Source organism: Aquabacterium sp. OR-4 (assembly GCF_025290835.2).
Lineage (GTDB): Bacteria > Pseudomonadota > Gammaproteobacteria > Burkholderiales > Burkholderiaceae_C > Pseudaquabacterium.
Genome location: NZ_JAOCQD020000002.1, coordinates 225,111 through 337,252, shown reverse-complemented (window position 1 = coordinate 337,252; position 112,142 = coordinate 225,111). Strand labels below are relative to the sequence as shown.

Genomic DNA, 112,142 nt, shown 5'->3' with positions numbered 1-112,142 from the left:
CAAGGGGTCCACGGCGCCACGGGCATCGTGGTTGGTGTCGGCAAGCACCAGCACGGAACAGCGCTGGGCAGGGGGCGTCGGCATGGCGGGTCCGGCTGCAGTACGGCGTGGGGGGCTCCCGTCGTACTGCCTGACTCGCCGGGTGAACGCTTGTTCGTTCTTATCGGCCGCCGCCGCCGCGGCTTGAGCCCTGCCAAGGCCACGCCGGGCCGTTGCCGCGCCTGGCCGGGCGGCGCAGGCGTGAAAGCGTCACGCCCGCGGTGGTGCGCCCACCGGCGCCCAGCGGCCTGGCTGCCGCGGGCCGCCGCGCCGCCGCTCCGCCGGCCTCAGGCCAGTGCGTCGGCCCAGATGGTGCGCGCCCAGTTCCAGGCGTAGCGGCCTTCCTGCTCGCTGGGCGCGGTGGACAGGCCGCCGGCGCCGGCCACGGTCTTGAAGGTCTTCTCGGCGGCCACGTACTCGTGCACGCTGGCCACGTGGATCACGCGCTGGCCGTCCACATAGCTGTAGCAGGTGTTGGTGAGCAGCGGCGCGGGGTTGATCTCCTGCCCGCCCAGCTGGGCCACGATGGCCGCCGCCGCCACCTTGGCATGGCTGTTGGCCATGTGGCCGCTCTTGGGCATGGCCGGCGCGATCTGGATCGCGTCGCCGATCACATGGATGTCGGGGTGGGCGGTGGAAGCGAAGCTCTGGTAGTGCACGCCGGCCCAGCGGCCGTTGATGTTGGCCAGGCCGCTGTCCACCGCGATGCGGCCGGCGCGCATGGGTGGCAGCACATTGGCCACGTCGGCGCGCACGTCCTCCTGCACCTCGAAGCGGATGCTGCGGCCGTCGGCGGCCACACCGGCCACCTTGTGCTGCGGGCGGTACTCCAGGATGCCGGCGTATTGCTCGGCCCACAGCTTCTTGAACAGCGCGCCCTTGCTGGTGACATCGGGATTGGCATCCAGCACCAGCACCTTGCTGCGCGGCTTGGCGGCCTTGAAGTAGGCCGCGATCACGCTGGCGCGCTCATACGGCCCCGGCGGGCAGCGGTAGGGCGCCTCGGGGATGGTCAGCGCATAAACGCCGCCATCGGGCATGGCCTCGAGCTGGCGGCGCAGCGCCTGGGTCTCGGGCCCGGCCTTCCAGGCCTGCAGCACGCGGCCGGCCTGCTGGGCGGCGCGCAGGCCTTCCACGCTGTCGAGCATCAGGTCGATGCCGGGCGAGAGCACCAGCTTGTCATAGCCGATCTCGGGGCCCGAGGCCAGCCGCAGCGTCTTGGCCTGGGCGTCGATGCGGGCCACCGTGTCGCGCACCACGCGCACGCCATGGCTGCGCGCCAGCGCGGTGTAGGGCACGGTCAGCTCGGCCAGGCTGCGGTGGCCCGACAGCACCAGATTGCTCAGCGGGCAGCTGATGAAGGACTCGTTGGGCTCGACCAGCAGCACCTCGAGCTGGTGGTCGGAAAACAGGCGCAGGTACTTGGCGGCGGTGGCGCCACCGTAGCCGCCACCCACCACCACCACGCGGCTGCGGGCGGGCAGGGCGGGCGTGGCGCAGCCGGTCAGGCCGTGGGCCAGCGGCAGGGCGGCGGTGGCGCCGATCAGGGCGCGTCGGTTCAGGCTCATGGCGGCTCCGGGGTCAGCGCGGGCGGCGCGAGAAATAGGCGGCCAGGGCCTCGAGCTGCGCGTCGCTGTAGCCCTTGGCGATCTGGTGCATCACGGTGGCCGGGCGTTCGCCGCGCTTGAACTGCAGCAGCAGCTCGGTCAGGCGCCCGGCGCGCTCGCCGGCCAGGCCCGGCACCTCGCTGTCGGCCAGCGCGCGGCCCTCGGTGCCGTGGCAGTTGGCGCAGGTGGCGGCCAGCGCACGCAGGGCCAGCGGCTCGGCCGGCGCGGTGCCGGTGGCCTGGGCCTGGGCGGCCCCGGCGGCCAGCCACAGCAGCGGCAGCACGAGCCGGGGCACATGCAGGGGGCGGGGTGGGCGGGGGCGCATCGTGGGAAATCGCTTTCTGCGGAGGTTTGACCGGGGGTTGGGCGTTGCCGGGCCGGCCCGGCAACGCACTGCCAAGCCGCCCATGCTGCGGTGCCTGGGGCCGCCGGGCAAGCGCGTTTGCAGCATGAGCATATGCCAGCAGACCCGGGTTTCTTGATCCAGGACAGGCCCCTCAACCATCGCGCAGCGGGGCGGAAACATAGCTTCACCTGGGCGCGCTAAGGTCAAACCATGAGACTTTGTGATCGCCGTCCCCCACCGGCCAGGCCATGGCCAGGCCCCGCCCGCCGCGCCCTGGCCGCGGCCGCCAGCGCGCTGCCGCGTGGCCTGGGCCCGGCCCTGGGCCTGGTGGCCGCCGCGCTGCTGGGCGCCTGCGCCACCGCCACGGCCCCGCTGCAGCCGCCCGGCGCCGCCGCAGCGCCGCCGGCCTGGCAACAGGCCCCGGCCGGCAGCGCCGCGGCCGAGCGGGTGCCCGAGGCCTGGTGGGCCGAACTGGGCGACGCGCAGCTGCAGCGCCTGATCACCCAGGCCGAGCAGCAGGCGCCCGACCTGCGCACTGCGCTGGTGCGGCTGCGCGAGGCGCGGGCGCGCCAGGCGCTGGCCGAGGCCGGGCGCGGGGCCAGCGTGACCGGCTCGCTGTCGGCCGCGCGCAGCCGCAGCAGTGCCGAGGCTGGCAGCGGCCGCAGCAGCAGCCTGTACGACGCCGGCTTCGATGCCAGCTGGGAGCTCGATCTGTTTGGCCGCCTGCAATCGGGCGTGGATGCGGCGGTGGCCGACACCACGGCCGCGGCTGCCGCCCACGGCGATGCGCTGGTCACGCTGCGCGCCGAGGTGGCGCGGCAGTATGTGGCGCTGCGCGGCCTGCAGGCCCAGCAGGCCGCGGCCGAGGCCAATCTGGCCCTGTTGGCCGACACCGCGCAGATTGCCGCCTGGCGCAGCCAGGCCGGCCTGGCCAGCACGCTGGACGTGGACGCCGCCGACGCCAGCCGCGACCAGACCCGCGCGCAGGCCGCCGTGCTGGCCGCCGGCGTGACCAGCGCGCGCCAGCAGCTCGAGCTGCTGCTGGGCCTGGCCCCCGGCGCACTGGCGGCCGAGCTGACGGCGGCCCGGCCGGTGCCGGCTTTGCCGGCCCGCGTGGCGCTGCCGATTCCGGCCGACACGCTGCGCCAGCGTGCCGACGTGCGCGCCGCGGCGGCGCAGTGGCAGGCCGAGGCCGGCCGCAGCGCGGTGGCCCAGGCCAACCTCAAGCCCAGGCTCACGCTCAGCGGCAGCATCGGCCTGCAGGCGCTGAGCCTGGGCGCGCTGGGTGATGGCGCCATGGGCTCGGCCGTGGCCGGCCTGACCGCGCCGATCTTCGACGCCGGGCGCCTGCGCGCCACGCTGGCGGCGCAGCAGGCCGTGCAGGACCGCTACGCCATCGCCTACGAGCAGGCCGTGCTGGGCGCGCTGACCGAGGTGGAAAGCGCGCTGGCCACGCTGGCCGGCCGCCGCGCCCAGGTGCAGGCGCTGGACACCGCCGCGCGCTCGGCGCGCCAGGTGGCCACGCTGGCCCGCCTGCGTTATGACAGCGGGCTGATCGACTTTCGCGCCGTGCTCGATGCGCAGCGCACCGCGCTGGGCCTGGACGACAGCCTGGCCGGCGCCCGCGCCGATGCGCTGGCCGCCTGGATCGCGCTCTACAAGGCCCTGGGCGGCGGCTGGCGCGAGCCGGCCGACGCACCGGGCGCCACCTCATCCCTCCCATCCCCCACCGCCGACGCCGCCCTGGCCGCCGCGCGAGGACATCAGCCATGAGCGATCCGCAGTCCCCCAGCCCCACCTCCGCAGGCACCACCGGCAGCGGCGCCGCGGTGGCCGATGTCATCGGTGCCGGCGCCTCGCCAGGCCGCCGCTGGGCCGGCTGGCTGCTGGGCGCCGTGCTGCTGGCCGGGCTGGCGGCCGGCGCCGCCTGGTGGTGGCAGGGCGGTGGCGGCACCAAGACCCTGCAGTACCGCAGCAGCCCGGCCACGCTGGGCACGCTGCGGGTGGGCGTGTCGGCCACCGGCAACCTGGAGCCGATCAACCAGGTGAATGTGGGCAGCGAGCTGTCGGGCACGGTCGAGGCGGTGCTGGTCGACGACAACGACCGGGTCAAGAAGGGCCAGGTGCTGGCCCGGCTCGACACCGCCAAGCTCGAAGACGCGGTGGCCAAGAGCGAGGCCGCGCTGGCCCAGGCCCAGGCCCAGGTCAAGCTGGCCCAGGCCACCACGCAGGAGTCGCGCGCCAGCCTGGCGCGGCTGCAGCAGGTGGCCCAGCTGTCGGGCGGCAAGGTGCCGGCGGCCAGTGAGCTGACCACCGCCGAGGCCACGCTGGCCCGCGCCGTGGCCAGCGAGGCCAGCATGCAGGCCGCCGTGCAGCAGGCCGTGGCCGCGCTGCGCTCGGACCGCACCAACCTGGGCAAGGCGCTGATCCGCTCGCCGATCGACGGCGTGGTACTGGCGCGCGAGGTCGAGCCGGGCCAGACGGTGGCCGCCAGCCTGCAGGTGGCCACGCTGTTCACGCTGGCCGAAAACCTGGCGCAGATGCAGCTGAAGGTCAATGTCGACGAGGCCGACGTGGGCCAGGTCAAGGCCGGCCAGAGCGCCAGCTTCAGCGTCGATGCCTATGCCGAGCGGCGCTTTCCGGCCCGCATCCTGCGCGTGGGCCTGGGCTCGACCACCACCAACAACGTGGTCTCGTACGCCACGCTGCTGGAGGTGGACAACGCCGACCTGAGCCTGCGCCCGGGCATGACCGCCACCGCCGACATCACCACCCTGGTGCGCGAGCAGGCGCTGCTGGTGCCGAACGCGGCGCTGCGCTGGTCGCCCCCGGCGGCGGCCGGGGCCGCTGGCGCGGGCGCCAGCGGGGCGCCCAAGAGCAGCCTGGTCAGCAGCCTGATGCCGCGCCCGCCGGGTGGTGCGCCGCGGCCCGGCGGCAACCCGGCCGCTGGCGCAGCCGCCAAGGCCGCGGCGCGCAGCGCCCAGCAGACCGTGTGGGTGCTGGGCACCGATGGCCGGCCGCAGCCGCTGGCGGTGACCGTGGGCGCCACCGACGGCAAGCTCACCCAGGTGACCGGTGGCGCGCTGCAGGCCGGCCAGGCGGTGATCACCGACAGCGCCGAGGCCAGCCGGTGAGCAGCGCCCCCGCTTGTGGCGCGCCGCTGATCGCGCTGCGCGGCGTGACCAAGACCTACGGCAGCGGCAACACCGCCTTCCAGGCCCTGCGCGGCGTGGATCTGATGGTGCAGCCGGGTGAGTTCGTGGCCGTGATGGGCCCCAGCGGCTCGGGCAAGAGCACGGCGATGAACATCCTGGGCTGCCTGGACACGCTCAGCAGCGGCAGCTACCGCTTTCGCGACGTGGCGGTGGAGGGGCTCGACCGCAACCAGCGCGCGCGCCTGCGCCGGCACTACCTGGGCTTCGTGTTCCAGGGCTTCAACCTGCTGGGCCGCACCTCGGCGCAGGAGAACGTGGAACTGCCGCTGCTCTACCGCGGGGCCAGTGCCGCCGAGCGCCACCGCGCCGCGCGCGAGGCGCTGGCCCAGGTGGGGCTGGACGGCTGGGGCCACCACACGCCGGCCGAGCTGTCGGGCGGCCAGCAGCAGCGCGTGGCGATTGCGCGCGCCATCGTCACCCAGCCGCAGGTGCTGCTGGCCGACGAGCCCACCGGCAACCTCGACACCCAGCGCAGCCGCGAGATCATGGACCTGATCGCCACGCTCAACCGCGAGCGCGGCATCACCGTGCTGATGGTCACCCACGAACCCGACATGGCGGCCTATGCGCGGCGCGTGGTGCGCTTTGTGGACGGCCGCGTCGACAGCGACCGGCCGCAGCCGCCGGTGATGTCGCCGGCCGTCGAGCCGGCCGAAGGAGCGCGCTGATGCTGTGGAGCACCCTGCTGCTGGCGCTGCGCGCCATCCGCCGCAACCTGCTGCGCTCGATGCTCACCACGCTGGGCATCGTGATCGGCGTGGCCGCGGTGATCACCATGGTCACGCTGGGCAATGGCGCCACGCAGTCGGTGGCCACGCAGATCTCCAGCCTGGGCAGCAACCTGCTGATCCTGCGCGCGGGCCAGCGCCCGGGGCCGGGCTCGTCGCAGGGCGCACCGCCGCTGAAGCTGGCCGATGCCGACGCCATCCAGGCCCAGATCGACGGCGTGCAGGCCGTGGCGCCCACCGTGTCCAAGAGCGCCACGGCCATCGCCGCGGCCAAGAACTGGAGCACCCAGGTCACCGGCAGCACCAACGCGTACTTCCTGGCCGGCAACTGGACGCTGGCCGCCGGCCGCGAGTTCAGCGACAACGAGCTGCGATCCGGCCGCGCCGTCTGCGTGCTGGGCGACCGCGTCAAGCGCGAGCTGTTCGGCAGCGGCAACCCGGTGGGCGCCGAGCTGCGCATCAAGGACTTCAGCTGCGAGGTCATCGGCCTGCTGGCGGTGAAGGGCCAGGGCGCGATGGGCAACGACCAGGACGACCTGGTGGTGATGCCGCTGCGCACCGCCCAGCGCCGCCTGACCGGCAGCACCGACATCGCCGGCGTGATGGTCTCGGCCCGCGACGCCGATGCCACCACCAAGGTCAAGGCGCAGATGGAGGAGCTGATGCGCGAGCGCCGCAAGATCGGCGAGAGCGCCAGCGACGACTTCAACGTGCTCGACACCAAGCAGCTGGCCGACACCCTGTCCAGCACCATCCGCACCATGACCACGCTGCTGGGCGCGGTGGCCGCGGTAAGCCTGCTGGTGGGCGGCATCGGCATCATGAACATCATGCTGGTCAGCGTGACCGAGCGCACCCGCGAGATCGGCATCCGCCTGGCCATCGGTGCGCTCGAGCGCGAGGTGCTGCTGCAGTTCCTGATCGAGGCCATCGTGCTGTCGGCCTTTGGCGGCCTGCTGGGCATTGCACTGGCGGCGGTGGCCAGCGTCGGGCTGTCGCAGGTGCTGGCACTGCCGTTCACCTTCCAGCCGCGCATCAACGGCCTGGCCTTCGTGTTCTCGGCGGCCATCGGCATGATCTTCGGCTACTTTCCGGCGCGCCGGGCGGCCGCACTGAACCCGATCGAGGCCTTGCGCCACGAGTAGGCCGGCGGGGGGCGGTGGCCTGGCGCGGTGGGGCGCGGTGGCGCGCAGGGGAGGCGCAGTGGTGGCGCAGGGGTGGCGGCTTTGCGCGATGATCGGTGCATGTCCCGACACCCCCTCCACCGCAGCCTGGCTGCTGCGCTGACAGCACGGCTGCCGGTGCGGCTTCCAATGCCGCTGTTGATGCCACTGCTGGCCTCGCTGCTGGTGCTGGCCACCGGCTGCGCCAGCCTGCACACCGTTCTGCCCGCGGCCGGCCAGGACGAGGCCGCCGCTGGGCTGGGCCAGCATCAGGGCACGGGCGCTGGCGGCATCCACCACCGCCGCGCGCACCGTCTCGTCCAGCTTGCGCCAGGTGGTGCCCTGGCGGTTGAGCAGGCGCTCCCAGCCGGCGGCGGCCAGCCAGCCGTCCAGCCCGGCCGGACCGGTGGGCACGCCGGCCTTCTTGAAGTCATGGAACTGGTGCGCATGGCCATGCTCGGTGAGCCAGGCGCGGGCGCGCTTGACCGTGTCGCAGTTGGCAATGCCGTGCAGGCAGGTGGAGCTCATGGTGACGGTTCGGGGTGCGGCTCGGGAAAGCCTTGGGAGGGAGAGGCCGCGCTCAACGCGGGGGTCGGAAGCCGCGCTCAGCGCGGGGGTTCGGAAGCCGCGCTCAGCGCGGGGGTTCGGAAGCCGCGCTCAGCGCGGCGTGGGCAGTTCGCAGCGTGGGTCGGGCATCTGGCTGCCGCCGCCGATCACCCGGCCCTGGGCGCTCAGGGTCACGGCAAACACCAGGCAGTCGTTGTTGGCATAGCGCCAGTACCAGGTCTCGCGGTCCTGGTATTCGCGCTGGCGTTCGCCGGGGCGGCCCAGCAGGCGCAGCAGGGCGGCGCGGCTCATGCCGTCGGCCACGCGGCGCAGGTGCGGCAGGTCGAGCACCTGCTCGGCCTGGCTGACGCGGCCGCCTGCATCAAGGTCGACCATGTAGGTCTCGCGCCCCATCGGCCCGCGGGCAAACTCGAGCCGCGTGCCACCGTCGGGCATGGCGTAGCGGGCGCTGGGCGGGCCGAGGGCGGCCACGGCGGCGGCCTCGTCCTGGCCGGCCGCGGGCAGAACGGTGTGCAGGCTGGCGCAGCCGGTGGCCAGCACCAGCAGCGAGGCCAGCAGTGGCATCAACAGCGGCATTGGAAGCCGCACCGGCAGCCGTGCTGTCAGCGCAGCAGCCAGGCTGCGGTGGAGGGGGTGTCGGGACATGCACCGATCATCGCGCAAAGCCGCCACCCCTGCGCCACCACTGCGCCTCCCCTGCGCGCCACCGCGCCCCACCGCGCCAGGCCACCGCAGAACCCCAGGAGACCCGGCATGGAACAGCGCGTGCGCGTGACGATCAGCGAGAGCGGCGTGGCCGAGGTGGCCCTCACCCGCGCCGACAAGATGAACGCGCTGGACATGGCCATGTTCGAGGCCATTGCCGCGGCCATCGCCCAGCTCCGCAACGAGCCCCGGGCGCGTGTGGTGGTGCTGCATGGCGAAGGCCGGGCCTTTTGCGCCGGGCTCGACATGGGCCGCTTCGCCAAGATCGCCGATGGCGCCGACGGCGGCGTGCGCGACCTGCGCACCCGCACCCATGGCATCGCCAACTCGGCGCAGTTTCTCGGCCTGGGCTGGCGCGAGCTGCCGGTGCCGGTGATCGCGGCGGTGCAGGGCGTGGCCTTTGGCGGCGGCCTGCAGCTGGCGCTGGGCGCCGACATCCGCCTGATCGCGCCCGACGCGCGCATGAGCGTGATGGAGATCAAGTGGGGCCTGGTGCCCGACATGGCCGGCGTGGCGCTGATGCGCGGCCTGGTGCGCGACGATGTGGCGCGCGAACTCACCTACACCGGCCGCGAGGTGGCCGGCGACGAAGCCGTGCGCCTGGGCCTGGCCACGCGGGTGTGCGCCGACCCGCTGGCCGAGGCCCGCGCCATGGCCCAGGCCATCGCGGCGCGCAGCCCCAGCGCCATCCGCGCCGGCAAGCGCCTGATGAACCTGGCCGGCCAGACCCTCGACGCCAGCGCGGCCCGCCTGCTGCAGGCCGAGAGCGACGAGCAGGCGGCCCTGATGGGCGCACCGCACCAGGTGGAGGCGGTGCGCGCCAACCTGGACAAGCGCGCGCCGGTGTTCGTGGATTGAGGCCGCAGCCCATCCCGGCCCCGGGCCCGAGCCCAAGCCCTGGCCGGCACCGGCGCCACGCCGCAGCCCGGGCCACCGCGGCGCCGGCCCGCCCGCAGCGCTGACATGCAGCGCACCGACGCGCTGCGCGCGCTGATCGCCAACCGCCTTTCGGCCTGGGCCCACCATGAGCCCGATGCCGGCGCCTGCAAGCCGGCGGCCGTGGGCCTGGTGATCGCCGACGAAGGCACCGGCGCCGCGCTGCGTGGCCTGACCGGCAAGCCGCGCGGCTGGAGCACCCGCGCGGCGCTGATCCTCACCCGCCGCGCCGCGCGCATGAACCGCCATGCCGGCCAGTGGGCGCTGCCGGGCGGCCGCATGGACGCCGGCGAGACCGCCGAGCAGACCGTGCTGCGCGAGCTGGCCGAGGAGGTGGGCCTGGTGCTCGACCCGGGCGTGGTGCTGGGCCGGCTGGACAGCTTTGTCACCCGCTCGGGCTATGCCATCACGCCGGTGGTGCTGTGGGCCGGCGCCGCGCGTGTGCTGCAGGCCAATCCCGACGAGGTGGCCAGCATCCACCGCATACCGCTGGCCGAGCTGCTGCGCGAGGACGCGCCGATGCTCGAGCCGCTGGAAGGCAGCGCGCACCCGGTGCTGAAGATGCCGGTGGGCCGCCAGTGGATCGCCGCGCCCACCGCGGCGCTGCTGTACCAGTTTCGCGAGGTGTGCCTGCAGGGCCGGGCCACCCGCGTGTGGCACTTCGAGCAGCCGCGCTTCGCCTGGCGTTGAGAGGCACGGCCGCCGGCTGGTGCGGCCAGTTGGGGCTGGAAGCGGTCTGGCCCCGCCACCGGCCTTGCAACCGGCCTTGCCACCGGCCTGTCACCGGCGCCTCACCTTCACATGTCTGCGCTTCACGCCGCAGCAAAGCGCCGCCCGGACAGTGCGGCGCGGGACACCTTGCGCCACATGCGTCGCGGGTTCCTTCACCTGGATGTCCTGTCCGACACATGGCGCCGGGTGATCTCGCCACCTCCAACACCAGGAACCACCTTCCATGAACAGATCTTCTCCAAGCGGCAGCCCGCCCGACACCGTGCTGCGCCGGCGCGGCGCGCTGGGCGCGATCAGCGGCCTGGGCGCCTTGTCGCTGCTGGGCTGCGGCGGCGGCAGCGGCGGCGGCATTGCCACGGCCACCAGCAGCGGCAGCGTGGCGGGCGCCGGCAGCCTGGCCATCGACGCCGCCACCGAGGAAGCCATGTCCTCGATCCTGGCCAGCGCGGCCACCTGCAGCGTGCAGCCCGACGAGACCGAGGGCCCGTACCCGCTGCGCGCCATCCTGGGCAACGCCGCGCTGCAGCGTGCCGACATCACCGCCGGCAAGACCGGTCTGCCGCTCACCCTGCGCATCAAGCTGGTGGACGTGAACAAGGGCTGCGCCCCGATCAGCGGCGCCTGGGTCTACATCTGGCACTGCGACAAGGACGGCCTGTACTCGGGCTACGACGCCAGCAACAACGCCGGCCAGGCCAGCTACGACTACCTGCGCGGCGTGCAGCAAAGCAGCAGCGCCGGCCTGGTGACCTTCAAGACCGTCTACCCCGGCTGGTACGCGGGCCGCATCACGCACATCCACTGCATGGTGTTCCTGGCCGGCAGCAGCCTGGCCAGCACCACGGTCTCGGTGTGCACCACGCAGTTCGCGTTTCCGCTGGCCATCACCACCGCGGTCTACAACACCGCGCTGTATGCCAAGGGCCAGAACAGCTCGGTGACCAGCTTTGCCGCCGACAACGTGTTCAGCGACGGCACCTCGGTGCAGATGCTGGCACTGTCGGGCAGCGCCAGCGCAGGCTATGCCGGCGGCATCGTGCTGGGGGTCGACCAGACCCATGTGGCCTCCACCGGCAGCACAGGCGGCGACACCGGCGGCGGCACCCCGCCGGGTGGCGGCACCCCGCCCGGCGGTGGCACCCCCCCGGGCGGCGGCACCCCACCCGGCGGTGCCGGGCCCATCGGCTGATGCGTGGCCTGCGCCGTGCCTCTCGAACCTCTCGTCAATCAGGAAACCCCATGACCATCCGTCTTGCCGCCCGCAGCGGCTTTCAAGGTGCCGCCCGCTCGCTGGTGCTGGCCGCCACCTGCGCCTGCCTGCCCGCCTGGGCCAGCGACAACCTGGTGGACAACGCCAGCTTTGAAAGCGGCCTGTCGGGCTGGCTCAGCAGCGGGGATGTCGGCTGGATCAGCGGCTCGGCCGCCGATGGCCTGGCATCGGCCGTGCTGGCCACCGCCGACGCCGCGCTCACCTGGACCCTGGCCACGGCCGTGGACGTGAGCCAGATCACCGACTTCAGCCTGGCCGTGCAGAACGACGGCGGCGCGCTGAACCTGGTGGTGCTGGGCTACGCCGACGGCAGCAGCAGCGGCACCGAGGTGATGCTGTTCGACCTGGGCAACGCCGACTGGACGCGCTACAGCCTCACCGACCAGCTGGCCGCCGGTCAGCAGCTGCTGAGCTTCACCCTCTACGGCAGCAGCGGCGGCGCCACCTTGCTGGACGCGGTGCGCCTGGCCACCGTGTCCAGCGTGCCCGAGCCCGGCCGTGCCGTGCTGCTGGCCGGCGGGGCCCTGCTGCTGGGCGCGCTGGGCCGCCGCCGCAGCCGCGCCTGAACGGGCAGGCCCCTGGCCGCTGATGCGCGATGATGGGGTGTTGCCACACGCCAGCCATCGCGCATGCTGCCCAGCCTGGATCTCACGCCGCCACGTCGGCGCGCCCGCCCTGCCCAGGCGGGTGATCGCCATCGCCATGGCCAAGGCCATGGCCGGCGCCAGCGCCGCCCGCCGCGCCGCCTGGCCGGCCTGCTGGCCTGCGCGCTGGTCAGCCTGCTGGCCGTCACTGCTGGTGCGGCCGGCGGCAATGTGCTCAAGCCCTGGCTGGGCGCGGGCGATCAGGCCGCCGCGCCCTGGCATGTGGTGGGCCTGCCGCGCCAGGCCAAGCCCTTCACGCAGTTTCGCGTGGTGGCGCTCGAGGGCGAGCGGGTGCTGCGCGTCGAGGCCGACCAGTCCTACGGCAACCTGGTGATGGCCGTGCCGCCCGACACCGCCGCGCACAGCCTCAGCTGGCGCTGGCGGCTCGACGAGGCCAATGCCCAGGCCGACCTGCGCCGCAAGGACGGCGACGACTCGGCGCTGAAGGTCTGCGCGTTTTTTGACGAGCCGCTGTCGGCCGTGCCCTTTGTCGAGCGCCAGCTGCTGCGCATGGCGCGTGGCCTGAGCAGCGAGCCGCTGCCGGCCGCCACCGTGTGCTACGTGTGGGATTCGCGGCTGGCGCCCGGCACCACGCTGGTCAACGCCTTCACGCGGCGGGTGCGGCTGATCGTGCTGCGCGGCCCCGAATCACCGCTGCACCGCTGGCACACCGAGCAGCGCGACATCGTGGCCGACTACATGCGCCTGTTCGGCGACGAGACCGACAGCGCGCCGCCGCTGATGGGCGTGGGCCTGGGCGGTGACGCCGACAACACCCATGGCCGCAGCCTGGGCCACCTGGCCGACCTGAGCCTGCAGTGAGCCTGCTGTGATGCTGCAGTGGCCATGCGGTGCCCGCCGGGCCGCCATGTGCCCGCGCAGCAGGTTCATTCACAACGTGTCAGTGCCCGCCCACCACCACCGGCACCTCGGTGGCCGGTGGCGTGTTGCGGCTGCGGCCGCAGCGCACGATGCCGTCGATCATCACCATGCCCACGCCGGGAATGTCGCCGAGCTGAACGCTGTCCAGCAGCGTCTTGCCGGCGCTGTGCTGGGCGCGATCCATGAACACGAAGTCGGCGTCTCGGCCGACCTCGATCAGGCCGCAGTTCAGCGAGCGGATGCGCGCGGTGTTGCCGGTGGCAAAGCAGAACACCAGCTCGGCCGGGATGTTGCCCAGCGAGGACAGCAGGCTGATCAGCCGCAGCATGCCCAGCGGCTGCACGCCCGAGCCGGCCGGCCCGTCGGTGCCCAGGATCACGCGGTGCGGGCACTTCAGCTGCAGCGCGGCCTGCGCCGCGGCAATGGCCACGCGCTCGTTGCCGTTGTGCACGATCTCGATCGCGCGGCTGCTCTTCTCGCACAGCGTGCACACGTCGCGCTCGGGCAGGCTGGTGTGGCCGCCATTGATGTGGCCGATGACATCGGCATCGGCCTCCAGCACCACGTCCTTGTCGATCAGGCCCGAGCCCGGGATGCTGGGCCCGCCGGTGTGGATGGTGCTCTGGATGCCGTGCTTGCGCGCCCAGGCCACCATCTGCTGGGCCTCATAGCCGGCCTTCACCGAGCCCAGACCCACCTCGCCCAGCAGCTTCACGCCGGCGGCGGCCAGCTCGGCAAAGTCGCTCTCGACCATGCCCTTCTCGATGACGGGCGCGCCGGCCAGCACCTTGACGCCGCCGGGGCGGAAGTTGTCGAACGCCCGCTGCGCGGTGATGGCCAGGGCCTTCAGGCCCACGATGTCCTTCGGCCGGCCGGGCAGGTGCACCTCGCCGGCCGAGATCATGCTGGTGACGCCGCCGTGCATGGTGCTGTCGATCCAGCCGATCTGGTTCTGCCGCGGCGTCCAGTCGCCGAACACCGGGTGCACATGGCTGTCGATCAGGCCCGGCGCCACGCAGGTGCCGCGGGCATCGATCAGCGTGTCGGGCTCGCCCGCATCGACATCCTTCTCGCGGCCCACGGCGGTGATCACGCCATCCATCACCACGATGCAGTCGGCATCGAGGATCGGCCGCTCGAGATCGCCCGAGAGCATCAACCCGATGTTGCGGATCACCACCTTGCCGGACTTCGCGCCCGCTGCCACTTCGGCCATTGCCCCGTCACTCCATCATGCTGTTGATGTAGTGCAGGCTACATGAATCAGGCTGGCCGTTCAAGGGCCGGGGCCGGCTGCCGAGGCGGCGCCGCCCCGGGGCAGGGCGCTCAGGCCGCCACGCTGCGCTGCACGGTGTCGACCACATGGGCCTCCCAGTGCACCAGCGCGGCGGGGGCCTCGAGGTTCTCGCCCAGAAACGCCGACAGCGTGTGCCGGTTGCTGAGGTAGAAGTAGGCCATCGCGGCAATCGTCAGGTACACGTCGCGGGCGGCCAGGCCGCTGCGGAACACGCCCTGGCCCACACCGCTTTGCAGCACGCGGTCGGTGATGTCGATCACCGGCGACGAGTACTCGCGCGCCTTGGCGCTCTTGGCCAGGTGGCGGCCGCGGTGCAGGTTCTCGGTGTTGAGCAGGGTGATGAACTCGGGGTGCTGCTGGTAGTAGCGCCAGACGAAGCGGATCACCTGCTCGAGCGCGCGCTGCGGCTGCGTCACGTCGAGGTCGAGCGCCTGCTCGGCCTCGTTGAAGCGGCGGTAGGTGTCTTCGAGCACCGCGACGAACAACCCCTCCTTCGACCCGAAGTAGTAGTAGATCATCCGGTCGTAGGACTTGGCCGCCTTGCTGATGGCCTCGATGCGGCCACCGTCGAAGCCGCTCTTGGCAAACACCTTGGTGGCCGCGCGCAGGATGGCCTCGCGCGTGGCCTGCGCGGCCAGCTCGCGCACGCCGGGCTTGCGGGTGCCGTCGGCGCGGGTCTTGGTGGCCTTGCCGGCCTTGGCGGCGGGCTGGCGGCGCGTGGTGGCCATGCGCTTGCGGCCGTGGCTTACTGCTCGACGAAGGCGCGTTCGACCACGTAGTCGCCCGGCGTCGAGGTGTTGCCTTCCTTGAAGCCGCGCTGCTCGAGCAGCACCTTCAGGTCTTTGAGCAGGCCCGGGCTGCCGCAGATCATCACGCGGTCTTCGGCCGGGCTCAGGGGCGGCACGCCCAGGTCGCTGAACAGCTTGCCGCTGCTGATCAGGTCGGTGCTGCGGCCCTGGTTCTTGAACGGCTCGCGCGTGACCGTGGGGTAGTACTTGAGCTGCTTGCTCACCATCTCGCCCAGGAACTCGTGCTGCGGCAGCTCCTGCGTGATGTAGTCGTGGTAGGCCAGCTCCTTCACCTCGCGCACGCCGTGCACCAGGATCACCTCCTCGAAGCGCTCGTAGGTCTCGGGGTCGCGGATGATGCTCATGAACGGCGCCAGGCCGGTGCCCGAGCTCAGCAGGTACAGGCGCTTGGCCGGCAACAGGTAGTCGACCACCAGGGTGCCGGTGGGCTTCTTGCCCACGATCAGCGTGTCGCCCGGCTGGATGTGCTGCAGCTTGCTGGTCAGCGGGCCGTCCTGCACCTTGATGCTCAGGAACTCGAGCGTCTCCTCGTAGTTGGCGCTGGCCACGCTGTAGGCACGCAGCAGCGGCTTGCCGTTGACGCGCAGGCCGATCATCGTGAAGTGGCCGTTCGAGAACCGCAGCGCCGGGTCGCGCGTGGTGGTGAAGGAGAACAGGCGGTCCGTCCAGTGGTGAACGGTCAGGACTTTTTCTTCGAGGAAGGCGCTCATGGTGCTGTGCTGCGAGTGACGGGGGCGACGGAAGGAGTGAGTGCAATGAACGTGCCGCGGGCGGGCCGGGCACGCGGCGGGCATGCGGCTTGCACCACCTGCTGCGATGAATGTAGCATCGGCTACATCAAACGTTAAGCAGGCACTACATGAAAGGCCGGCGCCCGATGCAAGTCCGCATTTTGCCTCAGACCCGGGGTTTCCCTGACCGGGCTGGTTTTGCGCCAGCGCAGTGCAGGGTGCACCATGCCTGACCACGAGCACACCAAGACGGACGGCCTGGGCGAACTGCCGGCCGTGCCCGCTGCAGCCGAGGCGGTGCCCGCGCGTGCCGACTGGCGCGCCGCACCGCGCAACGACAAGATGGCCGCGCACAAGCTCGAGTGCAATGCCTGCCCGGTGCTGTGTCAGATCAGCGAGGGCAAGGCCGGCGCCTGCGACCGCTACGCCAACCAGGGCGGCAGCCTGGTTCGGGTGGACCCGGTGCTGATCGTCGACCGGCGCCTGGCTGCCGGTGCGGCCGGCGCGCTGGTGCCGTTTCTGGCCACGCCGGCCGGGCCCGATGCGGCTGGCCTGGCCGTGGCCGCCAGCGTGGTCGAAAGCCCGGCTGAAAACCCGGCCACCAACCCGGCCACCAACCTGGCCACCAACCCGGCCGGCGCCGAGCCGGCCGACGGCGAGCGCTGGTTCGTCACCGCCGTGGGTGCCTCGACCACCTACCCCGACTACAAGCCCGCGCCCTTCATCGTGGGCTCGCAGGTGCAGGGGGTGGACATGGTCACCGTGGTCACCGAAGGCATCTTCAGCTACTGCAGCCTGAAGCTGAAGATCGACACCGACCGCTGGCTCGGCCCCGAGCAGGCCAATGTGCGCTGCAAGGGCGAGGTGGTGGGCCATGTGTCCACCGCCGAGTACGGCTCGCAGATGCTCAGCCTGGGCGGCGTGCACCACATCACCGGCGGCAGCAAGAAGGAAGGCCGCATCACGGTGGAGATGATGCAGGCGCTGGGCAACCAGCAGGCGATGGAGCTGAGCATCGACGGCGGCGCCACCATCGTGGTGCAGGCCGGCCGGCCGCCCATCGTCAACGGCCAGCCCGAGACGCGCATGCGCGTGGGCTGCGGCTCGGCCACGGTGGGCATCTTTGCCGAGCAGTTCAAGGGCGTGGCCGACGAGGTGGTGGTGGTCGACGACCACATCACCGGCGTGCTCACCGAGCACCAGGCCGGCCGCTGCCTGCAGATGCGGCCCTCGGGCCTGAAGGTGCGCGGCCGCAAGAGCACGCCGGGGCGCTGGTTCCAGGTGGCCAACCCGGGCAACGGCTGGGGCGGCACCGATCTGAGCGATCCGCTGGCCATCGTCGAGGGCTGGGACGCCGGCCAGGCCTGGCCCGGCCAGCGCCTGCTGTTCACCAGCACCACCGGCGAGCATGCCGCCTGGTATGTGCTCGACGCCGCGCTGAAACCCCAGCCGGCGGCCATGCCCGAGGCCGCGCGCACCATCGTCGAGCGCATCGGCGAGAACTGCGAGCCCGCGCTGTGCACCGTGCTGTTCATCGGCGGCGCCGGCGGCAGCCTGCGGGCCGGCGTCACCGACAACCCGGTGCGGCTCACCCGGGCCATCAAGCAGGCGGTGGTCAATGTCACCTGCGGCGGTGCGCCGGCCTATGTGTGGCCCGGCGGCGGCATCACGGTGATGGTGGACGTGACCCGCATGCCGGCGCGCAGCTTTGGCACCGTGCCCACGCCGGCCATCGTGGCGCCTATCGAGTTCACCATGCGGGCCAGCGACTACCAGGCGCTGGGCGGCCACATGGCCTATGTGCGGCCGCTGGCCCAGGTGCTGGCCACCGGCGCCTGGCACCGCGACGGCGCCCCGCTGGCGCGCCAGGCCATTGCGGCCGGGCCGGCCAATGCCTGGCCGCTGGCCAGCGGGCCCTTGCTCGGCTAGCCGATGTCGCCACCTTGCATCTTTGCGGCCCCCAGGGCCCCGGCCGGGGCCACCCCGCGGCCCCGGGGCCGCCTGCCCGCTGGGGCGGCCTGCTAGGGCCGAGGCGCCATGTCCGCTGCAACCCGCGCCGCACTGGCCGACGGCCGCTGGCACTTCCAGCACGGGCCGATCGACCTGGTGCTGGCCGCCAACGGCGAGCCCGCGGCCGTGGCCGCGGCCCATGCGCAGGCCTGGGCGCGCTTCCAGCCGCTGCTGGCCGAACTGGTGGCCGAGCTGCCGCTGCTGCGCCAGCCGCTGCACAGCGCGGCGCCGCCGCGGCTGCGGGGCGCCGTGGCGCAGCGCATGGTGGCGGCCTGCCTGCCGTTTGCCGGCCACATCGTCATCACGCCGATGGCCGCGGTGGCCGGTGCGGTGGCGCAGGAGATCGTGGCCGCCTACCAGCGCCCGGGCATCCGCCGCGCCTGGGTCAACAACGGCGGCGACATCGCCTTGCACCTGGCGGCGGGCAGCGAGGTCAGCGTGGGCCTGTATGCCGATCTGGCGCGGCTGGATGCCGCCGCCGTGGCGCGCACCGTGGCGGGGCAGGGCACGGTGGATGGCCGCTTCACGGTGCACGCGCACAGTGCCGTGCGCGGCGTGGCCACCAGCGGCTGGCGCGGGCGCAGTTTCTCGCTGGGCATTGCCGACAGCGTGACCGTGCTGGCCGCCACCGCCGCCCAGGCCGATGCCGCCGCCACGGTGATCGCCAATGCGGTGAATGTTGATCACCCGGGCATCGTGCGGTGCCCGGCCAGAGCGCTGCGCGACGACAGCGACCTGGGCGAGATCCTGGTCACCACCGCGGTGCCGCCGCTGCCGCCCGATCAGGTGCGCCAGGCACTCGCCGCGGGCCTGCGCTGCGCCCGGGCGCTGCAGGGCCAGGGCCTGATCGCCGGGGCGGCGCTGGTGTGTCAGGGTTCTCTCGCTCGAAGCCCCGAAACTCAGCCGCTACAGTGCGTGGCCTGACACCTTGGTTCAGTAATTGCTAAACGAATCGACATGAGCCTGATCGACATCCGCCGCGTGTTCACCAGCGTCGAAGACATCTTCCACGAGGGTGGCCCGCGCGCCGCCCGGCCGCTGCGCCGCGGCAGCATTGCCGCCGTCCTGACCAACCCCTATGCCGGCCGCTACGAGGCCGACATCCTGCCGATGATGGCGGCGCTCAACCCCGTGGGCCTGGACCTGGCGCAGCGCCTGCTGGCCGCGATGGCCGTGCCGGTGGCCGACATCCAGGGCTATGGCAAGGGCGCCATCATCGGCGCCGCCGGCGAGCACGAGCACGGTGCGCTGTGGCATGTGCCGGGCGGCTATGCCATGCGCGAGCTGCTGGGCTGGAAGGGCGACGCCGCGGCCTATGCCGCCGGCCAGGGCGAGGCCAAGACCGGCCAGCCGGCCAACGCGCTGGCCATCGTGCCCAGCACCAAGAAGGTGGGCGGCCCCGGCTGCACGCTGGACGTGCCGTTGACCCACATCAACGCCAGCTATGTGCGCAGCCACTTCGACGCCATCGAGGTGCGCGTACCCGGCGCGCCGCGGCCCGACGAGATGGTGGTGATCCTGGCCATGAGCACCGGCCCGCGGGTGCATGCCCGCGTCGGCGGCCTGGCGGCCGACGCCATTGCCAAGTGGGACGGCCAACGCTGATCGCAACGAGGAGCACACCATGAGCGCACAGATCCGCAAGCTCGTCGTCCAGGTGGACGAAACCCACCGCGAGATGGGCCGCGACATCCACCCGCCCACCCGCCGCGCGCTGGCCATCGCGGTGATCGCCAACCCGTATGCCGGGCGCTATGCCGAGAACCTGGACGAGCTGATCGCCATCGGCGAAGAGCTGGGCGGCCTGCTGGGCAACCGCTGCGTGCAGGCGCTGGGCCTGTCGCCCGGCGCGGCGCACAGCTATGGCAAGGCGGCCATCGTGGGCGAGGCCGGCGAGCTGGAGCACGCCGCGGCCATCCTGCACCCCAAGCTGGGCGCGCCGCTGCGCGCGGCGGTCGAGAAGGGCGCCGCGCTGGTGCCCTCGGCCAAGAAGCTGGGCGGCCTGGGCACGGCCATCGACGTGCCGTTGGGCCACAAGGACGCCGCCTTCGTGCGCAGCCACTTTGACGCCATCGAGGCCCGCGTGGCCGATGCGCCGCGCGCCAACGAGATCGTGGTGGCGGTGGCCGTCACCGACAGCGGCCGGCCGCTGCCGCGCGTGGGCGGCCTGCAGGCCCATGAGATCGAGGGGCGCGACGGCTTGCGCTGAGCGCGCCACCGCCACAGCGCCCTGTCACCGCAGCCCGGGCCAGTTCGGGCTATCGTTCCTTTCTTCCCCCACATCCTGTCGAGGATCCAGACCATGTTCCGCAGAAGCTTCATCGCCACCGCCGCCCTTGCCACGATGGGCGCGGCAGCCCTGACCCCGGTTGCCGCGCAGGGCGTGATCAAGATCGGCGAGGTCAACAGCTACAAGGTCCAGCCCGCCTTCCTGGAACCCTACAAGAAGGGCATGGAGCTGGCCGTCGAGGAGGTCAATGCCGCCGGCGGCGTCAACGGCGCCAAGCTGCAGCTGATCACGCGTGACGACAACGGCAACCCGGGCGACGCGGTGCGTGCCGCCGAAGAGCTGGTGTCGCGCGAGAAGGTCGACGTGCTGACGGGCGCCTTCCTGTCCAACATCGGCCTGGCGCTGACCGACTTTGCCAAGCAGAAGAAGTTCTTCTACCTGGCCAGCGAGCCGCTGACCGACAAGATCGTCTGGGGCAGCGGCAACAAGTACACCTTCCGCCTGCGCCCCAGCACCTACATGCAGAGCGCGATGCTGGTGCCCGAGGCGGCCAAGCTCAAGAAGAAGCGCTGGGCCGTGGTGTACCCCAACTACGAGTACGGGCAGAGCGCGGTGGCCACCTTCAAGGCGCTGCTCAAGGCCGCCCAGCCCGATGTGGAGTTCGTGGCCGAGCAGGCTCCGCCGCTGGGCAAGCTCGACGCCGGCAGCGTGGTGCAGGCCCTGGCCGATGCCAAGCCCGATGCGATCTTCAACGTGCTGTTCGGGGCCGACCTGGCCAAGTTCGTGCGCGAGGGCAATACCCGCGGCCTGTTCCAGAGCCGCACCGTGGTCAGCCTGCTGACCGGCGAGCCCGAGTACCTCGATCCGCTGAAGGACGAGACGCCCGATGGCTGGATCGTCACCGGCTACCCCTGGTACGGCATCCAGACGCCCGAGCACAAGGCCTTCTTCCTGGCCTATCACCGCAAGTACAACGACTACCCGCGCCTGGGCTCGGTGGTGGGCTACAGCACCATCAAGAGCCTGGCCGCCGGCATCGCCAAGGCCAAGAGCACCGACACCGAGAAGCTGATCACCGCCTTCCGCGGCCTGCAGCTCGAGACGCCGATGGGCAAGATCACCTACCGCGCGCAGGACCACCAGTCGACCATGGGCGCCTACGTGGGCAAGACCAAGAACGACAAGGGCAAGGGCACGATGGTCGACTACGTGTACTTCGACGGCGCCAAGTTCCAGCCGAGCGATGCCGAGGTGGCCAAGCTGCGCCCGGGCAACTGATCCCCCCGAAGCGCCTGCGGCGCCTCCCCCCAGGGGGCGCCGCCGATGGTCCGGCACAGCCGGTGCCATGGCGGCCGCTGGGCCGGGCCGTGCCTTGCTCACTCATTCGCCTTGATTCGCCTTCGGATGAACTTCTCAGGTTTTGTCGTTCAACTGCTCAATGGCCTGGCCGGCGCATCGTCGCTGTTCCTGGTGGCCGCGGGGCTGTCGCTGATCTTCGGCGTCACGCGCATCGTCAACTTTGCGCATGGCTCGTTCTTCATGCTGGGCGTCTATGGCGCCTACACGCTGGTCGAGCAGGTCGGTCCGGTGCTCGGCTTCTGGCCCGCGCTGGCGCTGGCGGCGGTGGGCGTGGGGGTGTTCGGTGCGCTGGTCGAGGTGACGCTGCTGCGCCGCATCTATCGCGCGCCCGAGCTGTTCCAGCTGCTGGCCACCTTTGCGCTGGTGCTGGTGATCAAGGACGCGGCGCTGGCCTTCTGGGGCGCCGAAGACCTGCTGGGCCCGCGGGCACCGGGCTTTACCGGTTCGATCGACATCCTGGGCCGGCGCTTTCCCACCTACGACCTGCTGCTGATCGTGGTCGGGCCGCTGGTGCTGGGCGCGCTCACGCTGCTGCTCACCCGCACCCGCTGGGGCACCCTGGTGCGCGCCGCCACCCAAGACCGCGAGATGGTGGGCGCGCTCGGGGTCAACCAGGCCTGGCTGTTCACCAGCGTGTTTGCGCTGGGCGCGCTGCTGGCCGGCCTGGGCGGGGCGCTGCAGCTGCCGCGTGAGCCGGCCTCGCTGAACCTCGATCTGCTGACCATCGGCGATGCCTTCGTGGTGGTGGTGGTGGGCGGCATGGGCTCGATCCCCGGCGCCTACGTGGCGGCCCTGCTGATTGCCGAGATCAAGGCGCTGTGCGTGGGCATCGGCACGGTCGATCTGTTCGGCATCGCCTTCAGCTTCAGCAAGCTCACGCTGGTGGCCGAGTTTCTGGTGATGGCCGTGGTGCTGGTGTGGCGCCCCTGGGGCCTGATGGGCCGCGCGCAGGCCGCCACCCGCAATGTGGGCGAGGCCGAGGCGCCGCTGCGCGCCGCCGGCCGGCCGCTGCTGATCGGCGCGGCCGTGCTGCTCACCGGCCTGGTGCTGCTGCCGGTGCTGGCGGGCGAGGGCAGCTACGGCGTGGTGCTGGCCATCGATCTGCTCACCGCCGCGCTGTTTGCCGCCAGCCTGCACTTCATCATGGGCCCGGCGGGCATGCACTCGTTCGGCCATGCGGCCTACTTCGGCCTGGGCGCCTATGCCGCGGCGCTGCTGATGCTCAAGGCCGGCTGGCCGATGGAGGCGGCGCTGCTGGTGTCGCCGCTGGCGGCCGCGGCCGGCGGTGTGCTGTTCGGCTGGTTCTGCGTGCGGCTGTCGGGCGTGTACCTGACCATGCTGACGCTGGCCTTCGCGCAGATCTGCTGGTCGATCACCTTCCAGTGGGACGATGTCACCGGCGGCAGCAACGGCCTCACCGGCGTGTGGCCGGCCGAGTGGCTGAGCGACAAGCGCATGTACTACTGGCTGACCCTGGCGCTGGTGACGGCCGGCGTGCTGGCGCTGCGCCGCGTCTTGTTCTCGCCATTCGGCTATGCCATGCGGGCCGGGCGCGACTCAGCGCTGCGGGCCGATGCCATCGGCATCGACGTCAAGGCCAACCAGTGGGCGGCCTTTGTGGTGGCGGCGCTGTTTGCCGGCCTGGCCGGTGCGCTGTTCGCGTTCAGCAAGGGCAGCATCTCGCCCGATGCGATGAGCGTGGGCAAGAGCGTCGACGGCCTGGTGATGGTGCTGCTGGGTGGCGTGCAAACCCTGGCCGGCCCGGTGGTGGGCGCGGTCACCTTCAGCTGGCTGCAAGACAGCGTGGCACGTGGCACCGAGTACTGGCGCGCCATGCTGGGCGGCACCATCTTGCTGCTGGTGCTGGCCTTTCCCCAGGGCATCGCGGGCTTTGCGGCCCGCCTGGCCGAGCAGATCGCGGATCGCCGCAGGACCACCGCATGAGCCTTCTTTCGGTCAACAACCTGGGCAAGACCTTCGGCGGCAACCGCGCCGTCGACGGCATCAGCTTCAACGTGGCGGCCGGCGAGCTGCTGGCGCTGATCGGCCCCAACGGCGCCGGCAAGAGCACCACCTTCAACATGGTCAACGGGCAGCTCAGGCCCGACAGCGGCTCGATCCGCCTGGCCGACCAGGAGCTGATCGGCCGCAAGCCGCGCCAGATCTGGAAGCAGGGCGTGGGCCGCACCTTCCAGATCGCCGAGACCTTTGCGTCACTCACCGTGATCGAGAACGTGCAGATGGCCCTGCTGTCGGCCGATGGCCGGCTGTACGCCATGTGGCGCCGCGCCGCCGATCACCGCCGCGCCGACGCGATGGCCCTGCTCAGGCAGGTGGGCATGGCCACGCAGGCCGACCGGCCCTGCAGCGTGCTGGCCTATGGCGACGTCAAGCGGGTGGAGCTGGCCATCGCGCTGGCCAACGACCCCAAGCTGCTGCTGATGGACGAACCCACCGCCGGCATGGCGCCCAAGGAGCGCAACGACTTGATGGCCCTGACCAAACGCCTGGTGCTCGAGCGCGGCCTGGCGGTGCTGTTCACCGAGCACAGCATGGACGTGGTGTTTGCCCATGCCGACCGCGTGATCGTGCTGGCCCGCGGCCGCCTGATCGCCGAAGGCACGCCGGCCGAGATCCGCCAGCACCCCAAGGTGCAGGAGGTCTACTTCGGCAGCGGCGCCACCTTCGAGAAGAAGGCCGAGGTGGCCGCATGACCGCCGAGACCTTGCTGGAGGTCAACAGGCTCGCCGCCTGGTACGGCGCTGCGCAGATCCTGTTCGATGTCGGGCTCGAGGTGAAGCGTGGCGAGGTGGTGGCGCTGATGGGCCGCAACGGCGCCGGCAAGAGCACCACGCTGAAGGCCGTGATGGGCCTGCTGGCGCGGCGCGCCGGGCAGGTGCGGTTCATGGGCCGCGACGTGTCGCGCCTGGAGCCGCACGACATCGCCCGCCTGGGTCTGGGCTGGGTGCCTGAAGACCGGCGCGTGTTCAGCGATCTGAGCGTGATGGACAACCTGGCCGTGGGCCAGCAGCCGCCGCGCCGCTGGCCCGATGGCTCGGCCGCGCCGGCCTGGACGCCCGAGGCGCTGTTCAAGCTGTTTCCCAACCTGGGCGAGATGCCCGATCGGCCCGGCGGCCGCATGAGCGGTGGCGAGCAGCAGATGCTGACCGTGGCGCGCACGCTGATGGGCAACCCCTTCGTGGTGCTGCTCGACGAGCCCAGCGAGGGCGTGGCGCCGGTGATCGTGGAGCAGATGGCGCAGATGATCCTGGCGCTCAAGCGCCAGGGCGTCAGCATCCTGCTGTCGGAACAGAACATGCATTTCGCCGAACTGGTGTCCGACCGCGCCTATGTGCTCGAGAAGGGCCAGATCCGCTGGCAGGGCACGATGGCCGAACTGGCGGCCGACGAGGCCGTGCGGCGCGCCTATCTGTCGATGTGAGCGTTCAGTTGTCATTCATCACCCAAGGAGTTGCCATGTCTGCCCAAGCCCAACGCCGCGCCTTCCTGCAAACCCTGTCGGCCGCCGGCCTGGCCGCCGCCGTGCCGCGCGCCTTTGCCGCCCAGGCGCTGAAGCCCGGCACCGACGCTGCGCTGATCGTGGTGGATGTGCAGAACTGCTTTGTCACCGGCGGCACGCTGCCGGTGGCCAAGGGCGAGGAGGTGGTGCCGGTGATCAACAAGATCAGCGCGGCCTTTGCCAACATCGTGGTCACGCAGGACTGGCACACCGCCGGCCATGCCTCGTTTGCCAGCAGCCACGGCGGCAAGAAGCCCTTCGAGACCACCACGCTCAAGTACGGCCAGCAGGTGCTGTGGCCCGACCATTGCGTGCAGGGCACCGACGACGCCGCGCTGCACAAGGACCTGAAGCTGCCGACCGCGCAGCTGATCATCCGCAAGGGCTACAACAAGGGCGTCGACAGCTACTCGGCCTTCGAGGAAGCCGACCGCAAGACGGTCACCGGCCTGGCCGGCTACCTGAAGGCGCGCGGCATCAAGAAGCTCTACATCACCGGCCTGGCCACCGATTTCTGCGTGGCCTGGACGGCGATGGATGCGCGCAAGGCCGGCTTCGAGGTGTTTGTGGTGGAAGACGCCTGCCGCGGCATCGACCTGAACGGCTCGCTGGCGGCCGCCTGGAAGCAGATGACGGCCAAGGGCGTCAAGCGCATCCAGAGCAGCGACATCGCCCTGGCGTGAGTCGCTCGACCATGACGGCGCGCCGGCGCGATGTGCTGCGGCTGCTGAGCCTGGGCGGCGCGGGCAGCGCCGCGCTGGCCGTGCCGCCTGTGGGGCATGCTGCTGGCGAGCCCATCGTGCTGGCCCAGGTGGCGTCAACCACCAATGCCTCGGCTGCCAACAACTCGCGCGGCATGCTGCTGGGCATGAATGCGCTGTTCGCCCAGGTCAATGCGCGCGGCGGCGTCAACGGCCGGCCGGTCAGTGTCGTCAACCATGACGATGATCTGAACCCGGGCCGCATGGTCGAGATCGTCAACAAGCAGCTTCTGCCCGACCCGCGCGTGCTGGGCTTCATCGGCTTCGTCAACACCGGGGGCCTGACCGCACTGGCCAAGGACGAGGTGTTCGGCCGCCAGCGCATCGCGATGATCGCGCCGCTGCAGGGCGACAAGGCGGTGATCGACGCCGAGAACGTTTTCCCGTTCCGCGCCGGCTATGCCGACGAGGTGCGCGCGCTGATCCAGCATGCGCGCACCATGAACCAGCAGCGTGTGGCCGTGGTGGCCTACAGCATCGCCTTTGGCCCGGCCATGGCCCGCGTGGCCCAGGCCGCCGCGCAGGAGGCCGGCATGCAGGTCAGCGTGGTCATGGTCGATGGTGCGCCCGACCGGATCGAGGCCAACATGGCCGCTGCCGCCGCCCAGGCCCTGGCCAGCAAACCCGATGCGGTGCTGATGGTCTGCGCCGGCCGCTATGCCAGCGAATTGGCCAAGGCCCTGCGCGAGACCGCAGGCAGCGGCCTGTCGCTGCTGACGATGTCGGTGGTGATCGCCGAGCCGCTGGTCAAGGCCATCGGTGCCGCGAAGGCCCGTGGCATCGTCATCGCGCAGGCCGTGCCCTTTCCGTTCAGCGGGGCCTTGCCTCTGGTGCTCGAGTACCAGCGCGCGATGAAGTCCGCCCATCCCGCCGAGCCGCTGTCCTTCGCGTCCATCGAAGGCTTTGCCGCTGCCAGGATCGCGCTGGCGGGCCTGCAGCGCGCCGGTGCCAACCCCAGCCGCGAGCGTCTGGCGCAAGCGCTGTTGGGTCTGGGCGAGTTGAACCTGGGCGGGGTCTTCGTCAACTACAGCCGCAGCGCCCGGCTGGGTTGGCGCCATGTGGAACTGAGCATCGTGGATGCTGCGGGACAGTTGCGCCGATGAGCCAGCGCCTGCTGCATGTGAACGGGCGCGACTGCGCGGTGCAGGCCACCGCCGGCACGTCCTTGCTCACCGTGCTGCGCAACGACCTGGGCCTGAACGGCCCCAAGTACGGCTGTGGCCTGGGCCAGTGCGGTGCCTGCACCGTGCTGGTGGATGGCGTGGCCGCACGCAGCTGCGCCATGCCGGTGGAAGGCGTGGGCGGGCGCGAAGTCACCACGCTGGAAGGCCTGGGCCGGCGTGACGCGCTGCACCCGGTGCAGCAGGCCTTCGTGAGCACCCAGGCCGCGCAATGCGGCTACTGCCTGAACGGCATGGTGATGAGCACCGTGGCGCTTCTGCGCCGCACGCCGCGGCCCACCGAGGCGCAGGCGAGGGCGGCGCTGTCGCACAACCTGTGCCGCTGCGGCACGCACCTCGAGATCCTGGCGGCGGTGCAGGCCGCCGCGCAGGCGATGGCGGAGCGTGGATGAGCGACACGCCCCGCGCTGAACTTTGGCGCAGCCGCGCCGATTTCCGCGCCGCGCCCGGCGTGCTGCTGGTGCTGCGCGATCCGCCCGCACCGCCACCGCCGGCCAGGGGCCAGCCGGCCATGGTGCCGGGCAACCCGGCCGAAGGTGCCGAAGTGCTGCTGGCGTTGTGTGACGACGGCTTCGCTCTGGGCCTGGCCGGCCATGTGGACCTGGGCACCGGCCTGGCCACCGCGCTGGCGCAGATTGCCGCCGAAGAGCTGGATCAGCCCTTCGAGCGCACCCGCATGCTGCTGGGCGACACCGGCCGAGCGCCCAACCAGGGCCCGACGATTGCCAGCAGCTCGATCCAGATCCACGCCCAGCCCCTGCGCCTGGCCGCGGCCCAGGCCCGGTGCTGGCTGCTGGCCGAGGCCGCGCGCCGCTGGGCCTGTGATGCGGCCACGCTGCGCACCGAGGCCGGCGCGGTGCATGCGTCCGATGGCCGCACGCTGGCCTATGCCGAACTGGTGGCCGGCCAGCACACCGAGCTGATGCTCGATGCCGCCACGCCTACCAAGGCCGTGGCCGACTACCGCCTGGTCGGTCAGAGCGCGCCGCGCGTGGACCTGCCGGCCAAGGTGAGCGGCGAGGCCGTGTATGTGCACGACGTGCGCCGCCCCGGCATGCTGCACGGCCGCGTGGTGCGTCCGCCCTATGCCGGCGTGGATGCGGGCGAGTTCGTCGGCCGCTCGCTGCGGGGGGTGGATGAAGCCTCCATCGCCCACATCCCCGGCATCGTCAAGCTGGTGGTGATCGGCGATTTCATCGGCATCGTCGCGCAGCGTGAAGAGCAGGCCGACGCCGCGATGCGCGCGTTGCGCATCGAGTGGGCGCCGTTCACGCCGCAGCCCGACCTGAGCGATCTGGCCGCGGCCATCAGCGCCAATCCGGCCACCGCGCGGGTGGTGAGCAGCAAAGGCGATGTGGACGCCGCGCTGGCCGGTGCCGCCCAGCGGCTCGACCGCAGCTATGTCTGGCCCTACCAACTGCATGCGTCCATCGGCCCCTCGTGCGCCGTGGCCGAGTGGGCCACCGATGTGAACGGGCAGGCCAGCGCCACCGTCTGGGCCGGCACGCAGAACCCGCATGTGCTGCGCGCCGATCTGGCCAGACTCACCGGCCTGGTCGACACCGCGATCGACGTGGTGCGCCTGGAGGCCTCGGGCTGCTACGGCCGCAACGGCGCCGACGACGTGGCCGCCGACGCGCTGCTGCTGGCCCGTGCCGTGGCCGCGCCGGTGCGCGTGCAGCTCACCCGCGAGCAGGAGCATGCCTGGGAGCCCAAGGGCGCGGCCCAGCTGATGCAGGTGCGCGGCGGGCTTGATGCCCAGGGCGCGCCGCTGGCCTACGACTTTGCCACCAGCTACCCCAGCAACGGCGCGCCCACGCTGGCCCTGCTGCTGACCTGCGCGGTGCCCGCCGTCAGCCAGGCCTTCGAGATGGGCGACCGCACCTCGGTGCCGCCCTATGGCTACCCGGCGCAGCGCATCACGGTCAACGACATGGCGCCCATCCTGCGCGCCAGCTGGCTGCGCGGTGTCTCGGCCCTGCCCAACAGCTTTGCGCACGAGAGCTACATCGACGAGCTGGCCCACGCCGCCGGCGCCGATCCGGTGGCCTACCGCCTCCAGCACCTGGGCGATGAGCGCGCCGCCGAGCTGCTGCGCGCCACCGCCGCCAAGGCCGGCTGGGTGCCGCACACCCAGCCGCAGGGCCAGGCGGCCGAAGGCGCGCAGGGCGAATGGCTGCAGGGCCAGGGCGTGGCCTATGCCCGCTATGTGCACAGCAAGTTCCCGGGCTATGGCGCCGCCTGGGCGGCCTGGGTGGCCGATGTGGCGGTGCATCGCGATACCGGCGAGGTGCATGTCAAGCGCGTGGTGGTGGGGCAGGACCAGGGCCTGATGGTCAACCCGAAAGGCATTGAGCAACAGGTGCACGGCAACGTGCTGCAGACCACCAGCCGGGCACTGAAGGAGCGGGTGGCCATCGACCCGGCCACGCAATTGCCCGAAAGCCGCGAATGGGGCAGCTACCCCATCCTCAGCTTCCGTGAGGTGCCGGTGGTGGAGGTGCTGCTGATGCCGCGCCCCGGCGAGCCACCGCTGGGCGTGGGCGAATCGGCCTCGGTGCCCGGCACCGCAGCCATTGCCAATGCCATCTTCGATGCCACCGGCGTGCGCCTGCGCCAGCCGCCGTTCACGCCCGAGGTGCTGCGGGCGGCGATGCATCCACTTCCGGCGCCCGGGGCGAGCGCTGCGGCAACCCCACCGGTGGCCGAAGTCCAGCCCGCCCATCAGGTGGCCGATCCCCAGCGCCGCGCGCGCCCGTGGTGGGCCATGGCCGGCGCGCTGGCGGCGGGCGGTCTGGGCCTGCTGGCCGGCCTGACGGGGTGGAAGCCCGCCATCGCGCCGGTGCAGGCCAGCGCCGCCGGCCTGTATGCGCCCGAGGTGATCGAGCGCGGCCGCCAGCTGGCCGCCATCGGCAACTGCGTGGCCTGCCACACCGCCGAGGGCGGCGTGCCCAATGCCGGCGGTCGGGCCATGCACACGCCCTTTGGCACGGTGTTCACCACCAACCTCACGCCCGATGCCGAAACAGGCCTCGGCACCTGGAGCTTCAGCGCCTTCCAGCGCGCCATGCGCGAGGGCCTCTCGCGCGATGGCCGCCACCTCTACCCGGCCTTTCCGTACACCGCCTTCAGCCAGACCACCGACGACGATCTGCAGGCCCTGTACGCCTACCTGATGGTGCAGCCCGCCGTGCACCAGCCAGTGCCCGAGACGCGCCTGGCCTTCCCGTACAACGTCCGCCCGCTGATGGCCGGCTGGAACGCGCTGCACCTGCAAGCCGGCCCGGTGGCGGCGCAGCCGAACCGCAGCGCGCAATGGAACCGCGGCGCCTACCTGGTCAACGGCCTGGGCCATTGCGGTGCCTGCCACACGCCGCGCAATGCGCAGGGCGCCGAGCTGTCGCGCACGGCCTACCTGGCCGGCGCGCGGGTGGATGGCTGGGAGGCACCGCCGCTGGGCGCGCTGGCCAACGGCCCGGTGCCGTGGACCGAAGACGCGCTCACCCACTATCTGCGCCGTGGCCACCACGCCCGCCACGGCATCGCCGGTGGGCCGATGGCCGAGGTGGTGCAGGCCCTGGCCCAGGTCAGCGAGGCCGATGTGCGGGCAATGGCGCATTACCTGGTGTCGCTGCAGCCAGCCCCCACGGGCATGCCGGCGGTGGCCATCGAGGCCCAGGCCCAGGCGCTGGCCCAGGCCACGGTGCAGGCCGCCGCGGCGCGCCAGCCGCAGTTGCTGGGCCCGGCGCAGCGCCTGTTCGACAGCGCCTGCGGCGCCTGCCACCACGACGGCGACGGCCCGCAGCTGCTGGGCCTGAACCAGCCGCTGGCGCTCAACGCCACGCTGCACAGCGCGCGGCCCGACAACCTGATCCGCACCGTGATCGAGGGCCTGCAGCGCCCGGCCTTTGTCGAGATCGGCCACATGCCGGCCTTTGGCGACGCGCTCAACGATCGCCAGATCGCCGAGCTGGCCGGCTGGATGCGCCAGCGCTTCGCGCCCGGCCGGCCGGCCTGGGCCGAGCTGCCGGCGGCGGTGGCGCGGGTGCGCGCCGAGGTACGTGCCGACATCGAGCGCCGCGCCGCGGCGGCCGGTGCGGCGCGCTGAGCCTGGGCCGATGCCGCCGCGCCCGGGCACCGACGCGACGGCTGCGCCGGCCACATCCGCCAGGCCCGCCAGCCCTGCGGCGGCCGGCGCAGGCTCCGCCCGCCTGGGCCTGCTGCTGGGCATCGCGGCGATGGCCATGTTCGGCCTCACCGTGCCGATGACCCAGCTGGCCACCGGCAGCACGGCCGCGCCGCAGCTCTCGCCGCTGTTTGTCACCAGCGCCCGCGCCGTGGTGGCGGCGCTGTGCTCGGCCACGCTGCTGCTGCTGACGCGGGCCGCCTGGCCCACGCGCGCGATGTGGCCGCTGCTGGCGCTGGCGGCGCTGGGCAATGCCATCGGCTACCCGCTGCTGCTGGCCGTGGCGCTGCGCACCGAGACCAGCCAGCACGCGGCCGTGATCATCGGCCTGGCGCCGCTGCTCACCTCGGCGGTGGCGGCGCTGGCCTGGCGCCAGCGTGTGGCGGCCGGCTTCTGGGCCTGCGCGCTGGCCGGCTGCGCGCTGGTGGTGGCCTTCAGCTTGTGGCGGGCGCAGCAGGCTGGGCAGGGCTTCGCACCATCAGCGGCCGATCTGGGGCTGGCGCTGGGCGTGCTGGCGGCATCGGTGGGCTATGTGGCCGGCGCGCGCATCACACCGGCGCTGGGCGCCGAGCGCGTGATCTGCTGGGTGACGATTGCCGCGCTGCCGGTCACGCTGCCGCTGGCGCTGTGGAGCGGTGCGCAGCAGCCCGCCTGGGCGGCGGTGGCGCCCTCGGCGTGGCTGGGCTTTGCCTATGTGAGCCTGTTCTCGATGTGGATCGGCTTTTTTGCCTGGTACCGCGCGCTGGCCTGGGGCGATGCGGTGCGGGTCAGCCAGGTGCAGCTGCTGCAGCCCTTTTTTGCGATGCTGTTCGCCTGGCCCATCCACGGCCAGCCGGTGGCGGCCGAGAGCCTGGGCTTCGGCCTGGCGGTGGTGGCCACGGTGTGGCTGGGGCGGCGGCTGTCGCCGCCGCGCTGAATCAACGAACGATCTGCCCGAACGGCACCACCCAGCCCAGCTGCAGCACCGGGCTCACCGGCCCGCTCTTGCCGCGGGCCAGGCCCACGCCGGCGCGCCAGTGCGGGCCATCACCCGCAGGCAGCTTGCCCACCCAGGCCATGCCCTGGCCGATGGCACCCGCCAGGCTTTGCACGCCACCGCCACCGGCACCGCCGGCCAGCAGCTCGGCGCCAAACTGCCAGCCGCCCCAGCGCGGCGCGGTGGCCGCGCCAGCACCCAGCAGGCCGATGGAATAGGCGCCCACGCCGCCACCAAAGGCACTGTGCGCCTGGCCGGTGACATAGACGTTCGGGTTCAGCCAGTGGTTGAGCTGCAGGCCAACGGTCTGCATCGCACGGCGCGTGCCGTCGCGGCGGTCCACGCGGTCGATCTGCTGCAGCGAGCCGGCCCACTCGATGCGGCGCACCGTGCCTTCGCGCGGGCCACGGCTGTCGAGACCGGGTTCCAGGTCGGCGCTCAGGCTGAGCTCAAACCGGTTGCCGCGCAGCGCCTTGCTGCGGCCGGCCACCGGCCCGGCGGCCACGCCCACGCGCCAGCCCGGGCTGGGCTGCCAGGCCAGCGTGCCCTCGGCATGGCCGATCACGCCGCCACCGGTGGGCACGGCGCCGCCGCCGCCCAGGCCCACCGCGGCGCGCACGCCCACATGCAGCGTGTCGGCCAGCGCCCATTCACGGCCGGCATGGGCCAGCAGCTCCATGTAGCCGGCGCTCGGCCCGTCGGCCGCGGCGGCGGCTTCCACGCCCACCGGCAGGCCGGCGTCGAGCAGGCGGTCCAGCCGCACGCCCACCAGGCGCACGTTGGCATTGGGCGCGCCGGCCTTCAGGCGGTAGCTGCCGCCCAGCAGCGCCATGCGGTCCACGCCCAGGCCGCTGCGGCCCGAGGCGCCCATGCGCTGGCCCAGGCGGCTCAGCGGCTGGGCGCTGAACCAGCTGTGCCATTCGAGCTGCAGCGCGAACTGGCTGCTGCGGATGTCGGTGCCGGCAAAGCGCACCTGCGACACGCCGGCCGAAAGCTTCCAGTCGCCCAGGCCGGTGGCCAGGCCCAGGCCAGGGCGGATCATCAGGCCATTGCCGACTGGTGCACCACCGCCGCCACCACCGCCCACGGCCAGTTGGGGCAGCAACCAAAGGCGCCCCGGCCACAGCGTGATCGGACGCTGCGCGGCCACGCCGCCGACGAAGAAGCCGCCACGCTGGCCACTGACCGCGCCGTAGACGGCCGGGCCCACCCACCAGTCAGGCGCCACCTCGAACAGCACCTGGGCATGGGCCGTGCCCATGGCCTCTTTGCCGGGCAGCGTCCAGCGCTCGTAGCCCACGCCGATCGACTGTGGCCGGTCGGCACCGGTCGCATGCGCCGCGCCGCCGGGCAGCAGGGCGGCGGCCAGTGTGGTGGTGGTCAGGGCAGTCAGGGTGGCAGCAAGGCGGCGCAGGGTCATCGCGGCAGGGGCATCAAGGGCCGCCAGGGCCCGGGCTGAAAGGTGCCGCGAGTGTAGCGAGGGGTCTCAGCTGGCCAGGGTCCAGCCCATCGGGCCGATGCATTCGGCCAGCGGCCCGTCAAAGGCATGCCGCGCGGAGTCCACCGTCACGGTGCGGCCCAGGCTGAAGGGCAGCACATGCGGCACCACGGTGTAGAACAGGTGGGGCAGCGTCTGCAGCGAGGCCTGGTCGAGCGTCAGCAGCGCCAGCCAGCGGCCATCGGGCGACAGGCAGGGGCTGTGCAGATCGCTCACCGTGCGCTGCGCCGCCACCCAGGCGGTGGCGGTCTGGCGGTCGTAGGCGCGGATCAGCGGGCCGTCGCTCCACAGCACGTGGCGGCCGTCGTCCGAGGCGCTGTAGCTGCCCATCGGCGTTTCGGTGCGGATGTCGGCCAGCCAGCCGCGGTCGCTGTAGGCCGTGTCCACCAGGCGCAGGCGGCCGCTGTCGGGGTGGCGCAGCAGCAGATCGTGGCCGGCGAACACCGGCTTGGCCCAGCCGTCAAACTGCGCCAGCAGCGCACCGTCGGGCCAGCGCATCACCAGGGTGCGCTCGATGCGATCGTCCACCGTGGCCGAGGTGGGTTCGTCGAGGCTCAGCGCCACCCGCGCGCCGGCGGGGTCGAAGCGCAGCGCGCTGGTCATGATGGCAAAGGGCCGGTTCATGCGCTGCGTGCTCACCAGGCTGCCATCCAGCCGGCGGATCTCGAAGCTGACGCCGCTGTTGTCGCGCTCCAGCGCATTGATGATCTGCCCCTGCGGTGACACCACGCTGCCCACGCGCACAAAGGGCAGCGGGCCGGGCTCGTAGCTCAGGCCGCTGGCGCTGGCAAAACGCCACACCGCACCCATGCTGCCGTTGCGGTAGACCAGGGTGCCGGCCGGGCCGGGCGTTGCGGCGGGTGTGGTGTTGGTGGTGGTGCCCGTGGTGGTACCTGTGGTGGTGCCTGTCATGGTGCCGGTGGCCGCTCCGGCGGGCGTGGCGGGTGGGGTGCCGGCGCGCGTGCCGCCAACGCCAGCGGCCGTGCCGCCGCCGCTGCCCGCGGCCCCGGCGGCGCTGGCCTCGGCACCACCGGGCGCGCCGGCGTCCGTGCCTGCGCCGCCGCATCCGGCCAGGCCCAGCGCGGCCAGGCCGGCCGTCCGCAGCCAGGCACGGCGTTGCCAAGGGGTTGAACACGGGGGGCGGTGGCGGGGCATTGTGGGCTTCTCCTGTGGCCTGACACGCGGCCCGTTGCAGGCCGCGGCCGCAGCGTAGGCGGCCCAGGGTTCAAATAACATGGGTCGGCCTGAACGACGCCACCGCCACCGCCACCGTCATGCCCAAGCCCGCCGTGCGTTCCCCCGCCGACGCCGCCCAGCCCGCGGCCGTGGGCATGCCCGTGGCCCAGGCTGTGCCCGCGGCCCAACAGCCCGGTGACGCGTACGCCTGGGTGGCCGCGGCCGAGCTGCAGATCACCGATCCGGCCGCAGCGGCGCTGCTGTGGCAGCCCACACAGCGCCTGCACCTGCGGCCCTTTCTCGGCCGCGCGGCAGGCCTGGCCGATGCGGCGGCGCTGCTGGGCATGAAAAAACCGGCCATGAGCTACTGGATCAAGCGCCTGCTCGAGCTGGGCCTGATCCGACCCTGTGCGCCGCTGCTGCGGGGCCGCCACCGCCTGCCGCAGTACCGCTGCGTGGCCGACCGCCTGGTGGTGAGCCTGCGCGACGCACCGCTGGCCAGCTACGAGGCGGCGTTCGAGGACATGGGCGCGCACTGGCAGGCCATGGCCCGTCCTGCGCTGGGCGCGGCGCTGGCGCGCCAGGCCCGCTGGCTGGCGCTGCAGATCAGCCTGCGCGAGGGCGGTCTGGCCACCCAGGTGGTGAGCGAAGGGCCCGGTGCGCCGGCCGACGACTACCTGTTCTGCTGGGGCCGCTTGTGGCTGGCCGCCCGCGAGCGCGACGCGCTGCGCAGCGAGCTCGATGCGCTGTGGGAAAAATACGCTGCGCTGTCCGACCAGGCCAAGCCCACCGCCACGCTGCTGCACCTGCTGGCGGTGCCGGAAGGGCGCTGACGGCGCTGTTGGGGCGCCGCCGGGGGCGCGGCCCGGGCCGCCGCGGGCCCGCGCGGCAGCGTCGCCCACCGCCGCTCAGCGCAGCCAGCCCAGCAGCGCCAGCGCCAGCGGCAGGCCGGGCATGGCCAGCAGGGTGGACACGGTGACCAGCCCGGCCACATAGCCGCCATGCCCGCCCATGCGCGTGGCCAGCACATAGGCGCTGCTGGCGGTGGGCATGGCCGCAAACGACACCAGCACCGCCGCCTGCGCCGTGGGCAGGCGCTGCAGCAGCACCAGGCCCAGCGCCACCGCCGGCAGCAGCGCATGGCGGATGGCCATGAAGCCGCCGGCCAGCCAGGGCGCCTCGCGCAGCGCGCCAAAGCGCAGGCCGGCGCCCACCGCCATCAGGCCCAGTGGCAGCGCCGCGGCACCCACGCGCGACAAGGTGGTGGCCGCCAGCGCCGGCAGCTGCAGCCCGGCCAGGTTGGCCACCAGGCCCGACACGGTGGCCACGATCAGCGGGTTGCGCACCAACTCGCGCAGGTAGCCATGGCCGCCGGCACGCGCCAGCGGCCACACCGCGGCAATGTTGCACACCGGCACGCACACCGAGATCAGCACCGCCTGCAGCGCCACGCCCTCGGCGCCGGCCAGGCGCTCGGCCAGCGCCAGCGCCACATAGCTGTTGAAGCGAAAGGCCGTCTGCGCGCCCGAGGCGTGCATCAGCCGGTCAACCCCCGGGGCACGGGCCAGCGCATAGGCCAGCGCGATGCCGCAGCCCACCACCGCCAGGCCGGTGCCGGCGAACTGCAGCATGGCGGTGGGCTGGATCGGGTTCTTGACGATGGCGTAAAACAGCAGCGCCGGAAACAGCAGGTAGTACACCAGCTTCTCGGCCCCGTCCCAGACCGGGCGGTCGAGCGGGGTGTGGCGGCACAGCAGGTAACCGAGCGCAATCAGCGCAAAGTCGGGCAGCAGGATCAATGGGTCGGGCATGTGCCACCAGTGTGCCAGCCCGGCTTGATGCAGACTGTGGGCCTTGCACCGCACCGGAGACACCTCAACATGCACATGAACCGTCGTTGCTTTGCCCCGTACCTGCTGGCCACCCTGGCCGTGGCGCCTGCGCTGGCGCTGGCCCAGGCCTATCCCACCAAGCCGGTGCGCCTGGTGGTGCCCTTCGCCCCCGGTGGCACCACCGACATCATCGCCCGCGTGGTGGCCGAAAAAATCGGCCCGGCGCTGGGCCAGACCCTGGTAGTCGAGAACAAGGCCGGCGGCGGCGGCTCGGTGGGCGCCACCGAGACCTCGCGCGCCACGCCCGACGGTTATGCCCTGGGCATGGCCACGGTCAGCACCACGGCGGCCAACCCGGCCATCAACCCGAAGATCGCCTACAACCCGCTGACCGACTTCTCGCCGATCACCAATGTGGCGGCCACGCCCAACGTGATCGCGGTGCACCCCAGCTTTCCGGCCAAGGACTACAAGGCCTTCCTGGCCGAGCTGAAGAAGAACCCCGGCAAGTACAGCTACAGCAGCAGCGGCACCGGCGGCATCGGCCACCTGCAGATGGAGCTGTTCAAGAACCTGTCAGGCACCTTCGTGCTGCACATCCCCTACCGCGGCGCGGGCCCGGCGCTCAACGACACCGTGGCCGGCCAGGTGCCGATGATCTTCGACAACCTGCCCTCGGCACTGCCCTTCATCAAGGACGGCCGGCTGATCCCGATCGTGGTGGCTGCGCCGCAGCGCCTGCCGCAGCTGCCCAATGTGCCCACCTTCAAGGAAGTGGGGCTCGAGCCCGTCAACCGCATGGCCTACTACGGCATCTACGGCCCCAAGGGCCTGCCGAAGGAGGTGGTCGACAAGGTCAACGCCGCGGTCAAGGCCACGGTGGCCCTGCCCGACGTGAAAAAGCGCATCGAGGACACCGGCTCGCTGATCGTGGCCAACAGCCCGGCCGAGTTCGGCGCCCAGATCAAGGCCGAGTTCGAGGTCTACAAGAAGGTCGTCGAGGCGCAGCGGCTCAAGCTGGACTAAGACGCCTTCACCTGCACCTGCATGCGCCGTTCGCCCGACGACAGCCCGCCCGCGCTGCCCGATGCCAGCCGCGACGCCATCCGCCGCTTCGCCGATGCGCTGTGGATCGAGGACGGGCTGTCCAAGCTCACGCTCGAGGCCTACCGGCGCGACCTGACCCTGTACGCCCACTGGCTGGCCGACCAGAACGGCCGCACGCTGGACGAATCGCGCGAGTCCGACCTGCTGGGCTACATCGCCCACCGCCATGCGGCCTCCCGCGCCACCACCGCGAACCGGCGGCTCACGGTGTTCAAGCGCTACTTCCGCTGGGCGCTGCGCGAGCACCGCACCACGGCCGACCCCACGCTGCGGCTGGCCGGCGCGCGCCAGCCGATGCGCATGCCCAAGGTGCTGAGCGAGGCCCAGGTCGAGGCCCTGCTGGCCGCGCCCGACGTGGCCGAGCCGCTGGGCCTGCGCGACCGCGCCATGCTCGAGCTGATGTACGCCAGCGGCCTGCGCGTGAGCGAGCTGGTGGGCCTGGCCAGCGTGCACCTGGGCCTGCAGGAGGGCGTGCTGCGGGTGATGGGCAAGGGCAGCCGCGAGCGCCTGGTGCCTTTTGGCGCCGAGGCCGGTGACTGGATCGAGCGCTACCTGCGCGAGGCGCGCGCCGCCATCCTGGGCGGGCAGCAGAGCACGGCGCTGTTTGTCACTGCGCGTGGCGGCCCGATGACGCGGCAGATGTTCTGGATCCTGGTCAAGCGCCATGCGCGCACCGCCGGCATCCTGGTGCCGCTGTCGCCGCACACGCTGCGCCATGCCTTCGCCACCCACCTGCTCAACCACGGCGCCGATCTGCGCGCGGTGCAGATGCTGCTGGGCCACGCCGACATCGCCACCACCACCATCTACACCCACGTGGCGCGCGAGCGGCTGCGCCAGCTGCACGCCAAGCACCATCCGCGGGCCTGAGCGCTGGCGGCGGCCTTTGCCGCAGCCGCCGCTGCAAGCTGCCGGCTGGCGGTTACCGGTTACCGGTTACCGACCGCGGGTGCGTTCAGTCGCGGCGCGCGGCCAGGCGCTGCAGCGCCGCACGCTGCCACAGCAGCAGCGGATCGACGCCATCCACCGCCTGCAGCGTGTCGAGCATGGCGCGGGCCTCGTCGTGGCGGCCGGCCTCCACCGCCTCGCGCAGGCGCGCCCAGCGCTGGGCCAGGCGGTCAGCCACCGCGTTTTCACCCGGGTGCCAGGCCAGTGGGTGCCAGGCGGCTTCGGCGCCGTCGCGCCCGCGCACCTGCCAGGTGCCCAGCGCCAGACACAAGCGGCCGTCCAGGGCCTGGCGCGTGCGCTCGCCGATCACCAGGCCCAGGCCTTCGCGGGCGGCCAGCGCCTGCAGCCGGGCGGCCACGTTGACCGCGTCGCCCATCACCGTGTAGGCGCGGCGGTGGCGCGAGCCCATGTCGCCCACCACCACGGTGCCGGTGTTGATGCCGATGCTCAGGCCCAGCTCGGGCCAGCCCAGCGGCGCCAGCTCGGCGCGCAGCACCGGCAGCCGGGCCTGCATGGCCAGCGCCGCGGCCACGGCATGGCGGGCCTGGTCGGGGTCGTCCAGCGGCGCGCCCCAGAAGGCCATCACCGCATCGCCGATGTACTTGTCCAGCGTGCCGCGGTGCTCGCGCACGATGTCGGTCAGGTGCGACAGCAGCAGGTTCATCGACGCGCTCAGCTGCGCCGGCGGCAGCTGCTGGGCGATGCGCGTGAAGTCGCGCACGTCGGCAAACATCACCGTGATCTCGGCGCTGCGGCTCGACATGCTGTAGCGCGCCGGCTCGCGGCTCATCTGCGCCACCAGCTCGGGCGGCACATACTGGCCAAACAGCGCCGCCAGCTGCCGCCGTGCGCCGTGCATGGCCTGGTACGAGCGCACCAGGTGCAGGGCCAGCAGCAGCGGCGGCAGGGCGATCAGGGCCGCGCCCGGCAGCCAGGCGTTCAGGCCGGCCCAGGCGGCGGCCAGCAGGGCCAGGCTGGCCAGCAGCACCGCCGCGGTCCACAGCGCACCAACGGCCAGCCGCCGGTGCCGGTAGCCGCGCAGCAGCAGCCAGGCCACGGGTGGCAGCAGCGCGGCCTGCAGCGGGCCGGCCCAGGCCGGCTGCGCGCGCACCTCGCCGTTCAGAAGGCCGGCCAGCAGGCTGGCCTGCACATCGGTGCCCGGCACGGTGCCGGCCAGCGGCGTGAGGCGCTGGTCACCCAGGCCGGCCGCGCCCACGCCCACCAGCACGATGCGCCCACGCAGCGCATCGGCCGGCACCCGGCCCGACAGCACATCGGCGGCCGAGTAGCGCTTGAAGCCGCCGTCGCGCCGGTAGGGCACCTGCACCTCGCCATGGCGGTCGACGCGCAAGGCCAGCGTGCCGCGCGGGCCCGCCAGCCGCAAACCGCCCAGTGGCGACCAGGCCGCCGCCGCGGCCGGCGGCAGCGGGTTCACCGCCACCGGGCTGCCCAGCCAGTGCTGGGCGGTCACCAGGGCCAGGCTGCCCAGCACGCGGCCTTCGCGGCGCACCAGCAGGGGCACGCGGCGCACCACGCCGTCCACATCCACCAGGCCGTTCAGATGGCCGGCGCCGCGCGCCGCCTGCTGCAGCAGCGGCTGATTGGCCCCGTGGCCATGCCACACCGGCAGCTCGTACAGGCGCGGGCCCAGCGCGCGGTCGGGCATCACGGCGGGCGGCAGGGCGCCGGTGTTGGCGCCGTGGGGCTGCGGCGTCAGCACCAGCCCCAGCACCACCGGCCGGCGGGCCAGCGTGGCGGCCAGCAGCGCATCGTCGTCCAGGCTGGGCAGCAGGCTGTGCAGGGCGGCCGCGGCCTCGGGCCGGTCACGCAGGGGGCCGTCGAGCAGGCGCTTCAGCGCGGCGGTGTCGGGGCCGGCATCGGGCTCGGCCAGCACCATGTCCAGCGCCACCAGGTGGGCGCCCTGGTCGCCGGTGATGCAGTCCACCAGTTCGGCCAGCAGGGCCCGCCGCCAGGGCCAGCGGCCATGGGCGGCCAAGGCGCGCTCGTCGATGTCGACAATGGCCACGCGCGGCTCGCGTTCGGTGGGGGCAAAGGCGGCCAGCAGGCTGTCGTGCAGCAGCAGATCCAGCCGCTGCAGTGGCGGCAGGTTCAGCAGGCCCAGCGCATGGCTGCCCAGCAGCAGCACCAACAGGCCTGCCACACGGGCCGGCGCCAGCCACCGGCGGGCCCGGCGGCGCAGCGCCGCCCGGATGGGTCGATCCGATGCAGGCTCCGCCTCAGCGGAGCTTGATCTCGACACGGCGGTTGCGCGGCTCGGCCACCTCGTCGTCGGTGGGCACCTCGGGTTCGCGCTCGCCCCGGCCGATCACGGTGATCGCCGCGCGCGGCAGGCCGGCCTCGATCAGGATCTCGCGCAAGGCCTCGGCGCGCACCACCGAGAGGCGGTCATTGGCCTCGAGGCTGCCCACGCGGTCGGTGTGGCCGGTCACGATCACCTCGGGCGCCTGCAGGCTGCTCAGCGCCTTGCGCATGTCGTCGAGCACTGGCGCCGATTCGGGCGTCAGGCGGTTGCCGTTGGATTCGAAGCGCACCACGAAACGCTGCGGCCGCGGCGGCTGGCTGGCCAGCAGTTCGCCGTAGCGCTGGGCCACCGTGGCGGCGTCCAGCGTGACCGGCTGCAGATCCTGGCCCTTCAGTTCGGCTGCCGCGTAGGGCTGGGCCAGCAGCAGGCGCTGGCTGCCGGCCTTGACTTCCACCGCACTGGGGCGGCCATCGGGCTGGGGCAGCAGCACCACGCGGTCGGTCACGCTGGCGCAACCGGCGCCCAGCACGGCCACCAGGGCAAGCAGCAGGGCGCCGGCGTGGCGCTGCGGCGCGGGACGGCGGGGGTGTTGGCTCATGCGCGTCATGGCGGTGGGGGTGTGGCGGCCGGCGGTCATCGTGCACCCTCGCCAGCGTCGACGATGAATTCGGTGCCGCGCACACCCAGCACCACGGTGCGGGTCTGCACATTCACCTTCTCGGGCGACTTGCGCGCCAGCAGGCCGGTCACCATGGCCATGGTGCCGCGCCACAGCGACAGCAGCATGCCGCCTTCTTGCGTCGTGGCATTGAAGGCGAATTCGCTCAGCACCAGCTCGCTGTTCGGGCCGGCGGCCAGCAGCGTGTCGTCGGCCAGCGTGATGCCGACCCGGCCGTCGCCGCCGGTGCGCACCACATCGCCCACCCGCACCGGCTGGCCCACCGCCAGCGCCAGGCCGGGGGCGGCGCCGCCGCGCAGCAGCGTCACGCTGCCCGCGCTGCGCTTGACCACGCCGGCAGCGGCCTCGCTGGCTTGCGCCCAACTGGGCACGGTGGCCAGCAGCAAGGCGCCGATGGCAAAAATGCGGAAGATCGGACGGGACATGGCGTGCAGGGCGATGGCGGCATCGGCCCGGGTGCGGTGATGCGCCGATCTTAGCGGGCATCCGGCACCGTTCCGGGGCGGTGCAACTTGGGGGGAAAGGCTGATCCCGCGCCGTCTGGCGGGGCCCTGAAGTGCGGGGTTTGCGCACTATTGACCACGGAATCGTCACCGATCCGGGTTATCTTCTCCGGTATCAGAACGCTACCGTTCCCGTCAGTGGTGTGCCGCCGCTCGGGCTCGAACAGAACCGCCAGCGGTTCCGGGCGTTCGGCCGAGGTCCACGATGCAAAACGAACCCACTTCCCGACTGCCTGGCGAGGGGCAGTTTCCCGCCGCAGCCACCGAATCGCTCTCGGGGGATGCCCTGGCCCGCCGGCGCGCGCTGCTCAAGGGCCTGCGCCGCGGCGGTGTGGTGCTGGGCGCTGCGGTGCCGCTGCAGAGCTTTGCCGCGCCCAACCTGCTGCCCGACAACCGGGTGTGCTCGCTGTCGGGCGCGATGTCGGGTGTCAACTCGAACACCGGCACCGGCTCGACCTGCTCGGGTTTTGCGCCGGAGTACTACTACACCACGGCCGTGAAGATGTTCGTTCACCCGGTGGCCCGCAACTGGCCGACCAGCGCGCCCTCGTGGCCGACGGGCAAGGTCGCTGAAAGCGCCACCGATCCGCTGAGCATCCTGCGGTTCAAGGACTTGTTCGGCGTTGATCCGGTGGGCGCTGACGCCACGACCTCGGTGCTGGACCTGCTCTACGCGCTCAACAACGCGCCCAGCGTCGTGCGTGTGTGGATCACCGCGATGTTCAACGCCTTGACCGAGCAGGCGTCGCCTGGCGTGCTGAACTTTCCGTACACGCCGGCCGAAGTGCGCTCGCAGATCTCGGCCAGCAACGCGGCCGACTACGCCAACTTCTACTCCCAGTACCTGGTCAGCCGCGCGGCCTGAGCGGGCTGACGAAGCGCGCCTTGCCGATGCCTTTGCGCGCCGCCGTCCAGCGGCAGAAAGCCCGGGTCAATGGGCGTTGAGGCGCCCAATCCGGCCACGGTCTGGACAGCGCATGCCGAACTGCTGCACTGGCGCGAGGTGGACGGCGAATGGCTGGTGCATGACGCCGGCGCCAGCCAGGTGCACCTGCTGGATGCGCTGACCGCCGCGGTGCTGGATCAGCTGCAATCGGCGCCGAGCGACGCCGCCGGCCTGCAAGCCCTGTTGGGCCCGGCCATGCCCGAGATCGGGCCACTGGAGCTGGCCTCGGCCGTCGAGGCGGCGCTGGCCAAGCTGCGCGGCGTTGGCCTGATCGAGGCACCGGCGCCATGATGCTGCGTGACTTGGGGGCGGCCGAATGCGCCGGGCGGCTGCGCGATGGTCGCTTGCGGCTGCGCACCGGGCCCTTCGTGATGCAGCTGCAGTCACCGGTGGCCGAGGTGGCGGCAGGCGTGTCGCTGCTGTACGCCGACTACCCGGTGCCGGAGCCCGCCGAGTTTGCCGATTTCTCGCTGCAGGTGATGCGCAGCGGCGGGCTGCGGCGCTGGATCAAGCCGCAGGCGCGCTTTTTCTATGATGGCCAGCCGGTGTTCGAGCCGATGGCGCTCGATCACGCCTATCCGCTGCTCGAGTGGTCGATGAACTGGTGCGTGGCCAGCCAGGCCCACCAGTACCTGTTGCTGCACGCGGCGGTGATCGAGCGCAACGGCCTGGCGGTGATCCTGCCGGCGCCGCCGGGCTCGGGCAAGAGCACGCTGTGCGCAGGCCTGATCCATGCCGGCTGGCGCCTGGTGTCCGACGAGATGGCGCTGGTCGAGCGCGATGGTTCGGGGCGCATCTGGCCGCTGTGCCGCCCGGTGAGCCTGAAGAACCGCTCGATCGACGTGATGCGCGCCTGGGCGCCGCAGGCGGTGTTCAACCGGGTCACGGTCAACACCACCAAGGGCAACGTGACCCACATGCAGGCGCCGGCCGCGCATGTGGCGCGCATGCACGAGCCGGCCGTGGCGCGCTGGGTGGTGTTTCCCCGCTGGCAGCAGGGCTCGGCGCCGGTGCTGAGCCCGCGCTCGCGCGCCGCCAGCGTGATCGAGCTGGCGCGCAATGCCTTCAACTACGCCCAGCTGGGCGAGCAGGGCTTCCACCGCCTGGTGGACCTGGTGCGCGGCTGCGATTGCCACGACTTCCGCTATGCCAGCCTGGACGACGCGGTGAAGGTGTTCGACCGCCTGGCGGCCGAGGCCGCATGAGGCCGCGCCGATCACCGCACGGCGACATGCTGTCGCCCCTGTGGCGGCGCCAGGCCCTGCCGGCGCCGCTGGACGCCGACGACTGGGCCGACCTGCTCGGGCAGGCGCGCTCCAGCCTGCTGGGTGCGCGGCTGGCGCTGTGGCTGCAGGCCCATGGCGGGCTCGAGGCGGTGCCCGAACGGCCGCGCAGCTACCTGCGGCTGGCCCTCGACATCGCCCAGCGCCACCACGGCCTGGCCCGCCAGGAGATGCTGCGCATGCGTGCAGCCTTGCGGCGCATCGACGGGCCGGTGCTGGTGCTCAAGGGCGGTGCCTACCTGGCTACCGGCCTGCCGGCGGCAGCCGGGCGCACGCTGTCGGACATCGACCTGCTGGTGCCGCGCGACCAGCTCGACGAGGCCGAATCGGCGCTGCTGGCCGGCGGCTGGATCGCGCAGGAGCGCGACGCCTACAACCAGCGCTACTACCGGCAGTGGATGCACGAGATTCCGCCGCTCACCCATGTGCAGCGCGGCACGGTGATCGACCTGCACCACACCATCACCGCGCCGACCTCGAGCTTTGCAGTGGATGGTGCAGCGCTGATCGCCGCCTCGCGCGCGGTGGATGCCACCGATCCGCGTTGGCGCGTGCTGCAGCCGGTGGACATGGTGCTGCACAGCGCGGTGCACCTGTTCCAGGAAGGCGAGTTCGACCACGGCCTGCGCGACCTGCTTGACATGGACTGGCTGCTGCAGCACTTCGAGACCCGCGAGCCGGACTTCTGGCCGCAGCTGCTGGCGCGCGCCGCCGGGCTGCGCCTGCAGGTGCCGCTGCACCATGCCCTGCACCACATCGAGCGGCTGTTCGGCCCGCGCGTGCCGGCGGGTCAGCGCGCTGCCGTGGTGGCCCTGGCCCCGGCCTGGCCGCAGCGGACCCTGATGGCCTGCCTGCTCGAACGTGCGCTGCGGCCCATGCACCCCAGCGCCGCGCAGGGCGGCGACGGCCTGGCGCGCAGCCTGCTGTACCTGCGCTCGCACTGGCTGCGCATGCCGATGCACCTGCTGCTGCCGCACCTGCTGCGCAAGGCCTGGATGCGGCATTTTCCGGACGACGAGGGCGACCAGCCGGCGGTGCGCGGCTGAGGGGCGCGGCTGAACGTGGCGGCTACGGCGTGGGGCCCAGCGCCGCCAGCTCGGTCTCGGTGAAACCCGCGGCGCGCCGGGCGTCCAGGTTGAACGGCGGGCGCGGGCGCGGCGCATCGTGCTGCCGGGCCAGCGGGGCATAGGCGGTCTCGGCGTCGAGGCCGGCCCGCGTGCACAGCCAGCGATACCAGCGGTTGCCGATGGCCACATGGCCCACTTCGTCGGTGAGGATGCGGTCAAGGATGGCCACCGCCTGCAGATCACCGGCGCGGCGCAGCTTGGCCTGGATGGGCGGTGTGGCATCGAGCCCGCGCGCCTCCAGCGTGCGCGGCACCAGGGCCATGCGCGCCAGCACGTCGTGGCGGGTGCGCTCGGTCATGGTCCACAGGCCGTCGTGCGCATCGAAGTCGCCATAGGCATAGCCCATGGCGTCGAGGTGGCGCGCCAGCAGGCCGAAGTGGATGGCCTCTTCGGCCGCCACCTGCAGCCAGTCGCGGTAGAAGGCCTCGGGCAGGCCCTCGAAGCGCCACACGGCATCGAGCGCCAGGTTGATGGCGTTGAACTCGATGTGGGCGATGGCGTGCAGCAGCGCCGCACGGCCGTCGCGCGTGAAGGGCGATCGCCGCGCCAGCTGCACATGCGGCACCAGGGCCGGGCGGGCAGGGCGGCCGGGCAGGCCGGCGGGTTCAGGCAGCGCGGTGGCGGGGTCTATGCCCAGGCTGCGCTCGCGCAAGGCCTGCCACAGCGCCAGGGCTGCTGCGGCCTTGGCCGTGGGCTCGCTCAGCTGCAGGGCCGCCAGTGCGTGGGGTCGGATACAGGGCAGGGCAGAGGGCGCGGGCAGCATCCCTAGAATCATAGGCTTTGCCGCCGCGGCGCCCTGGGGGGGCGGGCGGCAGGCTTCTTCCGACACGACCTACAGGACCCGGCGATGGCCATCTACCAACTCGGCGAGCGCAGGCCCGAGATCCACCCCGACGCCTGGGTGGCCGACTCGGCCCAGGTGATCGGCCACGTCCATCTCGCCGAACATGCCAGCGTCTGGTACGGCGCGATCGTGCGTGCCGACAACGACCACATCCGCATCGGCCGCAACAGCAATGTGCAGGACGGCAGCGTGCTGCACATCGACACCGGCATGCCGCTGCAGATTGGCGACGACGTGACCATCGGCCACCAGGTGATGCTGCACGGCTGCAGCATCGGCGACGGCACGCTGGTGGGCATCCAGAGCGTGATCCTCAATGGCGCGCGCATCGGCCGCAACAGCATCGTGGGGGCCGGCGCGCTGGTCACCGAGGGCAAGGAGTTTCCCGACGGCGTGCTGATCGTCGGCAGCCCGGCCAAGGTGGTGCGAGAGCTCACGCCCGAGCAGGTGGCCCGCGTGCAGATGAGCGCGCGGCACTACGTGGCCCAGGCGCGGCTGCACCGCGAGCAATTGCTGCGCATCGACCGCTGAAGGCGACCCCCGCGATGGATCAACTGATCAAGTTCATGTTCGAGGGCCTGCCGGTGCGCGGCATGCTGGTGCGTCTGACAGGCAGCTGGCGCGAGGCCATGGCCCGACGCGCCAGCGCCAGCGATGGTGGCCATGCCTTCGCACCCGAGGTGCGCCAGATGCTCGGCGAGATGGCCGCCGCCGGCGTGCTGATGCAGAGCAACCTGAAGTTCAACGGCGCGCTGGTGCTGCAGGTGCAGGGCGACGGCCCGGTCAAGCTGGCGGTGGCCGAGACCCGCTCCGACCTGGGCTACCGCGTCACCGCCAAGGTGAACGGCGCGGTGCCGGCCGGTGCCGGGCTGGCCGCGCTGGTGAACGTGCAGGGCCAGGGGCGCTGCGCGATCACCCTCGACCCGCAGGACCGCCTGCCCGGCCAGCAGCCCTACCAGGGCGTGGTGCCGCTGCACGGCGACCAGCGCGAGCCCCTGCAAAAGCTCTCGGAGGTGCTCGAGCACTACATGCTGCAAAGCGAGCAGCTCGACACCCGCCTGGTGCTGGCCGCCAACGACGAGGTGGCCGCCGGCCTGCTGATCCAGCGCCTGCCGATCACCGGCGGCGTGATGTCGGCCAGCGGCGTGGCCTACAACCCCGACGAGGCGCACATCGGCGCCAACGAGGACTTCCAGCGCATCGCCATGCTGGCGGCCACGCTGACCTCGCAGGAGCTGTTGACGCTGGCGCCGCAGCAGGTGCTGCACTGCCTGTTCTGGGAGGAGACGCTGCGCGTGTTCGAGCCGCTGACGCCGCGTTTTGCGTGCACCTGCTCGCGCGAGCGCGTGGCCGGCATGCTCAACGGCCTGGGCGTGGACGAGGTGCGCAGCATCATCGCCGAGCGCGGCGAGGTGGAAGTGGGTTGCGACTTCTGCGGCGTGCAGTACCGCTTTGACGCGGTGGACGTGGGCGAGCTGTTCACGCCCGGGCGCGAGTCACCGCCGTCGTCGTCGAGCGTGCAGTAGTCGTCTGGTAGTGGCCTGCTCGTGACCTGGCGCCGCGTGCCTGCGGCGCCCGTTGCGGCTGCCGCTAGCGCACCGTGTGCGGAGTCTCAGGCGCTGAGGCTGCCGCCACGCAGCAGGGATTCGGCGCGGCCGCTGGCGCCGTAGACCGAGGCCTGGCCGGCCGGTGCCGGCATCAGCACATCGATGGCGCGGTCGAGCGCGGCGGTGGCGCGGGCCAGGGCCTCGCGCTGGCGCGCCACCTGGGCCCCGGCCGTGGCCAGGCGCAGGCGCATCGGGTCGGGCACGCCACCGTGGCGCGCCGCATGCATGAAGGCTTCGACCGCACGCGCCAGATCGCGGTGCAGTTCGGTGGCGTGCAGCTCGATCGACGGCGCATTGCGGTCGCGCAGCGCATCGGTGAGCGCACCCAGGCGCTGCTCGACCGCGGTCACCAGCAGGTCGAGGTCGGCGCGCTGCCCCGTCTCGGCTTGCAGGGCGGCCAATTCAGCGGGCGAGTGCAGCATGCCAGTGGGCGGCGGCCGGCGGCCACCGCGTGTGGATGTGGGAGGCGGTCAGGACTTGCCGACGCTGCTCAGCAGCTCGCGGGCATTGCTGATCAGCTTGTCGGCAATCGCGTCGGCGTTCACCTCGAACTTGCCGTCGCGAATGGCGTCCGAGATGCGCTTGACCTTCTCGGCATCGAACACGCCTTCGCTGCCGCTGGCCGAGAGCTGACTGACCGTGGTCGAGAGTTCGACCTTGGCACTGGGTTCGGCACTGCTGCCCGCGCTGCCGGTGCCAGTGGCACGTCGTTCGCTGACTGCAGGCGTGACGCCCTTGGTATCGAGTTGGCCGATCTTCATGGTGGACTCCATTTGGGAGGTACAAGCCGCCCGCCCTTGAAATATGTTCGGGGTATCGACCGGCTGTCACCGGACTTTAGGGCTTTCGGTCCGAAATCTGGAATCACCCCGCAATTCAGGGGTTCCAGGGCACCGTCGGACACGGTTTTGGGTAACAAGAGGTGTCTCACATCGGCAACTCGATACGGCGGTCGGCCGTGGCCACGCCCGAGACGATGCGGCCACCGTCCATGCGGGCACGCACGGTCTGGCCATCGTGGCCCGGGCCCAGGGCCTGGGCGTCGGCGGCGATCTGGAAGCCGGCGCCCATGGCCACCACGCGCACCTGGTCACCGGCGGCAAACCACAGGCGGGGTTTCAGATCGGCCTGGCGCAGGGCATCGCCTGCGGCCAGGTTGCGCGCCAGCGTGCGGCCCACGGCCAGCGTGGGCTGGCCGATGGCCGGGTCGCTGCTGGCCGCGAGATCGACTTCGGCCACGCTGAGGTGCTGGCGCTGCAGCACGGTGCCGGCTGGCACCGCGGTGGCGGCCACCAGCGAGCGGGCAAAGACCTTTACCGTGACCGGCAGCGACACATTCCAGAGCTTGCTGCCTTCCATGCAGCGCAGGCCGATGCGCGTGGCACCCAGCGCGCGGCTGCCCGGCGGCAGGTAGGGCAGCACCTTGCGGCAGGGCGCCAGCTTCAGGCGCGGATCGAGGCGGCCGACGCTGACTTCCACGCGCGGCGCCGGGCCGTTGTCGGTGTGGCCGTCGAGCGCGGTCTGCGCGGTCTGGCGCATCCATTGCGCCAGCTCGTCGCCCGCCAGCGGCATGGCGGCGGTCTCGCGCGACGGGGCCGATACCGCCGGCAGGCCGGCGCCGGCCTCGCTGGCGGTGGTGGTGGTGGTGGCAGTAGCCGTGGCCGTGGCCGTGGCCGTCGCGGCAGACACCAGGCCGGGGGCGCACAGCAGCGCCGCCAGCCAGGCCGGCACGGCCGCGGCACCGACCCATGGGCGGGCGGCATGCCATGAGGGTGACGCGGGCCGTGGCCACGATGCAGCGGCGGCGCCCCGTGCACGCGGCAGGCGCGGCAGGCAGGCGGGGCGGGGCATGGGCAGGGTGTTCGTCACGCTGCGCATGGTGCCTGCCGGCGCGGCCGGCTTAGGGCAGAAATGTCGCCGGATCGGCCGGCTTATCGCGCTCATGTTCCGGCGCAGCGCTGCCCACAATGGCCTGGCATCGAGGACCCTGGCCGCCATGCCGGCCGTGGAGCCTGTTGCCAAGGCCGCATGCCCATCACCCGCGAAAGACGCTCATGCAACGACTGACCCAGACGCTGGACTTCCAGGCCAATGCCCTGGTGCTGCGCGCTGAGCGTCAGCGCCTGATCGCCAGCAACATCGCCAATGCCGACACGCCGGGCTACCAGGCCCGCGAGCTCGACTTTGCCCAGGCCCTGCGCGAGGCCAACGGCGGCGCCACGGCCAGCAGCACCATGGCCGCCACCCACGCACGGCACTTCGAGATGGTGCCCAGCGCCGATGGCGAGCCGCCCCACCTGCTGTATGCCCGCTACGCCCAGGACTCGGTCGACCGCAACACGGTCGACCTGGACCGCGAGCGCGCCACCTTTGCCGACAACAGCGTGCGCTACGAGGCCACGCTGCGTTTCATCAATGGCAGCGTGCGCACGCTCAGCGATGCCATGAAGAGCCCCAGCCAGGGCTGATGTCGATGCCGATGCCGATCCCCAGCGCTGAGCCAGCCGGAGCAATGCGATGAGCATGTTCAAGATCTTCGACGTGTCGGGCAGTGCGGTCAGTGCGCAGACCCAGCGCCTGAACGTGGTGGCCAGCAACCTGGCCAATGCCGACACCGTGGCCGGCCCCGACGGCCAGGCCTACAAGGCGCGCCAGGTGGTGTTCCAGACCGCGCTGATGGGCGAGGTCACCTCGGCCGGCGTGCGCGTGAGCGACGTGGTCGAGTCGGACACGCCGGGGCGCAAGGTGCACGACCCCAAGCACCCCGGCGCCGACGCACAGGGCTATGTGACCTACAGCAATGTGAGTCCGGTGGAGGAGATGGTGAACATGATCTCCGCCTCGCGTTCGTACCAGAACAACGTCGAGGTCATGAACACCGCCAAGAGCCTGCTGATGAAGACCCTGCAGATGGGCCAGGGCTGATGCCCGGCCCGCGACCTGATTTTCGGAGCCCGCGATGACCACCACCACCTCCAGCACCAGCCTGAGCACCGACTTCTCGTCGTTCAACACCGGCAGCACGGTGGCTGCCAAGGCGCTCACTGCGCAGGAGCAGCAGGACCGCTTCCTGAAGCTGCTGACCACCCAGCTCACCAACCAGGACCCGCTGGACCCGATGGACAACGCGCAGATGACCTCGCAGATGGCGCAGATCAGCACCGTCAGCGGCATCGAGTCGATGAACGCGTCGATCAGCAAGCTGGCCAGCCAGTTCGTCAGCATGCAGGCGCTGCAGGGCGCCTCGCTGGTGGGCCACGACGTGATGGTGGAGGGCGACCGCCTGGCCATGGACGGCAACCAGGCCAGCGGCCTGTTCGAGCTGAGCGCCTCGGCCGACAGCGTGAAGGTCGAGGTGCTCAACAGCGCCGGCACGGTGGTCAAGTCGGTGAGCCTGGGCGCCCAGGCCAGCGGCCAGCAGGACTTCTCGTTCCAGGCCAGCGACCTCGAAACCGATGGCAGCTACCGGTTCCGCATCACCGCCAGCACCGCCGGCACCAGCGTCAGCGCCACGCCGCTGATGCTGGACAAGGTCAACGCGGTCAGCACCAGCGGCGGCACGCTGAACCTGTCGCTCGAGTACGGCGGCACGGTGAGCTACGACGCGGTCAAGTCCGTGCACTGATCCCCCTGATTTTTCTCCGGCAGTCCGCACCGGCATGCTCGAGGCAGGCCGGTGACCCCAGGTCACTGCAGTACCCCTCGGTGGCTCCGATGCCGCCGCTTCCGTTTGCACCAGGAGTGTTTCCATGAGTTTCCAGCAAGGCGTCACGGGCTTGTCGGCCGCCAGTCGCAACCTCGAGGTGATCGGCAACAACGTGGCCAACTCCAGCACCGTGGGCGCCAAGGCCTCGCGCACCGAGTTTGCCGATGTGTACGCGCGTGCCGCGGGTGCCGGCACCTCCACCGGCCTGGGCGTGGCGGTGGCCACCGTGGCGCAGCAGTTCTCGCAGGGCAGCATCACCGCCACCGACAACCCGCTGGACGTGGCGATCAACGGCGCCGGCTTCTTCCAGCTGCAGGACGCGACCGGCACCATGGTCTATTCGCGCAACGGCCAGTTCAAGGTCGACCGCGACGGCTTCGTCACCAACAACGGCGGCATGAAGCTGATGGCCATTCCGGTCACTTACCAGGAAGGCCAGATCCCCGGCAAGTCGCAGCCGCTGCAGCTGCCCACCTCGGGCATCGAGCCCAAGCAGACCTCGCGCATGAACATGGAGGTCAACCTCGATTCGCGCCAGTCCGCCAAGCTAGACGACACCGGCAACCTGGTGCCGATCGACTTCTCGGACGCCACCACCTACAACAACTCGACCTCGATCAGCATCTACGACGCCAAGGGCCAGCAGGTGTCGATCACCTACTTCTTCCAGAAGACGGCCACCGACGCCTGGAACATCTACGCCACGGCCAATGGCGAGCCGGTGCTGGGCTCGATGGAGTCGCCCGAGCCGATCAGCGTGGCCACCTTCCCGCCCGACGGCTCGCCGCCGATCACGCCGGCCGAGCCGCTGGTGGTGGCCATTCCGGCCACCGGGCAGGGCACCTCGGCCGAGACGGTGGCCTTCGAGGAGGTGATCATCGACTTCACCAGCCTGACCCAGTTCGGCTCGACCTTCGGCCCGACCGACGTGTCGCAGGACGGGTTCCCGCCCGGCCGCCTGACCTCGATCTCGGTCGAGGACGACGGCACGGTGATCGGCAGCTACTCGAGCGGCCAGTCGGCGCCGCTGGCGCGGGTGGAGCTGGCCAACTTCCGCAACTCGCAGGGCCTGCAGCCGCTGGGCGGCAATGTCTGGGCGCGCACCTTCGAGTCGGGCGATCCGGTGGTGGGCACGCCCGGTGGCGGCAACCTGGGCCTGCTGCAGTCGCGTGCGGTCGAGGACAGCAATGTCGACCTGACCCAGGAGCTGGTCAACATGATGGTCGCGCAGCGCATCTACCAGGCCAACGCGCAGACCATCAAGACGCAGGACTCGGTGCTGCAGACGCTGGTGAGCCTGCGTTGACCGGTCTGGCGCCGCCGACCTTCTGGCATTGAGGAGCTGAGCGATGGACCGCGTGATCTACCTGACGATGACCGGCGCCAAGGCCGCGCTGCAGCGCCAGGAAGTGGTGTCGAACAACCTCGCCAATGCCTCGACCACCGGCTTTCGCGCCGAGCTCACCGCGTTTCGCGCGGTGCCGGTGCGCGGCGATGGCGCCAGCACCCGGGTCTATGCGCTCGAGACGACGCCCGGCTACAACGACGAGGCCGGCCCGATCACCGCCACCGGCCGCAACCTCGATGTGGCCATGCGCGGCAACGCCTGGCTGGCGGTGCAGGGCCTCGACGGCACCGAGGCCTACACCCGCTTCGGCGCGCTCGATGTCAGCCCCGACGGCACCCTGGTCACCCGCACCGGCCTCACCGTGCTGGGCGACGGCGGGCCGATCACCGTGCCGGCCAACGCCTCGGTGCAGATCGGCGAGGACGGCACCATCACCGCCCGCGTGGGCAGTGCCGCGCCGCAGGGCGTGGGCCGGCTCAAGCTGGTGACGCCGGAGCAGGCGCTGATCCGCGGCGAGGACGGCCTGTTTCGCGCCGAAGACGGTGCCGACCTGCCGGCCGACGCCACGGCGCGCCTGCAGGACAGCGCGCTGGAAGGCAGCAACGTGAGCCCGGTCGAATCGATGGTGGCCATGATCTCGGCGGCGCGCCAGTTCGAGCAGCAGATGAAGATGCTGCAGACCGCGCAGGACCGCGAGCAGTCGGCCACGCGCCTGCTGTCGAGCAGCAGCTGAGCGCGGCGCCGGCTGCGGCCGGCCGCACGGGGTCTGGATATGCGCCGCTCTCGCGGCGCTTTTCGCTTCTTGGATGGCCTCAAGTCGGGGCGATCATCGCTGCGTGCCTCATTTTCTTCACACGGAGCGCGGCCCATGATCCGATCACTGTGGATTGCCAAGACCGGCATGGAAGCGCAGCAGACGCAGCTCGACGCCGTTGCCCACAACCTCGCCAACAGCGCCACCAACGGCTACAAGCGCGGCCATGCGGTGTTCGAGGATCTGATGTATCAGAACCTGCGCCAGGCCGGCGCCAACAGCACCGAGCAGACCACGCTGCCCACCGGCCTGCAGATGGGCCTGGGCGTGCGCACCGTGGGCATGGCGCGCAACTTCTCGCAGGGCAGCCTGCAGCAGACCGGCAACACCTACGATGTGGCCATCAACGGCCTGGGCTTCTTTCCGATCCAGATGCCCGACGGCAGCACCGGCTACACCCGCGACGGCGCCTTCCAGCTCAATTCGCAGGGCCAGATGGTGACCAACGCCGGCTACCTGCTGCAGCCCACCATCACCGTGCCGCAGGGCGCGCAGACGGTGACCATCGGCAGCGACGGCGTGGTCACCGCCTCGCTGCAGGGCCAGGCCGCACCGCAGCAGCTGGGCCAGCTGCAGCTGTCGAACTTCATCAATCCGGCCGGCCTGGAGCCGCGCGGCGAGAACATCTACGCCGAGACCGCCGCCTCGGGCGCGCCGCAGGTGGCCAACCCCAATGCCAACGGCATGGGCGTGCTCAAGCAGCAGTACCTCGAGAACAGCAACGTCAACATGGTCGAAGAGCTGGTCACCATGATTCAGACCCAGCGCGCCTACGAGGTCAACTCCAAGGCCGTGCAGACCTCCGACCAGATGCTGCAGCGTCTGGGTCAGCTGTGAGCGCGCGCCTGGCCCAGCCGGCCCGGCTGGCGCTGCGGCGCCTGGCCCTGGCCGTGGCCGGCCTGGCCGCTGCGCTGCCGCTGGCCGGCTGCCTGTCGCTGGCGCGCGTGCCCGAGGTCGATCTGGTGCTGCCCACCGCGGCCCTGCCGCTGCCGCCATCGGCGCTGCACCCGGCGTCGCTGCAGCAGGCGGCGCTGGCCCAGGCCCAGGTGCAGGCCCCCAGCGGCGCGATCTTTCGTGCCGACAGCTACCGCCCGCTGTTCGAGAACCACCGTGCCCGCATGGTGGGCGACACCATCACCGTGCAGATCTCCGAGAAGGTCAGCGCCACGCAAAGCTCGACCAGCAATGTCGACCGCAAGGGCTCGGTCTCGGCCAGCATCAGCGCGCTGCCGCTGCTCAAGAGCAGCTCGCTGACCCGCGCCTCGGCCACCGGCTCCGACAGCAACACCTACGAGGGCAAGGGCACCACGGTCAGCAGCAACGACTTCTCGGGCACCATCACCGCCACCGTGGTGCAGGTGCTGCCCAACGGCCACCTGGTGATCTCGGCCGAGAAGCAGGTGGGCGTGAACGCCAATGTCGACGTGCTGCGCTTCTCGGGCCAGGTCGACCCGCGGGCCATCGCCCCGGGCAACAGTGTGCAGAGCACGCAGATCGCCAATGTGCGCGTCGAGCAGCGTGGCCGCGGCCAGCAGGCCGAGGCGCAGAGCATGGGCTGGCTGGCCCGCTTCTTCCTGAACGTGCTGCCGATATGAGCCGCGAACGCTTCTCCGGCGAGCGCCTGCTGCGCGCCGTGGTGCTGCTGGCCCTGCTGGTGGCCAGTGCCGCCGTGTGGTGGCCGGCACACGCCGCGCGCATCAAGGAGCTGGCCAGCGTGCAGGGCGTGCGGCCCAACCAGCTCACCGGCTTCGGCCTGGTGTTCGGCCTGGACGGCACGGGCGATCAAAGCACCCAGGCACCGTTCACGCCGCAGGCGCTGGCGGCCTATCTGCAGCAGCATGGCATTGCCTTGCCGCCCGGCGTGCAGATGCAGCCCAAGAACCTGGCGGCGGTGGTGGTCACTGCCGACCTGCCGGCCTTTGCCCAGCCCGGCCAGCGCATCGACGTGACCGTGGCCTCGGCCGGCAATGCCAAGAGCCTGCGCGGCGGCACACTGCTGGCCACCGCGCTGCGCGGCGCCGATGGCCAGATCTACGCCATTGCCCAGGGCAACATGATCGTCGGCGGTGCCGGCGCCTCGGCCGGCGGCGCCAAGGTGCAGATCAACCACCTGGCCGCCGGCCGGGTGCCCGAGGGCGGCACGGTGGAGCGCGCCGTGCCCACCCAGCTGTCGCGCGCCGGCGTGATGCAGCTCGATGTCTCGGCCAACGACTTTGCCACCGCCCGCGCGGTGGCCCAGGCCATCAACCAGGCCAAGGGCGCAGGCACCGCGCAGGCGGTGGACGGCCGCGTGGTGCGGGTGCGCATGGCCGACAACATGCCCGATCCGGTGGGCTTCGTGGCCGACATCGAGAACCTCGAGGTCACGCTGGCCAAGCCGGCGGCGCGGGTGGTGCTGAACGCGCGCACCGGCTCGGTGGTGCTCAACGAGGCGGTCACGCTGGGCACCTGCGCGGTGGCCCATGGCGCGCTGACGGTCACCGTCAATGCCACGCCGCAGGTCAGCCAGCCGGCACCGTTCTCGCAGGGCCAGACCACCAAGACCGAGAAGGTCGACATCGCCATCACCCAGCAGGGCGGGGCGCTGATGCAGCTGCCGCCGGGCGCCAAGCTGGCCGACGTGGTGCGCGCGCTCAATGCGCTGGGCGCCACGCCGCAAGACCTGCTGGCCATCCTGCAGGCCATGAAGAGTGCCGGCGCGCTGAACGCCGAGATCGAGGTGATCTGAGCATGGCCACCGCCGCCTCCCTGACCAGCCAGGCCGCCGGCAGCAGCCCGGCCGCTGCGGCGTCAACGCGCGGCAACCGCCTGGCCAGCGACTCACGCAACCTCGACGGCCTGCGCAACGCCGCCGCCAAGGACCCCAAGACCGCGGCGCGCGAGGCGGCCACGCAGTTCGAGGCGCTGTTCATGCAGCAGGTGCTCAAGAGCATGCGCGCGGCCAGCCAGTCCAGCGGCATGCTCGACAACGAGGCCAGCAAGCTGGGCACCGAGATGCTCGACGCCCAGCTGGCCACCGGCAGCGCCGGCCGCCCGGGCGGCCTGGCCGACCTGATTGCGCGCCAGCTCGAGCGGCAGATGGGCGTGACGCCCAGCAGCACGCCGGCCAACAGCCAGCTGTCGTCGCTGCGCGCCCATCCGGCCGGCGGCAGCACCGCGGCCACCGGCAGCACCGCAGCCGCCGCGGCGGCCAACGGCACGGCGGTGGCTGGCGCGCCAGGCGTGCCCAGCAAGGCGGTGCTGGGCTTCGTGCAGCAGCATGGCGCGGCCGCACGCAGCGCCGAGGCGGCCAGCGGCATCCCGGCCAGCTTCATGATCGCCCAGGCCGCGCACGAGACCGGCTGGGGAGCCAAGGAAATCATCGGCCGCGACGGCACGGCGTCGAACAACCTGTTCGGCATCAAGGCCGGCGCCAGCTGGAAGGGCCCGACCGTGGATGTGACCACCACCGAATACGTCAACGGCCAGGCGCAGAAGGTGGTGCAGAAGTTTCGCGCCTATGCCAGCCACGCCGAATCCTTTGCCGACTATGCGCGCCTGATCGGCGACAGCCCGCGCTACGCCGCGGTGCGCGCCGCCGGTGGCGACGCCAGCGCCTTTGCTCAGGGCCTGCAGAACGCCGGCTACGCCACCGACCCGGCCTACGCCAGCAAGCTGGCGCGGGTGATCCAGACCACGCAGCGCGCCCAGCGCGCGGCCGGGTGAGCGCGATGGCCCGATCTGACATGCGCGCCGCGCCAGGCAGGCGTCTGGGCCTCGGGCCAGGGCAGGGGGCGGCATGAGCGCGTCCAGCCTGCTGTCACTGGGCTCGCAGGCCCTGTTCGCGGCCTACCGGCAGGTGCAGACCACCAGCCACAACATCGCCAACGCCAACACCGAGGGCTACTCGCGCCAGCGCAACATCCAGTCGACGGCCACGCCGCAGGAGTTTGGTGGCGGCTTCCTGGGCCGCGGCGTGACGGTGGACACGGTGGAGCGCGCCTCCAACGCCTTTCTCACCGACCGCGCCGCGTCGCTGAAGTCGGCCGCCGCCTCCGACACCGTGGTGGCCGGCCTGCTGAGCCAGCTCGAGCAGATGTTTCCCGGCGGCGAGACCGGCCTGGGCAATGCCGCGACGCAGATCTTCAACTCGTTTGCCGACCTGGCCGCCGCGCCGTCGGACCTGTCGGCGCGCCAGGCCGTGATCGGCCGCCTGCAAGACTTTGCCGCGCTGGCCAACGACACCGCGGCCCATGTCGAATCGCTGCAGGCCAATGTCAAGAGCGACCTGAGCGGCGCGGTCAACGAGGTCAATGTGCTGGCCCAGCAGCTGGCCGGCCTGAACCGCCAGATCGCCACGGCCACCGCCTCGGGCCATGCGCCCAATGACCTGCTCGACCAGCGCGACGTGCTGGTCTCGCGCATCGCCGAGCAGCTGGATGTGCAGACCATCGCTGCCGACGATGGCAGCGTGGGCGTGTTCGTGGCCACCGGCCAGACCCTGGTGCTGGGCGCCACGGCCAACAAGCTGTCGCTGCAGGAAGACCCGTACGACCGCTCCAAAGCCGGGGTGGGCGTCACGCTCAACGGCAAGCTCACGCTGCTGGCCGACGGCTTCATCACCTCGGGGCGCATCGGCGGGCTGCTGCAGTTCCAGGCCGGCGACCTGAACGAGGCGCGCAACCGGCTGGGCCAGTTCGTGGCCGGCGTCAGCTTTGCGCTCAACGAGCAGCAGAGCCTGGGCCTCGATCTCGACCGCCAGGGCGGCTCGGCGCTGTTCAGCGTGGGCCAGCCGCAGGCACTGCCGGCCAACAGCAATGCGCGCGATGGCAGTGGCGCGGTGATCGGCACGGTGGATCTGGTGATCGAGGACGCCAGCGCGCTGCGCGCCAGCGACTACCTGCTGCGGGTTGATCCGGCCGATGGCAACCGCTTTCTGGTCACGCGCCTGGCCGATGGCGCCGGCGCGCAGGCGGTGTCGATCGCCAATGGCGATGTCTACGACGGCGTGCGCATCAGCGCCGGCGCCAGCGCGCCCGCCGCCGACGACCGCTTCTTGCTGCGGCCGCTGGCCACCGCGGCCACCGATCTGTCGGTGGCGCTGCGCAATCCGCGCGGCCTGGCCGCCGCCAGCCCGGTGGTGGCCACGGTCAGCAGCGCCAACCAGGGCACCATGTCGGTGGCCGCCACCGAGATCGTGGCGCCGCCGGCCGCCGGCTACGGCACGCTGACCCTGCAGTTCAGCGACGATGCCGGCAACTTCGACCTGCTCGACAGCGATGGCGCGGTGCAGGGCAGCGGCAGCTTCCAGCCCGGCCAGCCGGTGCTGTTTGACGGCATCTCGCTCACGCTGGCCGGCGTGCCGCGCACCGGCGACCGCATCCAGATCGCGCCCAATCTGCAGCCCTCGGCCAGCAACGGCAACGCGCTGAGCCTCGATGCGCTGGCCAGCCGCACGCTGGTGGGCGGCCAGATCTCCGGCGATGCCTATGCCAGCCTGTTCTCGCAGATCGGCGTGCGCTCGCAAGGCGCCACCATTGCCGCCGACAGCGCCAGCACCGCCTTCAACCGCGCCACCGAGCAGCTCAGCGGCGAGACCGGGGTCAACGTCGACGAGGAAGTCGCGCGCCTGATCCAGTACCAGCAGGGCTACCAGGCCGCCGCCAAGATCCTGCAGACCGCCCAGACGCTGCTCGATTCGGTGATCAGCATGGTCGGCCGCTGACGCCAGCTCCACCCAGGGTGAGATGACATGAGAGTTTCGACCTCGCTGCGCTTCGACACCGCCATCGACAGCCTGCAACGCCGCCAGCGCGACCTGTCGGAGGTGCAGGCCTCGATGACCAACGGCAAGCGCATCAACAAGACCAGCGACGACCCCACCGGCGCGGCACGCGCCGAGCGCGCCTACCTGGCGCAACAGCGCATCGGCTCCGACCAGCGCTCGGTGGACGCCAGCCGCAACGCCATGTCGCTGGGCGAGGCCACGCTGGGCCAGGCCATGGACATGCTGCAGGCCGCGCGCGAGACGGTGGTGAGCGCCGGCAACGCCACCTACAGCCCCAGCGAGCGCAATGCGCAGGTGCAGCAGCTGCGCAACTTCCGCACCCAGCTGCTGGCGCTGGCCAACCAGGGCGATGGCGCCGGTGGCTACGTGTTCGGCGGCCAGACGGCCGGCACCGTGCCCTTTCTCGACACCGTGGGCGGCGTGACGCTGGCGCCCACCGCGGCGGCCGGCCAGATGCAGGCTTCGACCCGCGAGCTGATGCCCACCACGCTGGATGGCCAGGCGGTGTGGCTCTCGGCGCGCAGCGGCAATGGCGTGTTCGTCACCGGCCCGGACAGCGGCAACACCGGCAAGGCCTGGATCAGCGCCGGCAGCGTGGCCGACCCCACCGCGATCACCGGTGCCAACTACGAGGTGAGCTTCAGCGTGTCGGGCGGTGTCACCACCTTCAGCGTGCTGCAGGACGGCGCGCCCACCGCGCTGAGCGATGTGGGCTACACCTCGGGCAGCTCGATCAGCATCGACGGCATGGCCTTCACGCTGACCGGCCAGCCGGACGACGGCGACAGCTTTGCGGTGGCGCCCTCGGCGCCCGAGCTGAGCGCCTTCGCCGCGCTCGACCGGGCGATCACCGCCTTGTCCGACCCCAATGCCAGCGGCTCGCAGGTGGCGCAGGCGGTGTCCACCGGGCTGCGCGACCTGGATGCGGTGATCGGCCAGTTCCAGTCGGTGCGCGCCCAGGCCGGCACCGACCTGAACCGCCTCGATTCGCTGGACAGCCGCAACCAGGATCGCATGCTGTGGGCCAAGACGGTGCAGGCCGACGTCGAGGACGTGGACATGGTCCAGGCCATCTCCGACTACAAGCAGCAGGAGAGCGGCTACCAGGCCGCCCTGCAGAGCTACGCCATCGTGCAGCGCATGTCGCTGCTCGATTTCCTCAAGTGACGCGTTACAACCATTGCCGCTTTGGCGGACACTTCCGCCATGACTGAGCAAACCAACGAGCATCGCGTGCTGGGGCAGGTGGCCCTGGGCTATTCACCGATGATCGATCGCCACCGTGCGATCACCGCCCTGCGGCTGACCGTGTCACCGGTGCTGCCCGAGGCCCGGCCCGAGGCCGCCGATCTGCTGGCGCTGCTGGCCGACACCTGGCCGGCCGAGGCCGGCCGCCTGTCGCTCAACATCGCCAGCGAGGCGCTGCTGGGCGAGCTGCTGTCCAGCGCGCTGCCGCCGCATCTGATGCTGGAGCTGCCGGCCTTCATCGCCGCCGATCCGGCGCACAGCCAGGCCCTGGCCGCGCTGTACAAGAACGGCAATACGCTGCTGATCAAGGGCCGGCCGCTGGCGCCGCTGCCGCGCGAGGTGCTGCCGTGCTTCGCCTACTCGATCATCGACCTGGCCGACGAGCGCCGCGACGGCCTGCCGCCCCCGGGCGGCGTGTCGCGCACCATTCCGCATGTGCAGTCGGGCGTGCGCACGCTCACCGAGATGAACGACGCCTTCGGCCGCGGCGCCATCGCGGTGCTGGGCTGGCCGATCGACGACCCGGCGGTGGCCAGCGGCGCGCGGCCCAGCCAGGCGCGGCCCGAGCTGCAGGCCATCGTCGAGCTGATCAACCGGGTCGACCGCGGCGAGGCCATCGAGCGCCTCGAGGCGGTGATGAAAAACGACCCCACCATGGCCTACAAGCTGCTGCGCTACATCAACTCGCCGGCCTTCGGGCTGAGCGTCGAGATCAGCTCGTTCCGCCACGCCATCATGATGCTGGGCTACCAGCGCCTCAAGCGCTGGCTGGCGCTGCTGCTGGCCTCGGGCGGGCGCGACGCCAACCTCAAGCCGGTGATCTATGCCGCGGTGCGCCGCGGCCTGCTGATGGAAGAGCTGGCGCGCGACGCCGGCAGCGACGACGAGCAGCGCGGCGACCTGTTCATCTGCGGCGTGTTCTCGCTGCTCGACCGGTTGATGCAGCAGCCCTTCGACACGCTGCTCAACTCGGTGCCCACCAGCGACAACGTGCGCGCGGCGCTGGTGCAGGGCAGCGGGCCGCATCACCCGTACCTGGAGCTGGTGCGGGCGGTCGAGTCGGCCTCGGTGTACGACATCCGCAGCGCGGCCGAGGGCTTGATGATCTCGGTGGGCACGGTCAACCGCGCCGTGCTGCGCGCCCTGGCCGCCGCCCGCCAGCTCGACTGATCAGCCCAGCGGCTGTCTGCTGCGCAGGCCCATGGCGGCCTTGCGCTGCTCGCCGCACGGGTGTGCGGCTGCGTTGCGCGAACCACCCTGAGCCCGCCCGCGACGAAACCCGCTCGGCCGCTGGCGCGCTGCGGGCGGTGCGGCAGGCCGGCAGCCCCGGCGGCCCGGCCGCTAAACTGGCTGCATGGCTTTGCTCGCGCGTCCGGTCACGCTGCCGTCGAATGCCCAGCTCACGGCGCTGCTCGACGGTGTGGCCGAGGTGCTGGTGCTGCTCGACGTGCGCCAGCGCGTGGCCTGGTGCAACAAGGCCGCCACCCGGCTGCTGGGCTGCGAACCCGGCCAGGCCGCCGCCGAGGCGCTGGAGCGCCTGCAGGCCGCCGCGCGCGAAGCCCTGCTGGCGGCGCTGCAGGCCGGCCGCCCCGAAGCGCTGCTGAGCATCACCCTCACCGACGGGCCCACGCTGCCCTTCACGCTGGCGCGCAACGCCGGCAGCGGCTGGGTGCTGCGCGCGCCGCTCGAGCCGCCTCCGCCACCGCTGCCGCCGCTGGCGGCCGGCGCCACCACCGAGCTGGTGCGCCTGTTGTGGGACACGCCGCAGCCGCTGCTGGTGCAGGACGAGCAGTTTGTCAGCGTGGCCGCCAACCGGGCCTTCTATGAATCCCTGGGCCTGCCGCCCGAGCAGCTGCTGGGCCACGATCTGCTGTCGCTGATGCCGCAGGACGACCATGCCGCCGTGCAGCAGGGCCGCGCCGAGCTGCTGCAAGACCTGCACGCGGGCCGCCGCCCCACGCTCAAGCTCGAGCGCCGCTTGATCGACGCCCATGGCCGGGTGCGGTGGTTCCGCCATGCCTCGCTGTGGGTCAGCGCCGACGACGGCCGGCCGCTGCTGCTGGCCCTGCTGCAGGACGTGACGCCCGAGTACCAGGCGCGCCAGCAGGCCGAGCATTCGGGCAACGAGCTCGAGCACTGGTTCGACCTCAGCCCGATCGGCATGCTGGTCTACGACGCCGAGGGCCTGGTGGTGCGCAGCAACACCGCCTTCGAGGCGCTGGTGGGCCACACGCCGGTGCTGCTGCACGATGCGCCGGCCGACCTGACCCAGCTGCTGGCCTGGGAGGGCGACCGCCCGCACCCCGAGCTGCGCCCCGATGCGCCGCCGCTGGAGGTGATGTCCACCGTCAGGCTGCCGCCGGGCCCTGGCGCGCCCGAGGGCCGGCGCCAGCGGCTGCGGGCCCGGCTGCGCGCCTTCCGCAACGAGCAGGGGCGGCTGCGCGTGATGGCCGTGGTGGAAGACCGCAGCCTCGAAGACGAGCACGACCTGGCCCAGCTCGAGATCGGCGCGCTGATGGACACCGCCGGCGTCGGCGTGGCCACCTACGAGGCCTCGCGCGGCTGGCTCAAGAGCCGGCCGGCGCGCGGCGGCGGGCCGGTGCTGGCGGGCGCGGCAGGCGCCGGCATGGCCGGTGCCGGGGCGGCCGGCGGTCTGGGCGGTGGTTCTTCCGATGGTGGGGCCGGGGTTGCCGCCGGTGGCGCGGCCAGTGGTGCAGCCAGCCCGGCCGCGCCCCAGCACGGCGCGGCGCCGGTGTCCGGCCTGCCGGCCGGGCTGCAGTCGATCGGCCGCGAGCAGGTGGCGCCGGCCTCGCGCGAGGCCTTCGAGCGCCTGCAGCGCGCGCTGCGCGAAGGCCAGCGGGCCCAGGTGCGCTACGCCGTGCAGATGCCCGATGCCAGCCTGCGCTGGCTGCTCACCCGGGTGGAGCCGGGCGAGCTCACCGGCGGCCGCACCGCGCTGAGCGTGGTGACGCTCGACGTCACCGAGCAGGAAGAGGCGCACCAGCGCAGCCAGCAGCTGCTGCGCGAGCTGTCGACCATTCTCGAAGGCACCAGCGCCGGCATCGCCTACCTGCGCGGCGAGCAGCTGGTGCGCTGCAACCACCGCTTCGAGGCCATGCTGGGCCTGGCCGCCGGCCAGGCCGCGGGCAGCCGCCTGCCCGAGCTGCTGGCCGAGCAGCCCGAGGCCCGCCAGGCCCTGCGCCGCGCGCTCGACGGCGAGGCCCGCCAGGAGATCGAGATGCGCCAGCCGTCGGCGCTGCCGGGCGCGGCGCCGGTGTGGCTGGCGCTGTCGGTGAGCCGCGCGCTGGCCGAGACAGCGGCCGGCGAGCCCGAGCTGGTGCTGGTGCTGACCGATGTCACCCGGCTGAAGGCCCAGCAGGCCGAGCTGGAGGCGCTGGCGCGCGAGCGGGCGCTGATGTTCAGCCTGTCCGACGTGGGCGTGGCCTACCTGCGCCATGACCGCATCGAGCGCGCCAACGAGGCGCTGGCCGAACTCACCGGCTACACCGTGCACGAGCTCGAGCAGTTGCCACTGGCGGTGTTGTTCGAGGATGCCGACAGCCAGAGCCGCCTGGCCGACGAGCAGCGCCAGGCGCTGCAGGCCGCCGGCCTGTGGCGCGGCGAGCGCCGGCTGCGCCGCCGCGACGGCCGGCTGCTGTGGGTGCAGGTGAGCAAGCGCCGGGTCGACGAGGCCGACCCCGAGGCCGGGCTGATCTGCTCGTACGTGGATGTGGACGAGCGCCGCCGTGCACGCGAGGCGGTGCAGCTGCAGGCCGAGCGCACGCGGGCCATCCTCGACTCGGTGCTGGTCGGCATCGTCACCGTGGGCGACGGTGGCGGCATCGAGTGGATGAACCGCTCGGCGCGGCGCATGTTCGGCGGCGAGCTGGCCGATTTTGTCGGCGAGCCGATCGCCATCGTGGCCACCGCCGAGCCCGACCACCCGCTGCGCGCCACCCACTACCTGCAGGCGCTGGCCGATGGCCAGGCCGAAACCTTCGAATGCAAGCTGCGCGGCCGCGACGGGCGCGAGTTCTGGGTGGTGGGCAATGCGGTGGTCACCGGCCGCGAGGGCAGCCGCAGCACCAGCCTGGGCCCGGGCAGCCAGATCACCTTTGCGCTGCTCGACATCGAGCGCCGGCGCCAGGCCGAGGTGTCGATCGCCCAGGCCCAGGCCAGCCTGCAGCGCATCATCGAGACCGCGCCGCTGGCCATCGCGCTGTTCGAGGCCGGCAGCGGCCGCGTGCTGCGGCTGAACCAGATGGCGGCGATGTTCTTCGGCCGCCCGGTCGAGGCGGTGCTGGGCCAGCCGCCCGAGCGCTGGTTTGCCAGCGCCGACGCGACCGCCCTGCATGCCGACCTGGCCCATGCGCTGCAGGGCGGCCCCGACGGCCTGCGCCGCGAATGGCCGCGGCCCTCGCGCGCCGATGGCGAGGGCGAGACGCGGGTGTGGGACATGCGCATCGTCTCGCTGGGCGCGCCCGGCGGCGGCGGCGCGGCCGAGGCCCAGCTGCTGCTGGTGGCCAGTGACGTGACCGAGCAGCGCGCAGCCGAGCAGGCGCGTTTCGAGGCTGCCATCGCGCAGCGCGAGATGCTGGTCAAGGAAGTGCACCACCGCATCAAGAACAACCTGCAGGGCGTGGCCGGCCTGCTGCAGCAGACCGCCGCGCGCCGCCCCGAGGTGGCTGACCTGATCGGCGAGGCGGTGGGCCAGGTGCAGGCCATTGCGCAGGTGCACGGCCTGCAGGTGGGGGCGTCGGGGCCGCTGCGCATCAAGCCGCTGCTGGAGGCGGTGACCGCCAGCGTGCAGCGCACCTTCGGCCGCGCCATCGGCGTGGTGGTGGCCGGCACACCGCCGCACCGCTTTGCGCTGCCCGAGGCCGAATCGATCCCGATTGCACTGACGGTCAACGAACTGCTCACCAACGCGGTCAAGCACGGCACGGCCGGCGAGATCCGCTGCGTGCTCACCTGCGACGAGGCCCGCCTGGCCATCGCCATCTACAGCCCAGGCCAGCTGCGCGAGGGCTTCAGCCTGGCCCAGGTGCCGCCGGGCGTGTCGGGCCTGGGCCTGGTGCGCGCGCTGCTGCCACGCCGCAGCGCCACGCTCACGCTCAGCCAGGCCGGCGTGGAGGTCGAGGCCAAGGTGGTGCTGGTGCCGCCGAGCATCTATCTGCTCGAGCCGATCTAAGGCCAGTTCACGCGACGGCAAGCGTCGCGAAGGCCCGCCGGCCCTGGTTTTGCCGGCTGGGCGGGCGGGCTCGGGCCGGGTGCCGCCCCGTTTGCGACAATGGGGCACAAGGCGCCGCGGGCAAGGCGCCAGATGGAAGTCCAGCAATGGCCGAAGCCGGCAGCAATGGCATCTCCTCGAGTGCAACGCACAAGGGCCGCATCCTGGTCGTCGACGACGACCGGCTGGTGCTGGCCACCGTGACCCATGGCCTGGCCCAGGCCGGCTACGAGGTGATCGACGCCGACAACGGCGACGACGCCATCCTGCTGGCCCGCCAGCACCGGCCCGAGCTGGCGCTGCTGGACATCCGCATGGAAGGCAAGAGCGGCTTCGACGTGGCCGCCTACCTGCGCGAGTACCTGCACACGCCGTTCATGTTCTTGTCGGCCTTTGCCGACGAGGAGACGGTGCAGCAGGTCACGGCGCTGGGCGCGGTGGCCTACCTGGTCAAGCCGCTGGACATCGGCCAGATCCTGCCCACCGTGGAAGCCGCCTTTGCCAACCTGCCGCACCGGCGCGGCGATGTGGCGGCGCCGGTGGCGGCCGTGGCCCCGGCGCAGCCGGGCCTGGCTGCGGCCTCTCCTTCTCCCTCCTCCTCGCCCAGTGCCCCGGTGGTGCCGGCTCAGGCTGCAGCCAGCATGGCCGCAGCTGCGGTGGCCCATGCCGCCGTGGCGCATACCGCCGTGGCGCATACCGCCGTGGCCCATGCGCCGCGCGGTGCGCCGCTCGATCCCGTGCCCGTGGCCGTGGGTGTGCTGATGCACCGCTACTCGCTGCAGCGCCACCAGGCCCTCGAGCGGCTGCAACGCCTGGCGGGTGAGGAGCGGCGCTCTTTGGCCGAACAGGCCGAGCGGCTGGTGGATGCGGTGGAGTTGCTGGCGCGGGGGCAGGGCTAGCGGCGTCTGGGCGCGGTGGCTGTCGGCTTGCTCGCTTGCTGGTTTGCTGGTTTGCTGGTTTGCGGGTGGCTGTTGATGTCGTCTTTGGCTGCCTGTGGCACCGCGCCGGGTGTTCGCCCCGGCGGGCGACCTACTTTCTTTTTGCGAAAAGAAAGTAGGCAAAGAAAGCGCATCCCAACTTTCCGACACCACCGAGCATCTTGCTCGGTGCATCGAGGCGGGCGCCTCGCCCGCCCCGCGGGCTCGAACATAGCCAGCCGGATGCAGGTGTAGCCGCTCCACGCACGCGGGCCCCCGGTCAAGACTTGCGGGCGCAGGGTGGGGTGGGTAGGTCTTGGGCAGTGACAGTGACAGCCAGGGCCTGATCCTCAGCCTCAGCCCTGCGCTCTTGTTCGTGGCCCTGTGCTTTGTCAGTGGCGTGACCCGCCCACTTGCCTCGAGCTGCCAGAGTCTTCGCTGATGAAAGGCCATGCCATCGGCGGCCATGCATCGTCAACAAAGCCGTTTGTCGGCAGCCTGTTCGAGCCCGCCGGGCGGGCGAGGCGCCCGCCTCGATGACTGCAAAGCAGCAGTGCGGTGTCGGAAAACCAGCCGGCCACGCCACCCGGCCCGCCAAGCCCGCCCCGCGTCAGTCCTTCAACGTGAAGAAGAACCGCGCCCCTTGCCCGACCTCGGACTCGGCCCAGATCTCGCCGCCGTGTCGGCGCACGATGCGCCGCACCGAAGCCAGGCCCACGCCGTGGCCGGCAAAGTCGCTGGCGCTGTGCAGGCGCTGGAACACGCCGAACAGGCGGTCGGCAAAACGCATGTCGAAACCGGCGCCGTTGTCGCGCACCACGTACACGGCACGGCCGCCTTGCTGCAGCCGCTCGAACACGATCTCGGCCTGAGCCACCTTGGCGCTGTACTTCCAGGCATTGCCCAGCAGGTTCTCCAGCGCCATGCGCAGCAGCGTGGGGTCGCCACTGCACTGCAGGCCGGGGGCCACGCTCACCAGCACCTGGCGTTCGGGCTGGGCCCGATGCAGCTCGTCGGCCACAAAACCGGCCAGCTGCGACAGGTTCACCGGCTGGCGTGCCAGCGGTTGGGTCGACAGCTTCGACAAGGCCAGCAGCGCGTCGATCATGTGGTTCATGCGCGCTGCGGCGGCCATCACGCGATCGAGATGGTCGTTGCCGATGCGGTCGATCGCGCTGCCGTAGTCTTCCTTGAGGATGCGGCCGAAGCCCTCGACCACCCGGATCGGCGCGCGCAGGTCGTGCGAGATCGAGTAGCTGAAGGCCGCATGCTCGGCCGCCAGCGCCTGCTGCGCGAGGTCGCTGCCGTCGTTGGCGCGGCTGGCGCACAGCAGGCGGCGCGCCGGCATGCCGGTGTCGCTGCCCTGGGCCGGGCCGGGCCGGTGCTCGATCAGGCGCAGCACCCAGCCGTCCACCGTGGCCGAGTCACCGGGTGCCAGCGCCAGCACGCGCTCGCGCATGGCCTCGGGCAGTTGCAGCAGCAGGCCCTGCCAGCCCAGCGCGGGCGCAGCCGTTGGCGCCGTGGCCGGGCCGGGCAGGCGCATCAGGGCCCAGGCTTCGGGGCTGGCCTGCACCAGCTGCCAGGCGTCGGCGGCGGGCAGGGCGGCTGCATCGGGCGCCTGGGGGTCGGGCGCCGTGGGGTCGGGTGCCGGGCCCGCGCCGCTGCGCTGGCGCAGCAGCCAGAAGGCGCCGGGGCCGTCGCGCAGCAGGCTGTCGAGCGCCTGGCGCGACGCTGCAGCGGCATCGGCCGCTTCGGTGGGCTCGGCCACACCCAGGTAGCCGGTGAAGCGGCCGCGGCCGTCAAAGCGTGGCAGGCCGCGCAGCCGCCAGCCGCGGCCCGGCTCGCCGGGCGCGCCGCCCGACTGCCACACCCGCAGCTCATGCAAGGGGGCGTGGGCCTGCAGGCGCGGCTGCAGGCTGTGGTCGGGGTCATCGAAGCGCTGCCACAGCAGCTCGCCGCTGAAGGCGCCCTGCATCCAGGCCGAGGCCGGTGCGCCCTGCGGCGGTTGCAGGCGCACCAGGCGGTGCTCGGCATCGGTCTGCCATTGCCACTGCTCAAGCAGCTGGCCCAGCAGCTGCAGGTGCAGCCGGCTTTCGCGCAGCCGCTCGAGCTGGCGCTGGTGGCCCCAGCAGGCGCCGCTGAACAAGGCGCCCGCCGTGCTGAGCAGCAGGGCCAGCGCGCCCAGCCAGCCGGGCAGCAGTTGCTGGCTGCCCAGCAGCGCCGCCACCAGGCCACAGGCCAGCAGGGCCAGCGGCAGCATGGGCAGCGCGTACGACGCCGAGGGTGTCGGCGTCGCACCGGGCGGTGGTTCACCGGCTGGGTGGTCGCGCGACATGCGGCGGCATTGTACGGACGCCCGGTGGCCCGGCCGGCCCTTGCAGCCGGCCCTTGCAGCCGGTGCGCGCGGCCGTCGCGCGGTCACTGGCAGCGCGTGCAAGGCGCCCGTCCTGCCGGCGATTGACGCGACCCGGCGCGCAAGTCATGCTCAGCCCATCCGGCGGGCGGAATCGGGGTTGTTGCGAAGGCCGCATGCTGAAACCCGACACTCCGCCCCCGATGAGCCACGATCCAACCGACCCCACCTCCAGCGCCGCAGCCACCGCCGATGCTGCGGCCGATGCGGCCGGCGGTCCGCTGGATGCGCGCACGCTGGCCCAGCTGCACCAGCTCGACCCCAGCGGCGCCAACCGCCTGATGGCGCGGGTGCTCACCGCCTACAGCGAATCGCTGGCGCGCCTGCGCGGCCAGATCGTGGCGGCGCGCGCCGCGGGCGACGCCGCCATCACCCGGCTGGCGGTGCACACGCTCAAGTCCTCGTCGGCCAGCATCGGCGCGCTGCGCCTGTCGGTGCTGTGCGCCGAGGCCGAGCAGGCCATCAGGGATGGACAAAGTCACGACGTGGGCACGGTGCTCGACCGGCTCGAGGTCGAGGCGGTGCGAGTCGATGCGGCCGTGCAACACTTGCTGACCCAGCACAGGTAGGATTCAGGTCTGATGGCCCTCCCGCACGCCTTCGACACTGACGATTCGACCGAACGCCCCAAGGTGCTGCTCGTCGACGACGACGAAGTCACCCTGCTGCTCACCGCGGTGGCCCTGCGCGAGCGTGGTTTCGAGATCACCGAGGTCTCCAGCGGCGAGCAGGCCCTCGAGATGCTGGCCCGCTGGACGCCCGACATCATCGTGCTCGACGCGCTGATGCCCGGCCGCGACGGCTTCGACACCTGCCAGGAGCTGCGCCACAAGCCCGGCTGCGAGAACCTGCCGGTGCTGATGCTCACCGGCCTGGACGACGAGGCCTCGATCACCCGCGCCTACCGGGTGGGCGCCACCGACTTCTTCGTCAAGAGCACGCAGTGGAGCCTGCTGTCGGGCCGCTTGCGCTACCTGCTGCGCTCGGCGCGCATCCGGCTCGAGCTCGAGCGCAGCAAGGCCAAGCTGGCCCGCGCGCAAGACCTGGCCCGCATGGGCAGCTTCGACTGGCGCCTGCCGGTGGGCGATGGCCAGGCCGGCGTGCTGGCGCTGGCACCCGAGGCGGCGCGCGTCTTCGGGCTGGCGCCCGACGAGCCGATCTCGCTGCGCGGCCTGATCCGCATGGTGCCGCACCCCGAGCGCCGCGGCGTGCTGCGCGTGCTGGGCGACGTGGCCGCACAAAGCACCGTGCTGGCCATCGACGTGCCGGTCTACCACCGCGACACCTTCCTGCGCCGCATCGTGCACATCGAGGCCGAGCCCGAGTACAACGAGCTTGGCCACACCATCGGCTACACCGGCATCGTGCAGGACGTGACCGACCGCCGCGTGGCCGAAGACCGCATCCGCCACCTGGCCAACTTCGACGCACTGACCGGCCTGCCCAACCGCCGCCAGCTGATCTGGCGCACCGAGCGCGCGCTCGACTGGGCGCGCCGCTACGGCCACCCGGCCGCGCTGCTGCTGATCGATCTCGACCGCTTCAAGGTCATCAACGACACCCTGGGCCATGCCGCTGGCGACGAGCTGCTGGTCGAGGTGTCGCGCCGCCTGCGCGGCTGCGTGCGCCACAGCGACCAGGTGATGGAAGACCGCATCGAAAGCGCCGGCGCGCGCTCGCACCGCACGCTCGAGGCGGTGGGCCGGCTGGGCGGCGACGAGTTCATCGCGCTGCTGCCCGAGGTGGGCGACGAGGCCGACGCGCGCCGCGTGGCCGACCGCATCCTCGAATCCATGCGCGAGCCGATCTTTGTTGGCGGGCAGGAATGTTTCGTCACCTGCAGCGTGGGCATCGCCATCTTCCCGCGCGACGGCCAGGGCGTGGCCGACCTGCTGCGCAATGCCGACGTGGCGATGTACTCGGTGAAGAACTCGGGCCGCGACGCCACCGCGGTCTACAGCCCGATGCTGGCCGGCCGCGGCCGCGAGAAGCTCGAGCTTGAAAGCGCGCTGCACAAGGCCATCGAGCGCGGCGAGCTGGTGCTGCACTACCAGCCCAAGGTCGATGTGCGATCGGCGCGCATGGTGGGCGTGGAGGCGCTGATGCGCTGGCAGCGCGGCCATGCGCTGGTGCCGCCCAACGATTTCATTCCGCTGGCCGAAGAAACCGGCCTGATCGTGCCGATGTCCGAATGGGCGCTGCGCGAGGCGGCGCGCCAGGCGCGCATCTGGTCCGAGCATTTCGGCTTCGAGGACTCGATCGCCGTCAACCTGCCCAGCCGCGTGTTCAGTCGCAGCGACCTGGTCGAGCACCTGCACCAGGCGGTGATGGCCAATGGCATGCCGCACCGCGTGATCCAGGTCGAGATCACCGAGAACAGCCTGAAGAAGGATTCCGAGAACGTCATCCCCTTCTTGCACCGGCTCAACGAGATCGGTGTCGAGATCGCGATAGACGACTTCGGCACCGACTACTCCAACCTGGCCTCGCTGACCACGCTGCCGATCTCGGAGCTCAAGATCGACCGCAGCTTCGTGCGCAACCTGGGCATCACGCCGCAGAGCTCGGCGGTGGTCAACGCCATCATCGCGCTGGCGCGTTCGCTGGGCCTGCGCGTGGTGGCCGAGGGCGTGGAGAACCTGCGCCAGATGGAAGAGCTGCTGCGCCTGGGCTGCGGCGTGATGCAGGGCTTTTTGTTCAGCCGCCCGATCGCGCCCGACGACCTCGAAGTGTGGCTGCAGCAGACCGTGCTGCCGGGCAATGCGCCCTGGATCATGCACGGCACCACCACGCGGCTCGAAGCCGTGCGCTCGGGCGCCCGCAGCCGCACCTGAACTTGGCCGCCGCCACCGCCGCGTGCCGCCACCACGCCCCGCCGCGGCCGCTGCCGCGATGGGCTGAACCAAGGTGATTTCGTGACGACCCCATCCAACGCCGCGGCCTGGGCCAAGGGCGCCCTGCGTCGCCTGGCGACCGCCCAGCTGGAACCCACCCCCGCCAACTACGCCCGGGCCTATGCCGAAGAATCCGGCGAAGCGCAGCCCGGCGATGCCGCCTTGCCGCCACGCGCGCGGGCCATGATCGAGCGCCTGGCGATGCGCCTGACCGACGAGCCGGCACTGCGCGGCGAGCTGGCCGGCGCGCTGATGGCGGGCCGCTGGGACGATGCGCAGAAGTCGCTCGAGCGCTGCGCCGGCGCAGCGGGGGCCCAGGGCGAGGCCTGGGCACGGTTGATCGAGCGCCTGGCCAAGGGCCTGGAGCGCGGCGGCCGCCAGTGGACTGCCGCGCGCAAGAAGGACAGCCTGGCCCGTGTGCTGGAAGGCAGCCGCAGCGACGCCGCCCGCCTGCAGCAGCGCCTGGGCCAGCTGGTGGGCACCTGGGAGATCGACACACCGGATGCGGCCGTGGGCGCTGCCGACACGCCGATCGAGCCGTCGGCCGCCATGCCGCCCGCCGTGCCTGCCGCACCGCCGAAGGGGCCGGCGCTTGCGGCGCCGCGGGCCGGCGCAGCCGATGTCACTGCGGCCGAGGCCAACGCGCCCGATGCCGCCGCCACCCAGCAACTGGTGCACGAGCTCACCGGCACGGTGCGCGCCGGCCTGCCGGGCAACGAGCCACGGGCCGGCGAGCTGGCCGATGAACTGGCCGCCTTGGCCGCCCGCGTGCAGCGCGAAGGCGCCACGCCCGCGCTGGCCGAGGCGGTGGCCGGCGTCTGCCAACGGGTGCGCGGCCTGTTCGGCCTGCGCGAAGAGCTGGTGGACGAACTGCTGGCGCTCACCCGAGCGCTCAGCGAAGGCCTGGCCGGCCCCGCCGCGCCCACCGACGAGGGCGACTGGCTGCAGGGCCAGGGCCAGGCCCTGCGCGCCCGGCTGGATGCCGGCGCCGGGCCCGAGGGCGGCACCAGCGCCCGTGCCGTGCGCGCTGCGCGCGACCTGCTGGCCCGCACCCGCGAGCAGCAGCGCACGCTGGCGGCCGAGCGTGTGCTGGCCCGCGACGCCTTGCGCCAGGTGGTGCAGCAGGTGATGGCCGAGCTGGGCGAGCTGGGCCAGGCCACCGGGCGTTTTGGCGACCAGATGGCCGCGTACGCCACGCGCATTGCGGCGGCTGAATCACTGGAGCACCTGGCCAGCCTGGTGCAGGAGATGGTGGGCGAGAGCCGCGCAGTGCACAGCGTGGTGGCCGGGGCCCGTGACCGCTTGGCCGCCGAGCATGCGCGTGCCGGCGCACTGGAGGCGCGCGTGCGCGCACTCGAGCTTGAACTGCGCCGCCTGGACGAAGAGGTGTCTACCGACGCATTGACCCAGGTGGCCAACCGCCGCGGCCTGGAGCGCGCCTTCGAGGCCGAGGCGCAGCGCCGCCGCGCGCTGCCGGCCACCGGTGCGCCGGCCCAGGCACCGCTGGCCGTGGGCCTGATCGACATCGACAACTTCAAGAAGCTCAACGACTCGCTGGGCCACGCCGCCGGCGACGAGGCGCTGAAGGCCCTGGCCGAGCGCGTGCGCGGCTGGCTGCGGCCCGGTGACCATGTGGCGCGCTTTGGCGGCGAGGAGTTCGTGGTGCTGCTGCCCGACACGCCGCTGGACGAGGCGCAGCAGGCCCTCACGCGGCTGCAGCGCCAGCTCACCGCCAGCCTGTTCATGCACAACGGGCAGGAGGTCTTCGTCACCTTCTCGGCCGGCGTGAGCGCCTGGCGCGACGGCGAGCCGCTGCAGCGCGCACTGGAGCGCGCCGACGAGGGGCTTTACGAAGCCAAGCGCACGGGCAAGAACCGCACCTGCGTGGTGTAGCCGGCGGCGGCCCGCGCAAGCTTGATGCCGCGCAGGCTGGCTGTCAGCTGGCTGTGGTGCCATCGGGCTTGCTGCTGCTGCCTTGCCTGCGCCCGCCGTGCCCCACGCCTTCAACTTCAACGTCTCGCCCTTCGACTGCCTGAGCGCCGAGCAGCGCCGCCTGGTGCGCGACAGCGTCGACATCGAGTTCGTGCCACCCGACCAGGTGATGCTGGCGGCCGGCGCCTCGCCCGAGCACCTGGTGGTGCTGATCCAGGGCCATGTGCGGCAGTGGGAGGGCGACGACCTGGTGGCCACCTACGGCCCCGACGACTGCTTCGATGGCCGGGCGCTGGTCACCGGCGTGGCCAGCCACCGCTTCGTGGCCGCCAGCGAGGTGCTGGCCTACCGGCTGCCGCGCGACACGGTGAACACGCTGATCACGCACAACGCCACCTTCGCGGCGCTGCTGTTTGCCGATTTGTCGAAGAAGCTGGCCGCGCTGTCGGCCCACCACCGCCAGCATGAGCTGCAGAGCCTGACCCTGGCGCGGGTGGATCAGGCGGTGCTGCGCCCGCCGCAGTATGTGGACGCCGCGCTCGACATCGTGTCGGTGGTGCGGTTGTTCGTCGGGCAGCGGGTCACGCATGTGCTGGTGCGCGGCGTGGGGGTGGCGGCCCCGGGCGCCAAGCGTGCCGACGGCCCGGCCGACGCCACGGCCGGTGGCGTGGCCGATGGCGTGGTCACGGCCCCTGCTGACGGCCCGGCCAACGCCAGTGCGGCGGCCGATGGCACGCAGCATCTGGGCATCTTCACCACCGCCGGGCTGCAGCGCGCCATCCTGCATGGCCGGCCGCTCGATCAGTTGCCGGTGGGCGATCTGGCCAGCCATCCCCTGGTGTGCGTGGCGCCCGACGCGCCGCTGTTCGAGGCGCTGGCGGTGATGATCCGCCACCGCGTGCAGCGCGTGGTGGTGCGTGCTCCCGCCGGCCCTGGCCAGGCCGGCCGCCAGGCGCCCGGCGGGCCCATTCTGGGCGTGCTGGAGCAGGTGGACCTGCTGGGCTTCCTGTCGAACCACAGCACGCTGGTGACGCGGCAGATCCTCGAAGCCACCGAGCTGGCCGCGCTGGCCGCGCCGGCCGCCCAGATCACCCAGGTGATCGGCCTGCTGCAGCGCGGCGGCACCAAGGTGGGCCTGATCGCGCGCCTGGTGCAGGAACTCAATGCGCTGCTGTTCGAGCGCGCCTGGCAGCTGATGGCGCCGCCGGCCCTGGTGGCCAACAGCTGCCTGTTCGTGATGGGCAGCGAGGGCCGCGGCGAGCAGCTGCTCAAGACCGACCAGGACAACGGCCTGATCCTGCGCGACGGCTACACGCCGCCGGCCGATCTGGCCGCCATCTGCCAGCGGTTTTCACAGGCGCTGGCCGATTTTGGCTACCCCGAATGCCCGGGCCAGATCATGCTCAGCAACCCCGAGTGGCGGCACGAGGCGGCCGATTTCGGCGAGCGCGTGCGGCGCTGGCTGCTGATGCCGTCGCCCGACAGCCTGATGTCGCTGGCGATTTTTCTCGATGCCCACGCGGTGGCGGGCGATGCCACGCTGCTGGCCCAGGTGCGCGGCGAGGTCTTCAACCTGGTCACCGACAACGACGCGCTGCTGGCGCGTTTTGCCGCGGCGATCAATGCCTTCGAGGGCGGTGGCGGCTGGTGGTCGCGGCTGTTCTCGCTGGAAGATGGGCCGGGCCTGCTCGATCTGAAGAAGGCCGGCAGCTTTCCGCTGGTGCATGGCGTGCGCAGCCTGGCACTGGCGCACCGGGTGCAGGCCACCGGCACGGTGGCGCGCCTCGAGGCGCTGGTGGCCGCCGGCGCGCTGGAGCAGGGCCTGGCCACCGATCTGGTGGACAGCCTGCACTTTTTCATGGGTCTGAAGCTGAAGCTGGGCCTGGCGGCGCTGGAGGCCGGCCAGGCGCCTGGCGGCGGCATCGAGGTCGACCGCCTGTCCAGCCTGGACCGCGATCTTCTGAAGGACACGCTGGCGGTGGTCAAGCGCTTCAAGCAGTTGCTGCGCCTGCGCTTTCACCTGGATGCGCTGTGATGCCGCGCCTGGGCGGCGCCGGCGGTGGCTGGGCGGCCATCAAGCGCGAATGGTCGCAGCGCCAGCTGGCCGATCCGCAATGGGCCTTTTTGTGGCAGCCGCCACCCGCCGGCGAATGGGTGGCGCTGGATGTGCTGGCCAGCGGCCGCGACGCCAACCGCGACCGCCTGCTGGCGCTGGCCGCGGTGCGTGGGCAGGGCGACCGGGTGTTGGCCAGCCAGCGCCTGGAGGTCTCGCTGCTCGACGGCGCCGGAGTGGGCGACGCCGCCGAGCGCGCGGCCATGGCCGGGCTGCTGCACTTCATCGGCCCGCGGCCGCTGGTGGGCTACTACCTCGACTTCGACCTGGCGCTGCTGGACCGTGCGCTGCAGCCGCTGCTGGGCGTGGGCCTGCCGAATGCGCGCCACGATGTGTCGGCGATGTTCCACGACTGGAAGTTTCGCCAGCTGCCGCCCTACCAGCAGCAGGGCGCGGTGACCATCGACCTGCGCTGGGCCAGCCTGCAGCAGGCGCTGGGCCTGCCTGAGCGCGACTCAGCCACGCCGCTGGATGCCGCGGTGCTGGCCGGCCTGGCCTTCGTGGTGCTGCGCCACCGGCTGCAGCGGGGTTGACTTGCGCGGCCCTGCGCAGGGGCGTGCCGCGCCGGGCAGCCAGGGGTCCAGGTGCACGGGCACCCGGTCATCCAGGCACGCCGGTGGCCGGTGGCTAGGCCTGCGGTCGGCGCCGGATGTGAATCGGCTGTTCGGCCGCGGCCGAGGCCGAGCGCTGCGGCGGCGGCGTGCAGCCGCCCGAGCAGGCGCCGCAGCCGCCCGCGGCCTCGGGCTGGGCCTGGCCGGTGAGCCGGTGCCGCAGCGTGCGGCGCCAGGCGGCCGGCATCAGCGCCCAGGCGGCGTAGACCAGCGCGCTGCCGACGATCAGGCCGGTGGCCAGCGATTGCAGGTCCATGCTGCGCGCGGCGTCAGCCACCCAGCCACAGCGTGGCGCGGTAGGTGACGAAGGCCGCCAGATAGGCCAGGCCGAACAGGTAGCCGGTCATGACCAGCGGCCAGCGCCAGCCATTGGTCTCGCGCTTCACGGTGGCCAGCGTGGCAATGCACTGCGGCGCAAACACGAACCAGGCCATCAGCGCCAGCGAGGTGGCCAGCGACCATTGCGCGGCGATCATCGGCGCCAGGGCCTCGGCCACCGCATCGTCGCTGGCCGACAGCGCATACACCGTGCCGAGGGCACCCACCGCCACCTCGCGCGCGGCCATGCCGGGCACCAGCGCAATGCAGATCTGCCAGTTGAAGCCGACCGGCGCGAACACATGCTCCAGCGCGCGGCCCAGCTGGCCGGCAAAGCTGTACTGGATGGCCGGCAGCGTGGCGCCCGCAGCCTCGGGCGGCGCCGGATGGGTGGACAGGAACCACAGCAGCACCGACAGCGCGAAGATGATCGTGCCCACCCGCTCGATGAAGATGCGCGCGCGCTCCCACAGGCCCAGGCCCAGGTTGCGCAGGCCGGGCCAGCGGTAGGGCGGCAGTTCCAGCATCAGCGGCTGGTAGCTGCTGCGCAGCCACACGCGCTTGAAGATCCAGGCCACCAGGCAGGCCGAGGCCACGCCGGCCAGGTACAGCGCAAACAGCACCAGGCCCTGCAGGTTGAAAGGGCCCACCGACTGCTCGGGGATGAAGGCGCCGATCAGCAGCGCATACACCGGCAGGCGGGCCGAGCAGGTCATCAGCGGCGCCACCATGATGGTGGCCAGGCGGTCTTTCCAGTGCGCGATGGTGCGCGTGGCCAGGATGCCGGGCACCGCACAGGCAAAGCTCGACAGCAGCGGGATGAAGGCCCGCCCCGACAGGCCCACCTTGCCCATCGCGTTGTCGAGCAGGAAGGCGGCGCGCGGCAGGTAGCCCGAATCCTCGAGCACCAGGATGAAGAAGAACAGGATCAGGATCTGCGGCAGGAACACCAGCACCGCGCCGGCGCCGGCAATGGCGCCGTCCACCAGCAGGCTGCGCAGCGGGCCGTCGGCCATGTTGGCGCCCAGCCAGTCGCCCAGCGCGGCCATGCCGGCCTCGATCAGGTCCATTGGCGCGGCGGCCCAGGCAAACACCGCCTGGAACACCACGAACAGCACCGCGGCCAGGATGGCCAGGCCCCACACCGGGTGCAACACCCAGCGGTCGAGCGTGAGCTGCAGCCGGTCGGCCGTGTGGGTGCCCGGTGCGCTGTGCACGGCCTGGGCCAGGATCTCGCGCACCCGTGCCATCAGTGCCGCCGGATCGGCCGCCGCGGCATGCACCGGTGCGGCATCGGCAGCCTGGGGCAGGCGCCAGGCCTGCAGCCGGCTCAGCAGTTCGGCATGGCCGTTGCGGCGCACCGCCACGGTCTCGACCACCGGGCAGCCCAGCGCCAGCGACAGGGCGGCGGTATCGATCTGCAGGCCGCGGGCGCGGGCCACGTCGGCCATGTTCAGCGCCACCATCATCGGCCGGCCCAGGCGCTGCAGCTCGAGCACCAGGCGCAGGTTCATGCGCAGGTTGGTGGCATCGACCACGGCCACCACCGCATCGGGCTGGCGCTCGCCGGGGCGGCGGCCCTCGATGACCTCGAGCGTCACCTGCTCGTCGGGTGTGGCGGGGGTCAGGCTGTAGGCACCGGGCAGGTCGATCACCTGCACCTGGCGGCCATCGGCCAGGCGGGCCTGGCCGATCTTGCGCTCGACCGTCACGCCGGCGTAGTTGGCCACCTTCTGGCGCGCGCCGGTGAGCAGGTTGAACAGCGCGGTCTTGCCGCAGTTGGGGTTGCCGACCAGGGCCACGCTCTGTGGCAGGCGGTCGGAGACGGAAGCAGCCTGGGACATTCAGTCCACCAGCACGCAGCGTGCCTCGGCCAGACGCAGGGCAAACAGCGTGTCGCCCACCTGCACCGCCAGCGGCTCGCGGCCACCCGGGCCGCGGCGCAGCACCTTCACCGGCTCGCCGGGCAGAAAGCCCAGTTCACGCAGGCGGCGCAGCTGCAGGGTGTCCAGGGTGCCGCCCTCGTCGTCGACACCGTGCACCGTGGCGGCGCGGCCATCGGGCAGGTCGGCCAGCGTGGCGGCGGGTGCAGTGCGGCTCATGGCGTGCGGTACTCCAAATCTAAATGAGAGTTTATCTCATTTGTTCTGCCGCGACCGGGCTCGGATTTGGCCTGGCGCAAGCCCCGGCGTGCCCGCCGACCGCCCATGAAAAAGCCCGGCCAGGGCCGGGCTGCGCGTGAAAAGCCCGGCCGAGGCCGGGCTGCAAGTGAAGAGCCCGGCCAGGGCCGGGCTGCAAGTGAAGAGTCCGGCCAGGGCCGGGCTGAGGGGCAGGGCAGGCCGGTTCAGTGACCCGATGCGCCGGCGGCGCCGAGGCCGGTTTCCGAGCGCACCTGCTGGGCCTCGAAGTCCACCCGCTCCTGCTGCGCCTGGGCGCTGCGGTCGAGGATCGAGAACAGCCAGATGCTGGCGAAGCCGATGGTCATCGAGAACAGGGCCGGCGAGGTGTACGGGAACCAGGCCGAGCCCTTGGGGTTGCCCAGCGTGGCCTCCCACACCGACGGCGACACGATGGTCAGGCCCACCGACGAGATCAGGCCCAGGAAACCGCCGATCACCGCGCCGCGGGTGGTGCAGTCCTTCCACAGCACGCTCATGAACAGCACCGGGAAGTTGGCCGACGCGGCAATGGCGAAGGCCAGGCTCACCATGAAGGCGATGTTCTGCTTCTCGAAGGTGATGCCCAGGGCCACCGCGATGACACCGAGTGCCAGCGTGGTGGCACGCGAGACCCGCAGCTCGGCCGCGCTGTCGGCCTTGCCGCCCTTGAACACCGTGGCGTACAGGTCGTGCGACACGGCCGAGGCACCGCTCAGCGTGAGGCCGGCCACCACCGCCAGGATGGTGGCGAAGGCCACCGCCGAGATGAAGCCGAAAAACACGTCGCCGCCCACGCTCTTGGCCACCAGCACCGCGGCCATGTTGGCCGTGCCGGCACCGCCCTTGATCACGCCCTTGGCCACGTCGGCGAACTCGGGGTTGGTCAGCACCAGCGTGATGGCACCGAAGCCGATGATGAAGATCAGCACATAGAAGTAGCCGATCCAGGTGGTGGCCCAGAACACGCTCTTGCGTGCCTCCTTGGCATCGGGCACGGTGAAAAAGCGCATCAGGATGTGCGGCAGGCCGGCGGTGCCGAACATCAGCGCCATGCCGAAGCTGATGGCACTGATCGGGTCCTTGACGAAGCCGCCCGGGTTCATCAGCGACAGGCCCACCTTCTCGGGGTTGATGGCGCTGGCCTTGGCCATGGCGGCTGCGGCGCTGGCCGCCAGCTCGGGCGTGGCCGCCGCGGCGGTGGCCGCCGTGGCCGCGGCCATGGCCGCCTCCTTGCCATTGGCGGCGATGGTGGCCTTGACCTTCACGCCGGCGGCAAACAGCGCCTCGGGCGAGAAGCCGAACTGCGCCAGCACCATGAAGGCCATGAAGCTCACGCCGGTGAGCAGCAGCACGGCCTTGATGATCTGCACCCAGGTGGTGGCCGTCATGCCGCCGAACAGCACGTAGACCATCATCAGCGCGCCAACGATCACCACCGCCAGCCAGTAGTCCAGCCCGAACAGCAGCTTGATCAGCTGGCCCGCGCCGACCATCTGCGCAATCAGGTAGAAGGCCACCACCACCAGCGTGCCGCTGGCCGCGAAGGCGCGGATCGGGCCCTGCTTGAAGCGGTAGCCGGCCACGTCGGCAAAGGTGAACTTGCCCAGGTTGCGCAGCCGTTCGGCCATCAGGAAGGTGATCACCGGCCAGCCCACCAGGAAGCCGATGGAGTAGATCAGGCCGTCGTAGCCCGAGGCCATCACCGCTGCCGAGATGCCCAGGAACGAGGCCGCCGACATGTAGTCGCCGGCGATCGCCAGGCCGTTCTGGAAGCCGGTGATGCCGCCGCCGGCGGTGTAGAAGTCAGCCGCGCTCTTGGTCTTGGCCGCGGCCCACTTGGTGATCCACAGCGTGCCCATCACGAACACGCCGAACATGCCGATGGCCGTCCAGTTGGTGCTCTGCTTGGCGGCCTGGCCCACGTCGCCACCGGCGGCATGGGCCGCGCCGAGTGCCAGCAGCGCCAGCAGCGCCGCGGCGGTTTGCAGGGGGCGCGACATCACTTCACCTCCTTGGCGAGCACGTCGCGGGTGAGCGCGTCGAACTCGTTGTTGGCGCGGCGCACATACAGGCCGGTGATGACGATGGTGAAGATGATCACGCCCATGCCGATGGGGATGCCCAGGGTGGTGACACCGCTGCCCAGCGGCTGCGACAGGAACTCCTTGTTCCAGGCGATCAGTGCGATGTAGCCGTAGTACACCAGCATCATCAGCAGCGTCAGCCACCAGCCGAAGCTGTTGCGCTTGCGGCGCAGCTCCTGGTACTTGGGATTGGCCCGGATGCGGGCGACCACGTCATTGCTCATCACATTCTCCTGTCGGGTGTGCACGCCGAGCTAACAGGCTAGACGAACGTCCATCTGCTGGCAGGTCTGCACAAGGCTGGGATGGGACAAAGTCTGCGGCGCATGCCTGACCATGAACTGACCCTGCCATGAAACCAAGGGTTTGCACTAGTGCCGTGTTTGAGCCAGATCAGGGTTTGGCAAGACGTCAGCCGTGGGTCAGGCGCAGCACCACAATCCTGGCGTGTGCAGGCCGCTGCAGACCGGCGGCAGGCGCGCGGCCAGCGGCCGTTTGCCACCGCAGCGGGCATCCGCCGCCCGTCTATCGGCCCACCACCGGGGTCACCCACCGATCACCCACCGGGAGCCCACGCAGGTGAACAGCAAGAGCCTCACGGTGCAGCGCCTGCTGGCCTGGTTCGGTGCCGGCTGGCTGCTGCTGGGCTGGCCGCTGCTGGCGCTGTGGGATCAGCCGCTGGGCGCCAGCGGCCTGCCGCTGCTGCCGCTGGCGCTGTTTGCCGTGTGGGCGGGCCTGATCGCCGCCGTGGCCTGGGTGCTCGAGCACGGCGAGACGCCGGCCGACGCCGGCCCGTGAGCCAGGCCCTGATGGCCCTGGCACTGGCCGCCGTGCCGGCCGCTGCGATGACCGCTGTGCCGGCCCCTGTGCTGGCCACTGTGCCAGCTGCCGTGCCGGTGCTGGCCGCCAGCACCGTGGTGCTGGCGGCGCTGGCCTATCTGGCAGCCTTGTTCGGCGTGGCCTGGTGGGCCGAGCGGCGGGCCGCGGCCGGGCGCTCGGTGATCGGGCGGGCCTGGGTGTATGCGCTGTCGCTGGCCGTCTACTGCACCGCCTGGACGTATTTCGGCAGCGTGGGCCGCGCGGCCACGGGTGGCCTGTGGTTCCTGCCGATCTACCTGGGGCCCACGCTGGGCATGATGCTGGCCTGGCTGGTGGTGCGCAAGCTGGTGCGCATCACGCGCCAGCAGCGCATCACCTCGATCGCCGACTTCATCGGCAGCCGCTACGGCAAGAGCCAGCTGCTGGCCGGCCTGGTGACGCTGATCACCGTGGTGGGCATCGTGCCCTACATCGCGCTGCAGCTCAAAGCCATTGCGGTGGGCTATGCGCTGCTCACCCAGCCGCCCGGCGCGCCGCCGGCCGCAGCCTGGCCCTGGTGGCGCGACAGCACCTTGGCCATCGCGCTGGCGATGGCCTTGTTCACGATGGTCTTCGGCACCCGCCGGCCCGGTGGCGGGGCTGGTGCGGGTGGCAGTGCGGCGGGCGGTGCCGCGGGCCTGGCCGAGCGGCTGCAGCGCCAGGAGCGCCATGAAGGCCTGGTGGCGGCGATTGCCGCCGAATCGGTGGTCAAGCTGCTGGCGTTCATGGCGGTGGGGGCCTATGTCACCTGGGGCCTGTTTGACGGGCCGGGCGCGCTGCTGGCGCAGGCCCAGTCGCGGCCCGAGCTGGCCCGCCTGCTCACGCTGGGCGCGGGCAGCGCCGATGGCCGCTTTGCCTGGGACCAGTGGCTGGCGCTGATGGCCCTGGCCATGCTGTCGCTGCTGTGCCTGCCGCGGCAGTTTCAGGTGATGGTGATCGAGAACGTCGACGAGCGCCACCTGCGGCGCGCCAGCTGGGCCTTTCCGGCCTACCTGCTGTTGATCAACCTGTTCGTGCTGCCCATCGCGCTGGCCGGGCTGCTGCTGGCCGCGCCGGGCAGCGGCGCCGCGCAGGCCGATGGCTTCGTGATCGCGCTGCCGCTGGCCGCCGGCCAGCCGGGGCTGGCACTGGCGGCCTTCATCGGCGGGCTGTCGGCGGCCACCGGCATGGTCATGGTCGAGGCCATCGCGGTGGCCACCATGGTCTGCAACGACCTGGTGATGCCGCTGCTGCTGCGCACCGGTGTGCTGCACCGCACGCGGCGCGCCGGGACGGGCGATCTCACCGGCCTGCTGCTGGGCATCCGCCGCGCCGGCATCGCCGCCATCCTGCTGCTGGGCTACCTGTACTTTCGCCTGGCTGGCGAGGCCTATGCGCTGGTGAGCATCGGCCTGATCAGCTTTGCTGCGGTGGCGCAGTTTGCGCCGGCCCTGCTGGGCGGCCTGTACTGGAAGGGCGGCACCCGCCTGGGCGCGCTGGCCGGCCTGCTGGGCGGCTTTGCGCTGTGGGTCTACACGCTGATGCTGCCCTCGCTGGCGCGCTCGGGCTGGCTGGCGGCGCCGGGCCGTGGCGACTGGCTGCTGCAAGGCCCCGAGGGCTGGGCGCTGCTGGCGCCCGAGCGCCTGCTGGGCCTGCAGGGCCTCGACCCCCTGACCCATGCGCTGGTGTGGAGCCTGGGCGTCAACACCGCGCTGTATGTCGGTGTGTCGCTGTGGCGCGGGCCCTCGCCACGCGAGGCTGCGCAGGCGCTGTTGTTTGTCGACGTGTTCCAGCGCGGGGCGCCGGCCGCTGCGCTGCCTGGCAGGGCGGCGGCCGACGCGGGCACCTCGCCGCCGGTGTTCTGGCGCGGCCGCGCGCGGCTGGCTGACCTGCGTGCGCTGGCGCAGCGTTTCGTGGGTGCCGCGCGGGCAGCACAGCTGTTTGACGACCACGCACGCGCCCAGGGCCTGGCCGATGCCGCGCAGATCGTGCCCGACGCGCGCCTGGTGCAGCTGGTCGAGACCGAGCTGGGCGGCGCCATCGGCGCGGCCTCGGCCCGGGTGATGGTGGCCTCGGTGGTCGACGAGGAGCCGCTGGCCATGGACGACGTGCTGCGCATGCTGGACGAGGCCTCGCAGCTGCGTGGCCATGCCCAGGCGCTCGAGGCCCAGCAGCAGGCCCTGCGCCGCGCCACCGACGGGCTGCGCGCCGCCAACGAGCGCCTGGAAGAGCTCGACCGGCTGAAGGACGACTTCATGTCCTCGGTGACCCACGAGCTGCGCACGCCGCTGACCTCGATCCGCGCGCTGTCGGAGCTGATGCACGACGACCCCGACATGGCGCCGGCCCAGCGCCAGCAGTTTCTGGCCATCGTGGTGGCCGAGACCGAACGCCTGTCGCGCCTGGTGAACCAGGTGCTCGACATGGCCAAGATCGAGTCGGGCCATGCCGAATGGCGCAGCACGCCGATCGACCTGCGGGCACTGCTGCAGCGCGCGGTGGACACCACGGCCGAGATGTTCCACGCCCGCGGCGCCGAGCTGCGGCTGCACCTGCCGGCACCGGCACCAGCGCCAGCGCCCACGCTGCTGGCCGACGAGGACCGGTTGATGCAGGTGCTGATGAACCTGCTGTCCAACGCCGCCAAGTTTGCGCCGGCGGTGGGCGGCTGCGTCAGCGTGATGCTGGACTGCGATGCCGACGGCTGCACCGTGCGCGTGCACGACAACGGCCCCGGCGTGCCGGTGGCCCAGCGCGCGCTGATCTTCGAGAAGTTCCGCCAGGGCGGCGACGCCTTGCACCGCCCGGCCGGCACCGGCCTGGGCCTGCCGATCAGCCGCCAGATCGTCGAACACTTCGGCGGCCGCATGTGGCTCGAGGCTGATGCAGCACAAGGCGCCTGCTTTGCTTTCGCGCTGCCATGGCAGCACAGCCACAACGCATCCGGAGACAAGCCATGAACACCCGCATCGTGGTCGCCGACGACGAGCCGAACATCCTGGTCTCGCTGGAGTTCCTGCTCCAGCGCGAGGGCTTCGAGGTGACGCTGGCCCGCGACGGCCAGGAGGCCCTCGACGCCGTGCGCGCGGTGCGCCCGGCGCTGGCCCTGCTGGACGTGATGATGCCGCGCCTGAGCGGCCTGGACGTGTGCCAGCAGCTGCGCGCCGACGACAGCCTGGCCGGCCTGCGCATCGTGCTGCTCACCGCCAAGGGCCGCGACACCGATGTGGCCAAGGGCCTGGCGCTGGGCGCCGACGCTTACCTCACCAAGCCCTTTGCCACCAAGGCCCTGGTGCAGCGCCTGCGCCAGTTGCTGGAGCCGGCCGCATGACGGCCAGCCCCGGCCCTGGCCCCGGCCCCGCTGTCGCCGCCGCCGCTGTCGCCGCCGCCGCCAGCACCCACCCGCCCCCAGCCGGCCTGAGCCGGCAGGCGCGCGAGCTGCGGGCCCTGGCCGGTGCCGCCGCCTGGGTGCTGGGCGGCCTGCTGCTGTGGCTGGGGGCCAGCGCCGGCCTGCTGTGGGCCACGCTGGCCCCGCCCGAGCGGGCGCAGCTGGGCGCGCTGCTGGGCGCCTTGCTGGCGCCACGCGCCGCCTTGCTGCTGCTGGCGCTGCTGCTGGGCGTGGCGGCGGTACTGAGCGGGCTCAAGCGCCTGCTGGCGGCCTGGCCGGCGGCCGCAGGCCAGTTGCTGGAGGCCCTGCAGCTGCGCCTGGGCACCGATACCGGCACGCCGATCACGCCGCAGGGCGCGCCGGCGCTGCAGGCGCTGGCCGCCGGCGTGAACCAGCTGGTGGCCCAGCGCCAGCAGCTGCAGGCCGACATCGCCGCCCAGGTGCGCCAGGCCAGCCGCGGCATCGAGCAAGAGCGCAGCCGCCTGGCCGCGCTGATGTCCGAGCTCAGCCAGGCCGTGGTGGTGTGCAACCTCGATGGCCGGGTGCTGCTTTACAACGGCAGCGCGCGGGCGCAGTTCCGGGCCCTGTCGGCGGCACCGGCGCTGGCCGATGGCGCCGAGTTGATCGGCCTGGGCCGCTCGATCTACACCGTGTTCGAGCGCCAGCTGGTGGCCCACGCGCTCGAGAAGATCGGCCAGCAGCTGGCCCGCGGCGACGCCCAGCCTGCGGCGCACTTTCTCACCACCACCGCGGCCGGCCAGCTGCTGCGCGTGCAGATGGCGCCGGTGCGCCAGGTGGCCGAGGCCGCCGCGCTGGACGGGCGCTGCCAGGCGAAACAGGGCGAGGAAAGCGAGGCGGGCGAGGGGGGCGAGGCGGGCGAGGGGGGCAAAGAGGGAGAGGCGGGCGCTGATCCAGCAGCCCGCGCGCCGGCCCTGGCCGGCTTTGTGCTGATGCTGGCCAACGTGACGCGCGAGTTCGCCCACGAGACCGGGCGCGACCGCCTGCTGCACGAGCTCACCGAAGGCAGCCGTGCCGCGCTGGGCAATCTGCAGGCGGCCGCCGAGATGCTGGAGTACCCCGACCTCGAGCCCGCGCAGCGCGAGCGCTTTCTGGCCGTGGTGCGCGACGAGGCCCAGGCCATGAGCGCGCGCCTGAACGCCGTGGCCGCGCAGGGCGGTGGGGGTGCCGGCACCCGCTGGCCGCTGGAGGACATGCTGGGCGCCGACCTGGTGGCCGCCGCGGTGCAGCGCATCGGTCTGCAGCAGCCGGGCCTGCGCGCCGCGCCGGCCGAGGTGGATGGCGGCCTGTGGCTGCAGGTCGACAGCTTCTGGCTGCTGCAGGCGCTGTGCTACCTGGCCGGCCGCCTGGCCGACGAATACGGCATCCGCCTGGTGCAGCTGCGCCTGGCACCGGCCCCGACACCGGGCCGCGCCCACCTCGACCTGATCTGGACCGGCCAGGCCATGAGCACCGAGACCGTGATGAGCTGGGAGACCGACCCGATGCCGATCGGCGGCCAGGCCAGCCCGCTGGCCGTGCGCGAGGTGCTGCAGCGCCATGGCGGCGAGTTCTGGTTCGAGCGCGAGCGGGTGCGGCACCAGGCCTTCTTCCGCTTTCTGCTGCCGCTGGCCGACGCCGAGGCCCCAGCCGACCCCGGGCGCCCGGGCCAGCGTGCGGCCAGCCTGCCGCAGCACGCCAGCCGGCCCGAGTACTACGACTTCGACCTGTTCCGCCAGGCCGGCCTGAACGGGCTGGACCAGGCGCTGAACGACCGCCGCCTGGCCGAGCTGACCTACACCGTGTTCGACACCGAGACCACCGGCCTGAACCCGGCGCAGGGCGACGAGATCATCCAGATCGGCGCCACCCGGGTGGTCAACGGCAAGCTGCTGCGGCAGGAGAGCTTCGAGCAACTGGTCGATCCGCAGCGGCCGATCCCGCCCGAGGGCGTGCCCATCCACGGCATCACGCCGGCCATGGTGGCCGGCCAGCCGACCATTGCCGCGGTGCTGCCGGCCTTTCACGCCTTTGCCGCCGACACCGTGCTGGTGGCGCACAACGCCGCTTTCGACATGCGCTTTCTTCAGCTCAAGGAAGGGCTCACCGGCCTGCGCTTCGAGCAGCCGGTGCTCGACACGCTGCTGCTCTCGGCCCTGGTGCACCCGCAGCAGGCCTCGCACCGCCTCGAGGCCATTGCCGAGCGTTTCGGCATCCCCGTGCTGGGCCGCCACACCGCGCTGGGCGATGCGCTGGTGACGGCCGAGGTGTTTTTGAAGCTGGTGCCACTGCTGGCCGAGCGCGGCATCCACACCCTGGGCCAGGCCCGCGACGCCGCACAGCAGACCTGGTTGGCGCGGGTGACGTACTAGCCGGCGGCGAGCGCCCGGCCCGGTTGCCGCTCGGGCTGTCAGTCCCGGTCTCGGGCCAGGCACAGGCCCATGCACTGTGTGGGGGGGCCGGGACCAGGGTCCCGCCCGCGCACCCTGGCGCCTGCTTCGGTGGCGCCGGGCGCCGCCCGCTGGGACATCTGACCCTGCCGCGCCGGCGCGGTGGCTTCGACCATGGCCGGGCCGTCACCGAGGCCTTCGGTGACAGCCTCTTCCACTGCCATCAAGGAGATCCCATGGCTGATCACCGTCGCCTGCTGGCGGCCGGCGCCGCGCTGGCGCTGGGCTGGCTGGCCCCATCCGCCCAGGCCGGCCCCGTGCCGTTTGACACCTATGCCCAGTTCAGCCTCAACGGCGTGGGCCAGTTCGCCGCGGGCTGCGCGCCCGCCGACGACCAGGGCAACTTCTGCGTGCCCAGCAGCGGCACGCCCAGCATCGCGCTGGATGCGCCGGGCTGGCGCTTTCAGCTCGGCGCGGGGGGTGGCGTACTGACCATCGTCGATGCCTTCCTGGGCCTCGAGCGTTTCGAGGTCCTGGACGGCGGCCAGCTGCTGGGCATCAGCTCGCCGCTGCAGGTGCTGGTCAACACCACACCCGACTGTGGCGACGATCCGGTGGTCTGCCTGGCCACGCCGGGCATCAGCCGCGCGGTGTTCGAGCTGGCCGAGGGCCTGCACGAGATCACGCTGCGCCAGCTGGAGGGCGAGGCGCTGAGCAGCGGCTACCTGCACATTGCCGAGCGCGGCAACAACGCCATACCCGAACCCGGCAGCCTGGCGCTGCTGCTGCTGGCCGCCGGCGGCGCGGCCCTGGCCGGCCGCCACCCCACGCGCCGGGGAGAGCGCACATGAGCCGCCTCACCTTGCACCGCCTGCGCGGCCAGGCCCGCCTGCCCGGCCTGCTGACGCTGAGCGGCGTGGCCGCCATGGCCTCGGTGCTGCTGCCCACGCTGCCGCACGGCGATGCGCGCAGGGCCGACGCCCAGCGCCATGCCGCCCAGGCCGCACCGGCGCCGCTGGCGCGGTTTGCCGGCCCCACCGCGTCGCAATCGCTGGCGCTCAGCGCCAACGGCGCCTTCCTGGCCGTGGCCAATGCCGACAACCACACGCTGAGCCTGTTCGATCTGCGCCAGGACCGCCACCGCAAGCTGGCCGAGGTGCCGGTGGGGCAGGAGCCCAGCAGCGTGGCCCTGCTGCCCGACGGCAGCAAGGCCTATGTGGCCAACACGGCGAGCGGCACGGTCTCGGTGCTGCGGCTGAACCTGGCCAACGGCGGCATCGGCCGTCCGCGCGAGATCAGCGTGGGCACCGAGCCCGCCGCGGTGGTGCTCACGCCCAACGGCCGCAAGCTGTACGTGGCCAATGCGCGCTCGCACACCATCAGCGTGATCGACACCGCCACCGACACCGTGCTGCGCACCATCAGCGGCGTGGGCTTCGAGCCCCGCGGCCTGGCCGTCAGCAACAACGGCGACGCGTCGGACACCGACGAGCAGCTCTACGTCAGCGAGTTCCTGTCGCGCACGCTGGCGGGCAAGGTGGACGGCGCCGACGATGCCAAGGACGGCCTGGTGACGGTGCTGTCTACCGCCGACGAATCGGTGCTGGCGCGGGTGGCCGTCAAGCCGCTGGCCGACACCGGCTTCAAGGCCAATGGCGACGCGCTGGCGCGCATTGCCCCGGGCGGGGCCTTCGACAAGACCACCGGCGCCTATGTCAACCAGCTGGCCAGCGTGGCGCTGAAGGACGGCTTTGCCTACCTGCCCAACACCGGCGCTTCGCCCAACGGGCCGGTGCGCTTCGATGTCAACACGCAGAGCCTGGTGTCGGTGATCGACCGCCAGCGCCTGGTGGATGCCGGCCAGACGGTGAACCTGCACCGCGCGGTGGCCGATCAGCCGGCTGCGCCGAAGCTGTTCGTCACCCAGCCCTGGGCCATGGCCTTCAAGCATGGCAGCCGCGAGGGCTATGTGGTGAGTGCCGCCAGCAACCATCTGCTGCGCGTGGTGGCCGATGCCGCCAGCGGCCGGCCGCTGGTGCAGCCCGATCCGCTGGACGCCGGCCGCGTGCACCAGATCAAGGTGGGCAGGAACCCGCGCGCCATCGTCATCAACGCCGGCGACACGCGTGCCTATGTGCACAACTTCATCGGCCGCGATGTCTCGGTGATCGACCTCAGCCAGCCCGCCCACCCGGTGCTGGCCACGCTGAAGTCGGCCGCACAGCCGCAGCCCGGCACGCTGGCCGAGCGCGTGCACATCGGCAAGGAGCTCTACAACACCAGCATCGGCGAGTTCGACCCGCCGCCCGGCGGCAGCCTGCCCATCGTGGGCCGCATGAGCAACAACGGCTGGGGCTCCTGCGCCACCTGCCACACGCCGGCCGGCCTGTCGGACAACGTGGTGTGGATCTTCGGCCCCGGCCCGCGGCGCACCATCCCGCAGCACGCCGATTTCGACGCCGCCTCGGTGCAGCGCAGCGTGATGCGCACGCTGAACTGGAGTGCCGAGCGCGACGAGCAGGAAGACTTCGAGCTCAACATCCGCAACGTGAGCGGCGGGCTCGGCCTGATCGTGCAGGCCGACGGCGTGACGCCCGACCCCAACGTGGTCAACCTCACGCCGGTGGCCAGCGGCGGGCGCAACCAGCTCACGGTGCGCGGCGTGGGCGCCTGGGATGCGATCCGCGCGTTCCAGCAGTTCGGCATCCGCGCGCCGATCTCGCCGGTGCCTGCCTCCGCCCCCGATGTGCAGGCCGGCCGCGCGCTGTTTGCCGCCGCCAACTGCCAGAGCTGCCACGGCGGCGCGCAATGGACGAGTGCGCGGCTGAACTTCGTGCCGCCACCCAACCCGGCGCAGGTGGCCATCGTGGCCGGCCAGATCACCGACCAGCTGCGCCAGGTGGGCACCTTCGACGCCGGCTTCTTCAACGAGGTGCGGCAAAACGCCGCGGCGCCGCTGGGTGCGGCTGGCTTTGCGCCGGCCACGCTGCTGTCGCTGCATGCGTTCAACGACGTGTTCCTGCACAACGGCCGCGCCACCTCGCTGGGCGAGGTGCTGGACAACGTGGCCCACCGCAGCGCCGGCACCAGCGGCGTCGACACTCTCAGCAGCGCGGCCGACCGCGACAAGCTGGTGCGCTTTCTGCTGTCGATCGACGCCTCGACCCCGCCGTTCCTGCCTCTGCAGGCCAAGTCGGCCACTGCGGCGCTGCCCTTGAAGCGCTGAGCGGCGCGGGGGGCAGGAGGGGCGAAGGGGGTGTGACTTGAAGCATTGGGTTGCACCGCGCCGGAAGCAACGGATTGCACTTGGAACCTCACTGCTCCCGATTTCGGGGCTTCGATGACGAAGTAGGAAACGGGGAGCGACCGGGGGACCTGATCGACCTCCCAAACTAGAAACTGAATGTCGCCGCGCCTGCTGCTATTCATTGGTGGACACCTATGCATCCCAATTCCGGTCATCGGCTGCGCCACAGTTCCGATATCAAGGCCAAGGTTCTAGCCGCCTGCGCCGAACCGAGCGCGTCGATTTCCGGGGTCGCGCTGGCTGTGGCCTGTAGCAGTGCGTGGCGCTGGGAATCAACAGACTGATTCGCGGTCGAAACCCGGAGGTAGGCAATGTGGGCCATGGTTGCCCGATTGGCTCAGAAGATATGAGTCAATTATGAATCTGGATCACAATTCTGTGGATATATCTCGGAGCCATGTGTGAGCCGTCCTGGCCCGGTGGGTCAGAACGTACAACTCCTGAATCGTGCTATCACGTCGTAGTCAAGAGCGCAGTCACTAGGGCGAGTGCAGCCGAGCATGACAGGCGTCAATCCCAGTGGAGGGATCGACTCTTCGTCTTGTGATGAATTATCGATACTTGCGTTCGGCAAGCATTGGTAACACGCCTGCTGCGCAGAACGATTGGTTGATCCGGTTGATCAGTGAGAATATCTGATCTTCCATCTCCAAGTAGTCAACGCGAGGCGCGAGGTAGACTGTTATGCCGACAGTTAACATATGGTCGCGCATTCGTCGTTGATGCAGGTTATAACTGAATCCGCCAGGTGTTCCAACTACCGACCTGGCGTTGGATTCCTCAATGAGATTATTGAGCGTACGGATGAATTCATGGTACCTGGGCGAGATTGAAGTTTTCCCACCTCTGGATTGATCAAATATGCTTGCGTACAACAGGAGCGTATCGATGTGCTTCGATGCAAGCCGATCCCGCTTCTTGATTTCGGAGTCAAGGTAGTCGCTAAACACCTTGAGATGCCCGATATGATTTGCTAGCGCGGCGTTTCCCGCAGTATTGAAGTAGCTAAGCAACGCAACGAATATTCCGCCTGTAGTCGCGATGCCTACAGCGAAGTCTATTGTAGCTTTGGCAATGATGAAGGCTTGGTCGGTCTTCCCAAGAAAATCTTTAGCGCACTCATTCGTAAGGCAGACCGGCAGCCTGTAAAGGTCGCTCTCAACTATGGTTGATAGGAATACTGCGATAGCGCCTCCAAGGCCGGAGATGAGTACGATGGAAATGGCTAAACCCAATCCAAAAATTCCCCGCGGAGTCTCATTGATTCGCTCGATCACTTTATTCATAGTGCTTGGATGGGCGCATTGGGCGGAGCAATTTGCGCAAATCTTCCGCCTTCTTCGGAAATGAGCGCTTCAGAATTCCTAGTCGCTCGCTTGCGACGTAATACCTTTTATAGAACCAAAGGCTATCCTTGTACTTTGGTTTGGTTTCGAAATCTCGCCTGAGTCGCTCAATCAAACGCTGCGCGCGATCAATGTCCTTATGTGATGGAAGCGGGAGTATTTTTCGCATTCTTTCCAACAGGACAGGATATTGGCTATGGCTGACGCGCTGCAATTTGTTAACACGGCCCATGCACCGGTTAAAGTCCTTTCTATACGCGCGGGATGGCTCGATAGCCAGGGCCCGCCGCAAGAAGTTCCAGATTCTTGACAGAGGCTCGAATTCTTTTGGGCTCGTCCGGCGGTAGCCGTGGTTCGCCAAAATCTACGCGCAGCCCATGAACCATCAGCGGCGCCATGCCAGCATGCTGGATCTTGGTTTTCTGTAGATTTAGTGGCAATCCGGCGTCACTGGTAAGCTGCTCCAGTTGGCGAAGCGCATAATTGAAGTCATACCCTGCGACCCGGCTGGATACTTTGATGTCGTCAACTAGGCGGGTATAAACTAAGCCTTTGTGCTGCAGCTTCTTAACAAGATGGCCTTCGGTTCTGAACAAACAGAGAGTAGCGATATAGCTTGAGGTCAGCGCACCTTGGATAATACTTTCACTCTTGCAGCAGATGTCTGCTAAGACCTCTGATACAGGCAGAGGGTACTTGAGAAAATCGCTGAAGATTGCCGTGACTAAATCTCTATGAATATTGTCAAAAAAGTCTTTGATGTCGACTGAAAGGATGCTTTTGTTACCGCAGTGCTGGCGGGCGCAATTGACGTAGTCTCTAGAGCCTAGCGTGCTGTTTGGGTCGCTGTCATTTGGCACGGAGCCAAAGACATAATCTGGCCACTTTACGACGGATGAGCGTGCGAAGATGCGCGCATTGATTCTGCGCTGAATCCTTCGGATTAGAAAATGTGGGTTGTGAACGGTGCGCGATGACCCGTCACGCTTCGGCACCTCACTGCTGTGGTACCGCTGATCAGCGCTTAGAGCAAGCGCTGTAGCAAAGTCCGACTCTTCGATATCTAGGGCTTTGCAGAGGGCTGGAAAATCGGCGATCGACTCGCTAGATACCTTTTCAGGATGCAGTCTTGCAGCAACCAACGCTAAGCTTCCAGTCAAAGAAAATCAAAGTGGTTCGGCCAGCCCATACAGTAGGGCGCAGAAAGGCGTGTCACCTTCATCGACAAGTCGTTGGTAGCTGCCATGCCTCCCATGGCCGAACCCTGCGACAAACTCTCTTCGGGGCGAAGAGACGGACGGTCTCAGACCCCCCTACCCGAGTGCCGGCTCGTTCTGATGGAACCTGCCGGCGTCTGTTTCCAGACTTACCCAACAACCTTGAAAGTCGACTGCGGCGAGCGGGCGATTCACCCGCGCACCTAGAAGGATACTTGGTTGGGCGCACTCGTCAAGAGCCCAGCAGTGGTGCGATCGCCTGTCCGAGTTGGGGGGCGATTGCCAGCCGTCTTGTAGGCTCGCGAATTGGACCTTCGCGCCGCAGCAATCTGGTTGCGTAATGCGCTCAGGCAACCCCCAGCCAACCATTCGATGGTCGTTGGGTTCTATGATGGGTAAGCGCACAAAATCGACCCGGACCGCGCGATTTTGCAGGAGCGCTGGCGGAGGCTGTGAGATTCGAACTCACGGGCCCTTGCGGGCCGGCAGTTTTCAAGACTGCTGGGTTAAACCACTCCCCCAAGCCTCCGCGGTGTCTGCCGGGGCCCCGTGGCGGGGCCGGAGCCGGGCGGATTGTGCCAGCACTGGCCTGGTGCCCGGGCGCATGCCGGGGCGGCCCGATGGCGTGGCGGAAGTGGGGCGGTCGCGCGGCGTGTGGACGGCAGCAACCCGCCCGCTCAGCCCGCCTGGGTACGGGCCAGCCGGCATGGGGATGGACGCTGTGCGGCCTGCGCCTTAGCGTCGGCCCAGCCGGGGCTGGTCAAGGCTCCGCGGGAGCCCGTCGATGCCCCACTATGCCGATCTGCGCCGCATCACCGATGGGGCGGTGCGCCGCCGCACCGTGCAGGGTCTGCAGCGCCTGCGCGTAGCGCTGGCTGCCGAGGTGCCGCCGCGCAGCGCGCAGCGCCTGCTGATGGCCACCTGGAACCTGCGCGAGTTCGATGCCACGCGCTACGGCCCGCGCAGCGAGGAGTGCTATTTCTACCTGGCCGAGGTGGCCAGCCGCTTCGACCTGATCGCGGTGCAGGAGGTGCGCGACAGCCTCTACGCGCTGCAGCGCCTGGTGCGCCTGCTGGGCGCCGGCTGGGAGTATCTGGTCACCGATGTCACGCTGGGCCGCTCGGGCAATGCCGAGCGCATGGCCTTCGTGTTCGACCGCAGCAAGGTTGCGTTCACCGGGCTGGCGGCCGAGCTGGTGCTGCCCCGCTCCGAGGCCCAGGCCGATGCCGCGCTGGGCGAGCCGCGCCAGCTGGCGCGCTCGCCCTACATCGCCACCTTTCGTGCCGGCTGGGCCTACTTCACGCTGGTCACGGTGCACATCTACTACGGCACCGACACCGCGCTCGATCCCCGGCGGCTGGAAGAGATCATCGCGCTGGCCCGCACGATCGCCCGGCACTCGCCCAAGTTCTCGGGTGCGCCGCTGTACGCGCCCGATGACAAGCCGAAGCGCGACAACCTGCTGCTGCTGGGCGACTTCAACATCTTCGACCGCAGTGATGCCACGATGGCCGCCATCAACCTGGCCGGTTTCAACGTGCCGCCGCCGCTGCAGGCCATCCCGGGCTCCAACGTCACCCGCAACAAGCACTACGACCAGATCGCGGTGTTCAACACGCTGCAGGCCATGCGGCCCACCGGCGCGGCCGGCGTGTTCGATTTTTTCGAGCAGGTGTACCGCGAGGCCGATGCGGCCCTGTACGAGGCCGAGCGGGCCGCCAGGCCGGGGCGCAGCTTTCGCGACTGGCGCACCTACCGCATGAGCGATCACCTGCCGATGTGGATCGAGTTCGACATCGACGATGCCGATGCCTACCTGGCCCAGTTGCTGGCGGCCTGAGGGCCGGGCGCGGGCTGGCGGTGCCGGGGCCGGCCATCCCCGGTGAGCGCCCGCCAAGGCGCCGCGCCGGGGGGCGTCAGCGCCCCGGGCCCAGCGGCTCGAACGCCAGCGCGCTGCCCAGATCGGCCAGGCAGCGGCGCGGGTTGCTGGCCAGGCGGGCCCGCTGGCGGGTGCTGGCATCGGTCTGGGCATTGCCCAGCGTGTGCAGCACCGCGCCGGTGAGGAAGTTGATGCTGGTGTCGCGCGTGTCCAGCGTGCCGCGGTGGGTTTGCAGCTGGTCGTGGCCGATCAGGCGCACGCAGCGGCCGTCGAGCCGGAAGCGGTAGGTCTGCATGGCCGATGAATACGAGCCGGCGCTGCTGGCAAAGCCGAGCGAGAGGCTGAAGCTGCCGGCCTTGCCGGCCAGCAGTTCGCCGTTGATCAGCGGGTCTTCCTGCGTGGCCAGATCCACCTGCGGCACCAGCTGGTCGTTGTGCTGCAGCAGGGCCCAGCCGTCGCGCTGCTGCAGCAGCACCAGCAGCAGCCGCTCGGGCGAGCGGCCGGTGCCTGGCGCGGCGGGCGGCGCATCGGGCTGCAGCAGCAGCACGGCGTCGGCGCGGCCGTCGCGGTTGAGGTCGGGCGCGGCCTGCTGGGCGATCTGCCAGCCGGCGGGCACAAAGCCCGCGGCCGAGCCAGCCTTGGTGGGCAGGATCGGCCGCTCGGCGGCCGCCAGGCGGGCCGGCGTGGCCGCCAGCCAGATGCTGGCCAGCAGCGCAGGCAGCGCAGGCAGCGCAGGCAGCATCGCGGCCAGCGTGGCAGCCAGCCGCGGCGTCGGCCGCGGGCCGCCGGAAACCTCAAGCCGGGGGATGCCGCGCGCTGCTTGCATCAGGCCATCCAGATGTCGAGCGCGCGGGCCGTGGCGGCGCGGCGCTCGGGCAGGGCCAGCTTGGCCGGGCCGTTGACCAGCGCGGTGATGGCCTCGATGTCGCCGGTGTCGGCCAGCGGCGAGCACTTCTTGGTGTCCCAGAAGGCAAAGGCCACCTGGGCCGCGGTGGGGTTCACGCGCACCCAGTCGGGGTTGTTCTCGAGGTCGAGGCTCACCAGCTTGCCCATCTCGCGGTAGTTGTAGCGGCCGGTCAGCTGCTTGTAGCCCGAGCCGCGAAAGCGCCAGCCGTCGCCGCTGGCCTCGTCGCCATTGCCCAGGTCGGCGCGGCCACCGTACACCCGGTTGGCAATGGCCTGCGGGCCCTTGGCGATCAGCGCCTTGGCGTCCTCGACACCCTTGACCTTGGAGAACAGCGCGTCCAGGCGTTCGGGGTTGCGGTAGTTCATGTTTTCTTCCATCAGCGTGAAGCCGCCGGTCTCGACCGAGATCTGGCCGAGAAAGGCGCACAGGCGGCGCACATTGTCCACCGTGCTTTCAAGGCGGGCCTTCTCCAGGGCGGCGGCGTGCGTGGCGGCGTCCTTGATGTTGGGCGCGAACTTCTGCAGCTTCTCGGCGGTGATCATGGTGTGTTCCTCGGGTTAGGGCGTCAACACGTGTCGATGTGTAAACACCGGCTGCGCAGCGTAGGCGCCGCACCTGGGGGGCACAAGGTTTCAATTGGGGATGCCGCCGGGCCGGCGCTGCCACGCGTCCACAGCCGGGGCGGCAGCGTCAGCCCTGGGATTGACAAGCGGCGGGCACTCCGGCGGGGCATGTCACACTGCGCGCCGCCCGGGCGCTGTCTGCCCGCGGCCTTGACTGCGCAACTGCCGTGAACACCACCGAGATCTACCTGATCGCCATGGCGATCATCTTCAGCGTGCCCTACCTGCTGTGGCGCGTGGGCCGCACCGACCACTGGGCACCGCTGGTGGTGGTGCAGATCCTGACCGGCATCGCGCTCGGGCCGGGCGTGCTGGGCGCGGCCTTTCCCGAGTACTACGGGTTCGTCTTCAACCCGGCCGTGATCGGCGCGCTCAACGGCCTGGCCTGGTGGGCGGTGATGCTGTTCGTGTTCATTGCCGGCATCGAGCTCGACCTGCGTGCCGCCTGGCAGCACCGGCGCGAAAGCGGCATCACCGCCAGCCTGGCGCTGGGCGTGCCGCTGGTGTTTGGCAGCGCGGCGGCCTTGCTGCTGCTGCTGTGGCCGGGCTGGATGGGGCCGGCTGCGCAGCCCTGGCAGTTCGTGCTGGGCCTGGGCATGGCCTGCGCGGTGACCGCGCTGCCGATCCTGATCCTGCTGATGGAGAAGCTGGAGATCCTGCGCCTGCCGCTGGGTCAGCGCATCCTGCGCTACGCCAGCCTCGATGACGTGGCCATCTGGGCCGTGCTGGCGCTGATCCTGATGGACTGGACCCGCGTGGGCCGGCAGCTGGCCTTTCTGGCCGCCTTTGCGCTGGCCGCGCTGGCCCTGCGTGCGCTGATGCAGCGCCTGCCGGCGATGGACCGCTGGTATGTGGCCCTGATCTGGCTGGCCGTGTGCGGCCTGGGCGCAGACTGGTCGGGCCTGCACTACATGGTGGGTGCGTTTCTGGCCGGCGCGGTGCTGGACGCGCACTGGTTCGAGCAAAAGCAGATGGACCTGCTGCGCCACCATGTGCTGCTGGTGGCGATGCCGGTGTTCTTTCTGTCGACCGGGCTGCGCACCCAGTGGGGCGTGGGCGGGGCGGCGGTGTTTGCCGCGGCGGCGCTGCTGCTGGCGGTGTCGGTGGCCGGCAAACTGGCCGGCCTGCGCCTGGCCGGCCGTCTGCTGGGCTGGGCGCCCGGCGAGGCCTCGGTGATCGGCTGGCTGCTGCAGACCAAGGCGCTGATCATGATCATCTTTGCCAACATCCTGCTCGACAAGCAGGTCATCACCGCCAACAGCTTCACCGCGCTGCTGTTGATGGCCGTGGGCAGCACCATGCTCACCACGCCGGTGGTCAAGCCGATGCTGGCGCGGATGCCGCAGTTGCTGGGGCGCCGCGCCTAGAGGTCGTCGCAGCGGGCAGCCGGGTGCCCCGTCCAGCGGGCCGAGCGCCGGGCCGCTCCCAAGCCGGCCCGCCAACCCGCCTGGCGGGTGGCGTCGCGTACCCGCGGCGCCGGGTGCCCCGGTTCAACCCGGGGCCTGCGCCTGTTCACAGGCCACCTGGAACACCTCGCGCCGGCCGCCGTCCACGCGCACCGCGGTGAGGGCGCCGCCCCACACGCAGCCGGTGTCCAGCGCCAGCAGGTCGGGCTGGTTGCGCAGGCCCAGGGTGCTCCAGTGGCCAAAAGCCACCGGCTGGCCGGTGGTGCGCCGGCCCGGCACCTCGAACCAGGGCATCAGGCCGGGCGGTGCGGCGTCGGCGTTGTCCTTGGTCTTGAAGTCGAGCGTGCCGTCGGCGGCGCAAAAGCGCATGCGGGTCAGCACATTGATCACGAAGCGCCAGCGCTCGGGCCCGGCCAGGCCGGGATGCCAGCGCGCCGGCTCGTTGCCGTACATCACGCGCAGAAAGCCCGGCAGGTCGGGCCCGGCCAGCAGGGCCTGCACCTCGGCCGCCAGGGCCATGGTTTGGGCCGCATCCCATTGCGGCGCCACCCCGGCGTGCACCAGCAGCCAGCCATGGGCCTGGTCGGCCAGCAGGCAGTGCTGGCGCAGCCAGTCGAGCCAGGCGTCGCGCTGCGGGCTCATCAGCACCTGGCGCAGGGTGTCGCTCTTGTGCAGCGGGCGCACGCCCTCGGCCACCGCCAGCAGGTGCAGATCATGGTTGCCCAGCAGGCAGCGGGCGGCATTGCCCAGCGTGTGCAGGCGCTGCAGCGTGGCCAGCGAGGCCGGGCCGCGGTTGACCAGGTCGCCCAGCACATGCAGCGAATCGCGCGAGGGCGAGAAGTCGATCGCCTCGAGCAGGCGGTCGAACGCGTCGCAGCAGCCTTGCAGGTCGCCGATGAGATAGTGCATCACACGATTCTGCTACGCTCCGCCGCTTGTTTGACTGCCCGTTGCGCCCGTGGCTGGCGCTGCCATGGACGTTGCGCTACTGGTCTTCCTGATCCTGCTGAACGCCTTGTTCGCCATGTCGGAGATGGCCTTGTCGGCCTCGCGCAAGGCGCGGCTGACGGTGATGGTGGAGGCCGGCGAGCGCGGTGCCAGCGCCGCGATGGACCTGCACGACAACCCGACCAAGTACCTGTCCACAGTGCAGATCGGCATCACCTCGATCGGCGTGTTGAACGGCATCGTCGGTGATGCGGCGTTCTCGGGGCCGCTGGCCACGCAGATCCGCGGGTGGCTGCCGCTGATCAGCCCGGGTGCGGCGCAGATCAGCGCCACCGCGCTGGTGGTGGTGGTGATCACCTTCCTGAGCATCATCTTCGGCGAGCTGGTGCCCAAGCGCCTGGGCCAGATGTACCCCGAGCGCGTGGCCGCGCTGGTGGCGCCGCCGATGGAATGGCTGTCGGCCGCCACGCGGCCCTTCGTGGCCCTGCTGTCGGTGTGCACCGAAGGCATGCTGCGCCTGCTGGGCATCCGCGAGACGCCCAGCCGCGCCGTCACCGAAGAAGAGATCGCCGCCAGCCTGGAAGAAGGCCTGGACGCCGGCGTGATCGAGGCGCAGGAGCACCAGATGGTGCGCAACGTGTTCCGGCTCGATGAGCGCCAGGTCGGCTCGATGATGATTCCGCGCGCCGAGATCAGCTGGCTCGAGATCAACGCGCCGCTGCCCGATCTGCTGGCGCGCATGCACGAGCAGGGCCACTCGCGCTACCCGGTGTGCCGCGGCGGCCTGGACGACGTGGTCGGCCTGCTCGAGGCCCAGCACCTGCTGCCCTCGCTGGCGCGCGGCGAGTCGCCCGACCTGGCCGCGCTGATGCAGCCGCCAGTGTTCGTGCCTGAAACCCTGTCGGGCATGGAGCTGCTGGATCACTTTCGCGCCTCGGGCGTCGAGCTGGTGTTCGTGGTCGACGAATACGGCGCGGTGCAGGGTGTGATCACGGTGCGCGACGTGCTGGAGGCCATCACCGGCGAGTTCGGTGCGCCCAGCGACGACGACGCCTGGGCCGTGCGCCGCCCCGACGGCAGCTGGCTGATGGACGGACTGATCCCGGTGCCCGAGCTGAAAGACCGGCTCGAATTGCGTGATCTGCCCGAGGAAGACCGCGGCCGCTACAACACGCTGGCCGGCATGATCATGCTGCTGCTGGGGCGCCTGCCGCGCACGGCCGATGTGGTGCAATGGGACGTTTGGCGCTTCGAGGTGGTGGATCTCGACGGCAAGCGTGTCGACAAGGTGCTGGTGTCACGCACCGAACAATCCGAAACCGAAAGACGAGACTGAGATGATCAACGAGAACCTGCACAAGAAGCCGGTGGCGCTGGACCGTGTCAAGCACAAGGATCTGAAGCTCGACCTGCAGCACCGCGACCTCGGCACGGTGGGCAAGCTCAACGCCTTTTTCGTGGCCGGCACCGAGTTCGGTGATGCCTGCCGCGAGTACCCGGTGGTGTGGGTGCATGCCGGCAACGACGAAGCCGGCAAGCAGCTGGTGGCGCCGATTGCCGTGTTCGGCCTGAAGGCCGAGCAGAACCTGTGCATCGACAACGACAAGTGGCGCGTGCGCTACGTGCCCGCAGCGCTGCGCCTGTACCCCTTTGGCCTGGCCCGCGTGGCGCCCGACCAGATGGTGGTGTGCTTCGACGAGACCTGGGGCGGCTTCGGCACCAGCGGCGAGACGCTGTTCAACGCCGACGGCGGCCCCACCGAGTTCGTGGCCAATGTGCAAAAGCAGCTCGAGAACTTCGAGGTCGAGGTCGAGCGCACCCGGGCGGTGGGCAACCTGCTGGTCGAGAAGGGCCTGCTGCGCGACATGCGCTTCGACGCCACGCTGCCCGACGGCAGCAAGCTGGCGGTGGACGGCTTCCTGACCGTCGACGCCGACAAGCTGGCCGCGCTGTCGGACGCCGACCTGCTGGCCATGAACAAGAACGGCGTGATGGGCCTGATCCACGCGCACCAGATCTCGCTGGGCAACATGACGCGCCTGGTGGAGTGGTACGTCGAGCGCTTCGGCACGGCCGCCCCGGCCACGGCCTGATCTGGCGCTTGAACGCGGCGCTTGAACGCGGCGCACGCGTCGATGAAGCCGGCTGACGCCGCGGCGCCCGCCCCCCCGGACGCCGCGCCGCGCACCCCGCTGGATCTGGAGCTGTATGCCCAGCCCGGCCACCTGATCCGCCGCGCGCAGCAGATCGCCGTGGCGATGTTTGCCGAGGCCATCGGCCGCGATGTGACGCCGGTGCAGTACGCCGTGCTGCGCATGCTGCAGGAGCGCCCGGGCATCGACCAGGTGACGCTGGCGCGCGAGGTGGCGCTCGACAACTCGAGCACCGCCGACATCGCCGCCCGGCTCGAGACCAAGGGCTGGGTCCTGCGCGAGGTGCTGCCGCGCCGACAGCGTGCGCTGTCGCTCACCGCCGAAGGGCAGGCCGTGCTCGACCGCCTGGTGCCGGCGCTGCACGCGATGAACTCGCAGATGCTGGCCGGGCTGGATACGGCCGAGCGCGCCGAGTTCATGCGCCTGCTGGGCAAGTTTGTGCAGCTCAACAACGCGCAGAGCAGGGCGCCGCTGCGCGCATCGCCGGCCGACTGATCCGGCGGCACGGCGCAGCGCGCGGCACGGCCTGGCGCAGCCTGGCCCGGCCGCGGTTCGAAGCCGTGCTCGGGTTTGACCGGGGTCAGGCTCGGCCTATATTCCGTATACTGAATATCATTCAGTATGCTGAATATAGGAGCCTCCGCATGTTCCCCATGAACGCCTGGTACGTGGCCTGCACGCCCGACGAGATCGACGCCAAGCCACTGGGCCGGCGCATCTGCGGCCAGCCCGTCGTGTTCTACCGCGGCGAGCAGGGGCAGGTGGCGGCGCTGGACGACTGGTGCCCGCACCGCGGCGCGCCGCTGTCGCTGGGCCGGGTGGTCGAGGGCCGGCTGGTCTGCGGCTACCACGGGCTGGAGATGGGCTGCAACGGCAAGACCATCGCGATGCCGGGCCAGCGCGTGCGCGGCTTTCCGCCGGTGCGCAGCTACCCGGTGGTGGAGCGCCATGGTTTCGTGTGGGTGTGGCCGGGCGATGCGGCGCTGGCCGATCCGGCCGCCATCCACGACTGTTTCTGGGCCGACAGCCCCGACTGGGCCTATGGCGGCGGCCGGTACCACATCGCCTGTGACTACCGGCTGATGGTCGACAACCTGATGGACCTGACGCACGAGACCTATGTGCACGCCACCAGCATCGGCCAGAAGGAGATCGACGAAACCCCGTGCACCACGCGCACCGAGGGCGAGCATGTGATCACCGAGCGGCGCATGTTCGGCATCGAGCCGCCGCCGTTCTGGAAGATGGCGCTGCGCGGTGCCCACCTGCCCGACGACCAGTTGGTGGACCGCTGGCAGATCTGCCACTTCACGCCGCCCAGCCATGTGCTGATCGAGGTGGGCGTGGCGCTGGCCGGCAAGGGCGGCTACGAGGCCGCACCCGAGCACAAGGTGTCGTCCATCGTGGTCGACTTCATCACGCCCGAGACCGCGACCTCGATCCACTACTTCTGGGGCATGGCGCGCAGCTTCAATGTGCGCGACAAGGCGCTCACCGCCAGCATCCGCGACGGGCAGGGCAGGATCTTCAGCGAGGATCTCGAGATGCTCGAGCGCCAGCAGGCCAACCTGCTGCACTGGCCGGGGCGCGACCTGCTCAAGCTCAACATCGACGCCGGCGGCGTGCAGGCCCGCCGCGTGCTGGAGCGGCTGCTCGCGGCCGAGCAGGTGGCGCCCGCGCGGCAGCAGGCGGCCGCATGAACCCGCCAGGCCACCGCCCGGGCGACGACCGCCAGGCACCGCCTGGAGCGCCCTCAGCGGGCACGCTGCAGCTTCGCATTGCGCGCCGATGGGCCGAGGCCGAGGGCATCTGCGGGCTCGAGCTGGTGGCCGCCGATGCTTGCGCGCTGCCGGCCTTCACGGCCGGCGCGCACATCGATCTGCACCTGCCGGGCGGGCTGATGCGGCCGTATTCGCTGTGCAGCGACCCGGCCGACACCTCGCGCTGGCAGCTGGCCGTGCTGCGCGAGCCGGCCTCGCGCGGCGGTTCGGCCGCCGTGCACGAGCTGCTGGCCGAGGGGCAGCCGATCACCGTGGGCCTGCCGCGCAACCTGTTTGCGCTGCAGCCGGGCGCCCGGCACAGCCTGCTGCTGGCCGGCGGCATCGGCATCACGCCCTTGCTGGCCATGGCCGAGCACCTGCACCGGCAGGGCGGCAGCTTCACGCTGCATGTGGCCGCCCGCAGCCGCGCGCGGCTGGCCTTTGCGGCGCGCCTGGCCGCCGCTCCCTATGCCGCGCAGGTGCGGCTGCACCTGGACGATGGCGCGGCCGCGCAGCGCCTGGACCTGCCCGCACTGCTGGCCGCGCCGCAGCCGGGCGTTCAGGTCTACCTGTGCGGGCCGCGCGGCTTCATCGACGCCGCGCTGGCCGCCGCGCGCGCCGCCGGCTGGCCCGAGGCGCAGCTGCACCTTGAGCGTTTCGGCCCGGCCGCGCCGGCGCCGGATGCCGCCGCAGCGCTGGCGGCCGACGGCAGCTTCTCGCTGCGCCTGACACGCAGCGGCCGCGTGGTGCCGGTGGCCGCGGGCCAGACCGCCGTGCAGGCACTGGCCGCCGCCGGTGTGTCGGTGATGACCTCGTGCGAACAAGGTGTGTGCGGCACCTGCCTGACCCCGGTGGTGGCCGGCGTGCCGGAACATCGCGACCAGTACCTCACGCCCGAGGAGCAGGCCGCCAACGACCAGTTTCTGCCCTGCTGCTCGCGCGCGCTGAGCGCCGAGCTGACGCTCGACCTGTGATGCCGATGGCCATGCCGTGACGCGATAACTGCTAGTTTCGGCCCACGCTTTGCGGTGCGGGCTTGTGCGGGGAACACCCGGGCCCGCGCGTCAGCACAATGCCGCACGACCCGCGCACGCGCCGCGCGCCGCCCCTCGACCTTCTGGAGACGAATGCCATGACCCGACGACAACATCTGCTCACGCTGGCCGCCAGTGCACTGGTGCTGGCCAGTGCTGGCGCCCAGGCGCAAGACACCGTGAAAGTCGGCGTGATCCTGCCGATGACCGGCCCCTCGGCCACCACCGGCAAGCAGATCGACGCCGCCATCAAGCTGTGGCTGGCGCAAAGCGGCGGCAAGGCCGGCGGCAAGAAGGTGGAGGTGATCATCAAGGACGACGCCGGCGTGGCCGACACCACGCGCCGCCTGGCGCAGGAGCTGGTGGTCAACGACAAGGTGGTGGCCCTGGCCGGCTTTGGCCTGACGCCGCTGGCCCTGGCCACCGCGCCGATCGCCACGCAGAGCAAGACGCCGATGGTGGTGATGGCCGCCGCCACCTCCAGCATCACCGAGGCCAGCCCGTACATCGTGCGCTCGAGCTTCACGCTGCCGCAGGCCGCCACCGCCATTGCCGAGTGGGCGGCCAAGAACAAGATCCGCAAGGTGGTCAGCCTGGTGGCCGACTACGGCCCGGGCAACGACGCCGAGAAGTTCTTTGCCAGCCAGTTCCAGCTCAATGGCGGGGTGGTGGTCGAGAAGCTGCGCACGCCGCTGCGCGGCCCCGACTTTGCACCGGTGCTGCAGAAGGTGCGTGATGCGCAACCCGATGCGCTGTTCGTGTTTCTGCCCTCGGGCCAGGGCGCGCAGTTCATGAAGCAGTTCGGCGAGCGCGGGCTCGACAAGGCCGGCATCCGGCTGATCGGCACCGGCGACGTGACCGACGACGACCAGCTCAACGACATGGGCGACGTGGCGCTGGGCGTGGTCAACGCCCACCACTACTCGGCCGCCCACCCGAGCGCGGCGAACAAGAAGTTCGTGGCCGATTTCCAGGCCGCCGCCAAGTTCCGCCCCAACTTCATGGCCGTGGGCGGCTACGACGGCATGCGCGTGATCTTCAAGGCGCTCGAGGCCACCAAGGGCGCCGGCGGCGAGGCCCTGCTCAATGCCATGAAGGGCCAGATCTTCGAGAGCCCGCGCGGCCCGGTGCTGATCGACGCGCAGACCCGCGACATCGTGCAGGACATCTACATCCGCAAGGTCGAGCGCAAGGACGGCCAGCTGTGGAACATCGAGTTCGATGTGCAGAAGCAGGTCAAGGACCCCGGGAAATCAAAGTGATCCCCCCTGGAGCGGCCAACGCCGCTCCCCCCCTTCATGAAGGGGGGGCGACCCCAGCGGCCCGGCAGAGCCGGATCCGCGGCGTCCGCTGGGTTTTGGCTTTCCGCGTGCCGACGTCGTCATGTTGACTTTACTTTTCGACGGCATTGCCTACGGCATGCTGCTGTTCGTGCTGTCGCTCGGCCTGGCCGTGACCATGGGCTTGATGAACTTCATCAACCTGGCCCACGGCGCCTTCGCGATGGCCGGCGGCTACATCCTGGTGCTGCTGATGCAGCGCGCGGGCTGGCCCTTTCTGGCCTGCCTGCCGGCGGCCTTCGTGATCACCGCCGCGGCTGGCGCGCTGCTGGAGCGCACGGTCTACCGGCCGATGTACGGCAAGCCGCACCTCGATCAGGTGCTGTTCTCCATCGGCCTGACCTTCATGGCCGTGGCGGCGGTCGACTTCTTCATGGGCAGCTCGCCGCAGAACGTGCCCAGCGCGCAGTTTCCCGAGTGGCTGCGCCAGCGCTTCGAGTTCGCTGTCGGGTCAGGTTTGGGCGCGCTGACCCTGGGCATGGGCGCCTACCGCCTGTTCATCGTGGCGGTGTGCGTGGCGCTCGCCGTGGGCCTGCAGGCGGTGCTGGCCGGCACGCGCTTCGGCAGCCGGCTGCGCGCCGCGGTGGACGACCCGCGCGTGGCCGCCGGCCTGGGCATTCCGGTCGACCGCGTGTTTCTGCTGACCTTTGCCGTGGGCTCGGGCCTGGCCGGCCTGGGTGGCGCGCTGGGCGCCGACCTGATGGGCCTGGACCCGAGCTTTCCGCTGAAGTACATGGTCTACTTTCTGATCGTCTGCGCGGTGGGCGGCACCAGCTCCATCACCGGGCCGCTGGCCGCCGCGCTGGTGCTGGGCATTGCCGATGTGATGGGCAAGTACTACCTGCCCAAGCTGGGCGCCTTCATCGTCTATGTGCTGATGATCGCTATCCTGTTGTGGCGGCCGCAGGGCCTGTTCTCGCGCGAGGGTCGCAAATGAGCCAGGCTGCCTCGCTGTTGCTCAAGCCCGCGCGCTGGCGCCCCTGGGAAGTGGCGCTGTGGGCCGCGATCTGGGCCACGCCGCTGCTGCTGGGCCAGCATGCCGCGCTGATCAACGAGATCGCCATCCTGGCGCTGTTTGCGCTGAGCCTGGACCTGATCCTGGGCTATGCCGGCATCGTCAGCCTGGGCCATGCCGCGTTCTTCGGCGTGGGGGCCTATGGCGCGGCGCTGTTTGCCAAGCATGTGATGCCCGACCCGCTGCTGGGCCTGCTGGTGGGCACGGCGCTGGGCGGTGCGCTGGGCCTGCTGACCAGCCCGATGATCGTGCGGGGCACCGACCTGACCCGCCTGATGGTGACCATGGGCGTGGCCCTGGTGCTGCTGGAACTGGCCAACAAGTTCGACAGCCTCACCGGTGGCGCCGACGGCCTGCAGGGCGTGGTGATGGGGCCCTTGCTGGGGCATTTCGACTTCGACCTGGGGGCGCGCGTGGCGTCGTTCTACTCGCTGGGTTGCCTGTTCGTGGCCTTCGTGCTGCTGCGGCGCATGGTGCACTCGCCGCTGGGCGTGTCGCTGCAGGCGCTGCGCGACAACCGGCTGCGGGTGATGGCGCTGGGCATGAGCGTCAACGGTCGCCTGGCAGCGGTGTACACGCTGGCCGCGGCGCTGGCCGGCACGGCCGGCGCGCTGCTGGCCCAGACCACCGGCTTTGCCTCGCTGGACGTGCTCGAGTTTCATCGCAGCGCCGATGTCATGCTGGCCCTGGTGATCGGCGGCGCCGGCTGGCTGTGGGGCGGGCTGGTGGGGGCGGTGGCCTTCAAGGTGATGCACGACGTGATCTCGTCGTTCACCGCCCAGTACTGGACCTTCTGGATCGGCCTGTTCCTGGTGGTGCTGATGCTGGTGGGGCGCGACCGGCTGTTCCGGCCGCAGCGCTGGTTCAAATCGAAGAAGAAGGAGGGCGCGCGATGAAGCGGGCCGAGCGCCGGGCCGCTCCCAAGCCGGCCCGCATCCCCTCGGGGGATCGCTTGCGGTACCCCGCGAGCGAGGGGCAGTCATGACGGTCGTATTGCGCACCGACGGCCTGGTCAAGCGCTTTGGCGGCATCACCGCCACCAACAAGGTCTCGCTCAGCATCACGCGCGGCGCGCGCCATGCGCTGATCGGGCCCAACGGGGCAGGCAAGACCACGCTGATCAACCAGCTCACCGGCGTGATGCCGCCCACCGAGGGCCGGGTATGGCTGGGCCAACGCGACATCACCCACCTGGCGCCGCACAAGCGCGTGGGCCTGGGCCTGGTGCGCACCTTTCAGATCAGCCAGCTGTTCGGCGAGCTCACGCCGCTGCAGAGCCTGGCGCTGGCGGTGAGCAGCCGCGAAGGCCAGGCCCACCGCTGGTGGCGGCCGCTGGGCCGCAACGCCGCCGTGGCGGCCGAGTGCGAGGCGCTGCTGGCGCAGTTTCGCCTGGCCGAGCATGCCGGGCGCCTGACCCGCGAGCTGCCGTACGGCAAGCGCCGGCTGCTCGAGATTGCGCTGGCCGTGGCGCAAAAGCCCAGCGTGCTGCTGCTCGACGAGCCCGCCGCCGGCGTGCCTGCTGCCGAGCGGCAGGACATCCTGGACACCGTGGCCGCGCTGCCGGCCGATGTGTCGGTGGTGCTGATCGAACACGACATGGACCTGGTCTTCAGCTTCGCCAGCCGGCTCACGGTGCTGGTCAACGGCACCGTGCTCACCGAGGGCACGCCGGCCGAGATTGCCGCCGATCCGCAGGTGCGCGCGGTGTACCTGGGCGATTCGATGGCGGGGGTGCGTGATGGCCACTGAACACGGCGCGCCGCTGCTGCTGGATGTGCAGGGCCTCACCTGCGGCCATGGCGATGGCGTGGTGCTCACCGATGTGAGCTTCTCGCTGGCCGCCGGCCGCTCACTGGCGCTGCTGGGCCGCAACGGCACCGGCAAGACCACGCTGATCGACACCCTGGTGGGCGTCACCCGCCGCCATGCCGGGCGCATCACGCTGGCCGGCCAGGCCATCCACGGCCTGCCGGTGCACCAGCGCGCCGCGGTGGCCGGTGGCGGCATCGGCTGGGTGCCGCAGGAGCGCAACATCTTCAAGTCGCTCAGCGTCGACGAGAACCTCAGCGCCGTGGCGCGGCCCGGGCCGTGGACGGCCGAGCGCGTGTACCGCCTGTTTCCACGCCTGGCCGAGCGCAAGAAGAACCTGGGCACCCAGCTGTCGGGTGGCGAGCAGCAGATGCTGGCCTTTGGCCGCGCGCTGGTGCTCAACCCGCGGCTGCTGCTGCTGGATGAGCCGCTGGAAGGCCTGGCGCCGATCATCATCGAAGAGCTGCTGCGCGCCATCCGCCGCGTGGCCCGCGAGGAGGGGCTGTCGTCCATCGTTGTCGAGCAGCACCCGCACATGGTGCTGGGCGTCACCGACGACGCCATCGTGCTCGACCGCGGCGGCATCGCCTACCGCGCCGAAAGCGAGGCCCTGCTGGCCGATCCGTCGCCGCTCGACACCTGGCTGGGCGTGGCCGCGCATTGAGCGCCGCCCGCCTCAATCCCCCCATCACCCCGCCCCAGAGGAGCCACTCGATGACCCTGCGCACCACGCCGCCGTTTCGCGCCGACCATGTCGGCAGCTTTCTGCGCCCCCAGTACCTGCTGGAGGCACGCGAGCAGTTCTTCGTCAAGAAGGCCATCACGGCCGAGCAGCTGCGCGCGGTGGAAGACCGCGCCATCACCGAGATCGTGAAGTTCCAGGCCGACGTGGGCCTGCAGAGCATCACCGATGGTGAGTTCCGCCGTACCTACTTCCACATCGACTTCCTCGAGCAGCTGGGCGGCGTCAAGACCGACATCCCGGTGACCGTGAAGCGCGCCGATGGCACCGAAGAGCTGGCGCCCCCGGTGATCCGCGTGATCGACAAGGTGCGCCATGCCAAGAACATCCAGCTGGCCGACTTCGAGTACCTGAAGGCCCAGGTGGCGGCTCTCGGCCTGCAGCCGCAGGGTGCGCTGACGCCCAAGGTGACCATTCCGTCACCCACCATGCTGCACTTTCGCGGTGGCCGCGCCGGCATCAGCCGCGAGGCCTATCCCGAGCTCGACCCGGCCTTCTACGACGACGTGGCCAAGGCCTATGGCGACGAGCTGCAGAGCCTGGCCGACGCCGGCTGCACCTATGTGCAGATGGACGACACCAACCTGGCCTACCTGTGCGACGAGAAGATGCGCGAGGCCGCCCGCCAGCGCGGTGACGACCCCAACGAGCTGCCGCACCGCTACGCGCAGTTCATCAACAAGGTGGTGGCCCACAAGCCGGCCGGCATGACGCTGGCCATGCACCTGTGCCGCGGCAACTTCAAGAGCACGCACGCCGCGGCCGGCAACTACGAGCCGGTGGCCGAGGCCCTGCTGTCGGAGATGAAGCTCGACGCGTTCTTTCTGGAGTACGACGACGACCGCTCGGGCGATTTCCGCCCGCTGCGCTACCTGAGCAAGGGCAAGCTGGTGGTGCTGGGCCTGGTGACCACCAAGTTCGGCGCCATGGAGAGCAAGGACGCGCTCAAGCGCCGCATCGACGAGGCCGCGCAGTACGCGCCCCTCGAGCAGCTGGCCTTGAGCCCGCAGTGCGGCTTCAGCAGCACGGTGCACGGCAACAACATCGCCGTGGAAGACCAGCGCAACAAGCTGCGCCTGGTGGTCGAGACGGCGCGCGAGGTCTGGGCCTAACCGAAGCGCGCCTGCACGTAGAGCTTCTCGGCGCGGGCGCCGGAGCGGCAGAACGCCAGCACCGGGCCGGGCAGCTCGGCCAGCAGCTGCTTGAAGGCCGCGATCTCTTCGGGCGACTGGTAGCCACCGGCCACCGGCAGATGGCGGTACTGCAGGCCGGCGGCTTCGGCCGCGGCCTGCACCGCGGCGCTGGTCGGCTGGTCGGGCCCATGCTCGAAATCGGGCCGGTTGCAGACCACCGACTTGAAGCCCGCGGCGGCCACCTCGGCCATGGCTTCGGGCATGAGCTGCGGGGCCACGGCAAATTGATCGGTCACGGAGCGGATCGGGAGCGTCATGGTGGTTCTGGCCGGGGGCAGGGTGGGGCGATGCGCCGAGCTTACTTCGCCGGCGCCAGTGCCGCCTTGACGGCGGCCGAAACCTGACCCATGTCGGCCTTGCCGGCCAGCTGGGCCTTGGCGGCCGCCATCACCTTGCCCATGTCGCCCGGGCCCAGGCTGGCGGCGCCACCCAGGCCGTCCACGATGGCGGTCACGGCAGCGGTGATCTCCTCGGCGCCCATGCGCGCGGGCAGGTAGGCCTGCAGCACGCTCAGCTCGGCCTGCTCCTTGGCGGCCAGGTCCTCGCGGCCGGCGCCCTGGTAGGCGGCGATCGAATCCTTGCGCTGCTTGATCAGCTTGTCGACCACGGCCACCACCTGGGCGTCGTCGAGCGTGATGCGCTCGTCGACCTCGCGCTGCTTGATCGCGGCCAGCAGCATGCGGATGGCCGACAGGCGCTCGGCATCCTTGGCGCGCATCGCGGCCTTCATGTCCTCGGTGATCTGGTCTTTCAGTGCCATGGCAAGGGTTCCTGGGGTTTGGGTCAGGGGCAGGAGGTGGGGCGCAAGCGCCGCCGGCGCGACGGGCCAAGCGCGCGCAGCGTGCCGCCGGCGGCCTTGGGCTGGCGCCCGGATGAAAGCGGGCGCCCCAATGCAAAACGCCCGCAGCGGCGTCCCGCGCGGGCGTCTGTGAAAGCGGACTCTACGCGTCGGCGATCAGTACAGCTTCTTGGGCAGCTGCATGCTGCGCACGCGCTTGTAGTGGCGCTTGACGGCCGCAGCCTTCTTGCGCTTGCGCTCAGAAGTGGGCTTTTCGTAGAACTCGCGGGCGCGAAGTTCCGTCAGCAGGCCCAGCTTCTCGATCGTGCGCTTGAAGCGGCGCAGGGCGACATCGAAGGGCTCGTTTTCCTTGACGCGAATCGTAGTCATCGAACGGATGAATCCTTGATAAGTGCGCTCGGTGTTCCTGGCTCGGCCTGCCTGCCTGACCCTGCGAATCTGCAGAACTCAGGCTTGGCGCGGCACTTCCGGTCTTGTGCCAGGCCGGGGAATCGACACGCGGTTTGCTAGCAAAACGACGATTCTACTCTGAAATCGAAGTTTTTTCCAAGGCCTGCGCACAGGCCGCGCCACTGGCCCAGGCCCACTGGAAGTTGTAGCCGCCCAGCCAGCCGGTCACGTCGACCACCTCGCCGATGAAGTGCAGGCCCGGCACCGCGCGCGCGGCCAGGTTGCGCGAGTCGAGGTCGCGGGTGTCGACACCGCCGGCCATCACCTCGGCCTTCTTCCAGCCTTCGGTGCCGGTGGGCATGAGCGACCAGCGGGCCAGCGATTCGGCCAGACGTGCCAGG

101 protein-coding genes, 1 tRNA gene and 1 pseudogene (2 of these 103 cut by a window edge) are annotated in these 112,142 nt (G+C 71.2%); 69 read left to right on the top strand and 34 right to left on the bottom strand.

Translation table 11 applies throughout. From position 1 onward, the window contains the following. The 3 genes from N4G63_RS13695 to N4G63_RS13685 form a co-directional block, all read right to left on the bottom strand. Positions 1–84 carry the start of a response regulator gene (locus N4G63_RS13695; protein WP_314599814.1) on the bottom strand. 1,062 nt of this gene lie to the left of the window's left edge, so only the first 84 of its 1,146 coding nucleotides appear in the window; its start codon is at positions 82–84; its stop codon lies off the left edge, out of view. 242 nt (positions 85–326) lie between these two features. Next, entirely contained in the window at positions 327–1,607 is a 1,281-nt protein-coding gene (locus N4G63_RS13690) for an NAD(P)/FAD-dependent oxidoreductase (protein ID WP_260786026.1), read from the bottom strand. Positions 1,608–1,620: 13 nt separating this feature from the next. Beyond that, positions 1,621–1,941, bottom strand: coding sequence for a c-type cytochrome (locus N4G63_RS13685; protein ID WP_260786025.1), 321 nt, complete (start codon positions 1,939–1,941; stop codon positions 1,621–1,623). Positions 1,942–2,202: 261 nt separating this feature from the next. Here N4G63_RS13685 and N4G63_RS13680 point away from each other — a divergent pair, with 261 nt between their 5' ends. From N4G63_RS13680 to N4G63_RS13665, 4 genes are read left to right on the top strand one after another with little or no spacing between them, the layout of a single operon-like run. Continuing rightward, a complete protein-coding gene (locus N4G63_RS13680) occupies positions 2,203–3,765 on the top strand; it encodes an efflux transporter outer membrane subunit (RefSeq protein WP_314599813.1) in 1,563 nt (520 codons plus the stop codon). Next, positions 3,762–5,126 (top strand): efflux RND transporter periplasmic adaptor subunit, encoded by a 1,365-nt coding sequence (locus tag N4G63_RS13675; protein ID WP_260786023.1) that lies wholly within the window; start codon positions 3,762–3,764, stop codon positions 5,124–5,126. Before N4G63_RS13680 ends, N4G63_RS13675 begins: the two co-directional genes overlap by 4 nt. Next, on the top strand, positions 5,123–5,875 hold the full coding sequence (locus N4G63_RS13670; protein ID WP_260786022.1) for an ABC transporter ATP-binding protein: 753 nt from the start codon (positions 5,123–5,125) through the stop codon (positions 5,873–5,875). The genes N4G63_RS13675 and N4G63_RS13670 overlap by 4 nt, the downstream gene beginning before the upstream one ends. Beyond that, the gene (locus tag N4G63_RS13665; protein WP_260786021.1) at positions 5,875–7,080 is read left to right on the top strand and encodes an ABC transporter permease; all 1,206 of its coding nucleotides are present in this window, start codon (positions 5,875–5,877) and stop codon (positions 7,078–7,080) included. The genes N4G63_RS13670 and N4G63_RS13665 overlap by 1 nt, the downstream gene beginning before the upstream one ends. 270 nt (positions 7,081–7,350) lie before the next feature. Here the strand turns inward: N4G63_RS13665 and N4G63_RS13660 are convergent. Together N4G63_RS13660 and N4G63_RS13655 are read right to left on the bottom strand one after the other, a co-directional pair. Continuing rightward, positions 7,351–7,626: pseudogene (locus tag N4G63_RS13660) on the bottom strand (ArsC/Spx/MgsR family protein); the annotation flags it as partial. 129 nt (positions 7,627–7,755) lie between these two features. Then, complete coding sequence (locus N4G63_RS13655) at positions 7,756–8,310, bottom strand: hypothetical protein (RefSeq protein WP_314599812.1); 555 nt, start codon at positions 8,308–8,310, stop codon at positions 7,756–7,758. A 108-nt stretch (positions 8,311–8,418) separates the two neighbouring features. On the opposite strand from N4G63_RS13655, the gene N4G63_RS13650 reads away from it, so the two are divergent. The 5 genes from N4G63_RS13650 to N4G63_RS13630 all read left to right on the top strand — a co-directional run bounded on the left by N4G63_RS13650 (position 8,419) and on the right by N4G63_RS13630 (position 12,774). Beyond that, positions 8,419–9,228, top strand: coding sequence for a crotonase/enoyl-CoA hydratase family protein (locus N4G63_RS13650; protein ID WP_260786018.1), 810 nt, complete (start codon positions 8,419–8,421; stop codon positions 9,226–9,228). A gap of 105 nt (positions 9,229–9,333) precedes the next feature. Beyond that, positions 9,334–9,996 carry an NUDIX hydrolase gene (locus N4G63_RS13645; protein WP_260786017.1) on the top strand — a complete coding sequence of 221 codons (663 nt, stop codon included), beginning with the start codon at positions 9,334–9,336 and terminating at the stop codon, positions 9,994–9,996. 265 nt (positions 9,997–10,261) lie between these two features. Continuing rightward, the gene (locus tag N4G63_RS13640) at positions 10,262–11,227 is read left to right on the top strand and encodes an intradiol ring-cleavage dioxygenase (RefSeq protein ID WP_314599811.1); all 966 of its coding nucleotides are present in this window, start codon (positions 10,262–10,264) and stop codon (positions 11,225–11,227) included. Positions 11,228–11,277: 50 nt separating this feature from the next. Beyond that, positions 11,278–11,874: a PEP-CTERM sorting domain-containing protein gene (locus N4G63_RS13635; RefSeq protein ID WP_314599810.1), complete on the top strand. Its 597-nt coding sequence runs from the start codon at positions 11,278–11,280 to the stop codon at positions 11,872–11,874. Between the two features lie 63 nt (positions 11,875–11,937). Beyond that, positions 11,938–12,774 (top strand): DUF3047 domain-containing protein, encoded by an 837-nt coding sequence (locus tag N4G63_RS13630; protein ID WP_260786015.1) that lies wholly within the window; start codon positions 11,938–11,940, stop codon positions 12,772–12,774. Between the two features lie 79 nt (positions 12,775–12,853). On the opposite strand, the gene N4G63_RS13625 is transcribed toward N4G63_RS13630, so the two are convergent. The 3 genes from N4G63_RS13625 to N4G63_RS13615 form a co-directional block, all read right to left on the bottom strand. Beyond that, on the bottom strand, positions 12,854–14,050 hold the full coding sequence (locus N4G63_RS13625) for an amidohydrolase family protein (protein ID WP_260786014.1): 1,197 nt from the start codon (positions 14,048–14,050) through the stop codon (positions 12,854–12,856). A 110-nt stretch (positions 14,051–14,160) separates the two neighbouring features. Continuing rightward, positions 14,161–14,859, bottom strand: coding sequence for a TetR/AcrR family transcriptional regulator (locus N4G63_RS13620; RefSeq protein ID WP_260786013.1), 699 nt, complete (start codon positions 14,857–14,859; stop codon positions 14,161–14,163). 17 nt (positions 14,860–14,876) lie between these two features. After that, complete coding sequence (locus N4G63_RS13615; RefSeq protein WP_260786012.1) at positions 14,877–15,650, bottom strand: ferredoxin--NADP reductase; 774 nt, start codon at positions 15,648–15,650, stop codon at positions 14,877–14,879. 246 nt (positions 15,651–15,896) lie between these two features. Here N4G63_RS13615 and N4G63_RS13610 point away from each other — a divergent pair, with 246 nt between their 5' ends. The 13 genes from N4G63_RS13610 (at position 15,897) to N4G63_RS13550 (ending at position 31,834) form a co-directional block, all read left to right on the top strand. Further along, a complete protein-coding gene (locus tag N4G63_RS13610; RefSeq protein ID WP_260786011.1) occupies positions 15,897–17,600 on the top strand; it encodes a 6-hydroxynicotinate reductase in 1,704 nt (567 codons plus the stop codon). Positions 17,601–17,708: 108 nt separating this feature from the next. Beyond that, complete coding sequence (locus N4G63_RS13605) at positions 17,709–18,605, top strand: UPF0280 family protein (protein ID WP_260786010.1); 897 nt, start codon at positions 17,709–17,711, stop codon at positions 18,603–18,605. Between the two features lie 39 nt (positions 18,606–18,644). Beyond that, positions 18,645–19,286, top strand: coding sequence for an amino acid synthesis family protein (locus N4G63_RS13600; protein ID WP_260786698.1), 642 nt, complete (start codon positions 18,645–18,647; stop codon positions 19,284–19,286). Positions 19,287–19,305: 19 nt separating this feature from the next. Continuing rightward, positions 19,306–19,890 carry an amino acid synthesis family protein gene (locus N4G63_RS13595; RefSeq protein WP_260786009.1) on the top strand — a complete coding sequence of 195 codons (585 nt, stop codon included), beginning with the start codon at positions 19,306–19,308 and terminating at the stop codon, positions 19,888–19,890. A gap of 93 nt (positions 19,891–19,983) precedes the next feature. Beyond that, the gene (locus N4G63_RS13590; protein ID WP_443112056.1) at positions 19,984–21,189 is read left to right on the top strand and encodes an ABC transporter substrate-binding protein; all 1,206 of its coding nucleotides are present in this window, start codon (positions 19,984–19,986) and stop codon (positions 21,187–21,189) included. 126 nt (positions 21,190–21,315) lie between these two features. Next, on the top strand, positions 21,316–23,214 hold the full coding sequence (locus N4G63_RS13585; protein ID WP_260786008.1) for an ABC transporter permease: 1,899 nt from the start codon (positions 21,316–21,318) through the stop codon (positions 23,212–23,214). Further along, complete coding sequence (locus tag N4G63_RS13580) at positions 23,211–23,984, top strand: ABC transporter ATP-binding protein (protein ID WP_260786007.1); 774 nt, start codon at positions 23,211–23,213, stop codon at positions 23,982–23,984. Before N4G63_RS13585 ends, N4G63_RS13580 begins: the two co-directional genes overlap by 4 nt. Continuing rightward, positions 23,981–24,712, top strand: a complete 732-nt coding sequence (locus N4G63_RS13575; protein ID WP_260786006.1) for an ABC transporter ATP-binding protein — start codon at positions 23,981–23,983, stop codon at positions 24,710–24,712. Before N4G63_RS13580 ends, N4G63_RS13575 begins: the two co-directional genes overlap by 4 nt. Positions 24,713–24,747: 35 nt before the next feature. Further along, on the top strand, positions 24,748–25,473 hold the full coding sequence (gene pncA / locus N4G63_RS13570) for a bifunctional nicotinamidase/pyrazinamidase (RefSeq protein WP_260786005.1): 726 nt from the start codon (positions 24,748–24,750) through the stop codon (positions 25,471–25,473). Continuing rightward, positions 25,470–26,654 (top strand): ABC transporter substrate-binding protein, encoded by a 1,185-nt coding sequence (locus N4G63_RS13565; RefSeq protein WP_260786004.1) that lies wholly within the window; start codon positions 25,470–25,472, stop codon positions 26,652–26,654. Before pncA ends, N4G63_RS13565 begins: the two co-directional genes overlap by 4 nt. Then, the gene (locus N4G63_RS13560; protein ID WP_260786003.1) at positions 26,651–27,124 is read left to right on the top strand and encodes a (2Fe-2S)-binding protein; all 474 of its coding nucleotides are present in this window, start codon (positions 26,651–26,653) and stop codon (positions 27,122–27,124) included. Before N4G63_RS13565 ends, N4G63_RS13560 begins: the two co-directional genes overlap by 4 nt. Further along, entirely contained in the window at positions 27,121–30,840 is a 3,720-nt protein-coding gene (locus tag N4G63_RS13555; protein ID WP_314599809.1) for a molybdopterin cofactor-binding domain-containing protein, read from the top strand. Before N4G63_RS13560 ends, N4G63_RS13555 begins: the two co-directional genes overlap by 4 nt. A gap of 10 nt (positions 30,841–30,850) precedes the next feature. Next, a complete protein-coding gene (locus N4G63_RS13550; RefSeq protein WP_260786001.1) occupies positions 30,851–31,834 on the top strand; it encodes a DMT family transporter in 984 nt (327 codons plus the stop codon). A 1-nt stretch (position 31,835) separates the two neighbouring features. On the opposite strand, the gene N4G63_RS13545 is transcribed toward N4G63_RS13550, so the two are convergent. Beyond that, on the bottom strand, positions 31,836–33,314 hold the full coding sequence (locus N4G63_RS13545) for a hypothetical protein (RefSeq protein ID WP_260786000.1): 1,479 nt from the start codon (positions 33,312–33,314) through the stop codon (positions 31,836–31,838). A gap of 66 nt (positions 33,315–33,380) precedes the next feature. Continuing rightward, positions 33,381–34,304, bottom strand: a complete 924-nt coding sequence (locus N4G63_RS13540; protein ID WP_314599808.1) for a hypothetical protein — start codon at positions 34,302–34,304, stop codon at positions 33,381–33,383. 377 nt (positions 34,305–34,681) lie between these two features. On the opposite strand from N4G63_RS13540, the gene N4G63_RS13535 reads away from it, so the two are divergent. Next, a complete protein-coding gene (locus N4G63_RS13535) occupies positions 34,682–35,401 on the top strand; it encodes a hypothetical protein (protein ID WP_314599807.1) in 720 nt (239 codons plus the stop codon). 75 nt (positions 35,402–35,476) lie between these two features. Here N4G63_RS13535 and N4G63_RS13530 read toward each other — a convergent pair whose 3' ends face one another. Next, positions 35,477–36,379 carry an AEC family transporter gene (locus tag N4G63_RS13530; RefSeq protein ID WP_260785997.1) on the bottom strand — a complete coding sequence of 301 codons (903 nt, stop codon included), beginning with the start codon at positions 36,377–36,379 and terminating at the stop codon, positions 35,477–35,479. A gap of 75 nt (positions 36,380–36,454) precedes the next feature. Here N4G63_RS13530 and N4G63_RS13525 point away from each other — a divergent pair, with 75 nt between their 5' ends. Together N4G63_RS13525 and xerD are read left to right on the top strand one after the other, a co-directional pair. After that, positions 36,455–37,426 (top strand): tripartite tricarboxylate transporter substrate binding protein BugE, encoded by a 972-nt coding sequence (locus N4G63_RS13525; RefSeq protein WP_260785996.1) that lies wholly within the window; start codon positions 36,455–36,457, stop codon positions 37,424–37,426. Positions 37,427–37,447: 21 nt separating this feature from the next. Beyond that, positions 37,448–38,377 carry a site-specific tyrosine recombinase XerD gene (gene xerD / locus N4G63_RS13520; protein ID WP_260785995.1) on the top strand — a complete coding sequence of 310 codons (930 nt, stop codon included), beginning with the start codon at positions 37,448–37,450 and terminating at the stop codon, positions 38,375–38,377. An 85-nt stretch (positions 38,378–38,462) separates the two neighbouring features. Here xerD and N4G63_RS13515 read toward each other — a convergent pair whose 3' ends face one another. The 3 genes from N4G63_RS13515 to N4G63_RS13505 form a co-directional block, all read right to left on the bottom strand. Further along, complete coding sequence (locus N4G63_RS13515; RefSeq protein ID WP_314599806.1) at positions 38,463–40,616, bottom strand: CHASE2 domain-containing protein; 2,154 nt, start codon at positions 40,614–40,616, stop codon at positions 38,463–38,465. Positions 40,617–40,692: 76 nt separating this feature from the next. After that, a complete protein-coding gene (locus N4G63_RS13510) occupies positions 40,693–41,316 on the bottom strand; it encodes an OmpA family protein (RefSeq protein WP_260785993.1) in 624 nt (207 codons plus the stop codon). A 35-nt stretch (positions 41,317–41,351) separates the two neighbouring features. Next, positions 41,352–41,822 carry a FecR family protein gene (locus N4G63_RS13505; RefSeq protein ID WP_260785992.1) on the bottom strand — a complete coding sequence of 157 codons (471 nt, stop codon included), beginning with the start codon at positions 41,820–41,822 and terminating at the stop codon, positions 41,352–41,354. Between the two features lie 283 nt (positions 41,823–42,105). On the opposite strand from N4G63_RS13505, the gene N4G63_RS13500 reads away from it, so the two are divergent. The 4 genes from N4G63_RS13500 to N4G63_RS13485 all read left to right on the top strand — a co-directional run bounded on the left by N4G63_RS13500 (position 42,106) and on the right by N4G63_RS13485 (position 45,175). Further along, positions 42,106–42,765, top strand: a complete 660-nt coding sequence (locus tag N4G63_RS13500) for a hypothetical protein (protein WP_260785991.1) — start codon at positions 42,106–42,108, stop codon at positions 42,763–42,765. Positions 42,766–42,834: 69 nt separating this feature from the next. Next, positions 42,835–43,137 (top strand): hypothetical protein, encoded by a 303-nt coding sequence (locus N4G63_RS13495; RefSeq protein ID WP_260785990.1) that lies wholly within the window; start codon positions 42,835–42,837, stop codon positions 43,135–43,137. After that, positions 43,134–44,051, top strand: a complete 918-nt coding sequence (locus N4G63_RS13490) for an HprK-related kinase A (protein WP_260785989.1) — start codon at positions 43,134–43,136, stop codon at positions 44,049–44,051. The genes N4G63_RS13495 and N4G63_RS13490 overlap by 4 nt, the downstream gene beginning before the upstream one ends. A gap of 26 nt (positions 44,052–44,077) precedes the next feature. Beyond that, on the top strand, positions 44,078–45,175 hold the full coding sequence (locus N4G63_RS13485) for a nucleotidyltransferase domain-containing protein (protein WP_260785988.1): 1,098 nt from the start codon (positions 44,078–44,080) through the stop codon (positions 45,173–45,175). Positions 45,176–45,197: 22 nt separating this feature from the next. Here the strand turns inward: N4G63_RS13485 and N4G63_RS13480 are convergent, their stop codons facing one another. Continuing rightward, on the bottom strand, positions 45,198–46,019 hold the full coding sequence (locus N4G63_RS13480; RefSeq protein WP_314599805.1) for a ferritin-like domain-containing protein: 822 nt from the start codon (positions 46,017–46,019) through the stop codon (positions 45,198–45,200). 84 nt (positions 46,020–46,103) lie between these two features. Here N4G63_RS13480 and N4G63_RS13475 point away from each other — a divergent pair, with 84 nt between their 5' ends. Both N4G63_RS13475 and hslO read left to right on the top strand, forming a co-directional pair. Beyond that, positions 46,104–46,631, top strand: a complete 528-nt coding sequence (locus N4G63_RS13475) for a gamma carbonic anhydrase family protein (protein WP_260785986.1) — start codon at positions 46,104–46,106, stop codon at positions 46,629–46,631. Between the two features lie 14 nt (positions 46,632–46,645). After that, a complete protein-coding gene (gene hslO / locus N4G63_RS13470; RefSeq protein ID WP_260785985.1) occupies positions 46,646–47,626 on the top strand; it encodes an Hsp33 family molecular chaperone HslO in 981 nt (326 codons plus the stop codon). A gap of 86 nt (positions 47,627–47,712) precedes the next feature. Here hslO and N4G63_RS13465 read toward each other — a convergent pair whose 3' ends face one another. The 3 genes from N4G63_RS13465 to flgA form a co-directional block, all read right to left on the bottom strand. Continuing rightward, the gene (locus tag N4G63_RS13465) at positions 47,713–48,108 is read right to left on the bottom strand and encodes a hypothetical protein (protein WP_260785984.1); all 396 of its coding nucleotides are present in this window, start codon (positions 48,106–48,108) and stop codon (positions 47,713–47,715) included. 69 nt (positions 48,109–48,177) lie between these two features. After that, on the bottom strand, positions 48,178–48,468 hold the full coding sequence (gene flgM, locus N4G63_RS13460; RefSeq protein ID WP_260785983.1) for a flagellar biosynthesis anti-sigma factor FlgM: 291 nt from the start codon (positions 48,466–48,468) through the stop codon (positions 48,178–48,180). A gap of 166 nt (positions 48,469–48,634) precedes the next feature. After that, positions 48,635–49,438 (bottom strand): flagellar basal body P-ring formation chaperone FlgA, encoded by an 804-nt coding sequence (gene flgA / locus N4G63_RS13455; protein WP_260785982.1) that lies wholly within the window; start codon positions 49,436–49,438, stop codon positions 48,635–48,637. A 323-nt stretch (positions 49,439–49,761) separates the two neighbouring features. Between flgA and flgB the strand changes: the two genes are divergently transcribed. The 14 genes from flgB to N4G63_RS13385 all read left to right on the top strand — a co-directional run bounded on the left by flgB (position 49,762) and on the right by N4G63_RS13385 (position 66,719). Further along, on the top strand, positions 49,762–50,175 hold the full coding sequence (gene flgB, locus N4G63_RS13450) for a flagellar basal body rod protein FlgB (protein ID WP_260785981.1): 414 nt from the start codon (positions 49,762–49,764) through the stop codon (positions 50,173–50,175). Positions 50,176–50,224: 49 nt separating this feature from the next. After that, positions 50,225–50,632, top strand: coding sequence for a flagellar basal body rod protein FlgC (gene flgC, locus N4G63_RS13445; protein WP_260785980.1), 408 nt, complete (start codon positions 50,225–50,227; stop codon positions 50,630–50,632). A gap of 34 nt (positions 50,633–50,666) precedes the next feature. After that, the gene (locus tag N4G63_RS13440) at positions 50,667–51,332 is read left to right on the top strand and encodes a flagellar hook assembly protein FlgD (RefSeq protein ID WP_314599804.1); all 666 of its coding nucleotides are present in this window, start codon (positions 50,667–50,669) and stop codon (positions 51,330–51,332) included. Positions 51,333–51,456: 124 nt separating this feature from the next. Then, a complete protein-coding gene (flgE, locus tag N4G63_RS13435; protein ID WP_260785979.1) occupies positions 51,457–52,719 on the top strand; it encodes a flagellar hook protein FlgE in 1,263 nt (420 codons plus the stop codon). 43 nt (positions 52,720–52,762) lie between these two features. Continuing rightward, positions 52,763–53,494, top strand: a complete 732-nt coding sequence (gene flgF, locus N4G63_RS13430) for a flagellar basal-body rod protein FlgF (RefSeq protein WP_260785978.1) — start codon at positions 52,763–52,765, stop codon at positions 53,492–53,494. 135 nt (positions 53,495–53,629) lie between these two features. Then, on the top strand, positions 53,630–54,412 hold the full coding sequence (flgG, locus tag N4G63_RS13425) for a flagellar basal-body rod protein FlgG (protein WP_260785977.1): 783 nt from the start codon (positions 53,630–53,632) through the stop codon (positions 54,410–54,412). Between the two features lie 41 nt (positions 54,413–54,453). After that, a complete protein-coding gene (locus N4G63_RS13420) occupies positions 54,454–55,170 on the top strand; it encodes a flagellar basal body L-ring protein FlgH (RefSeq protein ID WP_260786696.1) in 717 nt (238 codons plus the stop codon). Next, on the top strand, positions 55,167–56,303 hold the full coding sequence (locus N4G63_RS13415; RefSeq protein ID WP_314599803.1) for a flagellar basal body P-ring protein FlgI: 1,137 nt from the start codon (positions 55,167–55,169) through the stop codon (positions 56,301–56,303). The genes N4G63_RS13420 and N4G63_RS13415 overlap by 4 nt, the downstream gene beginning before the upstream one ends. A gap of 2 nt (positions 56,304–56,305) precedes the next feature. Beyond that, positions 56,306–57,280: a flagellar assembly peptidoglycan hydrolase FlgJ gene (gene flgJ, locus N4G63_RS13410; RefSeq protein ID WP_260785976.1), complete on the top strand. Its 975-nt coding sequence runs from the start codon at positions 56,306–56,308 to the stop codon at positions 57,278–57,280. Positions 57,281–57,353: 73 nt separating this feature from the next. Then, positions 57,354–59,279 carry a flagellar hook-associated protein FlgK gene (gene flgK / locus N4G63_RS13405; RefSeq protein ID WP_314599802.1) on the top strand — a complete coding sequence of 642 codons (1,926 nt, stop codon included), beginning with the start codon at positions 57,354–57,356 and terminating at the stop codon, positions 59,277–59,279. Between the two features lie 27 nt (positions 59,280–59,306). Next, on the top strand, positions 59,307–60,509 hold the full coding sequence (flgL, locus tag N4G63_RS13400; protein WP_260785974.1) for a flagellar hook-associated protein FlgL: 1,203 nt from the start codon (positions 59,307–59,309) through the stop codon (positions 60,507–60,509). Positions 60,510–60,548: 39 nt separating this feature from the next. Next, positions 60,549–61,760 carry an EAL and HDOD domain-containing protein gene (locus N4G63_RS13395; protein ID WP_260785973.1) on the top strand — a complete coding sequence of 404 codons (1,212 nt, stop codon included), beginning with the start codon at positions 60,549–60,551 and terminating at the stop codon, positions 61,758–61,760. Between the two features lie 184 nt (positions 61,761–61,944). Beyond that, entirely contained in the window at positions 61,945–65,781 is a 3,837-nt protein-coding gene (locus tag N4G63_RS13390; protein WP_260785972.1) for a PAS domain S-box protein, read from the top strand. 146 nt (positions 65,782–65,927) lie between these two features. Next, positions 65,928–66,719 (top strand): response regulator, encoded by a 792-nt coding sequence (locus N4G63_RS13385; RefSeq protein ID WP_260785971.1) that lies wholly within the window; start codon positions 65,928–65,930, stop codon positions 66,717–66,719. Between the two features lie 628 nt (positions 66,720–67,347). Here N4G63_RS13385 and N4G63_RS13380 read toward each other — a convergent pair. Next, complete coding sequence (locus tag N4G63_RS13380) at positions 67,348–69,072, bottom strand: sensor histidine kinase (protein ID WP_260785970.1); 1,725 nt, start codon at positions 69,070–69,072, stop codon at positions 67,348–67,350. 221 nt (positions 69,073–69,293) lie between these two features. Between N4G63_RS13380 and N4G63_RS13375 the strand changes: the two genes are divergently transcribed. From N4G63_RS13375 to N4G63_RS13355, 5 genes are all read left to right on the top strand, one after another. Beyond that, positions 69,294–69,719, top strand: coding sequence for an Hpt domain-containing protein (locus N4G63_RS13375; protein ID WP_260785969.1), 426 nt, complete (start codon positions 69,294–69,296; stop codon positions 69,717–69,719). A gap of 12 nt (positions 69,720–69,731) precedes the next feature. After that, positions 69,732–71,984, top strand: a complete 2,253-nt coding sequence (locus N4G63_RS13370; RefSeq protein WP_260785968.1) for a two-component system response regulator — start codon at positions 69,732–69,734, stop codon at positions 71,982–71,984. An 81-nt stretch (positions 71,985–72,065) separates the two neighbouring features. Next, entirely contained in the window at positions 72,066–73,937 is a 1,872-nt protein-coding gene (locus tag N4G63_RS13365) for a diguanylate cyclase domain-containing protein (RefSeq protein WP_260785967.1), read from the top strand. 97 nt (positions 73,938–74,034) lie between these two features. Further along, on the top strand, positions 74,035–76,011 hold the full coding sequence (locus N4G63_RS13360) for a putative nucleotidyltransferase substrate binding domain-containing protein (protein ID WP_260785966.1): 1,977 nt from the start codon (positions 74,035–74,037) through the stop codon (positions 76,009–76,011). Then, complete coding sequence (locus N4G63_RS13355; protein WP_260785965.1) at positions 76,011–76,622, top strand: 3'-5' exonuclease family protein; 612 nt, start codon at positions 76,011–76,013, stop codon at positions 76,620–76,622. Before N4G63_RS13360 ends, N4G63_RS13355 begins: the two co-directional genes overlap by 1 nt. A 94-nt stretch (positions 76,623–76,716) precedes the next feature. On the opposite strand, the gene N4G63_RS13350 is transcribed toward N4G63_RS13355, so the two are convergent. The 5 genes from N4G63_RS13350 to N4G63_RS13330 all read right to left on the bottom strand — a co-directional run bounded on the left by N4G63_RS13350 (position 76,717) and on the right by N4G63_RS13330 (position 81,485). Beyond that, the gene (locus N4G63_RS13350) at positions 76,717–76,956 is read right to left on the bottom strand and encodes a hypothetical protein (RefSeq protein ID WP_314599801.1); all 240 of its coding nucleotides are present in this window, start codon (positions 76,954–76,956) and stop codon (positions 76,717–76,719) included. A gap of 13 nt (positions 76,957–76,969) precedes the next feature. Continuing rightward, entirely contained in the window at positions 76,970–78,862 is a 1,893-nt protein-coding gene (gene feoB, locus N4G63_RS13345) for a ferrous iron transporter B (RefSeq protein WP_260785963.1), read from the bottom strand. Beyond that, on the bottom strand, positions 78,863–79,120 hold the full coding sequence (locus N4G63_RS13340; protein WP_260785962.1) for a FeoA family protein: 258 nt from the start codon (positions 79,118–79,120) through the stop codon (positions 78,863–78,865). A gap of 242 nt (positions 79,121–79,362) precedes the next feature. Beyond that, a complete protein-coding gene (locus N4G63_RS13335) occupies positions 79,363–81,177 on the bottom strand; it encodes a cation acetate symporter (protein ID WP_314599800.1) in 1,815 nt (604 codons plus the stop codon). Next, positions 81,177–81,485: a DUF485 domain-containing protein gene (locus N4G63_RS13330; protein ID WP_260785960.1), complete on the bottom strand. Its 309-nt coding sequence runs from the start codon at positions 81,483–81,485 to the stop codon at positions 81,177–81,179. The genes N4G63_RS13335 and N4G63_RS13330 overlap by 1 nt, the downstream gene beginning before the upstream one ends. A 355-nt stretch (positions 81,486–81,840) precedes the next feature. Here N4G63_RS13330 and N4G63_RS13325 point away from each other — a divergent pair, with 355 nt between their 5' ends. The 6 genes from N4G63_RS13325 (at position 81,841) to N4G63_RS13300 (ending at position 91,099) form a co-directional block, all read left to right on the top strand. Further along, entirely contained in the window at positions 81,841–82,059 is a 219-nt protein-coding gene (locus tag N4G63_RS13325) for a hypothetical protein (protein ID WP_260785959.1), read from the top strand. Then, positions 82,056–85,058, top strand: coding sequence for an ATP-binding protein (locus tag N4G63_RS13320; protein WP_260785958.1), 3,003 nt, complete (start codon positions 82,056–82,058; stop codon positions 85,056–85,058). The genes N4G63_RS13325 and N4G63_RS13320 overlap by 4 nt, the downstream gene beginning before the upstream one ends. Next, on the top strand, positions 85,055–85,429 hold the full coding sequence (locus tag N4G63_RS13315; RefSeq protein ID WP_260785957.1) for a response regulator transcription factor: 375 nt from the start codon (positions 85,055–85,057) through the stop codon (positions 85,427–85,429). Before N4G63_RS13320 ends, N4G63_RS13315 begins: the two co-directional genes overlap by 4 nt. Next, complete coding sequence (locus N4G63_RS13310; RefSeq protein WP_260785956.1) at positions 85,426–87,855, top strand: exonuclease domain-containing protein; 2,430 nt, start codon at positions 85,426–85,428, stop codon at positions 87,853–87,855. The genes N4G63_RS13315 and N4G63_RS13310 overlap by 4 nt, the downstream gene beginning before the upstream one ends. Positions 87,856–88,109: 254 nt before the next feature. After that, positions 88,110–88,724: a PEP-CTERM sorting domain-containing protein gene (locus N4G63_RS13305; RefSeq protein WP_314599799.1), complete on the top strand. Its 615-nt coding sequence runs from the start codon at positions 88,110–88,112 to the stop codon at positions 88,722–88,724. Next, complete coding sequence (locus N4G63_RS13300; protein ID WP_260785954.1) at positions 88,721–91,099, top strand: beta-propeller fold lactonase family protein; 2,379 nt, start codon at positions 88,721–88,723, stop codon at positions 91,097–91,099. The genes N4G63_RS13305 and N4G63_RS13300 overlap by 4 nt, the downstream gene beginning before the upstream one ends. Positions 91,100–91,731: 632 nt before the next feature. On the opposite strand, the gene N4G63_RS13295 is transcribed toward N4G63_RS13300, so the two are convergent. The 3 genes from N4G63_RS13295 to N4G63_RS13285 form a co-directional block, all read right to left on the bottom strand. Beyond that, positions 91,732–92,466, bottom strand: a complete 735-nt coding sequence (locus N4G63_RS13295) for a retron Ec48 family effector membrane protein (protein ID WP_260785953.1) — start codon at positions 92,464–92,466, stop codon at positions 91,732–91,734. A gap of 311 nt (positions 92,467–92,777) precedes the next feature. Next, the gene (locus N4G63_RS13290; RefSeq protein WP_260785952.1) at positions 92,778–93,686 is read right to left on the bottom strand and encodes a reverse transcriptase family protein; all 909 of its coding nucleotides are present in this window, start codon (positions 93,684–93,686) and stop codon (positions 92,778–92,780) included. A gap of 498 nt (positions 93,687–94,184) precedes the next feature. Next, positions 94,185–94,272 (bottom strand) — tRNA-Ser (locus N4G63_RS13285). Positions 94,273–94,527: 255 nt separating this feature from the next. On the opposite strand from N4G63_RS13285, the gene N4G63_RS13280 reads away from it, so the two are divergent. Further along, positions 94,528–95,583 (top strand): endonuclease/exonuclease/phosphatase family protein, encoded by a 1,056-nt coding sequence (locus tag N4G63_RS13280; protein ID WP_260785951.1) that lies wholly within the window; start codon positions 94,528–94,530, stop codon positions 95,581–95,583. A gap of 76 nt (positions 95,584–95,659) precedes the next feature. On the opposite strand, the gene N4G63_RS13275 is transcribed toward N4G63_RS13280, so the two are convergent. Beyond that, positions 95,660–96,364: a hypothetical protein gene (locus tag N4G63_RS13275; RefSeq protein ID WP_260785950.1), complete on the bottom strand. Its 705-nt coding sequence runs from the start codon at positions 96,362–96,364 to the stop codon at positions 95,660–95,662. An 83-nt stretch (positions 96,365–96,447) separates the two neighbouring features. Next, positions 96,448–97,071 carry a glycoside hydrolase family 19 protein gene (locus N4G63_RS13270; protein ID WP_260785949.1) on the bottom strand — a complete coding sequence of 208 codons (624 nt, stop codon included), beginning with the start codon at positions 97,069–97,071 and terminating at the stop codon, positions 96,448–96,450. Between the two features lie 248 nt (positions 97,072–97,319). On the opposite strand from N4G63_RS13270, the gene N4G63_RS13265 reads away from it, so the two are divergent. Next, positions 97,320–98,519: a cation:proton antiporter gene (locus N4G63_RS13265; protein WP_314599798.1), complete on the top strand. Its 1,200-nt coding sequence runs from the start codon at positions 97,320–97,322 to the stop codon at positions 98,517–98,519. Positions 98,520–98,642: 123 nt separating this feature from the next. Here the strand turns inward: N4G63_RS13265 and N4G63_RS13260 are convergent, their stop codons facing one another. Further along, positions 98,643–99,467: a symmetrical bis(5'-nucleosyl)-tetraphosphatase gene (locus N4G63_RS13260; RefSeq protein ID WP_314599797.1), complete on the bottom strand. Its 825-nt coding sequence runs from the start codon at positions 99,465–99,467 to the stop codon at positions 98,643–98,645. Positions 99,468–99,531: 64 nt separating this feature from the next. Here N4G63_RS13260 and N4G63_RS13255 point away from each other — a divergent pair, with 64 nt between their 5' ends. From N4G63_RS13255 to N4G63_RS13205, 11 genes are all read left to right on the top strand, one after another. Continuing rightward, positions 99,532–100,842, top strand: a complete 1,311-nt coding sequence (locus tag N4G63_RS13255) for a hemolysin family protein (protein ID WP_314599796.1) — start codon at positions 99,532–99,534, stop codon at positions 100,840–100,842. A gap of 1 nt (position 100,843) precedes the next feature. After that, positions 100,844–101,599: a SapC family protein gene (locus tag N4G63_RS13250; RefSeq protein ID WP_260785946.1), complete on the top strand. Its 756-nt coding sequence runs from the start codon at positions 100,844–100,846 to the stop codon at positions 101,597–101,599. 42 nt (positions 101,600–101,641) lie between these two features. Beyond that, complete coding sequence (locus N4G63_RS13245; RefSeq protein WP_314599795.1) at positions 101,642–102,154, top strand: MarR family winged helix-turn-helix transcriptional regulator; 513 nt, start codon at positions 101,642–101,644, stop codon at positions 102,152–102,154. A gap of 149 nt (positions 102,155–102,303) precedes the next feature. Further along, positions 102,304–103,359, top strand: coding sequence for a Rieske 2Fe-2S domain-containing protein (locus tag N4G63_RS13240; protein ID WP_260785945.1), 1,056 nt, complete (start codon positions 102,304–102,306; stop codon positions 103,357–103,359). Further along, positions 103,356–104,393: a PDR/VanB family oxidoreductase gene (locus N4G63_RS13235; RefSeq protein ID WP_260785944.1), complete on the top strand. Its 1,038-nt coding sequence runs from the start codon at positions 103,356–103,358 to the stop codon at positions 104,391–104,393. The genes N4G63_RS13240 and N4G63_RS13235 overlap by 4 nt, the downstream gene beginning before the upstream one ends. A gap of 158 nt (positions 104,394–104,551) precedes the next feature. Next, positions 104,552–105,715: an ABC transporter substrate-binding protein gene (locus N4G63_RS13230; protein WP_260785943.1), complete on the top strand. Its 1,164-nt coding sequence runs from the start codon at positions 104,552–104,554 to the stop codon at positions 105,713–105,715. Positions 105,716–105,836: 121 nt separating this feature from the next. Then, the gene (locus N4G63_RS13225) at positions 105,837–106,730 is read left to right on the top strand and encodes a branched-chain amino acid ABC transporter permease (protein WP_260785942.1); all 894 of its coding nucleotides are present in this window, start codon (positions 105,837–105,839) and stop codon (positions 106,728–106,730) included. Beyond that, positions 106,727–107,704 carry a branched-chain amino acid ABC transporter permease gene (locus N4G63_RS13220; RefSeq protein ID WP_260785941.1) on the top strand — a complete coding sequence of 326 codons (978 nt, stop codon included), beginning with the start codon at positions 106,727–106,729 and terminating at the stop codon, positions 107,702–107,704. The genes N4G63_RS13225 and N4G63_RS13220 overlap by 4 nt, the downstream gene beginning before the upstream one ends. 85 nt (positions 107,705–107,789) lie before the next feature. Continuing rightward, complete coding sequence (locus N4G63_RS13215; protein WP_260785940.1) at positions 107,790–108,557, top strand: ABC transporter ATP-binding protein; 768 nt, start codon at positions 107,790–107,792, stop codon at positions 108,555–108,557. Further along, positions 108,547–109,281 (top strand): ABC transporter ATP-binding protein, encoded by a 735-nt coding sequence (locus tag N4G63_RS13210; protein ID WP_260785939.1) that lies wholly within the window; start codon positions 108,547–108,549, stop codon positions 109,279–109,281. The genes N4G63_RS13215 and N4G63_RS13210 overlap by 11 nt, the downstream gene beginning before the upstream one ends. A gap of 50 nt (positions 109,282–109,331) precedes the next feature. Further along, positions 109,332–110,471 (top strand): 5-methyltetrahydropteroyltriglutamate--homocysteine S-methyltransferase, encoded by a 1,140-nt coding sequence (locus tag N4G63_RS13205; RefSeq protein WP_260785938.1) that lies wholly within the window; start codon positions 109,332–109,334, stop codon positions 110,469–110,471. Here the strand turns inward: N4G63_RS13205 and N4G63_RS13200 are convergent. From N4G63_RS13200 to N4G63_RS13185, 4 genes are all read right to left on the bottom strand, one after another. Then, the gene (locus N4G63_RS13200; protein WP_260785937.1) at positions 110,468–110,809 is read right to left on the bottom strand and encodes a protein tyrosine phosphatase family protein; all 342 of its coding nucleotides are present in this window, start codon (positions 110,807–110,809) and stop codon (positions 110,468–110,470) included. The two genes, N4G63_RS13205 and N4G63_RS13200, sit on opposite strands and share 4 nt — an antisense overlap. 41 nt (positions 110,810–110,850) lie before the next feature. After that, positions 110,851–111,312 (bottom strand): GatB/YqeY domain-containing protein, encoded by a 462-nt coding sequence (locus N4G63_RS13195; RefSeq protein WP_260785936.1) that lies wholly within the window; start codon positions 111,310–111,312, stop codon positions 110,851–110,853. Between the two features lie 195 nt (positions 111,313–111,507). Then, the gene (gene rpsU / locus N4G63_RS13190) at positions 111,508–111,720 is read right to left on the bottom strand and encodes a 30S ribosomal protein S21 (RefSeq protein ID WP_009551973.1); all 213 of its coding nucleotides are present in this window, start codon (positions 111,718–111,720) and stop codon (positions 111,508–111,510) included. A 154-nt stretch (positions 111,721–111,874) separates the two neighbouring features. After that, positions 111,875–112,142, bottom strand: the end of a protein-coding gene (locus N4G63_RS13185) for a BaiN/RdsA family NAD(P)/FAD-dependent oxidoreductase (protein WP_314599794.1). It continues 947 nt past the right edge of the window; only the last 268 of its 1,215 coding nucleotides appear in the window; its start codon lies off the right edge, out of view; the stop codon is at positions 111,875–111,877.

What these genes read in the sequence shown, in the direction of transcription:
- N4G63_RS13610 (WP_260786011.1), top strand. Translation starts at nt 15,897, where the DNA reads ATGCCTGACCACGAGCACACCAAGACGGACGGCCTGGGCGAACTGCCG.
- N4G63_RS13605 (WP_260786010.1), top strand. Translation starts at nt 17,709, where the DNA reads ATGTCCGCTGCAACCCGCGCCGCACTGGCCGACGGCCGCTGGCACTTC.
- flgL (WP_260785974.1), top strand. Translation starts at nt 59,307, where the DNA reads ATGAGAGTTTCGACCTCGCTGCGCTTCGACACCGCCATCGACAGCCTG.
- N4G63_RS13350 (WP_314599801.1), bottom strand. Translation starts at nt 76,956, where the DNA reads ATGGACCTGCAATCGCTGGCCACCGGCCTGATCGTCGGCAGCGCGCTG.
- flgM (WP_260785983.1), bottom strand. Translation starts at nt 48,468, where the DNA reads ATGAAGATCGGCCAACTCGATACCAAGGGCGTCACGCCTGCAGTCAGC.
- N4G63_RS13375 (WP_260785969.1), top strand. Translation starts at nt 69,294, where the DNA reads ATGAGCCACGATCCAACCGACCCCACCTCCAGCGCCGCAGCCACCGCC.
- N4G63_RS13210 (WP_260785939.1), top strand. Translation starts at nt 108,547, where the DNA reads ATGGCCACTGAACACGGCGCGCCGCTGCTGCTGGATGTGCAGGGCCTC.
- N4G63_RS13385 (WP_260785971.1), top strand. Translation starts at nt 65,928, where the DNA reads ATGGCCGAAGCCGGCAGCAATGGCATCTCCTCGAGTGCAACGCACAAG.
- N4G63_RS13380 (WP_260785970.1), bottom strand. Translation starts at nt 69,072, where the DNA reads ATGTCGCGCGACCACCCAGCCGGTGAACCACCGCCCGGTGCGACGCCG.
- N4G63_RS13540 (WP_314599808.1), bottom strand. Translation starts at nt 34,304, where the DNA reads ATGACAGGCACCACCACAGGTACCACCACGGGCACCACCACCAACACC.
- N4G63_RS13275 (WP_260785950.1), bottom strand. Translation starts at nt 96,364, where the DNA reads ATGCTGCCTGCGCTGCCTGCGCTGCCTGCGCTGCTGGCCAGCATCTGG.
- N4G63_RS13640 (WP_314599811.1), top strand. Translation starts at nt 10,262, where the DNA reads ATGAACAGATCTTCTCCAAGCGGCAGCCCGCCCGACACCGTGCTGCGC.
- N4G63_RS13390 (WP_260785972.1), top strand. Translation starts at nt 61,945, where the DNA reads ATGGCTTTGCTCGCGCGTCCGGTCACGCTGCCGTCGAATGCCCAGCTC.
- flgJ (WP_260785976.1), top strand. Translation starts at nt 56,306, where the DNA reads ATGGCCACCGCCGCCTCCCTGACCAGCCAGGCCGCCGGCAGCAGCCCG.
- N4G63_RS13485 (WP_260785988.1), top strand. Translation starts at nt 44,078, where the DNA reads ATGCTGTCGCCCCTGTGGCGGCGCCAGGCCCTGCCGGCGCCGCTGGAC.
- N4G63_RS13280 (WP_260785951.1), top strand. Translation starts at nt 94,528, where the DNA reads ATGCCCCACTATGCCGATCTGCGCCGCATCACCGATGGGGCGGTGCGC.
- flgF (WP_260785978.1), top strand. Translation starts at nt 52,763, where the DNA reads ATGGACCGCGTGATCTACCTGACGATGACCGGCGCCAAGGCCGCGCTG.
- N4G63_RS13230 (WP_260785943.1), top strand. Translation starts at nt 104,552, where the DNA reads ATGACCCGACGACAACATCTGCTCACGCTGGCCGCCAGTGCACTGGTG.
- N4G63_RS13370 (WP_260785968.1), top strand. Translation starts at nt 69,732, where the DNA reads ATGGCCCTCCCGCACGCCTTCGACACTGACGATTCGACCGAACGCCCC.
- flgG (WP_260785977.1), top strand. Translation starts at nt 53,630, where the DNA reads ATGATCCGATCACTGTGGATTGCCAAGACCGGCATGGAAGCGCAGCAG.
- pncA (WP_260786005.1), top strand. Translation starts at nt 24,748, where the DNA reads ATGTCTGCCCAAGCCCAACGCCGCGCCTTCCTGCAAACCCTGTCGGCC.
- N4G63_RS13220 (WP_260785941.1), top strand. Translation starts at nt 106,727, where the DNA reads ATGAGCCAGGCTGCCTCGCTGTTGCTCAAGCCCGCGCGCTGGCGCCCC.
- N4G63_RS13665 (WP_260786021.1), top strand. Translation starts at nt 5,875, where the DNA reads ATGCTGTGGAGCACCCTGCTGCTGGCGCTGCGCGCCATCCGCCGCAAC.
- N4G63_RS13415 (WP_314599803.1), top strand. Translation starts at nt 55,167, where the DNA reads ATGAGCCGCGAACGCTTCTCCGGCGAGCGCCTGCTGCGCGCCGTGGTG.
- N4G63_RS13305 (WP_314599799.1), top strand. Translation starts at nt 88,110, where the DNA reads ATGGCTGATCACCGTCGCCTGCTGGCGGCCGGCGCCGCGCTGGCGCTG.
- N4G63_RS13235 (WP_260785944.1), top strand. Translation starts at nt 103,356, where the DNA reads ATGAACCCGCCAGGCCACCGCCCGGGCGACGACCGCCAGGCACCGCCT.
- N4G63_RS13680 (WP_314599813.1), top strand. Translation starts at nt 2,203, where the DNA reads ATGAGACTTTGTGATCGCCGTCCCCCACCGGCCAGGCCATGGCCAGGC.
- N4G63_RS13215 (WP_260785940.1), top strand. Translation starts at nt 107,790, where the DNA reads ATGACGGTCGTATTGCGCACCGACGGCCTGGTCAAGCGCTTTGGCGGC.
- rpsU (WP_009551973.1), bottom strand. Translation starts at nt 111,720, where the DNA reads ATGACTACGATTCGCGTCAAGGAAAACGAGCCCTTCGATGTCGCCCTG.
- N4G63_RS13560 (WP_260786003.1), top strand. Translation starts at nt 26,651, where the DNA reads ATGAGCCAGCGCCTGCTGCATGTGAACGGGCGCGACTGCGCGGTGCAG.
- N4G63_RS13525 (WP_260785996.1), top strand. Translation starts at nt 36,455, where the DNA reads ATGAACCGTCGTTGCTTTGCCCCGTACCTGCTGGCCACCCTGGCCGTG.
- N4G63_RS13550 (WP_260786001.1), top strand. Translation starts at nt 30,851, where the DNA reads ATGCCGCCGCGCCCGGGCACCGACGCGACGGCTGCGCCGGCCACATCC.
- N4G63_RS13690 (WP_260786026.1), bottom strand. Translation starts at nt 1,607, where the DNA reads ATGAGCCTGAACCGACGCGCCCTGATCGGCGCCACCGCCGCCCTGCCG.
- N4G63_RS13510 (WP_260785993.1), bottom strand. Translation starts at nt 41,316, where the DNA reads ATGAGCCAACACCCCCGCCGTCCCGCGCCGCAGCGCCACGCCGGCGCC.
- N4G63_RS13255 (WP_314599796.1), top strand. Translation starts at nt 99,532, where the DNA reads ATGGACGTTGCGCTACTGGTCTTCCTGATCCTGCTGAACGCCTTGTTC.
- N4G63_RS13595 (WP_260786009.1), top strand. Translation starts at nt 19,306, where the DNA reads ATGAGCGCACAGATCCGCAAGCTCGTCGTCCAGGTGGACGAAACCCAC.
- flgC (WP_260785980.1), top strand. Translation starts at nt 50,225, where the DNA reads ATGAGCATGTTCAAGATCTTCGACGTGTCGGGCAGTGCGGTCAGTGCG.
- N4G63_RS13225 (WP_260785942.1), top strand. Translation starts at nt 105,837, where the DNA reads ATGTTGACTTTACTTTTCGACGGCATTGCCTACGGCATGCTGCTGTTC.
- N4G63_RS13590 (WP_443112056.1), top strand. Translation starts at nt 19,984, where the DNA reads ATGTTCCGCAGAAGCTTCATCGCCACCGCCGCCCTTGCCACGATGGGC.
- N4G63_RS13505 (WP_260785992.1), bottom strand. Translation starts at nt 41,822, where the DNA reads ATGTCCCGTCCGATCTTCCGCATTTTTGCCATCGGCGCCTTGCTGCTG.
- N4G63_RS13240 (WP_260785945.1), top strand. Translation starts at nt 102,304, where the DNA reads ATGTTCCCCATGAACGCCTGGTACGTGGCCTGCACGCCCGACGAGATC.
- N4G63_RS13555 (WP_314599809.1), top strand. Translation starts at nt 27,121, where the DNA reads ATGAGCGACACGCCCCGCGCTGAACTTTGGCGCAGCCGCGCCGATTTC.
- N4G63_RS13585 (WP_260786008.1), top strand. Translation starts at nt 21,316, where the DNA reads ATGAACTTCTCAGGTTTTGTCGTTCAACTGCTCAATGGCCTGGCCGGC.
- N4G63_RS13580 (WP_260786007.1), top strand. Translation starts at nt 23,211, where the DNA reads ATGAGCCTTCTTTCGGTCAACAACCTGGGCAAGACCTTCGGCGGCAAC.
- N4G63_RS13475 (WP_260785986.1), top strand. Translation starts at nt 46,104, where the DNA reads ATGGCCATCTACCAACTCGGCGAGCGCAGGCCCGAGATCCACCCCGAC.
- N4G63_RS13260 (WP_314599797.1), bottom strand. Translation starts at nt 99,467, where the DNA reads ATGCACTATCTCATCGGCGACCTGCAAGGCTGCTGCGACGCGTTCGAC.
- N4G63_RS13625 (WP_260786014.1), bottom strand. Translation starts at nt 14,050, where the DNA reads ATGGCCGAAGTGGCAGCGGGCGCGAAGTCCGGCAAGGTGGTGATCCGC.
- flgK (WP_314599802.1), top strand. Translation starts at nt 57,354, where the DNA reads ATGAGCGCGTCCAGCCTGCTGTCACTGGGCTCGCAGGCCCTGTTCGCG.
- N4G63_RS13205 (WP_260785938.1), top strand. Translation starts at nt 109,332, where the DNA reads ATGACCCTGCGCACCACGCCGCCGTTTCGCGCCGACCATGTCGGCAGC.
- hslO (WP_260785985.1), top strand. Translation starts at nt 46,646, where the DNA reads ATGGATCAACTGATCAAGTTCATGTTCGAGGGCCTGCCGGTGCGCGGC.
- N4G63_RS13635 (WP_314599810.1), top strand. Translation starts at nt 11,278, where the DNA reads ATGACCATCCGTCTTGCCGCCCGCAGCGGCTTTCAAGGTGCCGCCCGC.
- N4G63_RS13545 (WP_260786000.1), bottom strand. Translation starts at nt 33,314, where the DNA reads ATGACCCTGCGCCGCCTTGCTGCCACCCTGACTGCCCTGACCACCACC.
- N4G63_RS13675 (WP_260786023.1), top strand. Translation starts at nt 3,762, where the DNA reads ATGAGCGATCCGCAGTCCCCCAGCCCCACCTCCGCAGGCACCACCGGC.
- N4G63_RS13330 (WP_260785960.1), bottom strand. Translation starts at nt 81,485, where the DNA reads ATGAGCAATGACGTGGTCGCCCGCATCCGGGCCAATCCCAAGTACCAG.
- N4G63_RS13615 (WP_260786012.1), bottom strand. Translation starts at nt 15,650, where the DNA reads ATGAGCGCCTTCCTCGAAGAAAAAGTCCTGACCGTTCACCACTGGACG.
- xerD (WP_260785995.1), top strand. Translation starts at nt 37,448, where the DNA reads ATGCGCCGTTCGCCCGACGACAGCCCGCCCGCGCTGCCCGATGCCAGC.
- N4G63_RS13650 (WP_260786018.1), top strand. Translation starts at nt 8,419, where the DNA reads ATGGAACAGCGCGTGCGCGTGACGATCAGCGAGAGCGGCGTGGCCGAG.
- N4G63_RS13300 (WP_260785954.1), top strand. Translation starts at nt 88,721, where the DNA reads ATGAGCCGCCTCACCTTGCACCGCCTGCGCGGCCAGGCCCGCCTGCCC.
- N4G63_RS13310 (WP_260785956.1), top strand. Translation starts at nt 85,426, where the DNA reads ATGACGGCCAGCCCCGGCCCTGGCCCCGGCCCCGCTGTCGCCGCCGCC.
- N4G63_RS13195 (WP_260785936.1), bottom strand. Translation starts at nt 111,312, where the DNA reads ATGGCACTGAAAGACCAGATCACCGAGGACATGAAGGCCGCGATGCGC.
- N4G63_RS13250 (WP_260785946.1), top strand. Translation starts at nt 100,844, where the DNA reads ATGATCAACGAGAACCTGCACAAGAAGCCGGTGGCGCTGGACCGTGTC.
- N4G63_RS13480 (WP_314599805.1), bottom strand. Translation starts at nt 46,019, where the DNA reads ATGCTGCCCGCGCCCTCTGCCCTGCCCTGTATCCGACCCCACGCACTG.
- N4G63_RS13295 (WP_260785953.1), bottom strand. Translation starts at nt 92,466, where the DNA reads ATGAATAAAGTGATCGAGCGAATCAATGAGACTCCGCGGGGAATTTTT.
- N4G63_RS13575 (WP_260786006.1), top strand. Translation starts at nt 23,981, where the DNA reads ATGACCGCCGAGACCTTGCTGGAGGTCAACAGGCTCGCCGCCTGGTAC.
- N4G63_RS13200 (WP_260785937.1), bottom strand. Translation starts at nt 110,809, where the DNA reads ATGACGCTCCCGATCCGCTCCGTGACCGATCAATTTGCCGTGGCCCCG.
- N4G63_RS13245 (WP_314599795.1), top strand. Translation starts at nt 101,642, where the DNA reads ATGAAGCCGGCTGACGCCGCGGCGCCCGCCCCCCCGGACGCCGCGCCG.
- N4G63_RS13500 (WP_260785991.1), top strand. Translation starts at nt 42,106, where the DNA reads ATGCAAAACGAACCCACTTCCCGACTGCCTGGCGAGGGGCAGTTTCCC.
- N4G63_RS13490 (WP_260785989.1), top strand. Translation starts at nt 43,134, where the DNA reads ATGATGCTGCGTGACTTGGGGGCGGCCGAATGCGCCGGGCGGCTGCGC.
- N4G63_RS13655 (WP_314599812.1), bottom strand. Translation starts at nt 8,310, where the DNA reads ATGTCCCGACACCCCCTCCACCGCAGCCTGGCTGCTGCGCTGACAGCA.
- feoB (WP_260785963.1), bottom strand. Translation starts at nt 78,862, where the DNA reads ATGTCCCAGGCTGCTTCCGTCTCCGACCGCCTGCCACAGAGCGTGGCC.
- N4G63_RS13355 (WP_260785965.1), top strand. Translation starts at nt 76,011, where the DNA reads ATGCCGCGCCTGGGCGGCGCCGGCGGTGGCTGGGCGGCCATCAAGCGC.
- flgB (WP_260785981.1), top strand. Translation starts at nt 49,762, where the DNA reads ATGCAACGACTGACCCAGACGCTGGACTTCCAGGCCAATGCCCTGGTG.
- N4G63_RS13530 (WP_260785997.1), bottom strand. Translation starts at nt 36,379, where the DNA reads ATGCCCGACCCATTGATCCTGCTGCCCGACTTTGCGCTGATTGCGCTC.
- flgE (WP_260785979.1), top strand. Translation starts at nt 51,457, where the DNA reads ATGAGTTTCCAGCAAGGCGTCACGGGCTTGTCGGCCGCCAGTCGCAAC.
- N4G63_RS13495 (WP_260785990.1), top strand. Translation starts at nt 42,835, where the DNA reads ATGGGCGTTGAGGCGCCCAATCCGGCCACGGTCTGGACAGCGCATGCC.
- N4G63_RS13315 (WP_260785957.1), top strand. Translation starts at nt 85,055, where the DNA reads ATGAACACCCGCATCGTGGTCGCCGACGACGAGCCGAACATCCTGGTC.
- N4G63_RS13395 (WP_260785973.1), top strand. Translation starts at nt 60,549, where the DNA reads ATGACTGAGCAAACCAACGAGCATCGCGTGCTGGGGCAGGTGGCCCTG.
- N4G63_RS13630 (WP_260786015.1), top strand. Translation starts at nt 11,938, where the DNA reads ATGCTGCCCAGCCTGGATCTCACGCCGCCACGTCGGCGCGCCCGCCCT.
- N4G63_RS13620 (WP_260786013.1), bottom strand. Translation starts at nt 14,859, where the DNA reads ATGGCCACCACGCGCCGCCAGCCCGCCGCCAAGGCCGGCAAGGCCACC.
- N4G63_RS13645 (WP_260786017.1), top strand. Translation starts at nt 9,334, where the DNA reads ATGCAGCGCACCGACGCGCTGCGCGCGCTGATCGCCAACCGCCTTTCG.
- N4G63_RS13340 (WP_260785962.1), bottom strand. Translation starts at nt 79,120, where the DNA reads ATGAGCCGCACTGCACCCGCCGCCACGCTGGCCGACCTGCCCGATGGC.
- N4G63_RS13270 (WP_260785949.1), bottom strand. Translation starts at nt 97,071, where the DNA reads ATGATCACCGCCGAGAAGCTGCAGAAGTTCGCGCCCAACATCAAGGAC.
- N4G63_RS13440 (WP_314599804.1), top strand. Translation starts at nt 50,667, where the DNA reads ATGACCACCACCACCTCCAGCACCAGCCTGAGCACCGACTTCTCGTCG.
- N4G63_RS13335 (WP_314599800.1), bottom strand. Translation starts at nt 81,177, where the DNA reads ATGTCGCGCCCCCTGCAAACCGCCGCGGCGCTGCTGGCGCTGCTGGCA.